This is a genomic window from Pseudomonas sp. GW460-LB5 (assembly GCF_059423245.1).
The window spans coordinates 115,969-229,433 of the sequence record NZ_JBWKXT010000001.1 but is presented as its reverse complement, the minus strand read 5'-3'; the positions used below and the strand labels follow the sequence as shown (position 1 = coordinate 229,433).

General features: G+C 62.0%; 105 protein-coding genes and 1 other RNA gene (1 of these 106 running past the window's edge). 41 read left to right on the top strand and 65 right to left on the bottom strand.

The window, feature by feature from the left end; all coding sequences use genetic code 11:
* On the top strand, positions 1-4,901 hold the 3' portion of the coding sequence (locus tag AC07XM_RS01090) for an RHS repeat domain-containing protein (RefSeq protein ID WP_096426713.1). 106 nt of this gene lie to the left of the window's left edge; 4,901 of the gene's 5,007 nt are visible here — the last part of the coding sequence; its start codon lies off the left edge, out of view; the stop codon is at positions 4,899-4,901.
* 33 nt (positions 4,902-4,934) lie between these two features.
* Here the strand turns inward: AC07XM_RS01090 and AC07XM_RS01085 are convergent, their stop codons facing one another.
* Positions 4,935-5,873 carry an iron-sulfur-binding ferredoxin reductase gene (locus AC07XM_RS01085; RefSeq protein ID WP_016488900.1) on the bottom strand — a complete coding sequence of 313 codons (939 nt, stop codon included), beginning with the start codon at positions 5,871-5,873 and terminating at the stop codon, positions 4,935-4,937.
* A gap of 276 nt (positions 5,874-6,149) precedes the next feature.
* Between AC07XM_RS01085 and AC07XM_RS01080 the strand changes: the two genes are divergently transcribed.
* Positions 6,150-7,673: a fumarate hydratase gene (locus AC07XM_RS01080; protein ID WP_016488901.1), complete on the top strand. Its 1,524-nt coding sequence runs from the start codon at positions 6,150-6,152 to the stop codon at positions 7,671-7,673.
* A 238-nt stretch (positions 7,674-7,911) separates the two neighbouring features.
* A complete protein-coding gene (locus tag AC07XM_RS01075) occupies positions 7,912-8,892 on the top strand; it encodes a hypothetical protein (RefSeq protein WP_096426714.1) in 981 nt (326 codons plus the stop codon).
* Between the two features lie 8 nt (positions 8,893-8,900).
* Here the strand turns inward: AC07XM_RS01075 and AC07XM_RS01070 are convergent, their stop codons facing one another.
* From AC07XM_RS01070 to AC07XM_RS01040, 7 genes are all read right to left on the bottom strand, one after another.
* On the bottom strand, positions 8,901-9,491 hold the full coding sequence (locus AC07XM_RS01070; RefSeq protein WP_016488903.1) for a GNAT family N-acetyltransferase: 591 nt from the start codon (positions 9,489-9,491) through the stop codon (positions 8,901-8,903).
* A gap of 233 nt (positions 9,492-9,724) precedes the next feature.
* Positions 9,725-10,303: a DJ-1/PfpI family protein gene (locus AC07XM_RS01065; RefSeq protein WP_016488904.1), complete on the bottom strand. Its 579-nt coding sequence runs from the start codon at positions 10,301-10,303 to the stop codon at positions 9,725-9,727.
* A 51-nt stretch (positions 10,304-10,354) separates the two neighbouring features.
* On the bottom strand, positions 10,355-11,512 hold the full coding sequence (locus AC07XM_RS01060) for a phospholipase D-like domain-containing protein (RefSeq protein WP_016488905.1): 1,158 nt from the start codon (positions 11,510-11,512) through the stop codon (positions 10,355-10,357).
* Between the two features lies 1 nt (position 11,513).
* Complete coding sequence (locus tag AC07XM_RS01055) at positions 11,514-12,095, bottom strand: YceI family protein (protein WP_016488906.1); 582 nt, start codon at positions 12,093-12,095, stop codon at positions 11,514-11,516.
* A gap of 44 nt (positions 12,096-12,139) precedes the next feature.
* Positions 12,140-12,436: an amidase gene (locus AC07XM_RS01050; protein WP_102689319.1), complete on the bottom strand. Its 297-nt coding sequence runs from the start codon at positions 12,434-12,436 to the stop codon at positions 12,140-12,142.
* Entirely contained in the window at positions 12,433-13,515 is a 1,083-nt protein-coding gene (locus AC07XM_RS01045) for a serine hydrolase domain-containing protein (protein ID WP_102689318.1), read from the bottom strand. Before AC07XM_RS01045 ends, AC07XM_RS01050 begins: the two co-directional genes overlap by 4 nt.
* 75 nt (positions 13,516-13,590) lie before the next feature.
* On the bottom strand, positions 13,591-14,478 hold the full coding sequence (locus AC07XM_RS01040; protein WP_095116027.1) for an acyl-CoA dehydrogenase middle domain-containing protein: 888 nt from the start codon (positions 14,476-14,478) through the stop codon (positions 13,591-13,593).
* Positions 14,479-14,637: 159 nt separating this feature from the next.
* Between AC07XM_RS01040 and olsB the strand changes: the two genes are divergently transcribed.
* Complete coding sequence (olsB, locus tag AC07XM_RS01035; RefSeq protein ID WP_016488910.1) at positions 14,638-15,393, top strand: L-ornithine N(alpha)-acyltransferase; 756 nt, start codon at positions 14,638-14,640, stop codon at positions 15,391-15,393.
* Positions 15,393-16,181 (top strand): lysophospholipid acyltransferase family protein, encoded by a 789-nt coding sequence (locus tag AC07XM_RS01030; RefSeq protein ID WP_016488911.1) that lies wholly within the window; start codon positions 15,393-15,395, stop codon positions 16,179-16,181. Before olsB ends, AC07XM_RS01030 begins: the two co-directional genes overlap by 1 nt.
* A 68-nt stretch (positions 16,182-16,249) precedes the next feature.
* Here the strand turns inward: AC07XM_RS01030 and AC07XM_RS01025 are convergent, their stop codons facing one another.
* A complete protein-coding gene (locus AC07XM_RS01025; RefSeq protein WP_095116029.1) occupies positions 16,250-16,837 on the bottom strand; it encodes an acyl carrier protein phosphodiesterase in 588 nt (195 codons plus the stop codon).
* A 150-nt stretch (positions 16,838-16,987) separates the two neighbouring features.
* On the opposite strand from AC07XM_RS01025, the gene AC07XM_RS01020 reads away from it, so the two are divergent.
* Together AC07XM_RS01020 and AC07XM_RS01015 are read left to right on the top strand one after the other, a co-directional pair.
* Entirely contained in the window at positions 16,988-17,290 is a 303-nt protein-coding gene (locus AC07XM_RS01020) for an ArsR/SmtB family transcription factor (RefSeq protein ID WP_016488913.1), read from the top strand.
* A gap of 17 nt (positions 17,291-17,307) precedes the next feature.
* A complete protein-coding gene (locus AC07XM_RS01015) occupies positions 17,308-18,357 on the top strand; it encodes an alkene reductase (RefSeq protein WP_016488914.1) in 1,050 nt (349 codons plus the stop codon).
* Positions 18,358-18,497: 140 nt separating this feature from the next.
* On the opposite strand, the gene AC07XM_RS01010 is transcribed toward AC07XM_RS01015, so the two are convergent.
* The 3 genes from AC07XM_RS01010 to AC07XM_RS01000 all read right to left on the bottom strand — a co-directional run bounded on the left by AC07XM_RS01010 (position 18,498) and on the right by AC07XM_RS01000 (position 21,390).
* Positions 18,498-19,367 (bottom strand): ATPase, encoded by an 870-nt coding sequence (locus tag AC07XM_RS01010; protein WP_102689317.1) that lies wholly within the window; start codon positions 19,365-19,367, stop codon positions 18,498-18,500.
* 87 nt (positions 19,368-19,454) lie between these two features.
* Positions 19,455-20,450: an NAD-dependent epimerase/dehydratase family protein gene (locus tag AC07XM_RS01005; RefSeq protein ID WP_060517495.1), complete on the bottom strand. Its 996-nt coding sequence runs from the start codon at positions 20,448-20,450 to the stop codon at positions 19,455-19,457.
* Positions 20,451-20,499: 49 nt separating this feature from the next.
* Complete coding sequence (locus tag AC07XM_RS01000) at positions 20,500-21,390, bottom strand: LysR family transcriptional regulator ArgP (protein WP_016488917.1); 891 nt, start codon at positions 21,388-21,390, stop codon at positions 20,500-20,502.
* A 101-nt stretch (positions 21,391-21,491) separates the two neighbouring features.
* On the opposite strand from AC07XM_RS01000, the gene AC07XM_RS00995 reads away from it, so the two are divergent.
* The 12 genes from AC07XM_RS00995 to AC07XM_RS00940 all read left to right on the top strand — a co-directional run bounded on the left by AC07XM_RS00995 (position 21,492) and on the right by AC07XM_RS00940 (position 37,681).
* Positions 21,492-22,091: a LysE/ArgO family amino acid transporter gene (locus tag AC07XM_RS00995; protein ID WP_016488918.1), complete on the top strand. Its 600-nt coding sequence runs from the start codon at positions 21,492-21,494 to the stop codon at positions 22,089-22,091.
* Positions 22,092-22,287: 196 nt separating this feature from the next.
* Positions 22,288-22,884 carry a superoxide dismutase gene (locus tag AC07XM_RS00990; RefSeq protein ID WP_016488919.1) on the top strand — a complete coding sequence of 199 codons (597 nt, stop codon included), beginning with the start codon at positions 22,288-22,290 and terminating at the stop codon, positions 22,882-22,884.
* Between the two features lie 250 nt (positions 22,885-23,134).
* On the top strand, positions 23,135-25,189 hold the full coding sequence (locus AC07XM_RS00985; protein WP_016488920.1) for a putative bifunctional diguanylate cyclase/phosphodiesterase: 2,055 nt from the start codon (positions 23,135-23,137) through the stop codon (positions 25,187-25,189).
* A gap of 158 nt (positions 25,190-25,347) precedes the next feature.
* On the top strand, positions 25,348-26,685 hold the full coding sequence (locus AC07XM_RS00980) for an imelysin family protein (protein WP_016488921.1): 1,338 nt from the start codon (positions 25,348-25,350) through the stop codon (positions 26,683-26,685).
* A 142-nt stretch (positions 26,686-26,827) separates the two neighbouring features.
* Entirely contained in the window at positions 26,828-27,310 is a 483-nt protein-coding gene (locus AC07XM_RS00975) for a hypothetical protein (protein ID WP_024717456.1), read from the top strand.
* 13 nt (positions 27,311-27,323) lie between these two features.
* Entirely contained in the window at positions 27,324-27,710 is a 387-nt protein-coding gene (locus tag AC07XM_RS00970; RefSeq protein WP_016488924.1) for a hypothetical protein, read from the top strand.
* Between the two features lie 110 nt (positions 27,711-27,820).
* A complete protein-coding gene (locus tag AC07XM_RS00965; protein ID WP_102689316.1) occupies positions 27,821-29,248 on the top strand; it encodes a di-heme oxidoreductase family protein in 1,428 nt (475 codons plus the stop codon).
* A 20-nt stretch (positions 29,249-29,268) separates the two neighbouring features.
* A complete protein-coding gene (locus tag AC07XM_RS00960; RefSeq protein ID WP_060517493.1) occupies positions 29,269-30,333 on the top strand; it encodes an imelysin family protein in 1,065 nt (354 codons plus the stop codon).
* Positions 30,334-30,335: 2 nt separating this feature from the next.
* Complete coding sequence (locus tag AC07XM_RS00955; RefSeq protein ID WP_016488927.1) at positions 30,336-31,433, top strand: DUF1513 domain-containing protein; 1,098 nt, start codon at positions 30,336-30,338, stop codon at positions 31,431-31,433.
* Between the two features lie 235 nt (positions 31,434-31,668).
* Positions 31,669-32,817, top strand: a complete 1,149-nt coding sequence (locus tag AC07XM_RS00950; RefSeq protein WP_016488928.1) for an efflux RND transporter periplasmic adaptor subunit — start codon at positions 31,669-31,671, stop codon at positions 32,815-32,817.
* A 12-nt stretch (positions 32,818-32,829) separates the two neighbouring features.
* Positions 32,830-35,874 carry a multidrug efflux RND transporter permease subunit gene (locus tag AC07XM_RS00945; RefSeq protein WP_016488929.1) on the top strand — a complete coding sequence of 1,015 codons (3,045 nt, stop codon included), beginning with the start codon at positions 32,830-32,832 and terminating at the stop codon, positions 35,872-35,874.
* 619 nt (positions 35,875-36,493) lie between these two features.
* The gene (locus AC07XM_RS00940; RefSeq protein ID WP_102689313.1) at positions 36,494-37,681 is read left to right on the top strand and encodes an MFS transporter; all 1,188 of its coding nucleotides are present in this window, start codon (positions 36,494-36,496) and stop codon (positions 37,679-37,681) included.
* Between the two features lie 89 nt (positions 37,682-37,770).
* Here AC07XM_RS00940 and AC07XM_RS00935 read toward each other — a convergent pair whose 3' ends face one another.
* The 5 genes from AC07XM_RS00935 to colR form a co-directional block, all read right to left on the bottom strand.
* Positions 37,771-38,004 carry a hypothetical protein gene (locus tag AC07XM_RS00935; RefSeq protein ID WP_023047343.1) on the bottom strand — a complete coding sequence of 78 codons (234 nt, stop codon included), beginning with the start codon at positions 38,002-38,004 and terminating at the stop codon, positions 37,771-37,773.
* Entirely contained in the window at positions 38,004-38,702 is a 699-nt protein-coding gene (locus AC07XM_RS00930) for a lipopolysaccharide kinase InaA family protein (RefSeq protein ID WP_016488932.1), read from the bottom strand. The genes AC07XM_RS00935 and AC07XM_RS00930 overlap by 1 nt, the downstream gene beginning before the upstream one ends.
* A gap of 6 nt (positions 38,703-38,708) precedes the next feature.
* Positions 38,709-39,389: a class I SAM-dependent methyltransferase gene (locus AC07XM_RS00925; RefSeq protein WP_016488933.1), complete on the bottom strand. Its 681-nt coding sequence runs from the start codon at positions 39,387-39,389 to the stop codon at positions 38,709-38,711.
* A 108-nt stretch (positions 39,390-39,497) separates the two neighbouring features.
* Positions 39,498-40,808 carry a sensor histidine kinase gene (locus tag AC07XM_RS00920; RefSeq protein ID WP_016488934.1) on the bottom strand — a complete coding sequence of 437 codons (1,311 nt, stop codon included), beginning with the start codon at positions 40,806-40,808 and terminating at the stop codon, positions 39,498-39,500.
* Entirely contained in the window at positions 40,798-41,481 is a 684-nt protein-coding gene (gene colR / locus AC07XM_RS00915; protein WP_016488935.1) for a two-component system response regulator ColR, read from the bottom strand. The genes AC07XM_RS00920 and colR overlap by 11 nt, the downstream gene beginning before the upstream one ends.
* Before the next feature lie 183 nt (positions 41,482-41,664).
* On the opposite strand from colR, the gene AC07XM_RS00910 reads away from it, so the two are divergent.
* A complete protein-coding gene (locus AC07XM_RS00910) occupies positions 41,665-42,393 on the top strand; it encodes a phosphatase PAP2 family protein (RefSeq protein ID WP_102689312.1) in 729 nt (242 codons plus the stop codon).
* Between the two features lie 185 nt (positions 42,394-42,578).
* Here AC07XM_RS00910 and groL read toward each other — a convergent pair whose 3' ends face one another.
* From groL to AC07XM_RS00885, 5 genes are all read right to left on the bottom strand, one after another.
* A complete protein-coding gene (gene groL / locus AC07XM_RS00905) occupies positions 42,579-44,222 on the bottom strand; it encodes a chaperonin GroEL (RefSeq protein WP_016488937.1) in 1,644 nt (547 codons plus the stop codon).
* A 48-nt stretch (positions 44,223-44,270) separates the two neighbouring features.
* The gene (locus AC07XM_RS00900) at positions 44,271-44,564 is read right to left on the bottom strand and encodes a co-chaperone GroES (protein WP_016488938.1); all 294 of its coding nucleotides are present in this window, start codon (positions 44,562-44,564) and stop codon (positions 44,271-44,273) included.
* 244 nt (positions 44,565-44,808) lie between these two features.
* On the bottom strand, positions 44,809-45,270 hold the full coding sequence (locus AC07XM_RS00895; RefSeq protein ID WP_023047345.1) for an FxsA family protein: 462 nt from the start codon (positions 45,268-45,270) through the stop codon (positions 44,809-44,811).
* A 67-nt stretch (positions 45,271-45,337) separates the two neighbouring features.
* Positions 45,338-46,069, bottom strand: a complete 732-nt coding sequence (locus AC07XM_RS00890) for a HugZ family pyridoxamine 5'-phosphate oxidase (RefSeq protein WP_023047346.1) — start codon at positions 46,067-46,069, stop codon at positions 45,338-45,340.
* Positions 46,070-46,160: 91 nt separating this feature from the next.
* On the bottom strand, positions 46,161-47,171 hold the full coding sequence (locus AC07XM_RS00885) for a DUF481 domain-containing protein (RefSeq protein ID WP_016488941.1): 1,011 nt from the start codon (positions 47,169-47,171) through the stop codon (positions 46,161-46,163).
* A 151-nt stretch (positions 47,172-47,322) separates the two neighbouring features.
* Between AC07XM_RS00885 and AC07XM_RS00880 the strand changes: the two genes are divergently transcribed.
* Together AC07XM_RS00880 and AC07XM_RS00875 are read left to right on the top strand one after the other, a co-directional pair.
* Positions 47,323-47,676 (top strand): MGMT family protein, encoded by a 354-nt coding sequence (locus tag AC07XM_RS00880; protein ID WP_060517481.1) that lies wholly within the window; start codon positions 47,323-47,325, stop codon positions 47,674-47,676.
* Between the two features lie 43 nt (positions 47,677-47,719).
* Positions 47,720-49,267: an AmpG family muropeptide MFS transporter gene (locus AC07XM_RS00875; protein WP_016488943.1), complete on the top strand. Its 1,548-nt coding sequence runs from the start codon at positions 47,720-47,722 to the stop codon at positions 49,265-49,267.
* 131 nt (positions 49,268-49,398) lie between these two features.
* Here AC07XM_RS00875 and AC07XM_RS00870 read toward each other — a convergent pair whose 3' ends face one another.
* The 3 genes from AC07XM_RS00870 to AC07XM_RS00860 all read right to left on the bottom strand — a co-directional run bounded on the left by AC07XM_RS00870 (position 49,399) and on the right by AC07XM_RS00860 (position 52,274).
* A complete protein-coding gene (locus tag AC07XM_RS00870) occupies positions 49,399-50,643 on the bottom strand; it encodes an MFS transporter (RefSeq protein WP_102689064.1) in 1,245 nt (414 codons plus the stop codon).
* 188 nt (positions 50,644-50,831) lie between these two features.
* The gene (locus tag AC07XM_RS00865; RefSeq protein WP_016488945.1) at positions 50,832-51,674 is read right to left on the bottom strand and encodes a mechanosensitive ion channel family protein; all 843 of its coding nucleotides are present in this window, start codon (positions 51,672-51,674) and stop codon (positions 50,832-50,834) included.
* A gap of 114 nt (positions 51,675-51,788) precedes the next feature.
* A complete protein-coding gene (locus AC07XM_RS00860) occupies positions 51,789-52,274 on the bottom strand; it encodes a YajQ family cyclic di-GMP-binding protein (RefSeq protein WP_016488946.1) in 486 nt (161 codons plus the stop codon).
* A 100-nt stretch (positions 52,275-52,374) separates the two neighbouring features.
* Between AC07XM_RS00860 and AC07XM_RS00855 the strand changes: the two genes are divergently transcribed.
* From AC07XM_RS00855 to AC07XM_RS00845, 3 genes are read left to right on the top strand one after another with little or no spacing between them, the layout of a single operon-like run.
* Positions 52,375-53,292: a putative 2-dehydropantoate 2-reductase gene (locus AC07XM_RS00855; RefSeq protein ID WP_060517479.1), complete on the top strand. Its 918-nt coding sequence runs from the start codon at positions 52,375-52,377 to the stop codon at positions 53,290-53,292.
* A 38-nt stretch (positions 53,293-53,330) separates the two neighbouring features.
* Complete coding sequence (locus AC07XM_RS00850; RefSeq protein ID WP_102689063.1) at positions 53,331-55,355, top strand: sensor histidine kinase; 2,025 nt, start codon at positions 53,331-53,333, stop codon at positions 55,353-55,355.
* Position 55,356: 1 nt separating this feature from the next.
* Positions 55,357-55,923: a cob(I)yrinic acid a,c-diamide adenosyltransferase gene (locus AC07XM_RS00845; RefSeq protein WP_016488949.1), complete on the top strand. Its 567-nt coding sequence runs from the start codon at positions 55,357-55,359 to the stop codon at positions 55,921-55,923.
* A 141-nt stretch (positions 55,924-56,064) separates the two neighbouring features.
* Here the strand turns inward: AC07XM_RS00845 and AC07XM_RS00840 are convergent, their stop codons facing one another.
* The 4 genes from AC07XM_RS00840 to secA form a co-directional block, all read right to left on the bottom strand.
* Entirely contained in the window at positions 56,065-57,009 is a 945-nt protein-coding gene (locus AC07XM_RS00840; protein ID WP_102689062.1) for a Nudix family hydrolase, read from the bottom strand.
* Positions 57,006-57,638: a glutathione S-transferase family protein gene (locus tag AC07XM_RS00835; RefSeq protein WP_023048840.1), complete on the bottom strand. Its 633-nt coding sequence runs from the start codon at positions 57,636-57,638 to the stop codon at positions 57,006-57,008. Before AC07XM_RS00835 ends, AC07XM_RS00840 begins: the two co-directional genes overlap by 4 nt.
* 155 nt (positions 57,639-57,793) lie before the next feature.
* Positions 57,794-59,011 (bottom strand): bifunctional glutamate N-acetyltransferase/amino-acid acetyltransferase ArgJ, encoded by a 1,218-nt coding sequence (gene argJ / locus AC07XM_RS00830; RefSeq protein WP_060517478.1) that lies wholly within the window; start codon positions 59,009-59,011, stop codon positions 57,794-57,796.
* 193 nt (positions 59,012-59,204) lie between these two features.
* Positions 59,205-61,940 carry a preprotein translocase subunit SecA gene (gene secA / locus AC07XM_RS00825; protein ID WP_016488953.1) on the bottom strand — a complete coding sequence of 912 codons (2,736 nt, stop codon included), beginning with the start codon at positions 61,938-61,940 and terminating at the stop codon, positions 59,205-59,207.
* A gap of 331 nt (positions 61,941-62,271) precedes the next feature.
* On the opposite strand from secA, the gene AC07XM_RS00820 reads away from it, so the two are divergent.
* Both AC07XM_RS00820 and AC07XM_RS00815 read left to right on the top strand, forming a co-directional pair.
* Positions 62,272-62,739 carry a DUF721 domain-containing protein gene (locus AC07XM_RS00820; protein ID WP_023048838.1) on the top strand — a complete coding sequence of 156 codons (468 nt, stop codon included), beginning with the start codon at positions 62,272-62,274 and terminating at the stop codon, positions 62,737-62,739.
* Positions 62,740-62,839: 100 nt separating this feature from the next.
* The gene (locus AC07XM_RS00815; protein ID WP_060517476.1) at positions 62,840-63,796 is read left to right on the top strand and encodes a hypothetical protein; all 957 of its coding nucleotides are present in this window, start codon (positions 62,840-62,842) and stop codon (positions 63,794-63,796) included.
* Positions 63,797-63,877: 81 nt separating this feature from the next.
* Here the strand turns inward: AC07XM_RS00815 and lpxC are convergent, their stop codons facing one another.
* The 18 genes from lpxC to rsmI form a co-directional block, all read right to left on the bottom strand.
* Complete coding sequence (gene lpxC / locus AC07XM_RS00810; protein WP_016488957.1) at positions 63,878-64,789, bottom strand: UDP-3-O-acyl-N-acetylglucosamine deacetylase; 912 nt, start codon at positions 64,787-64,789, stop codon at positions 63,878-63,880.
* Between the two features lie 112 nt (positions 64,790-64,901).
* A complete protein-coding gene (gene ftsZ, locus AC07XM_RS00805; RefSeq protein WP_016488958.1) occupies positions 64,902-66,098 on the bottom strand; it encodes a cell division protein FtsZ in 1,197 nt (398 codons plus the stop codon).
* A gap of 55 nt (positions 66,099-66,153) precedes the next feature.
* Positions 66,154-67,416: a cell division protein FtsA gene (gene ftsA / locus AC07XM_RS00800; RefSeq protein WP_016488959.1), complete on the bottom strand. Its 1,263-nt coding sequence runs from the start codon at positions 67,414-67,416 to the stop codon at positions 66,154-66,156.
* 14 nt (positions 67,417-67,430) lie between these two features.
* Entirely contained in the window at positions 67,431-68,300 is an 870-nt protein-coding gene (locus AC07XM_RS00795) for a cell division protein FtsQ/DivIB (protein WP_012274056.1), read from the bottom strand.
* A gap of 5 nt (positions 68,301-68,305) precedes the next feature.
* A complete protein-coding gene (locus AC07XM_RS00790) occupies positions 68,306-69,262 on the bottom strand; it encodes a D-alanine--D-alanine ligase (protein ID WP_016488960.1) in 957 nt (318 codons plus the stop codon).
* Positions 69,259-70,707, bottom strand: a complete 1,449-nt coding sequence (gene murC, locus AC07XM_RS00785) for a UDP-N-acetylmuramate--L-alanine ligase (RefSeq protein ID WP_016488961.1) — start codon at positions 70,705-70,707, stop codon at positions 69,259-69,261. Before murC ends, AC07XM_RS00790 begins: the two co-directional genes overlap by 4 nt.
* A complete protein-coding gene (gene murG, locus AC07XM_RS00780) occupies positions 70,700-71,779 on the bottom strand; it encodes an undecaprenyldiphospho-muramoylpentapeptide beta-N-acetylglucosaminyltransferase (protein WP_102689060.1) in 1,080 nt (359 codons plus the stop codon). Before murG ends, murC begins: the two co-directional genes overlap by 8 nt.
* The gene (gene ftsW, locus AC07XM_RS00775; protein ID WP_016488963.1) at positions 71,769-72,983 is read right to left on the bottom strand and encodes a putative lipid II flippase FtsW; all 1,215 of its coding nucleotides are present in this window, start codon (positions 72,981-72,983) and stop codon (positions 71,769-71,771) included. The genes murG and ftsW overlap by 11 nt, the downstream gene beginning before the upstream one ends.
* Entirely contained in the window at positions 72,980-74,326 is a 1,347-nt protein-coding gene (murD, locus tag AC07XM_RS00770) for a UDP-N-acetylmuramoyl-L-alanine--D-glutamate ligase (protein ID WP_033734283.1), read from the bottom strand. The genes ftsW and murD overlap by 4 nt, the downstream gene beginning before the upstream one ends.
* A gap of 6 nt (positions 74,327-74,332) precedes the next feature.
* Positions 74,333-75,415, bottom strand: a complete 1,083-nt coding sequence (mraY, locus tag AC07XM_RS00765) for a phospho-N-acetylmuramoyl-pentapeptide-transferase (protein WP_016488965.1) — start codon at positions 75,413-75,415, stop codon at positions 74,333-74,335.
* Positions 75,415-76,782: a UDP-N-acetylmuramoyl-tripeptide--D-alanyl-D-alanine ligase gene (locus AC07XM_RS00760; RefSeq protein WP_096426727.1), complete on the bottom strand. Its 1,368-nt coding sequence runs from the start codon at positions 76,780-76,782 to the stop codon at positions 75,415-75,417. Before AC07XM_RS00760 ends, mraY begins: the two co-directional genes overlap by 1 nt.
* Positions 76,775-78,265 (bottom strand): UDP-N-acetylmuramoyl-L-alanyl-D-glutamate--2,6-diaminopimelate ligase, encoded by a 1,491-nt coding sequence (locus AC07XM_RS00755; protein ID WP_371919270.1) that lies wholly within the window; start codon positions 78,263-78,265, stop codon positions 76,775-76,777. Before AC07XM_RS00755 ends, AC07XM_RS00760 begins: the two co-directional genes overlap by 8 nt.
* On the bottom strand, positions 78,262-80,001 hold the full coding sequence (locus AC07XM_RS00750) for a peptidoglycan D,D-transpeptidase FtsI family protein (protein ID WP_161775544.1): 1,740 nt from the start codon (positions 79,999-80,001) through the stop codon (positions 78,262-78,264). Before AC07XM_RS00750 ends, AC07XM_RS00755 begins: the two co-directional genes overlap by 4 nt.
* Positions 80,001-80,294 (bottom strand): cell division protein FtsL, encoded by a 294-nt coding sequence (ftsL, locus tag AC07XM_RS00745; protein ID WP_016488969.1) that lies wholly within the window; start codon positions 80,292-80,294, stop codon positions 80,001-80,003. The genes AC07XM_RS00750 and ftsL overlap by 1 nt, the downstream gene beginning before the upstream one ends.
* A complete protein-coding gene (rsmH, locus tag AC07XM_RS00740; RefSeq protein ID WP_016488970.1) occupies positions 80,291-81,238 on the bottom strand; it encodes a 16S rRNA (cytosine(1402)-N(4))-methyltransferase RsmH in 948 nt (315 codons plus the stop codon). The genes ftsL and rsmH overlap by 4 nt, the downstream gene beginning before the upstream one ends.
* A complete protein-coding gene (gene mraZ, locus AC07XM_RS00735) occupies positions 81,235-81,690 on the bottom strand; it encodes a division/cell wall cluster transcriptional repressor MraZ (RefSeq protein WP_019439042.1) in 456 nt (151 codons plus the stop codon). The genes rsmH and mraZ overlap by 4 nt, the downstream gene beginning before the upstream one ends.
* A gap of 309 nt (positions 81,691-81,999) precedes the next feature.
* Positions 82,000-82,375: RNase P RNA component class A (gene rnpB, locus AC07XM_RS00730), an RNA gene on the bottom strand.
* Positions 82,376-82,442: 67 nt separating this feature from the next.
* Positions 82,443-83,318 (bottom strand): 16S rRNA (cytidine(1402)-2'-O)-methyltransferase, encoded by an 876-nt coding sequence (gene rsmI, locus AC07XM_RS00725; RefSeq protein ID WP_016488972.1) that lies wholly within the window; start codon positions 83,316-83,318, stop codon positions 82,443-82,445.
* Between the two features lie 186 nt (positions 83,319-83,504).
* Between rsmI and AC07XM_RS00720 the strand changes: the two genes are divergently transcribed.
* The 5 genes from AC07XM_RS00720 to AC07XM_RS00700 all read left to right on the top strand — a co-directional run bounded on the left by AC07XM_RS00720 (position 83,505) and on the right by AC07XM_RS00700 (position 87,328).
* Positions 83,505-85,322 carry a penicillin-binding protein activator gene (locus tag AC07XM_RS00720; protein ID WP_016488973.1) on the top strand — a complete coding sequence of 606 codons (1,818 nt, stop codon included), beginning with the start codon at positions 83,505-83,507 and terminating at the stop codon, positions 85,320-85,322.
* Entirely contained in the window at positions 85,322-85,693 is a 372-nt protein-coding gene (locus tag AC07XM_RS00715) for a YraN family protein (RefSeq protein ID WP_016488974.1), read from the top strand. Before AC07XM_RS00720 ends, AC07XM_RS00715 begins: the two co-directional genes overlap by 1 nt.
* Positions 85,694-85,779: 86 nt before the next feature.
* Positions 85,780-86,373, top strand: a complete 594-nt coding sequence (locus AC07XM_RS00710) for a phosphoheptose isomerase (RefSeq protein WP_012274070.1) — start codon at positions 85,780-85,782, stop codon at positions 86,371-86,373.
* Entirely contained in the window at positions 86,370-86,948 is a 579-nt protein-coding gene (locus AC07XM_RS00705; protein WP_016488975.1) for a BON domain-containing protein, read from the top strand. Before AC07XM_RS00710 ends, AC07XM_RS00705 begins: the two co-directional genes overlap by 4 nt.
* 161 nt (positions 86,949-87,109) lie before the next feature.
* A complete protein-coding gene (locus AC07XM_RS00700; protein WP_016488976.1) occupies positions 87,110-87,328 on the top strand; it encodes a YgdI/YgdR family lipoprotein in 219 nt (72 codons plus the stop codon).
* A 51-nt stretch (positions 87,329-87,379) separates the two neighbouring features.
* Here AC07XM_RS00700 and AC07XM_RS00695 read toward each other — a convergent pair whose 3' ends face one another.
* From AC07XM_RS00695 to rplM, 7 genes are all read right to left on the bottom strand, one after another.
* Positions 87,380-87,808 carry a ClpXP protease specificity-enhancing factor gene (locus AC07XM_RS00695; protein WP_102689059.1) on the bottom strand — a complete coding sequence of 143 codons (429 nt, stop codon included), beginning with the start codon at positions 87,806-87,808 and terminating at the stop codon, positions 87,380-87,382.
* A gap of 10 nt (positions 87,809-87,818) precedes the next feature.
* The gene (locus tag AC07XM_RS00690; RefSeq protein WP_016488978.1) at positions 87,819-88,442 is read right to left on the bottom strand and encodes a glutathione S-transferase N-terminal domain-containing protein; all 624 of its coding nucleotides are present in this window, start codon (positions 88,440-88,442) and stop codon (positions 87,819-87,821) included.
* Between the two features lie 117 nt (positions 88,443-88,559).
* The gene (locus tag AC07XM_RS00685; RefSeq protein ID WP_016488979.1) at positions 88,560-89,339 is read right to left on the bottom strand and encodes a cytochrome c1; all 780 of its coding nucleotides are present in this window, start codon (positions 89,337-89,339) and stop codon (positions 88,560-88,562) included.
* On the bottom strand, positions 89,339-90,550 hold the full coding sequence (locus AC07XM_RS00680; protein WP_024717460.1) for a cytochrome b: 1,212 nt from the start codon (positions 90,548-90,550) through the stop codon (positions 89,339-89,341). The genes AC07XM_RS00685 and AC07XM_RS00680 overlap by 1 nt, the downstream gene beginning before the upstream one ends.
* On the bottom strand, positions 90,550-91,143 hold the full coding sequence (gene petA, locus AC07XM_RS00675) for a ubiquinol-cytochrome c reductase iron-sulfur subunit (RefSeq protein ID WP_016488981.1): 594 nt from the start codon (positions 91,141-91,143) through the stop codon (positions 90,550-90,552). Before petA ends, AC07XM_RS00680 begins: the two co-directional genes overlap by 1 nt.
* A 262-nt stretch (positions 91,144-91,405) precedes the next feature.
* Positions 91,406-91,798, bottom strand: coding sequence for a 30S ribosomal protein S9 (gene rpsI, locus AC07XM_RS00670; RefSeq protein ID WP_003260797.1), 393 nt, complete (start codon positions 91,796-91,798; stop codon positions 91,406-91,408).
* Between the two features lie 14 nt (positions 91,799-91,812).
* Positions 91,813-92,241 carry a 50S ribosomal protein L13 gene (gene rplM, locus AC07XM_RS00665; RefSeq protein ID WP_003260798.1) on the bottom strand — a complete coding sequence of 143 codons (429 nt, stop codon included), beginning with the start codon at positions 92,239-92,241 and terminating at the stop codon, positions 91,813-91,815.
* 258 nt (positions 92,242-92,499) lie between these two features.
* Here rplM and AC07XM_RS00660 point away from each other — a divergent pair, with 258 nt between their 5' ends.
* Positions 92,500-93,540, top strand: a complete 1,041-nt coding sequence (locus tag AC07XM_RS00660) for an NADP(H)-dependent aldo-keto reductase (RefSeq protein WP_016488982.1) — start codon at positions 92,500-92,502, stop codon at positions 93,538-93,540.
* A 189-nt stretch (positions 93,541-93,729) separates the two neighbouring features.
* Positions 93,730-94,650: a GlxA family transcriptional regulator gene (locus AC07XM_RS00655; protein WP_172455912.1), complete on the top strand. Its 921-nt coding sequence runs from the start codon at positions 93,730-93,732 to the stop codon at positions 94,648-94,650.
* 126 nt (positions 94,651-94,776) lie between these two features.
* On the opposite strand, the gene zapE is transcribed toward AC07XM_RS00655, so the two are convergent.
* The 3 genes from zapE to AC07XM_RS00640 all read right to left on the bottom strand — a co-directional run bounded on the left by zapE (position 94,777) and on the right by AC07XM_RS00640 (position 97,966).
* Positions 94,777-95,871 (bottom strand): cell division protein ZapE, encoded by a 1,095-nt coding sequence (gene zapE, locus AC07XM_RS00650; protein WP_016488984.1) that lies wholly within the window; start codon positions 95,869-95,871, stop codon positions 94,777-94,779.
* Positions 95,872-95,955: 84 nt separating this feature from the next.
* Entirely contained in the window at positions 95,956-97,305 is a 1,350-nt protein-coding gene (locus tag AC07XM_RS00645; RefSeq protein WP_070086391.1) for a tryptophan--tRNA ligase, read from the bottom strand.
* Between the two features lie 25 nt (positions 97,306-97,330).
* On the bottom strand, positions 97,331-97,966 hold the full coding sequence (locus AC07XM_RS00640; RefSeq protein WP_016488986.1) for an alpha/beta hydrolase: 636 nt from the start codon (positions 97,964-97,966) through the stop codon (positions 97,331-97,333).
* A 135-nt stretch (positions 97,967-98,101) separates the two neighbouring features.
* Between AC07XM_RS00640 and AC07XM_RS00635 the strand changes: the two genes are divergently transcribed.
* Positions 98,102-98,539, top strand: coding sequence for a Z-ring associated ZapG family protein (locus AC07XM_RS00635; RefSeq protein ID WP_016488987.1), 438 nt, complete (start codon positions 98,102-98,104; stop codon positions 98,537-98,539).
* A 93-nt stretch (positions 98,540-98,632) separates the two neighbouring features.
* Here AC07XM_RS00635 and AC07XM_RS00630 read toward each other — a convergent pair whose 3' ends face one another.
* Positions 98,633-99,826, bottom strand: coding sequence for a methionine gamma-lyase (locus tag AC07XM_RS00630; protein WP_016488988.1), 1,194 nt, complete (start codon positions 99,824-99,826; stop codon positions 98,633-98,635).
* A 127-nt stretch (positions 99,827-99,953) separates the two neighbouring features.
* Here AC07XM_RS00630 and AC07XM_RS00625 point away from each other — a divergent pair, with 127 nt between their 5' ends.
* From AC07XM_RS00625 to AC07XM_RS00615, 3 genes are all read left to right on the top strand, one after another.
* The gene (locus tag AC07XM_RS00625) at positions 99,954-100,433 is read left to right on the top strand and encodes an Lrp/AsnC family transcriptional regulator (protein WP_016488989.1); all 480 of its coding nucleotides are present in this window, start codon (positions 99,954-99,956) and stop codon (positions 100,431-100,433) included.
* Between the two features lie 160 nt (positions 100,434-100,593).
* Positions 100,594-100,914 (top strand): pyocin-S2/colicin E7-DNase domain-containing protein, encoded by a 321-nt coding sequence (locus tag AC07XM_RS00620; RefSeq protein ID WP_016488990.1) that lies wholly within the window; start codon positions 100,594-100,596, stop codon positions 100,912-100,914.
* Positions 100,908-101,177 (top strand): bacteriocin immunity protein, encoded by a 270-nt coding sequence (locus AC07XM_RS00615; protein ID WP_016488991.1) that lies wholly within the window; start codon positions 100,908-100,910, stop codon positions 101,175-101,177. Before AC07XM_RS00620 ends, AC07XM_RS00615 begins: the two co-directional genes overlap by 7 nt.
* Before the next feature lie 223 nt (positions 101,178-101,400).
* Here the strand turns inward: AC07XM_RS00615 and cysN are convergent, their stop codons facing one another.
* The 3 genes from cysN to AC07XM_RS00600 all read right to left on the bottom strand — a co-directional run bounded on the left by cysN (position 101,401) and on the right by AC07XM_RS00600 (position 105,239).
* Complete coding sequence (gene cysN, locus AC07XM_RS00610) at positions 101,401-103,302, bottom strand: sulfate adenylyltransferase subunit CysN (protein ID WP_095116053.1); 1,902 nt, start codon at positions 103,300-103,302, stop codon at positions 101,401-101,403.
* A gap of 16 nt (positions 103,303-103,318) precedes the next feature.
* Entirely contained in the window at positions 103,319-104,236 is a 918-nt protein-coding gene (cysD, locus tag AC07XM_RS00605; RefSeq protein ID WP_003251799.1) for a sulfate adenylyltransferase subunit CysD, read from the bottom strand.
* A 244-nt stretch (positions 104,237-104,480) separates the two neighbouring features.
* Complete coding sequence (locus AC07XM_RS00600; protein WP_016488994.1) at positions 104,481-105,239, bottom strand: Nif3-like dinuclear metal center hexameric protein; 759 nt, start codon at positions 105,237-105,239, stop codon at positions 104,481-104,483.
* A 168-nt stretch (positions 105,240-105,407) separates the two neighbouring features.
* On the opposite strand from AC07XM_RS00600, the gene algW reads away from it, so the two are divergent.
* Positions 105,408-106,568, top strand: a complete 1,161-nt coding sequence (gene algW / locus AC07XM_RS00595; protein WP_016488995.1) for a Do family serine endopeptidase AlgW — start codon at positions 105,408-105,410, stop codon at positions 106,566-106,568.
* Positions 106,569-106,697: 129 nt separating this feature from the next.
* Here the strand turns inward: algW and AC07XM_RS00590 are convergent, their stop codons facing one another.
* The 4 genes from AC07XM_RS00590 to AC07XM_RS00575 form a co-directional block, all read right to left on the bottom strand.
* A complete protein-coding gene (locus tag AC07XM_RS00590; protein ID WP_016498022.1) occupies positions 106,698-107,462 on the bottom strand; it encodes an amino acid ABC transporter ATP-binding protein in 765 nt (254 codons plus the stop codon).
* Positions 107,463-107,472: 10 nt separating this feature from the next.
* Entirely contained in the window at positions 107,473-108,570 is a 1,098-nt protein-coding gene (locus AC07XM_RS00585; RefSeq protein WP_016488997.1) for an amino acid ABC transporter permease, read from the bottom strand.
* A gap of 10 nt (positions 108,571-108,580) precedes the next feature.
* The gene (locus AC07XM_RS00580) at positions 108,581-109,759 is read right to left on the bottom strand and encodes an amino acid ABC transporter permease (protein ID WP_016488998.1); all 1,179 of its coding nucleotides are present in this window, start codon (positions 109,757-109,759) and stop codon (positions 108,581-108,583) included.
* Positions 109,760-109,826: 67 nt separating this feature from the next.
* Positions 109,827-110,855 carry an amino acid ABC transporter substrate-binding protein gene (locus AC07XM_RS00575; protein WP_016488999.1) on the bottom strand — a complete coding sequence of 343 codons (1,029 nt, stop codon included), beginning with the start codon at positions 110,853-110,855 and terminating at the stop codon, positions 109,827-109,829.
* A gap of 332 nt (positions 110,856-111,187) precedes the next feature.
* On the opposite strand from AC07XM_RS00575, the gene AC07XM_RS00570 reads away from it, so the two are divergent.
* Complete coding sequence (locus tag AC07XM_RS00570; RefSeq protein WP_102689057.1) at positions 111,188-111,844, top strand: alpha/beta hydrolase; 657 nt, start codon at positions 111,188-111,190, stop codon at positions 111,842-111,844.
* 100 nt (positions 111,845-111,944) lie between these two features.
* On the top strand, positions 111,945-113,408 hold the full coding sequence (rhlB, locus tag AC07XM_RS00565; protein ID WP_070086394.1) for an ATP-dependent RNA helicase RhlB: 1,464 nt from the start codon (positions 111,945-111,947) through the stop codon (positions 113,406-113,408).
* Positions 113,409-113,465: the final 57 nt, after the last annotated feature.

Here is a 113,465-nt window from a genome sequence, read left to right as displayed (position 1 = left end):
TGCCTCCCGCCAACCAGCTGTGCGGGCCAACGCTGAGCGTGACACTGGCTTTCAGCACCCTGGCCTCTTCCTGTAACCGTGGCTATGGCCTGGGCTGGAGCCTGGGGCTATCGGAAATCAACCTTGATCAGGATAACCCGCGTCTGAGCCTGTCTTCAGGCGAGCAGTTCGCCATTGATCTGATCAACTCCGACCCGTGCAGTGATGGCCGGCTGGCATTTTTCGATCAGAAACTGCCAACCTTCACAGTCACGCGTCAAGCCGATGGCAATTTCCGGGTCGACAAGCAAACCGGCGAAAGCGAGATTCTTCGCCAACAGGACGACAGCACCCGCTACTTGCTTGAGGAGATGCGCTCACCCGAAGGGCGCCGCCTGTATTTCGACTGGATGCCCTTCGCCGACGGTATATCGACGCTGGCCAGGATCCGCGATGAAACCCGTACATTGCTGGCCCTGGAAACCGAAGCCAGTGAACTGCGTTTCGTGCTCAATCCACAAACGGCCCACGCCGCTACTCTGAGGGCGCTGCTGAGCAATGAGCGCTTGAGCCAGCTGTACCTCCCCGACATCGACCAGCCATTCGAAATCGAGTACGACGCCCTGAACGTGCCGGGGCAGGCGCAGCTCCTCTTGCCACGTCGCTTTATCGGCCCTCTCGGTGCCCGCGACATCGTCCACTGGTCCCAGGACAGTGAAGGCCTGCGCATGCCCGAAGGCGGCCCCCTGGCATTCCTGCCCCGCGTCATGGGATGGACCCATACCAGTGCTGGCCCGGGCAGTGAGCTCCAACGCAGCTACCAGTGGATCGGCGATCACAACCACCTGGGCTATGGCAGCGACCAGGCGTTCGAATGGCATAGCGGGCGGGACAACCTCTACCAGGTCAACAGCGACTATCAATACCAGATGGTGGAAGAACAGACCGATGGCCAGGGCAGGCTTCTGGCTACAGTCGAACGCACCTGGGACCGTTTCCACTTGCAGGTAAGTGAAGTGACCCGCCGGGGGCACTGCGAAACGCGCGAGCAAACGCTCTACGGCGTCGATCCGGCACTCAGTTGGGAGGAGCAACCGGCCTGGTGCCAGTTGCCCCACGAAGTATCGGTCACCTATCTGGATCATTCCCGGCCCGGCCAAAGCCGCAGCGAGAGCACCCGCTATGTCTATGACGACTTCGGCAACCCTCTGCGCGTGCTATTCCCCAGCGGCGTCGAGGAATGTTACGAATACTACCCGGCAGAAGGTGCCGAAGGCTGCCCCGCAGACGCACTCGGCCGGGTACGTTTCCTGAAAAAAAAGACCGTTATCCCCGTCATCGCCAAAGGCGCAGCCCCTGTTCTGGCCACTACTTATACCTACCAGACGCTACCTTCGCTGATCGAAGGCGCGTTGCCCCACGTACTGGTGGCCAGCGAGCAGCTCGAAGGCCCCGAGAACCGGGTGATCGAGCATACCCGGCAGTTCTACCTGACCACTGCAGGTACCACGTATGGCCGGGAAGAAAAGAGCGTCGTCACCCTCGACGGCAAATGCACAACTACCTTTTACAGCTACAGTGCCACCGCGGATGCACTGGTGACCGAAGTCACCCTGCAGGGCTTTGAGAACGATGAAGAAAACCGCTCCAGCACCGCTCATGCACAATCGATGCTCACCGGCCAGACTCTCTGGGAGCGGCACGACAGCGGTGCCATTACCCGTTATGAATATGACCGATTAGGCCGTGTGGTATGCACCAGGTCCGCAGCAGGCAGCCCTTACCAGACCCAGCGCCTGGCCCGTTATCACCTCAACGACGAGTTCGCCAGGCAAGCCAGGCCGAACGGCCAGTACAATCCGGTATTGATCGAGCAGGTCGATATCACCGGCCGCCGACAGCGCCAATGGCTCGACGGCGAAGGCCGGGTCGTGAGCATTCACCTTGAAGACCTCGATAACAGCCCGGGCGTGTTCCGCGAAACAGGCCGCAACCAGTACGATGCCCTCGGCCGCCTGGTCAGCCAGACCTCACTGGACTGGCTCAAGGCCGACAACCTGCTCACCTTGACCCGCACAATCCGCTACGACGACTGGGGCCACGCCTGCCAGGTGACCAGCCTGGAAGGCATCGAACAGCACCTCCACCACGACCCCATCACCCGCCGCAGCGAACAGTGGCAAGCGGCAGGCAAGTTACAGGGGCCGCGCCAGGTCATCTCGCACAACGCTGCCGGCAGCCCGGTGGAACAGCAGGATTACGATACCCGCGGGCGACACACCCGCACCCTGCTACTGCTGCGCGACGGCCTCGACCGGGTCATCGAGCAGCGCATCCAGGTAGAAGGCTCACCCGACATCGTCACCCGCCTGCGCCATGACGCCTACTCACGCATCATCGAAAAGCACCTGCCGGACAATACAGTGGTGACCTGGACCTTCGCCGAGCACAGTGATGGCCATCACCCGCAAAGCATTGCTGTCAGCTCGAGCGTCGGTGAGGCGCAGGCAATGAGCGAAACCGCCTGGATACTCGGCCGCCAGACCTTCGATGGGCTCGGCCGGCAGCGCTCGGTGCAGGTCGCCGGGCGTACCACCCACTATCACTACCGCCCAGGCCAGCTGCCGCCCGTCGCCAACACCTTGGCCGATGGCAAGCACGTGACCTACCGCTACGAGCCTCAGTTGGGCAATGCCCTGCTAGGCACCGCAGCCGACGGCGAAGCCGAGCAGCAGCTGACCTATCATGCCACGCTCGGCATTCCGACCAACGCCCGCGGCGGGCTCGGCAGCCTCAGCTGGCAACTCACGCCTTCCGGGCTGCCCTTGCGCGACAGCTGGAACCTCGACGAGGTCGAGCACACCACCCATTGGCGCCATTCGCTCAACGGGTTGCCAGTGGGATTCACCGACGCTGCGGGAGCCGAACACCATCGCCATCTCGACAGGTTCGGGCGCCTGCAGCGCCTTGAGGTAGACGGCGTACAAACCGAGTTCAGCTACGACGCCCTCTCCCGCCCGCTGAGCATTACCACCCACGACCCTGCCCGTGCGCGGAGCCTGACCCGGCGGATCAGCTACGACACCATGGGCCGAGAACAGCGCAGCGTCTACACCGTGAGCGATACCGAGGGGGAGCGTAGCATCACCCTGACGCTGGCCTATTCAGCCCTCGACCAAGTGATCCAGCGCAGCATCAACGGCGCCGAAGAGTATTTCGACTACGACCGGCGGGGCCGCTTGGTACGCTACCGCTCCAGCGCCGACGGCGCGCCACTCGACCCGTTCGGCAATCCCATCGTCGAACAACGCTATACCTTCAACCCGCTGGATGGTTATCAGCGAGTGGTCAGCACCTTTGCCGACGGTAGCCAGGACGCGGCTGAGTTCAGCTACGCGGCGAACGATCCGACCCAGCTCAGCGCGGTTACCCACTCCCACCCAAGCTGGCCAGCCCGCATCGAACTGACGTACGACGCCTGTGGCCGGCTCATCGCCGACAGTTTGGGCCGCACCTTGACCTGGAACAGCTCCGACCGTTTGGTACAGGTCGAGCACAGTGGCTCTAGCTGCCATTACCACTACGACGCCAGCGGTAACCTCTGCGAACGTGAACTGGACCATGGCCGGGTACGCAGTTTTTACAGCGCCGGGCAACTGACCCACGAACAGCACGGTGAGCTGCGCCTGGGGCTGATTGGTGACGGCGCCGAAGTGTTTGCCGTGAGCTGCAAGGATGGCGGGGAGTCCACCATCCGCCTGCTTGGCTGCGATGGCCAAGGCACCGTACGGTTGCAAGTCGACGAGCGACTGCGCCAGTGCCATTACAGCCCGCATGGCGCCGAACCCGAAAACGACCAGCAAGCTCCGTTCGGTTTTGCCGGGCTGCGCCGCGAACCGCTGACGGGCTGGTACATCCCTGCCGGCTACCGGCCATACGATCCTGTCCTGATGACCTTCCTCAGCCCCGACAGTGACAGCCCGTTCGACCGTGGTGGGCTCAATGCCTACGCGTACTGCGCCGGTGATCCGGTCAACCGCATCGACCCCGATGGCCACAGCTGGGTCGGCTGGACGATCGCAGGCGTAGGCCTGGCGATAGGCGCAGCGGCCGCAATCAGCACGTTGGGCGCCGCCGTGCCCGCCATTGTCGCCCTGTATGGCGGCAGTGCGCTGACCGGCAGTGCGGCGCTGGCAATCGGCAATGCCGCACTGAACGCTATCTCCCTGAGCACCGGTATCGCCAGCATGACGATGCAAGCCAGTGGCGCGGACGAAAAAGCCGCCAACGTACTGGGCTGGATATCACTGGGTACTGGCTTGGCCAGTGCCGTAATCGGGATGGCGCCTGGCTCGACCAAAGTCGCCAGCAAAGCGCTCCGCTCACCTGGCAGGGCTAATGCCAAGCGTGCGTTCGCCAACCCGATGACGCCCGCCCCCCGGCAGGTACAAAACACCGCCGTGATCTACTCGGCTGACGGCATGGCCAACGACGTTGCCATGCATTACAACTTCGTGGGGCAAGGTATCCGTGCCTTCGAAACCCACGGCAGCAAGGCTGGCCAGTTGATGAACGGCGCAGGCCAGATGGAAGATGCCGTACGTGTTGCACTGCGGGAAATCGCACCGCGCCTCGCCGGCATGGCCGACAACCAACCTATCGTCTTGCTGGCCTGTTATGGCGGCAAGAGTGGAGCAGCACAACGCATCGCCAATGTGCTGCAGCGGCCGGTACATGGCTATGACAGACCCATCTGGGTACATCGTGCCGGTTTCATGCAGTCCCTTGAAGTGACAGCTCAGACCAGCAATCTACCCAGGCAGCAAATATCAAGATGGCGCCAACTGATGGGCCAGACCGGGCCGTTTTCCGCGACTCCCGACAGAGAGCTGGCGACCGGCAGGCTGTATTTTCCTCAATAGCTTACGGCAGCATGCTTCGCCCACGGGCGGGCGTCACGGTGGCGCGCGGTCAACGAAAGCATCGGCAAACAACTGGTTTCGCGGCAACCCGGCAATGAACAAGCGCCGCGCAAACTCCTCGATCCTCCCCGGTGCACCGCATGCCAAGGCCACGGTGTGCCGCGACGACAGGCGCAAGCCTTGCAGCCAAGCTTGCAGCTGCTCGGCAACGATAAACTCTACGCTCACATTCGGGTGTTCCACAGCCAACGCGGCTAGGGGCGCAGTCAGGTAATGCTGCTGCGCCGTCGCCGCCACGTGCATGACCCGGATATCCCCCTGATGCCCTTGGCGCAGCGCCTCGCGCAGGATGCCCAATAACGGTGCGAGGCCGGTACCCGCCGCCAGCAACCATAGCGGCCGCGCGTGCCAGTCCTGCTCATAATGCAGCGCCCCACCCCGCAGCTCACCCAACCGCAGTACGTCGCCAACATCAAGGCTGCGAGCCTTGTCGCAAAATAAACCAGGCCGCTGGCAGTCGATATGAAATTCGAGAAAGTCGTCTTCGCCCGGCAGGCTTGCCAGTGAATACGGCCGGGCGATCGAACCGTTCCACAGAAGCACATGCTGCCCGGCTTGATAACGCAGCGCTCGCTCTGGACGCACGCGTAGGCGCAACACATCACCGTACCAGTCCAGCGCACTCACCCGAGCGGGGATGCCGTCCTGCAGAGGGTCGAATACCGCTACGCGCAGGTCCCCCACTACACGGCACTGGCACGCCAGGCGCCAGCCTTGTGCATGCTTATCCAGCGCCAGTGCCTCAGGCAAGGCATCCGCCGGTTGCCCCTCCAGGCAATGCACCAGGCAAGCATGGCAACTGCCGGCCCGGCAGCTGTAGGGCACATTCAGGCCGGCCTCGTTCAAGGCATCGAGCAAGTTGCTGCCAGTGGGCACCGCCCAGCGGCGCTCGCCCACGCAAATTTCGGGCATTGTCAGCTCTCTCTCCTGGCGCTTTATTTTGCCGGGCCCGCTTTGCGGCCCCCGTCAAGCATCCTATCTCTCGACCGAGACAGCAAGAACAGTGCCTGCCCGCTGCCGACCATCGTCCAGACCGGCCGAAGGTGTGCCCGGGACGGATGCGCGCTATACTGCCGCGCCTTTTTCCGTCGGCCTGACCTGCCGGCGCCTTGCAAGGCGTTTCGACATGCTGGTCGGCACCGTCGAGCGTCTTTATGAATGTTCCCGTCTTTAAGAGGAGCGCGCTGCATGACCGTGATCAAGCAAGACGACCTGATTCAGAGCGTCGCCGACGCCCTGCAATTCATCTCGTACTACCACCCCGTCGATTTCATCCAGGCGATGCACGAGGCCTATCTGCGTGAAGAATCGCCTGCTGCGCGCGATTCCATCGCCCAGATCCTGATCAACTCGCGCATGTGCGCCACCGGCCACCGCCCGATCTGCCAGGACACCGGGATCGTCACCGTGTTCGTGCGCGTCGGTATGGACGTTCGCTGGGATGGCGCCACCCTGAGCGTCGACGACATGATCAACGAAGGTGTGCGCCGCGCCTACAATCTGCCCGAAAACGTCTTGCGCGCCTCTATCCTGGCCGACCCGGCCGGTGCTCGCAAGAACACCAAGGACAACACCCCGGCAGTCATCCACTACTCGATCGTCCCTGGCGACAAAGTCGAAGTCGATGTGGCAGCCAAAGGTGGCGGTTCGGAAAACAAGTCGAAGATGGCCATGCTCAACCCGTCCGACTCGATCGTCGACTGGGTGCTGAAGACCGTCCCGACCATGGGCGCTGGCTGGTGCCCGCCTGGCATGCTCGGCATCGGCATCGGCGGTACCGCCGAGAAGGCCGCCGTCATGGCCAAGGAAGTGTTGATGGAATCCATCGACATCCACGAACTGAAAGCGCGTGGCCCGCAGAACCGCCTGGAAGAAATCCGCCTGGAGCTGTTCGAGAAGGTCAACCAACTGGGCATCGGCGCCCAGGGCCTGGGTGGCCTTACCACCGTGCTCGACGTCAAGATCATGGACTACCCGACCCACGCCGCGTCGCTGCCGGTGTGCATGATCCCCAACTGCGCCGCCACCCGTCACGCCCACTTCGTGCTCGATGGCTCCGGCCCGGCCGAGCTGGAAGCGCCGTCGCTGGACGCCTACCCGGAAATCGTCTGGGAAGCCGGCCCAAGTGCCCGCCGCGTCAACCTCGACGACATCACCCCTGAAGAAGTCGCCAGCTGGAAACCGGGCGAGACCATTCTGCTCAACGGCAAAATGCTCACCGGCCGCGACGCCGCACACAAGCGCATGGTCGAAATGCTCAACCGTGGCGAAGCGCTGCCGGTGGACCTGAAAGGCCGCTTCATCTACTACGTAGGCCCGGTTGACCCGGTCGGTGACGAAGTGGTGGGCCCTGCAGGCCCGACCACCGCCACCCGCATGGACAAGTTCACCCGCCAGATCCTCGAGCAAACCGGCCTGCTGGGCATGATCGGCAAGTCCGAGCGTGGCCCGACCGCCATCGAAGCGATCAAGGACAACAAGGCCGTGTACCTGATGGCCGTTGGCGGCGCTGCCTACCTGGTGGCCCAGGCCATCCGCAAGTCCAAGGTCCTGGCCTTCGCCGAGCTGGGCATGGAAGCGATCTACGAGTTCGAGGTCAAGGACATGCCGGTTACCGTCGCGGTAGACAGCAATGGTGAATCGGTGCACATCACAGGCCCTGCCCTGTGGCAGAGCAAGATCGCCGAAAGCCTGGCAGTAGAAGTTAAGTGAGGCAGCCTTGAGGCTTGAGTAACCGTTTCTCGAAGGTCGGTTGCTCGCGATTGAAACCAACACCCTGCGATGGCTACGCTTTCGCAGGGTGTTTTTTTTGTGCAGGGCATAGGCAAAAAATCGCCGTTTCAGTGTTGCTGCAACAGGGGGCAAACGCTGAACTGATTCATTTATGTACCATCCGGTAGCGATTGGAATGGCTTTAACTGGGCACTCCCCCCTCAACGAGTGTCTCAAAATGAAAGGGTTCAAGCTCGACAACCAATGGCTCACCCGCTTTCGCCTGGATATCACCTCAAGCTCCAATCGCCTTTATGCCAATGGTCGGCAGCAAGTGGAAGTGACTGTCACCCTGGAGCCACGTAAAGGGGAAACCCTTAGCGAAGAGAGCCTCAATAGCCTGTCGCTGGTGTTAATTGATGAAGACGGCGAACCACGCCTGCTGGATCACCCCGACCTGTTTGCGTCCAAGGCGCGCGATAAACGGTTTGTTTATCATGCCGCCTACGGAGGCGCCCCCAGCGCGCTCACCGAAAAAACCGCAAACAGCATTCGCCGCATCTTCTACGTCACGTCCCAACGCCCTGGCGGCACGCTCACCCAGATCTACGCATTAATGTTGAAAGATGAGAATACCTACGCCATAACCAACACCAGCCCCTTCGTGTCATCGGTGGTCATTGAGTCCATCACGCCACCGCCACCGCACGACAAGGTGTTCCACCTTGAGCCGGGCACGCCCTTCAAATACAAGTCGAACAATGCCAATAGCCATTGGGACGACGAAGTCGAAGAGACAGTCAGCTATTTTGGTTTTGCCGATCCCAAACTCGTCATGGTAGAGAGCACCGCACTGGTGACGCCCTCGAACACGCCATTTTATGAGCGGCACAATCATGACCACGCGCTTATCTCATTCCAGCTGACTAACGACTACAGCCAAGCGTCAACAGTAACAGCCCTGGGGGTGGGAGAAGCGTTCGAGGCAGTCTCCCCTGATTCAGGCGAAGCCTATGTACAGCGCCCTAACCACATGACACTTCATCATTACTACAGACGCTTTTACGCAAAGCATTACAACTCGCTCAATGAAGCGCCCAGTGTGTGGCTGCTACGCGACCAACACGGCAACCCGTACCACGTCGAATTCCTCGTCAGCAATGGCGGCCACGCACTGAAATACCATGTCAGCGAAAACAAGCTGAACCTTGGCCCCTGACGACAGGTTCATGCCATCAGTGCCTTCATCCAGAACGACATGATTTTCTCGGAAGTGGCCTGCTCACCCAGGTCGCGCCAGGCACATGTGGTGCGTAACGACGGCTCGTGCAAAAAACCCCGGTTGCGCCAGAAACCCTGCAAGGGTTTGTAACCGGCGGGGCGCCTTGGATGCACGCCCGGGCGCTCGACGGCACAGAAAACGCAGTAATCGAACGCGGCAAGTGTGTGCGCATAGGATTCACGCTCGATAAAAAAACGCACCCCGAGGCCTTGCCCGCGGTACTGCGGCAGGACAAACGACTCACCGAACAGATAGACGCTCGCAGGATCGCGGCCCTGAGCCCGGAACAGCTGAAGGAATTCAGGAGCTCCATCCATCAGCGGCAAAGCGGTTGAGGCTCCGACTACCTGGCCGTCGTCCACGGCCAGCACGACCAGGCTGCGCCCGGAGCGGACATGGCTGGCCAGATAGTCGACGTCAGAGTCCGGGCTGCCGTCGTACAGGTAGGGAAATTCGCGCATTACGGCCAGGCGCAGGCGAGCGAGGTCATCGATGTATGGCGCGATAGCGGCGCCGTGCAACAGGCGTATTTCCATGCTTGGCGGTCGTTTTGTCGATGTGGATGACGCGCTCGGCTAAGCCGGGCTTGAGGGGAAACCCTATCATCCGAGGCAACGACCCGCCTTTTCCATACACGACAGGTACTGTTCCATGACCGCTACCGAGCGGGTAAACGCCTACTAGGCCGCGTTCAACGCCGGCGGCAGTCGCGCGGTGGCGGCGTTCACCGTGCATGGCGAATACCGGGTTCCCCCGCGAAGACGCCGTATCAGGCAATACGGGTGCCCAGCACCTTCAGAAATGCCGCCAGCCAAGCCGGGTGCGCTGGCCACGCCGGTGCGGTCACCAGGTTGCCATCCACATGGGCCTGGTCCACGGCGATATCGATGAACGTGCCGCCCGCCAGACGCACTTCCGGGGCACACGCCGGATACGCGCTGCATTCGCGCCCCTCCAGCACACCCGCCGCCGCCAGCAGCTGGGCACCATGGCACACCGCCGCAATCGGCTTGCCAGCCTGGTCAAATGCCCGCACCAGCGCCAGCACTTTTTCATCCAGGCGCAAATACTCCGGCGCACGGCCACCCGGGATCAGCAGGGCGTCGTAACTCTCGGGCCGCACCCGCACAAAGTCATAATTCAAGGCAAAGTTGTGCCCCGGCTTTTCGCTGTAGGTCTGCTCACCCTCAAAATCATGGATGGCAGTGCGCACGGTCTGCCCCGCCAGTTTCTCCGGGCACACCGCGTGCACCGTGTGGCCCACCATGCTCAAGGCCTGAAACGGCACCATCGCCTCGTAATCCTCGACGTAGTCGCCTACCAGCATAAGAATCTTCTTCGCCGTCATCGCACCCACTCCTTCGGTTAACCGTAAACAGTCAATGCACGATAGCCGCTGTCAGTCACGGCGGTCGAGCACGTTGACTACCAGTCGGTCGATCCAGCCCCAGATTCGTTGTTTAACCCGGCGCCACAGGGGTCGGGCATGCCAGTGGTCGAGGTCGACTTCCTCGCTCAAGGCAAAGTCGCGCTCGAAGCTGGCCACCACCGCGGCCGTCAACGGCGGGTCCAGCGCCTCAATGTTGGCCTCAAGGTTGAACCGCAGGTTCCAGTGGTCGAAGTTGCACGAACCGACGCTGACCCAGTCGTCCACTACAACCATCTTCAGGTGCAGGAAGCACGGTTGGTACTCGAAAATCCGCACACCGGCGCGCAGCAGGCGGGGGTAGTAGCGGTGCCCGGCGTAGCGGACCGACGGGTGGTCAGTGCGTGGGCCGGTCAGCAACAGCCGCACGTCAAGCCCCTTGCTGGCAGCACGGCGCAAAGAACGGCGCACGCTCCAGGTCGGCAGAAAGTATGGCGTGGCCAGCCATACCCGCTGCTTGCCACTGTTCAGCGCCCGCACCAGCGAATGCAGGATGTCCTGATGCTGGCGGGCGTCGGCATAAGCTACCCGCCCCATGCCCTGGCCCTGCGCAGGCACCTTGGGCAAACGGGGCAGGCCGAAGCCCTCGGCAGGGCGCCAGGCGGTGCGGCGGTTGTTGGCGCCCCACTGGCGGTCGAACAGCAACTGCCAGTCGGTTACCACCGGCCCCTGAATCTGTACCATCACCTCATGCCATTCGCTGGTCGCGTCGCCCGGGGTCCAGAACTCGTCGGTAACCCCTGTGCCGCCCACCACCGCCCAGCGTTCGTCCACCAGCAGCAGCTTGCGGTGGTCGCGGTACAGGTTGCGCAAGCCGCGCTTCCAGCGCAGACGGTTATACCAGCGCAGGTACACACCTGCCTCCAGCAAGCGTTGGCGCAGGGCGCTGTTGAAGGCCAGCGAGCCATAATCATCGAACAGGCAGCGCACCCGCACGCCACGCCGTGCGGCCTGCTCCAGCGCCTCGACCACCGCCTCGGCACAGGCGCCAGCCTCGACCAGGTACAGCTCCAGGTCAACCTGGAACTCGGCACGCACGATGGCTGCGAGCATGCGCGGAAAGAACTCGGGGCCGTCGATCAGCAGTTCGAACTGGTTGCCATCCCGCCAGGGGAAGACCGGGCCCGGCATGTCAGCGGGCGGTGAAAATCAGCACCGCGCTAACCGGCACCGACGGGTTGATGGACGTGAGCCCGGCAAACTTGCGCAAGGTTTGCAGCCCTGGCAGCAGCCCGAAATCCTCGGCACGCAACACCAGGGGTTCGAGTGTCACGACCTGAAAGCGCCGCTCGTCCAGGCGGGTGGCCAACAACAGGGCGTTGTAGCTGTGCGACTGGCCATGCAGGGTAACGGTGAGCGGCAGGCGCAGTTCGATCTGGGCACCGTTGGCCAAGTCGTTGATCGGCCGCAGGTCCAGCTGCGCCCGCACCTTGGCTTCGGCAAAACGCTCGACCTCGAACAGGTCCTCACGCATGCGCTCGTCACGCAGTGCAATGCCACTGCTCACCGAATCCATCTCGATGCTCAGCCCCGCCACGCCTTTGCGGTCGACCGTGCCATGCAGCACCAGAAAGCGGTGCACTTCGGCAGTGTCACCGTTTTTGCCGGTAATGAACGACAGGCGCGACGATTCGCCATCGAGGTGCCAATTGGCGTGGGCAGGCAGGCACAAAGCCAGCAACAAGGCGGGCAGCAGACGGGGCAGCTTGAACATGACAGATCTCGTGAAACCAGGCCGCCAACCTTACCCGCCCGCCTTCATGGCAGCAAGCGGCAGCCCTCGTGCGGGCCCCGCCAGCTAGCCTGATTGCGCCGCCCCAACCCCTCGGCAGTGACTCGTCGCTGCGGGCTGTTTTCCTCCAGCAGGCTCAGCGGCAGCCATTGCTTTACATAGCCTTGGCAGTAGGCCTGCCCGAAGCCCATGACGAAGCGGCACGAGCAGTATTCCTTGGCCGAGTAGGCCGAGAGGATGCCGGGGAAATCAGCCAACGCCTGACGCTCCTGCCAGGCCCAGAACACAAGGCCCAGCAACACCAGCAACAAGGCCCGCTTCATGTGCCCTCCCGGGGCACTGCCGCCAGTACCCGCTTGAGCAGTTCGTCGTGCTGGTAGCAGCCGTCGCGGTCATCGGCATAGCGCACGATCACCAGCTTTTGCGCGGGCAGCACGTACAGCGCCTGGCCCCAGTGGCCAAGGGCGGCGTAGGTGTCTTCGGGTGCACTCGGCCAAGGCCGTTGGCCGCCGGCCAACGGCCGGTTGAGCCACCAGTGGCCGCCAGGGTTGGCCTCACCGGGCACAGGTTCGGCATGGGTAAACGCTGTTCGGTTGAAGGCCACCCAGGCCGTGGGCAGCAGTTGCCGGCCTTGCCAGCGCCCGTCACGCTGCATCAGCAAGCCGATTCGCGCCAGGTCGCGGGCGCTGAGGTACAGATAGGAAGAGCCCACGTAGGTGCCCGCCCCGTCACGCTCCCACACCGCGCTGTCGATACCTAACGGGCTGAACAGCGCGTGCCAGGGGTAATCGGGGTACTGCCCGGCATCGAGCATGCCGCGCAGTGCAGCCGCCAGCAGGTTGCTGTCACCACTGGAATAGAGAAAACGCTCACCGGGGCTGGCCGCCGCACCCCGCGCCGCCGTATAGGCCGCCATGTCCTCGCGGCCACGGGTGTATAGCATGGCCACCACTGATGACTTGAGGGGGGCGTATTCGTAGTCTTCCTGCCAGTCCAGGCCACTGGCCCAGTGCAGCAGATCGGCCATGCGTATGCCGGGATGGCCGCGCATGGCGGGATAGAAACGGGTGACCGGATCTTTCAGCTGGAAGCGCCCTTCGCCTTGGGCCACGCCCATCAGCGTGGCGAGTACGCTCTTGCTTACCGACCAGGTCAGGTGCGCGGTGGCGGCAGTGGTGGGGGCGGTGTAGCGCTCGTGGAGGATACGGCCATCGCGGATGATCAGCAGCGCGTCGGTGCGGATGCCGCTGCGGTCGGGGGCAGTGCGAGGGGGGAAGGCGTAGGCGTCGACGGCTTGCCAGTCGAAACGGGCAGGATCGTTCTGCCAGTCAGGGTCAGGCCAGTCCTCGGCTTCGGCGGTTGCCAAGGCCAGGCAAAGAACCAATAGCAGACCTTTCAGCATTGTGTTTCAGCTCGAAATTTTGGGGCCGCCTTGCGGCCCCCCGGGATCATCGGTTCACAAAAACCTATCAGGCCTTCATGACAATCCCGCAGCCGCCCAAGCCTTGTTCAGGCGCTGCTCGCGCGCCGCCGCGGCCAACGCCATCACCCCTTGGTCACGCTGCCAGATTTGCGCCCAATGCACCGGCCCTGCCGCCAATGCTGCGTCGATCGCCCCCCGCAACGCCTGGAACTGCGCAAACAAACCACCCAACAGCAAATGGCCATCCGTGCAGTCGGCACACTGCCGGCTACCCTCGGCACACCCGGCCAGCAGCCCAAGCAGTTGCAGGCGTAAAGCCTGCGGCCAGGCGCTTTCCTGCCCCACGCCATACAACCAGGCCGTCAGTGCCGTGAGCACATACAAGTCCTCCAGCGAGCGAAACGGCTTCACATAAGCATCCCAGCCGTCACCGGCCAGCAGCTCGCACGCCGCCTGTTCCAGCAGCAAGCGCCCATGGCCCACCTCCGGCATCAACGGCAAGGTCGGCAATGGCTCCAGGGTCACGCCGGGCTCCCCGGGGTACACCACCGCCAGGTTCAATTGTGGCGCCGCGCCTGCGGTTTCGCTGCGCGCCGCCACCAGCAGCCACTCCGCCTCCAGCCCGGCGGTGACGAAGTCCTTGCTGCCGGTCAGGCGCAAGCCGTCCAGGCGCGTGTGCATGTCCGCCGGCCGCACGCTGCGCCGCTCGGTCGCGCACAGCGCGCCGAGGCTGGACGGTGCACTGGGCCACAGCACGCGCAAGGCGGCCTGGTAACCCACCAGAAAAGCCAGGCCCGGCGTGGCCATCGCGCGCCCGCCCAGTGCCGCCAGTTCGAAGGGGACAACCGGGCCGAGGCGCTCGAGCAGCGCGGCATAGGTTTCGCCCAGAGTGCCCGCCGGCGCGTGGCGAAGCGGGTCGTTCAATCGTTGCAACCAGGCCATGGGACGGCTCCTTGCTGGGGCTTTCTGGTCAAGGTTTGGGGGGTGTCACGCAAGCATCACCAAAGATTCACAGGGGTGACACCGCGTCTACCTAGGCTGACTTTGCACAACAAAGCCGACCGGCCGCAACCCTTCATGGCTGGCTTATGGAGACTCGTAATGACTCGGATCGCTCATTCTGGCGACAACAGCACTGAACGCCGTCTGCAAGCCGAACGCCTGGTTGGCGCCGCGGCGCTGCAAGAGGCCCAGGCCCTGCGCTTCAAAGTGTTCAGCGCAGAATTCAAGGCCAAGCTCAAGGGTGCCGAGCACGGCCTGGACATGGACGACTACGACGTGCACTGCCGCCACATTGGTGTACGCGACCTGAGCACAGGCGAGCTGGTGGCCACCACCCGCCTGCTCGACCACCAGGCCGCCAGCAGCCTGGGCCGCTTCTACAGTGAAGAAGAATTCCGCCTGCACGGCCTGTTGCAGCTGCAGGGCCCGATCCTCGAACTGGGCCGCACCTGCGTAGCCCCCGACTACCGCAACGGCGGCACCATCGCCGTGCTGTGGGGTGAACTGGCCGAGGTGCTCAACGAGGGCCGCTACAGCTACCTGATGGGCTGTGCCAGCATCCCGATGCAGGACGGCGGCGTGCAGGCCCATGCCGTGATGCAGCGCCTGCGTGATCGCTACCTGTGCAACGAGCACCTGCGGGCCGAGCCAAAGAACCCGCTGCCAAGCCTGGCGTTGCCGGGCAACGTCATCGCCGAAATGCCACCGCTGCTCAAGGCCTACATGCGCCTGGGCGCAAAGATTTGCGGCGAGCCTTGTTGGGACGAGGACTTCCAGGTGGCCGACGTATTCATCCTGCTCAAGCGCGATAATCTCTGCCCGCGGTACGCCCGGCACTTCAAGGCGGCGGTCTGATGCAGAAGCTGCGGGTAGTAGCCCGCCTGACCCGACTGCTGCTCGTGCTGTTGCTGGGTATGTTCATGGCCAGTCTTATTGCCCTCGGCGAACGCCTCGGTTTCAAAGCTCCCCTTGAGCGCCGCCAGCGCTGGACCTGCCTGTTCATGAAACGCCTGGTCGCCGCCCTGCCCTTCAACGTGCGTGTAGTCGGCGAACTGCCGCAGCGGCCGATGCTGTGGGTCAGCAACCACGTTTCGTGGACCGACATCCCCCTGCTCGGCATGCTGCTGCCGCTGTCGTTCCTGTCCAAGGCTGAAGTGCGTCATTGGCCGGTGGCCGGTTGGCTGGCGGAAAAAGCCGGCACACTGTTCATTCGCCGTGGTGGTGGCGACAGCCAGCGCCTGCACGAACAGATCGCCGGGCAACTGGGGCTGGCGCGCCCCCTGCTGATCTTCCCCGAAGGCACCACTACCTGCGGTCGCAACTTGCGCACCTTCCATGGCCGCCTGTTGGCAGGTGCCATCGACCGGGGCGCGGCGGTGCAGCCGGTGGCTATCCAGTATCTGCGTGATGGCCAGATCGATCCGATTGCGCCGTTCATTGGCGACGATGATCTGGTGTCGCACCTGATGCGCCTGTTTGCCCAGCCGCGAGGCGAGGTGTGCATTCACTTGCTGCCACCTATCGGCAGCGTGGGCAAGGAGCGTGCGGTGCTGGCGTTGCAAGCACAGCAGGCGATTCACCTGGCTTTGTTCGGGGTTGAAGAAGTTGAAGCAGTGCCAAGGCGGCCGGCGCGGGCTGCCTGAGCCTGGCGTGGGCAAGCTGGCGCCTGTGAGATCGAGCGCCGCGCGGGCGGCGCTGGATCTCACAGGCGCTACAAGTCCTCAGCCCTACGCTGCGCCGCCGCAAAAGCCTGTAACTGGGGATAGAACTCGCGAAAATCCGCCAGCAGCGGCTCATACAGCCGCTCCAGTTCCACCATTACCCCGGCCATCCCCTCAGGCCGCGACAAGCGTCGGGCAATGCCGTTGAACACCTGTTCCAGCGTGGCAAAATCGCCATAAGCCCCTAGCCAGTCATCCGCTGCCATGAACGGCGCAATCCGCGCCAATCGCCCCGGCAGCTCGGGCTCCGCCAGCAGCACCCTGTAAAACGCGCCAGTAAACTGCGCCAGTGGCTGCTCGGCGTAGTGGCCCCAATGCCGCGCCAGGCAATGGTCGAAGAAGACATCCAGCACGATGCCGGCAAAGCGCCGCCGCTCGCGCGGAAAGCGCGCCAGTGCCGCCAGCACCAGCGGATGCTGATCGGTGTAGCTGTCGATATGCCGGTGCAGCCGGATAGCCGCCTCCAGCGCAGGAGGGAAGCGCCCTTCCAGCGAGCCTTTGACAAAATCGCCATACAGGCTGCCAAGCAGTTGTTGCGGCGCCGGGCCGCCCAGGTGCAGGTGTGCGAGGTAGTTCATGGGCGAAGTCTACCACCGCTCTGCCTTATATCGTTGTAACGCGATATACCGATTCGCGCTCAGCTCAGAACCTCTTGGTATTTGTATATCGGGAACAGCCGATTTACATTTCGCTCTATCGCGATATACCGCTACAACGAGCCTCAACCCATGCCTCTTGATCTCGACGAAATCATAAAAGCGCTGGCCCATCCGGTCAGGCGAGAAATCCTCAGCTGGCTGAAAGACCCGGCAACGCAATTCCCCGACCAGTACCACAGCACCGAAAACGGTGTGTGTGCCGGGCAGATCGACCAACGCTGCGGCCTGTCGCAGTCGACCGTCTCCGCCCACCTGGCCACCTTGCAGCGCGCCGGGCTCATCAGCAGCCAGAAGATTGGCCAATGGCACTTCTTCAAACGCAACGAAGCCACCATTGAGGCATTCCTCGAACAACTTCGCCAAACACTTTGACAAGGCAGGTAACCGCTATGACCACGCTTTTCGATCCGATCACCCTGGGCGACCTGCAACTGCCCAACCGCATCATCATGGCCCCGCTCACCCGCTGCCGTGCCGACGAAGGCCGCGTGCCCAATGCGCTGATGGCCGAATACTATGTACAGCGCGCCAGCGCCGGGCTGATCCTCAGCGAAGCGACTTCGGTCACTGCCATGGGCGTCGGCTACCCGGATACCCCCGGTATCTGGAACGATGAGCAGGTGCGTGGCTGGAACAACGTCACCAAGGCCGTGCACGCCGCCGGCGGGCGCATCTTCCTGCAGCTGTGGCACGTTGGCCGTATTTCCCACCCCAGCTACCTGAACGGCGAGCTGCCGGTGGCCCCCAGCGCAATCCAGCCCAAGGGCCATGTAAGCCTGGTGCGCCCGCTAAGTGACTACCCCACCCCGCGCGCGCTGGAAACCGAGGAAATCAACGACATCGTCGAGGCCTACCGCAGCGGTGCCGAAAACGCCAAGGCTGCCGGTTTCGATGGTGTAGAGATTCACGGCGCCAACGGTTACCTGCTCGACCAGTTCCTGCAAAGCAGCACCAACCAGCGCACTGACCTCTACGGAGGGTCGCTGGAAAACCGTGCACGCCTGCTGCTGGAGGTGACCGATGCGGCCATCGAAGTGTGGGGCGCAAACCGCGTAGGCGTGCACCTGGCGCCGCGTGCCGATGCTCACGACATGGGTGATGCCGACCGCGCCGAAACCTTCACCTACGTGGCTCGCGAGCTGGGCAAGCGAGGCATTGCCTTTATCTGCTCGCGGGAGCGGGAAGCCGATGACAGCATCGGCCCATTGATCAAAGAGGCATTCGGCGGCCCGTACATCGTCAACGAGCGGTTTGACAAGGCCAGCGCCAATGCGGCCTTGGCCAGTGGCAAGGCCGATGCAGTGGCGTTTGGCGTGCCGTTCATCGCCAACCCCGACCTGCCGGCGCGGCTGGCGGCGGATGCGCCATTGAACGAGGCGCGGCCTGAGACTTTCTATGGCAAGGGGCCGGTGGGGTACATCGATTATCCGCGGTTGTAATCACGATTGCCGGGGCCGCTTTGCGGCCCATCGCGACACAAGGCCGCTCCCACAGGGATAAGCACAGCCCTCAAGGTAGCGCCGAACTTGTGGGAGCGGCCTTGTGTCGCGAAAGGAGGGCAAAGCCCTCCCGCGCTCTGTTACGGCCGGGCGTTGATCTGCTGCTGCAGGTTCTGAATCTGGCTCTGCAGCGTATTCAGGTTGCGCGTCGTCTGCGCACGGAAGGCATCGAATTCCTGCACCGACGCACCACCGGACGCTGCCGCAGCCGGGCGGTTGTCGATCTGGCTCTTCAACACCAAAATATCCTGTTCCAGGCCCTGGATTGCCGCGCTCGGGTTGCCCTGCTTCTTCAGCGCCGCCACATCGCTGCCCAGGCTCTTGAGCTGCCCGTCCAGCGTGCCGCCATCCACCTGCGCGGCCTTCAGCGCGGCAACCTGCTCGTTCAGGCCCTTCAACTGGGCATCCAGCTTGCCGCCATCAACCTGCCCTGAACGCAACGCGGCCAGCTCGCCATTCACCAGCTTCAACTGCGCCTGCAGCTGGCTTTGCAGCTCGGTCACAGCTTTCTGCTGTTCACGGGTATCGGCCAGCACCTGCTCCAGGCGCTTACCCAGGTCGCCGGTCTGCCCGGCTACGCCTTGCTGCAACTGGCGCAACTGCTGCTTCAGCGCCTCGCTGCTGGTATTAACACCGGACTCGCTGGCCTCTACCTTGCCACTGATCGCCTGCAAGCGCCCGGCTGCTTCTTCACTGATGCGGGCAAAGCTCTCCTGGGTCGCCACCAGTTGCTGCTCCATCAGCGAGATCTGCTGGAAGCTCCACCAGCCCAGGCCCGCCAACGCGATGAACGAAGCGCAAAGCAGCGCCCACAACGGCCCCGTGCTGGCACCACGGGCGGCTTTCTGCCGGCTGCGCACCACGTGCGCCGGTATCAGTTCGTCATCATCAACGGTGCCCGCCCGCAAGGTAGGCACATCATCGTAGTCATCGTGAGCATGGTTACGCATGGATACATTCAACCGCGGTAGTCGCACAGAGGCACGAGTATAAACCGCAAGCGCGGCGCATTGATGACCATTGTCAGCCAGACGGCCTCACTGCGCAGGCGGCAAATGCTTCCACCAGCCGCAGAATTCATCCAGTGCCGTCCACAGGCTGACCTTGGGCTGGTAGTCCAGGTACTGCCGGGCGCGGCTGATATCCAAGGTGAAGTCACGGCTCATCACCTGCATCCCCAGGCGCGACAAGGTCGGTTGCGGGCGCCCCGGCCACAACATGCAAGCGGCCTCATTCAGCGCGGCCAGGCTATAGGCCAGGCCGTAGGAGCGGTAGCGGGTCACCTGTGGCAGTTGCATCTGGCGCATCACGTAGTTGACCACGTCCCACAGCGGCAGCGGCTGGCCGTTGCTGATGTTGTAGGCCTGGCCCAGCGCACGCTCGTCGGCGAACAACGCGCTGAGCAGTGCTTCGTTGAGGTTGTGCACGCTGGTGAAATCGACTTTGTTCAAACCGTTGCCGATGATCGCCATGCGGCCTTTGCGCTGCATCTGCATCAGCCGCGGAAAAATGCTGGCATCGCCGGCACCGGTGACAAAGCGCGGGCGCAGCGCCAGTACTTCGAGGCCGAACTCCTGGGCCCCGAACACTTTTTGCTCGGCCAGGTGCTTGGTTTGCCCATAATGGTCGTGAAAACGGCGCGGCACTTGCTCTTCACGGATGTCCAGGCGCGAACGGCCATTGAAATAGATCGAAGGCGACGACAGGTGCACCAGGCGCCGCACATGTTCCTTCAGGCAGCCCTCGACCACGTTTTCGGTGACGACCACATTGCCTTGGTAGAAGTCCTGGTAGCGCCCCCAGTTGCCCACTGCGCCGGCGCAGTGCACCACCGCCTCGATGCCTTGGCACAGGCGGCGGGCCAACTCGGGGTCGCCCAGGTCGCCAGGGATGAACTGGGCGCCGCGCTTGACCAGGTGCTCGACCCCTTCGGCGCGGCGGCCGCTGACCCGCACGTCCAGGCCCTGCTCCAGGGCGTAGCGCGCAAAGCGCCCGCCAATGAAGCCACTCGCGCCGGTGACCAGAATTCGCATGTAAGACTCCGTCTTGCCAGATTTCAGATGCAACTGACGCCAGCCGTGGCTACAAGGGCACCAGCCATTGCCGTGCGGTGTGCCGCAGGTGGTCGGTCAGTTGCGCGAGCAATTGCCCGCCATTGCGCCAATGATGCCAGTACAGCGGCACGTCGATGGGGGTATCGCTGCAGATTTCCACCAACTGCCCGTTGGCCAGTTGCTCACGGGCCTGCAATTCGGGCACCAGCCCCCAGCCCAGCCCGGCCTCGGTCATGCGCAGGAAGCCTTCGGATGACGGGCACAGGTGGTGCAGGAAACCATCCTCGATGCCCAGTGAGGCCAGATAGCGATGCTGCAGGAAATCATCCGGGCCGTACACGATCGCCGGGGTGCGGGCCAGGCGGCTGGCGACAAAGCCTTGGGGGAAATGCCGCGCCATGAACCCGGGGCTGGCCAATGCCCGGTAGCGCATGGCCCCCAGCAGCAGGCTGCGCGCCCCGGCTACCGGGCGTTCACTGCCACACAGGCAGGCCGCCACTTCGCCAGCACGCATGCGCTTCAGGCCCACTTCCTGGTCTTCTACGACCAGGTCGGTCAATACGTTCTGCTGCGCACAGAAGTTGCCCACCGCACCGGCCCACCAGGTGGCCAGGCTATCGGCGTTGAGCGCAATGCGCAGGCGTTCCGGCATGCCCTCCTCGTCCAGCGCCGGCACCTGGCGCTGCAAGTCTCGTTCAAGCAGGCGCACCTGCTGCACATGGTTGAGCAACTGGCGACCGACTTCGGTTGGGCTGGGCGGCGCGGCACGTACCAGCACGGGCTGCCCGACCCGCGCTTCGAGCAGCTTGATGCGCTGGGAGATGGCCGACTGCGACAAGCCCAGCACTTGCGCGGCACGCTCGAAACCACCCTGTTCGATCACCGCCGCCAGGGCGGCCAGCAACTTGTAGTCGAACATCGATTTTCCTAATGACGGATCAGCTTTATTTGTTTTTCTTATACAGCGCAAGCCACCACAATGGCCAGCATCTTTAAGGTTCCTTTTATGGAGAGCACGCCATGTGGCAAAGCTATCTCAACGGCATGCTGGTGGCCTTCGGCCTTATCATGGCCATTGGCGCACAGAACGCCTTCGTCCTCGCCCAGAGCCTGCGCCGTGAGCACCACTTGCCGGTAGCAGCATTGTGCATCGTCTGCGATGCCCTCCTGGTGGCTGCCGGGGTATTCGGCTTGGCCACGGTGCTGGCCCACAACCCGACCTTGCTGGCGGTGGCGCGTTGGGGCGGCGCCGTGTTCCTGGTCTGGTACGGCGCCAAGGCGCTGCGCAGCGCCTGTTCCAGCCAGAGCCTGAAGCATCAGCAGGGCCAGGGCGTACGCTCGCGCCGTGCCGTGCTGCTCAGTGCCCTGGCGGTGACGCTGCTGAACCCGCACGTCTACCTCGATACGGTGTTGCTGATCGGTTCGCTGGGCGCCCAGCAGACTGAGCCTGGCGCCTATGTGGCCGGGGCGGCCAGTGCCTCGCTGCTGTGGTTCTCGACCCTGGCGATTGGCGCGGCCTGGCTGGCACCGTGGCTGGCACGGCCGGCGACCTGGCGCATGCTCGACCTCATGGTGGCGGTGATGATGTTCGCAGTGGCGGCGCAACTGATCTTTTCCTGAACAGACACCACCGGTCGGTATCGTGTAACCGCTCTGGAACCTCTATTCCCTATCTTTGTTGCGTGGTTATGCGCCGGGGCTGGTGCTATGATCGGCCCCTTGCGTCGCAAAGAGTACAAACTCGCCGACGCTCATAGGGCCGCCCGTGATCGGCCCTGCGCAAACCGCGAACTAGACCTGAATCAGGAGATCCACCATGGCTTTTGAATTGCCGCCGCTGCCGTACGCCCACGATGCCCTGCAGCCGCACATCTCCAAGGAAACCCTGGAGTTTCACCACGACAAGCACCACAACACCTATGTCGTGAACCTGAACAACCTGGTCCCAGGCACCGAATTCGAAGGCAAGACCCTGGAAGAGATCGTCAAGAGCTCTTCGGGCGGCATCTTCAACAACGCCGCTCAGGTCTGGAACCACACCTTCTACTGGAACTGCCTGTCGCCAAACGGCGGCGGCCAGCCTACCGGTGCCCTGGCTGAGGCCATCAACACCGCTTTCGGTTCCTTCGACAAGTTCAAGGAAGAGTTCACCAAGACTTCGGTTGGCACCTTCGGTTCCGGCTGGGGCTGGCTGGTGAAGAAAGCTGACGGTTCCCTGGCCCTGGCCAGCACCATCGGCGCCGGCTGCCCGCTGACCAGCGGCGACACCCCGCTGCTGACCTGCGACGTCTGGGAACACGCCTACTACATCGACTACCGCAACCTGCGTCCGAAGTACGTCGAGGCGTTCTGGAACCTGGTCAACTGGGCCTTCGTTGCCGAGCAGTTCGAAGGCAAGACCTTCAAGGCCTGAGTCATCCAGCCTTGATCAAAAAACCCGGCCATGTGCCGGGTTTTTTTGTGCCTGTATCAGACGCGAAGAGGCCTGCACGGTTTTGCTTGCTCAGCCTGCATAGCGCGCTAACATCAAACCTCTGGAAGATTGACACAGCGCACTCAAGTTGCGGGGGCAGGCAACCGATACACTGCTCATGATCGGCCGATAGTGTATCGTCATCGTTGATGGCAAAATGATGCCATGCGCATGGATTAAGGAAACCCCATTGAAGCTGGAATTGCGGAACAGCTTGTCGGTCAAGTTGCTCAGGGTCGTGCTGCTGTCGGCGTTGGCGGTTGGCGTCGTGCTCAGCTGTGCGCAAATTGTCTACGACACCTACAAGACCCGCCAGGCCGTGAACAACGATGCCCAGCGCATCCTCGACATGTTCCGCGACCCCTCCACCCAGGCGGTATACAGCCTCGACCGCGAAATGGGCATGCAGGTGATGGAAGGCCTGTTCCAGGACGAATCGGTGCGCATGGCGTCCATCGGCCACCCCAACGAAACCATGCTGGCCGAAAAGTCCCGCCCGCTGCAGGACATGCCCATGCGCTGGCTGACCGACCCGATCCTCGGCCAGGAACGCACCTACACCACGCAACTGGTCGGCCGCGGCCCCTATAGCGAATACTACGGCGACCTGAGCATTACCCTCGACACCTCGTCCTACGGCGAAGACTTCCTGATCAACGCGGTGATCATCTTCATTTCCGGCGTACTGCGGGCCTTGGCCATGGGCCTGGTGTTGTACCTGGTCTACCACTGGCTGCTGACCAAACCGCTGTCCAAGATCATCGAGCACCTCACCCAGATCAACCCCGACCGCCCGAGCCAGCACCAGATCCCGCTGCTCAAGGGCCACGAGAAGAACGAACTGGGTCTCTGGGTCAACACGGCCAACCAGTTGCTGGCGTCGATCGAGCGCAACACTCACCTACGCCATGAAGCCGAAAACAGCCTGCAGCGCATGGCCCAGTACGATTTCCTCACAGGCCTGCCCAACCGCCAGCAACTGCAGCAGCAACTGGACAAGATCCTCGTCGATGGCGGTCGCCTGCAACACCGTGTGGCAGTGTTGTGCGTGGGCCTGGACGATTTCAAGGGCATCAACGAACAGTTCAGCTACCAGGTTGGTGACCAACTGCTACTGGCCTTGGCCGACCGCCTGCGCGCCCACAGCGGCCGCCTGGGCGCCCTGGCGCGGCTGGGTGGTGACCAGTTTGCCTTGGTACAGGCCAATATCGAGCAGCCCTACGAGGCGGCCGAACTGGCGCAGAGCATCCTCGACGACCTGGAAGTGCCGTTCGACCTCGACCACCACCAGCAGATCCGTCTGCGCGCCACCATCGGCATCACCCTGTTCCCCGAAGACGGCGACAGCACCGAGAAGCTGCTGCAGAAAGCCGAACAGACCATGACCCTGGCCAAGGCCCGTTCGCGCAACCGCTACCAGTTCTACATTGCCAGCGTCGACAGCGAGATGCGCCGCCGCCGCGAGCTGGAAAAGGACCTGCGCGAAGCCCTTCCGCGCAACCAGCTGTACCTTGTGTACCAACCACAGATCAGCTACCGCGACCACCGTGTGGTCGGCGTCGAGGCGCTGCTGCGCTGGCAGCATCCAGAGCTGGGCATGGTGCCACCGGACCAGTTCATTCCGCTGGCCGAACAGAACGGCAGCATCATCAGCATTGGCGAATGGGTACTGGACCAGGCTTGCCGGCAACTGCGCGAATGGCACGACCAGGGCTTCAGCGAGCTGCGCATGGCGGTCAACCTGTCCACCGTGCAGCTGCACCACAGTGAACTGCCACGGGTGGTCAACAACCTGCTGCAGGCCTACCGTCTGCCGCCACGCAGCCTGGAGCTGGAAGTCACCGAAACCGGCCTGATGGAAGACATCAGCACTGCCGCCCAGCACCTGCTGAGCCTGCGCCGCTCCGGGGCGCTGATTGCCATCGACGACTTCGGCACCGGCTATTCGTCGCTCAGCTACCTGAAATCGCTGCCACTGGACAAGATCAAGATCGACAAGAGCTTCGTCCAGGACCTGCTGGACGACGATGACGACGCCACCATCGTTCGCGCCATCATCCAGCTGGGCAAGAGCCTGGGCATGCAGGTGATCGCCGAAGGCGTGGAAACCGCCGAACAGGAAACCTACATCATTGCCCAAGGCTGCCACGAGGGCCAGGGCTATCACTACAGCAAGCCGCTGTCAGCCCGTGAACTGACCCACTTCCTCAAGCAGGCGCAGCGCAATCAGGTTTCGATGCTCTGAGCCGGCAGGCCTGGTTATAGGCTGTGACCTGCATTTACATGAATTGCGCGCCCGCCCCTTTACAGCAAATGCAAATCTTTCGCATGATGTTGCGCTTTCGCGTGCCACGGCGCACGGCCCACCCCTTGGTCCAACCACACGACGCAGGAAAACCAACAATGATTCGAATGCCTCTGGCCTCCGCCAGTCTGCTGGCCATTGCCATCGCTCTCGCCGGTTGCGGTGAAGGCAAGGACGACAAAGCCGCCGCGCCGCAAGCTCAGGCACCTGCCGCCGCCAGCACCACCGCTGCTGCGCCTGGGGCTGTTGACGAAGCCGCCGGCAAAGCCGTGGTCAAGCACTACGCCGAAATGGTCTACGCCGTGTACAGCGACTCGCTGAGCACCGCCAAGACCCTGCAGAGCGCAGTCGATGCGTTCCTGGCCAAGCCCAACGACGAAACCCTGAAAGCCGCCAAGCAAGCCTGGGTCGCCGCGCGCGTACCGTACCTGCAGACCGAGGCCTTCCGCTTCGGTAACACCATCATCGACGACTGGGAAGGCCAGGTGAACGCCTGGCCGCTGGACGAAGGCCTGATCGACTACGTCGACAAGAGCTACGAGCACGCCCTGGGCAACCCGGCTGCTGGTGCCAACATCATCGCCAACACCGAGATCCAGGTGGGCGAAGAGAAGGTCGACGTCAAGGACATTACCCCTGAAAAACTGGCCAGCCTGAACGAGCTGGCTGGCTCCGAGGCCAACGTTGCCACCGGCTATCACGCCATCGAGTTCCTGCTCTGGGGCCAGGACCTGAACGGTACCGGTCCAGGCGCTGGCAACCGCCCGGCGTCCGACTACCTGGAAGGCCAAGGCGCTACCGGTGGCCACAACGACCGCCGCCGTACCTACCTGAAAGCGGTCACCGACCTGCTGGTCACCGACCTCGAAGAGATGGTCGGCAACTGGGCACCGAACGTGGCCGACAACTACCGCGCCAAGCTGGAAGCCGAGCCTGTCAACGACGGCCTGCGCAAGATGCTGTTCGGCATGGGGAGCCTGTCGCTGGGTGAACTGGCGGGTGAGCGCATGAAGGTTTCGCTGGAAGCCAACTCGCCGGAAGACGAGCAGGACTGCTTCAGCGACAACACTCACTACTCGCACTTCTACGACGCCAAGGGCATCCGCAATGTCTACCTGGGCGAGTACACCCGCCCGGACGGCACCAAGGTCAGCGGCCCGAGCCTGTCGTCGCTGGTGGCCAAAGCCGATCCTGCTGCCGACGCCACCCTCAAGGCCGACCTGGAAGCCACTGAAGCCAAGATCCAGGTGATGGTCGACCACGCCCTTAAAGGCGAGCACTACGACCAGTTGATTGCAGCTGACAATGCTGCCGGCAACCAGATCGTGCGTGATGCCATCGCGGCCCTGGTCAAACAGACCGGCTCGATTGAACAGGCCGCTGGCAAGCTGGGCATTGCCAATCTGAACCCGGACACTGCGGACCACGAGTTCTGATCCTGCTGTAGCGCCTCATCGCAAACGCCCGGCCTAGTGCCGGGCGTTTTCATTTGTAGGCCTGGTAAAGCGCTTCCTGCTGCCTGAGGTACACGCAAGTGCCCATCCTGTAGCCCTTCAAGCAACCCAAACAGGAGGCAAAGTGCTGCAGATTCTTGATGTCTGGGGCGAAGGCCGAATCGTCCAGCGTGTAAATGGGAGGAACCTTGTTACCGGATTCACCCATGCCTACAACCTGAACAAGGCGGGCCAGCTCATCTCCAACGGGCCGTTTACGGGTAGGCATATTCCCAACCTGATTGTCGTATACGAATACGATGCTCCGGATTTTCCCCTCGACGATCACGCAGTCCCTCACGTAACGCTGATGGGCGCTCCGATCACCCACCATGTGGCCGAGGAAATCTGCCGGGTTGTTGCACGCCCCGGCAAGGTTTACCTGTACGACCCCAACGAAACCGACCGCAAAATGTTCGAGGCCGTTGCCTTCGCCCAGGGGCTGCAGCCAATGGGCCGCTTCGTGCCCGCTGAACTCGCGCCGCCTTTCAACGAGATCACCCTGCTCGCAGCCTACGTCTACCGCACCCCGACGGCCCCGTTGCCACGCCCGGAAATCCAACACTAGAAGGAAACGCCAAATGGCCAGCCTCACCTACCTGCACTCCATCGCCAACAACACGCCCTATACCCTGACCCTGATCGACGGTGAAAACCGCAGCCAGAGCCTGGCAATAGGCGCCCAGCAAGCATGGAATGGCTCGCTCGCCGTGCCCTGGATCGGCAAATCGAGTGAAAACCACAAGGCCTTGCGCTTGATCCTCGGCCCGAATGCCGAGACCAACATCTGGGTATTTCAGGATTACTGGCAGCCCGCGCACAAGGATGCAATCAAGTGCCTCACCGCCTCATCCATGGAGTACGCCAGCGAGGAAGTCATCGAGGTCCCAGGCGACAACCGTGATGGCGGTAGCAAGAACCTGATCATCAGCCTGGTCAACAGAGAGTTCAAACTGTTGATGGCCTGAGCCCCCTCGGCAGCGACGATTTCATCAAGCAAACGCAAATTGCTCTTATTCAATGATCCTGGGCCTGCTAAGCTTGCACGCCGGTTTTTCGCTCACGCCCAGGATCCTTGATGTCCTCGTCGCTGTTCCGACTCTCTCCTCTGCTGCTGGCCTTTGCCCTCGCCGCCTGTGACGACGCCCCGCGTTTCACCCAGGCCGAGCCTGGCGAAGCATTGTCGGCCGGCAAGGCGACCGTGCAGCGCACTGACCGCAACGCCTATTCCCTGCCTTCGGCCAACCTCTCGCCCGAGCGCCGCGTGGACTTCGCCGTGGGCAACAGTTTCTTCCGCAACCCCTGGGTCATCGCGCCGTCCACCACCACCGCCCGCGACGGGCTGGGCCCGCTGTTCAACACCAATGCCTGCCAGAACTGCCATGTTCGCGATGGCCGTGGCCACCCGCCAGCGCCGGGTGACAGCAACGCGGTGGGCATGCTGGTACGCCTGTCGATCCCCGACCAGCCCTACCTGGCCAAAGTGATCGAGCGCCTCGGCGTGGTACCGGAGCCGGTGTACGGCACCCAGCTGCAGGACATGGCCATCCCCGGCGTGGCGCCTGAAGGCAAGGTGCGGGTCAGCTATACACAGCAAACCGTGTCGTTCAAGGACGGCCACCAGGTCGAACTGCGCAAACCTGCCCTGCAGATCACCCAGCTCGGCTATGGCGTGATGCACCCCGACACGCGGTTTTCGGCGCGGGTCGCCCCGCCCATGATCGGCCTGGGCCTGCTCGAAGCCATTCCCGAAGCCGACCTGCTGGCCAACGAAGACCCGGACGACCGCAACCACGATGGCATCCGCGGGCGGGCCAACCGGGTGTGGGACGATGCCCAGGGCAAGACCGTGATCGGCCGCTTCGGCTGGAAAGCCGGTCAGCCCAACGTCAACCAGCAGAACGTGCATGCCTTTGCCGGTGACATGGGCCTGACCAGCACCCTGCAGCCACACGATGATTGCACCCCGGCCCAGGCCGACTGCCTGGCCGCACCCAACGGCGACGGCGCCAACGGCGAGAAAGAAGTCAGCGACAACATCCTGCGCCTGGTGACCTTCTACACCCGCAACCTGGCCGTGCCGGCCCGCCGCGATGTGGGCGCGCCGCAGGTGCTGGCGGGCAAGAACCTGTTCTACCAGGCTGGCTGCCAGGGTTGCCACACACCGCAGTTCACCACGGCTGCCGAGACTACCGAACCAGAACTGGCCAACCAGGTCATCCGCCCCTACAGCGACCTGTTGCTGCATGACATGGGCCCAGGCCTGGCCGACGAACGCACCGAATTCGCCGCCAACGGCCAAGACTGGCGTACCGCGCCACTGTGGGGCATCGGGCTGAGCGAAACAGTGGCAGGCCACAGCCAGTTCCTGCATGACGGCCGCGCCCGCAACCTGCTTGAAGCCGTGCTCTGGCATGGTGGTGAAGCCGAGGCGGCACGCAACTTCGTACTCACTTTCAATGCCGAGCAACGCACTGCGTTGCTGGCGTTCCTGAACTCACTTTAAAACGCGCTAAGGAGCCGGGCATGTTCCGACCCAAACTGTTGTTCACCAGCCTCGCCGCACTCGCCCTCGGCGCCTGCTCGCCGCAGGACCCGCAAGCCGTGACCTCCGCCGCCATCGCCAAGCAAGTGATCCTGCCCACCTACAGCCGCTGGGTCGAAGCCGACCGCACGCTGGCCGCCAGCGCCCTGGCCTACTGCGAAGGCAAGGAAGACCTGGCCAAGGCCCGCGCCGACTTCCTCAACGCGCAGAAGGCCTGGGCCGAGCTGCAGCCGCTGCTGGTCGGCCCGTTGGCCGAAGGCAACCGCGCCTGGCAGGTGCAGTTCTGGCCCGACAAGAAGAACCTGGTCGGCCGCCAGGTCGAACAGCTCGTCAATGGCGACAAGCCGGTCGATGCCGCGACTCTGGGCAAGGCCAGCGTGGTGGTACGTGGCTTGTCAGCCTACGAGTACATCCTGTTCGACAGCAAGCCGGACATCGCCACTGCCGAGCAGAAAGCCCGCTACTGCCCGCTGCTGGTGGCCATCGGTGAACACCAGAAGGTCCTGGCCGAGGAGATCCTCAAGGGCTGGAACAGCACCGACGGCATGCTTTCGCAGATGACCAAGTTCCCGAACCAGCGCTACGCAGACTCTCACGAGGCAATCGCAGACCTGCTGCGCTCCCAGGTCACCGCCCTGGATACCCTGAAGAAGAAGCTGGGTGCGCCGATGGGTCGCCAGAGCAAGGGCATCCCGCAGCCGCTGCAAGCCGAAGCCTGGCGCAGCCACAATTCGCTGAAGAGCCTGGAGGCCACCCTCAAGGCCGCCGAAACCGTTTGGGTCGGGGTCGACAACCAGGGCCTGCGCGGCCTCCTGCCCAGCGATCAGAAAGCGCTGGCAGACAAGATCGACGCCGCCTACGCTACCTCGCTCAAACTGCTGGCCGACAACCAGAAAACGCTCGGTGAGCTGCTGGCCGACGACGCAGGCCAGCAAACCCTCAACCAGCTCTACGACAGCCTCAACGCCGTCCATCGCCTGCACGAAGGCGAGCTGGCCAAGGCGCTGAACATCCAGCTGGGCTTCAATGCCAACGACGGTGACTGATCATGCTGCGACGCCAGGCACTCAAACTCGGTAGCGTATTGCTCAGCGCCCTCACCTTGGGCGGCTGGAGCCTGTTCCGCAACAAAGGCAGCGAACCTTTGCTGCTCTCGGCGCGTGACGATGGCGACGGCAAGCACTATGCCGTCGGTTTTCGCCTGGACGGCACCCAGGTATTCAGCACCCAGGTCGCCCAGCGTTGCCATGCCATCGTCCACCACCCCGAGCAGCCGATCGCCTTGTTCGTCGCCCGCCGCCCCGGTACCGAAAGCTACCTGGTCGACTTGCGCGACGGGCGCCTGCTGCAAACGGTGGTTTCGCAGCCTAACCGGCACTTCTACGGCCACGCGGTGGTACACAAGGGCGGCGAATGGCTGTATGCCACCGAGAACGACACCACCGACCCGGGGCGCGGCGTGCTTGGCGTATACCGTTTCGAGGGCGAACGCCTGGTGCACACCGGCGAGATCCCGACCCACGGCATTGGCCCGCATGAGGTCGCCTGGCTGCCCGATGGTGAAACACTGATCGTGGCCAATGGCGGTATCCGTACCGAAGCCGAAAGCCGGGTAGAGATGAACCTCGACGCCATGCAGCCAAGCCTGGTGCTGATGCAGCGCGACGGTACCCTGCTGAGCAAGGAAACCTTGGCCCAGCAGATGAACAGCGTGCGCCACCTGGCGGTGGGCAGCGATGGCACCATTGCTGCCTGCCAGCAGTTCATGGGCGATGCCGACGAAACTGCCGAGCTGTTGGCGATCAAACGCCCGGGCGAGCCGTTCAAGGCCTTCCCGGTGCCGGAACGCCAGTTGCAGGCCATGGCCCAGTACACTGCCAGTGTCGCCATCCACAGCGAACTGCGACTGGTGGCGCTGACTGCGCCAAGGGCCAACCGCCTGTTCGTCTGGGACCTGGACAGCGGCGCGGTGCGGCTGGACGCGCCCATGCCCGATTGCGCGGGGGTTGGCGCGGTGAAAGACGGCTTTGTCGTCACCTCCGGGCAGGGCCGTTGCCGCTTCTACGATTGCCGCAAGGCCGAGCTGGTCGGGCAGCCGATGAACCTGCCGTCCGGTTTCTGGGACAATCACCTGCATCTTGTCTGATTGATCCGCTGCCTGCACCGGCCCTATCGCCGGCAAGCCAGCTCCCACAGGTACACCACAGGTCCTGAAACCTACGGTGTACCTGTGGGAGCTGGCTTGCCGGCGATAGGGCCGGTGCAGACAATTCACTCCCCTTCAATCAAAAAACAGTCAATACTTCCCCCATCCACACGTGGGCAGGATCGCCCGTTGTCGTGTCCAGGCTAATAACAACCGTATCCAGGGAACCGGACCTATGCTGCGCCGCCGCATGCTGATCATGTTGGCCGTGGTTCTGCTGATCGTGCTGGCCTTGGGGGGCTACAAGGCTTTCTCCATCTACCAGCAGATCCAGATGTTCACTGCCCCCAAGCCGCCCATCACCGTAGCGGCAGCCTTGGCCGAACAGCGCCAGTGGCAGGAGCGCCTGCCCGCCGTCGGCAGCCTCAAGGCCCTGCAGGGTGTGGAACTGAGCCTGGAGGTAGAAGGGATCGTCAAATCCCTGCACTTCGACTCGGGCCAGCAGGTCAAGGCCGGGCAACTGCTGCTGCAACTCAACGACGACCAGGAAACGGCCCTGCTCGGCACCGCCCAGGCTGACCTGGGCCTGGCCAAGGTCGATTTTGGCCGGGGCAGCCAGCTGGTCGGTGACTCGGCCATCTCCCGTGGCGAGTTTGATCGCCTAAGCTCCCAGTACCGCCGAAACCAGGCGGTGGTCGAGCAGCTCAAGGCGCAGAAGATCAAGAAGAGCATCAACGCCCCGTTCAGCGGCACCATCGGCATCCGCCAGGTAGACATCGGCCAATACCTCGCCGCCGGCACGATGATCGCCACCCTGCAGGATACGTCCAGCCTGTACGTCGACTTCAACGTACCGGAACAGGCCCTGCCGAAGCTGAGCCTGGGCCAGCAGGTGCTGTTACAGGTGGCCGCCTACCCGGGCCAGACCTTCCCCGCCAGCCTCAGCGCCATCAACCCCAAGGTGGAAGAAACCACACGCAACCTGCTGGTCCGTGCCGTCCTGGCCAACCCCGACGGCAAGCTGCTGCCAGGCATGTTCGCCAACCTGCTGATCTTGTTGCCCAACCCTCAATCACAAGTGGTGGTGCCGGAAAGCGCGATCACCTACACCCTGTATGGCAACTCGGTGTACGTCGCCACGCCAAAGAAGGACAAGGATGGCCAGCCCGAAACCGACGACAAGGGCCAACCCAGGCTGGTCGCCGAACAACGCACGGTTCAAACCGGCGAGCGCCGCGACGGTGTGGTGGTGGTCAGCAAGGGCCTGCAGGCCGGCGAACAGGTGGTCACCGCCGGGCAACTGAAGCTCACCCCGGGCGCCGCGATCCGCATCGGCCAGGACCAAGCCCTCAAGCCCGAACAGGGCGTCCCGGGCAAGGACTGACAGGAGGCTGGCATGGCGTTTACCGATCCGTTCATCCGTCGCCCGGTGCTGGCCAGCGTGGTCAGCCTGCTGATCCTGCTGCTGGGCTTCCAGGCCTGGAACAAGCTGCAGATCCGCCAGTACCCACAAATGGAAAACGCCCTGATCACGGTGACCACCGCCTACCCCGGGGCCAACGCCGAGACCATCCAGGGCTACATCACCCAGCCGCTGCAGCAAAGCCTGGCCAGCGCCGAAGGCATCGACTACATGACTTCGGTGAGCCGGCAGAACTTCTCGATCATTTCCATCTACGCGCGTATCGGCGCCGACAGCGACCGGTTGTTCACCGAGCTGCTGGCCAAGGCCAACGAAGTGCGCAACAAACTCCCTCAGGACTCCGAAGACCCGGTGCTCAGCAAGGAAGCCGCCGATGCCTCGGCGCTGATGTACGTCAGCTTCTACAGCAAGGAAATGAGCAACCCGCAGATCACCGACTACCTGTCGCGGGTCATCCAGCCCAAGCTGGCCACGTTGCCAGGCATGGCCGAGGCGGAGATTCTCGGCAACCAGGTGTTTGCCATGCGGATCTGGATCGACCCGGTGAAGCTGGCCGGCTTCGGCCTGTCTGCCACTGACGTGACCAATGCGGTACGCCGCTACAACTTCCTGTCTGCCGCTGGTGAGGTGAAGGGCGAGTACGTGGTCACCAGTATCAACGCCAGTACCGAGCTGAAATCGGCCGAGGCATTCGCCGCCTTGCCGGTCAAGACCAGCGGTGACAGCCGTGTGCTGCTTGGCGATGTGGCGCGGGTCGAGATGGGGGCAGAAAACTACGACACGGTCAGTTCGTTCGACGGTACTCCGTCGGTGTATATCGGCATCAAGGCCACCCCGGCAGCCAACCCGCTGGATGTGATCAAGGAAGTTCGGCGCATCATGCCCGAGCTGGAAAGCCAGCTGCCCTCGGCGCTCAAGGTGTCGATCGCCTACGACGCCACCCTGTTCATCCAGGCCTCCATCGACGAAGTGGTCAAAACCCTCGGTGAAGCGGTGCTGATCGTCATCGTGGTGGTGTTCCTGTTCCTCGGCGCCCTGCGCTCGGTACTGATCCCGGTGGTGACCATTCCCCTGTCGATGATCGGCGTGCTGTTCTTCATGCAAATGATGGGCTACTCGCTCAACCTGCTGACCCTGCTGGCCATGGTGTTGGCCATCGGCCTGGTGGTGGACGATGCCATTGTCGTGGTGGAGAACATCCACCGGCACATGGAGGAAGGCAAGTCGCCGTTCGACGCGGCACTTGAGGGCGCCCGGGAAATTGCCATGCCAGTGGTGTCGATGACCATCACCCTGGCTGCCGTCTATGCGCCGATCGGCTTCCTCACCGGGCTTACAGGGGCCTTGTTCAAGGAGTTCGCCCTGACCCTGGCCGGGGCGGTGATCATTTCCGGCATCGTGGCCCTGACCCTTTCACCGATGATGTGCGCCCTGCTGCTGCGCCGGGAGCAGAACCCCAGCGGCCTGGCCCATCGCCTTGACCAGCTGTTCGAACGCCTGAAGGTACGCTACCAGCGCCTGCTGCACGCCACCCTCGACAGTCGGCCGGTGGTGCTGGTGTTTGCCGTGATCGTGCTGTGCCTGATCCCGGTGCTGCTCAAGTTCACCCAGAACGAACTGGCACCCAACGAGGACCAGGGGGTGATCTTCATGATCAGCAGCTCGCCGCAGCCGGCCAACCTCGATTACCTCAACGCCTACACCGACCAGTTCACACCCCTGTTCAAAACCTTCCCCGAGTATTACTCGTCGTTCCAGATCAATGGTTTCAATGGTGTGCAGAGCGGCATTGGTGGTTTTTTGCTCAAGCCCTGGAACGAGCGCGAACGTACACAGATGGAGCTGCTGCCGCTGGTGCAGGCCAAACTTGAGGAAGTCGGCGGCCTGCAGATTTTCGGCTTCAACCTGCCCTCGTTGCCCGGCACTGGCGAGGGCCTGCCGTTCCAGTTCGTGATCAATACCGCTGGCGACTACCCGGCGCTGCTGGAGGTGGCCCAGCGCATCAAGACGCGCGCCCAGGCATCTGGCAAGTTCGCCTTCCTCGACATCGACCTGGCCTTCGACAAGCCTGAAGTGGTGGTCGACATCGACCGGGCCAAGGCGGCGCAGATGGGGGTGTCGATGGACACGTTGGGCGGCACACTGGCCACCTTGCTGGGCGAGGCGGAAATCAACCGCTTCACGCTGGAAGGACGCAGCTACAAGGTAATTGCCCAGGTCGAGCGGCCATACCGCGACAACCCCGGCTGGCTGAACAACTACTACGTGAAGAACGACCAGGGCCAACTGCTGCCACTCTCGACCCTGATCACCCTCACCGACCGCGCCCGCCCGCGCCAGCTCAACCAGTTTCAGCAGTTGAACTCGGCGATCATCCAGGGCGTGCCCATGGTCAGCCTGGGCGAAGCGCTGAAGACCGTGCAGGACATTGCCCGCGAAGAGGCCCCCGAAGGCTTCGCCTTCGACTATGCCGGCGTGGCCCGCCAATACGTGCAGGAAGGCAGCGCGCTGTGGGTGACCTTCGGCCTGGCACTGGCGATCATCTTCCTGGTGCTGGCAGCGCAATTCGAAAGCTTCCGCGACCCGCTGGTAATCCTGGTGACGGTGCCGTTATCCATCTGCGGGGCGCTGCTGCCGCTGTTCCTGGGTATATCGAGCATGAACATCTACACCCAGGTGGGGCTGGTGACCTTGATCGGGCTGATCAGCAAGCACGGCATTCTCATCGTCGAGTTCGCCAACCAGCTGCGTGAGGAGCGCGGCCTGAGCGTGCGCGAGGCCATCGAAGAAGCGGCGGCCATTCGCCTGCGGCCGGTGCTGATGACTACGGCGGCGATGGTGTTCGGCATGGTGCCGCTGATTCTGGCGACCGGCGCCGGGGCGGTCAGCCGTTTTGACATCGGGACGGTGATCGCCACCGGGATGTCGATTGGCACACTGTTTACCTTGTTTGTGCTGCCTTGTATCTACACCTTGTTGGCGCACAAGACGAATGCCAAGGAACCTGCAATAGCCTGACCGGCCTCTTCGCGGGCTTGCCCGCTCCCGCAGACAGGGCATCGGGCCTGACATGGGTGCAGTACCTGTGGGAGCGGGCAAGCCCGCGAAGAGGCAGTATGGGTACAGAAGGCCGATAGAAAATCACTGCTACGCAACACAATCTAATAATTACCGCTCACAAGCTCCCACATCATTCAGATTCACGGCTGATCTTCCTGCTCGCCAGTGAAAGACTGAACAACTGTCTCATCCACTCTGCCCGGTAACTATTAGACTCAGAATGGCAGGCTACCCGCGAGCCAGACGTCTTCCAGCAAAATTCAAACACTCCTGGAAATGGCTTCGGTAAAAAATCCTACACCTTGATCAGAAGTTTCGCCACCCTCTTCGGCTTGTACATCTTGGGCTTAACGCCATTATCAAAAACGTCGCAATGACGCGACGCACACATGGATAAATCAATAATTTTCAAAAACCACCCCTCTACCGGCAAGGTGGTTATTGACCCTCTAAAAGACAATTGCATGCTTCGGATATCCGCAATATCCAAAATCACCATACTGGCAATTAAACGCACCGATGTATTGAAAGATTCAGGCTATACGTTACAGTTCAGGGCAGCGGGAATCGTCTCTCTATGAGTCAGGCCAAAAACTTTAAAATCACCATTCTTCGCCCATTGCTTTTGACTCTTTTATGTCTATTAGGCGTTTTCCCTCTGGACGTCATCCTTCCTTCGTTCCCTGCGCTTTCAGAAGCCTTTCAAGTGGAACCAAAGCAAATAGCTTACTCTGTAAGCTTATTCGCGTTTGGCGTAGCTGTGGCGCAGATATTTATTGGCCCTCTGTCTGACCGAACTGGGCGTAAAAGGCTATTAATCGTTGGTTTGGGGGTATCCATTGCTGGGGCTATTGGCTGCCTAATTTCAACTGACTATGAGATTTTTTTGGCATTTCGGTTGTTGCAAGCCGCCGGCTGTGGCAGCTTGGTTCTTGGCCAAGCACTTGTACAGGACCTGTATAGTGGAAAGCAGCGCAACACCATGCGCATCTTGTTGACGAGTGCAAGTGGTTTATTCATATCCATCTCGCCCGTCGCCGGTGCAGCTATCCAACAATCAATCGGCTGGACAGGCAGCTTTACTGTATTTATTGAAATAGCCATCTCAGTCATCGTGCTTGCATGGGTTCTGCTGAACGAAACACCTGTTTTATGCACGGGTAATTCAGGTGTTCAAAGTTATATTGTGATGTTGCGCGACGCCTTCTATGTAACCTATTCCCTACAGGCCACTTTAGCGTTCGCCTGCCATTTTTCGTTCATCGTCGTTGCACCACTGGTACTGATGGAGCAGCTAGGCCTTACGCCGTATCAGTTTTCCGTTGTATTCATCGTCTACGGGCTGGCGTATGTCGTTGGTGGTGCCATCGCGACTTTCTTGAACAATCGCATCAGCGCACAAGCTCAGATCTGCGCGGGATTTCTACTGATAGGCTCCGCAGGTGCGGCCCTATTGATTTGGCAGTGGGTAGCAGGGCTGACAGTAATAGGCCTCATGATACCGATGATTTTATGTACAGCAGGAACGACGTTGGTACGCCCCGCTGCGGCTACGCAAGCATTAGCCCGCTATCCGCAGCAGGCAGGGGCAGCAGCGTCGCTCAACACAACAGTGCTATTTGCCGGGGGTGGTTTCGCAGGCACTGTGATTGCGTCAGCTGAACAGCTGCTTCCATTGAGCCTGGGGATTCTGTTCTTGAGCAGCGCCCTTGGCGGTTTCCTGCTGCTCACGCGCCTCAAAGGCAATAGCCTGCAGCACTGCTAACTTTTGCAGAAGAGGCCAGAAAGCCCGACACAAAAATGCCAGAGGCCCCGCAATCGCGAGGCCTCTGGCATTTCTAGCTACCGCAGGGTTCAACCAAATGGCCGTAACCCCTGACGCAAACCAAACAGGAACAGCAAAAGGTCCTGGTCCGGCGCAACCTGTGCCTGCTGCTGCTGTTTCGCTTCCCGCGGCAACGCGCACTGGTCGGCCATTTCAGCCTTGCTGAACACGGTCGGCCTGGGCTCTTCCCAGGCAGCCACCGCCACGGTGGTGACCGCCAGGCCAGCTACCAGGAACAAAGCTCGAGCTATTTCTAGTTTCATTACCCTAACCCTTTGACAGCGCTGCCAAACGCCATCTGGTAAAAGTAGAGCAGCGTCTGCCATTCCGCGTCATTGAGCGACGAATGGCGGCGCAGTTGGCGCAGGTCGTTGCCAGCCGCACGCTGACAACTGATGCGCCGCCTGCACTTCTCAAGGTCCAGCAGCGCCACTTCGACGCGCGCTTGCTCGCTTTCGCCAATTACCTTGATGAATACGTGCTTGCCATACAGGCAGCCGTGCTGCCAGTGCCCCAGGTGCATACGCGCCAGGTTATCCGCCAGGTCCTTGAGCATGCGCTCATGCACCACCTGCGGGTAGCGCTCGCGGGCACCTTCGGCATGCCAGGTGTCTAGCTCGACAAAACCATCCAGCGCTTCGCTCACCAGCAGCGCACGCCACTGGTGGTCGGCATCGCGTTCGGCGCCACAGAAGACAATGCGGGGTACACGCACACCCAGTTGCTCGAAACTGTTCAACGCATCGAGTTCACGCAATACGGTCGGCCGGCCGAAAGGGTGCAGCAGGCTGCGATAGATATGCCCGACCTGGCGCTTGGCATACAGCAGCTTGCCGCTGGCATCGTTGAGGCGTTGCACACCACTCTCGCCGCCGCGGCGCTGGTTAGGCTCCTCGACCCACTCGCCCTGTTGGCGCCAGTAAAAATCGAACCGCGACTCCCCGTTCTGGGCTACAGCCATCAAACACTACCCCTTACGCAATACATAGACCCGCCACATGGCATAGAACGGCAGGAAGTCGAGGCGTTCCTGGATTCTGAAGCCGGCGGCCCTGAATTCTTCTTCAACCGTTTCGGCAGGTAACACGAAACGGTTCTGGTAATTGTCCTGCTCGGCCTTGGCACTGCGGCGGTGTTCCAGTTTTTTCCGGCGCCAGGCCTTGAAATTGCCATCCACCCACAGTGAAAGGATCACACTATCACGGCTAACCCGCTGAAATTCCGAAAGAATGGTCTTTCGGTGGGCAGATTCGCCAATGTGATGGAACAGGCGCATGCAGAAAATGCTGTCCACCGCGTTATCCGGCAGGTCAATGGCAAACGCTGACGTCTGCAAAGGACGTACCCGCGCCACCACTTCTGGCGGTTGCGCGGCGCACGCTGTCTCGATCATCGCTTCGGAATTGTCGGCACCAATAATCACCCTGTTGGGCTTTTCTGCCAACAGCGGCCAGAAGCGGCCCGCACCGCACGGCAGGTCCAGTACCAGGCCAGGCTCACCTGCCAATGCCAGGGCGCGGCGCGCCAGTTGCTCATCTCGCTTGTGGGAAAGGCGTCGCGCCAGGCCGTCCTGGTGCTTGAGAAAGTACTCACGCGCATGGTCTTTGTCGTACTTCTCGGAAAATTCAAGCTTGATGGGGCTACGCATTGGGCATCTCCTGACTCCAGTGCCGCTCACCTTAGGCAAGCAAGCGTTGGAATCAGGTCACGCCAATGTGAAAAAAATGTTGCCCTCCCTTTGACCTGTTACAAGCCATTACTCGGCCATGGCGTTCAGGTCGCCTTTGCCCGTGGTACTGCTCAGGTCTACCTGGAAACGGCAACCATGCGGCAAGGTGGATGTCAGGGTGACACGCCAGCCTTGGTCATCACAGATCCGCTGTACCAGCGAAAGCCCCAGCCCCAGGCCCTCGCCGCGCCGCTCATCGCCGCGTACGAACGGCTTGAACATGGCCTCGCGCTGCTCTTCGGGAATGCCCACACCGCTGTCCTCCACACTGAAACCGTTGGCTTCCAGGCTCAGGCGGATGTAGCCGCTGTCGGTGTAGTGCGCAGCATTACGCAACAGGTTACCCATCACTGACTGCAGGAAAGTGGCGTTGTACAGCACCGGGCTTGCGCTGACGCGGCCATCGAAGTACAGGGTAAGGCCCTTCTGCTCGATGGTATCGCGCCACACGCCGATAAGCTCGTCGGCCACTTCGCGAAGGGTCGCCTGCGAAGCCACCGCCCCCTCGTCACGCTGCGCCCGCGCCAGCATCAGGAAGGTCTTGACCAGTTCGCGCATTTCTTCGGTGGCCCGCGCCACGCGCTCCACCTGGCTACGCGCGCGGGCGTCGAGGTTGGGGTTCTCCATCAGCAGTTCGCAGGACGTGGCCAACACCATCAAAGGCGTACGCAGTTCGTGGCTGACGTCACTGGTGAACAGCCGTTCGCGGGTCAGTGCGTCGCGCAGACGGCCCAGGGTGTCATCGAAAGCCACTGCCAACTGGCCAACTTCGTCCGCGGCATAGTCCGGTGCCAGCGGCGGGGCCAGGCCCAGCAGCTGGTCACGGTGGCGTACCTGGCGAGCCAGGCGGATCACCGGCGCCATCACCCGGCGCGCCACCAGCCAGCCGAGGATAACGGCCAGCACCAGGCTGAGCACGAAGCCCACCACCACCACCGCGAACAGCACGCGCTCGCGTTCTTCGAAGTCGCTCTGGTCCTGCAGCAGCACATAACGGCGGCCATCGACGATCTCGACCATGGCGTGGTACGACAGCTGGTCGCGAAACACCTCGTGAAAGCCCCGGTCGAGGTGGCGCAGGTCTTTGGGCAGCTCGAAGTCGTCACGCCCGCCGCTGAAGTAGAACAGCTGATCGGGGCGTGGCCGGTGGCTCCAGTCGCTGACGCTGTCCATGCGCAGCAGGCGCTGCAGGTCACCGCCCAATACCGAGGAAATCAACCGCTCTTCGACCAGGTGCACAGTGGCAACGATGCCGAAGGCGAACGCCCCGGCCACCAGCGCGCTCATCAAGGCAAAGGCGATGATGATGCGCTGGGCAAGGCTTTGCTTAAACTCCATCGCGACCCTCGGCGAGGCGATAGCCGACGCCATGGACGGTATGCAGCAACGGTTTTTCAAACGGTTTGTCGATCACCTGGCGCAGCTGGTGTACATGGCTGCGCAGGCTGTCGCTGTCAGGGCAGTCGTCGCCCCACAAAGCCTCTTCCAGCACTTCGCGGCGCAGTACGTGCGGGCTTTTCTGCATCAGCACTGCCAGCAGCTTGAGACCGACCGGGTTGAGCTTGAGCAAGCGCCCCTGACGGGTAACCTCCAGGGTGTCGAGGTCGTAGCTGAGGTCGGACACCTGCAGCGTGCGGCGCCCACCGCCCTGGGCACGGCGCAGCACCGCTTCGATGCGGGCCGCCAGCTCCGACAGGGCGAACGGCTTGAGCAGGTAGTCGTCGGCACCGGAGCGGAAGCCTTGCAGGCGGTCGTCCAGCTGGTCGCGGGCGGTAAGCATGATCACCGGCGTGTCGCGGCGGGCGTCCTCACGCAAGCGCTTGCACAGGGTGTAGCCATCGATGCCGGGCAGCATGATGTCCAGCACGATCAGGTCGTAGTGTTCGGTGGCCGCCAGGTGCAGGCCGGACAGGCCGTCCTGGGCGCAGTCGACGGTATAGCCCTTCATGCCCAGATAATCGGCCAGGTTGGCCAGGATATCGCGGTTGTCTTCAACCAAAAGAATGCGCATCGGTTTCTCCTGTGCGGCGCTTCTCGCTGTGGTGCGCGGCAGGCGCAGCTTAAGGCCAATGCCTGCATGGTGCCAGCCCCAAGCAAAATTCACAGCACTTGACGGTTTTTTCACTGATCCTTCACGGACACAGGATAGCGGGCGGCCGACAATGCCCGATCTTTTTCGTGCCCTGGAGCCGTCATGCAGCAACGAACCCGCCCTCGCCCGATCAATTACTGGCTGTACCTCGGCATACCCTTGGCGACTGCGCTGGCCTTGATCCTGCTGGAGCTGACTTCGGTCGACATGGATGTGGCCAACCTGTTCTTCGATCCCGCTGCCGGGCAGTTCATTGGCCGCCACAGTTATCTGCTGGAAAACATCCTGCACGACCGGGTCAAGCAACTGGTGATCTTGCTGGGTGTGTTGTCGCTGCTGACGTTTGCCGCCAGTTTCTTCTGGAAGCGCCTGTTCGGCTGGCGCCGCGAACTGGGCTGCCTGGTGCTGGCCCTGGGCCTGTCCACAGCCTTTGTCACGCCGCTGAAAAAGGTGACCCAGGTGCAGTGCCCGTGGAGCCTGACCCAGTTTGGCGGCACGGAAACCTACAGCAAGCTGCTGGAGCCGCGTCCGGCCACCGACAAGCCTGGGCTGTGCTGGCCGGGTGGGCATGCAGCTACCGGGTTCTGCCTGTTTGGTGTGTTCTTCATGCTGCGTGATCGCAAGCCGCGGTTGGCACGGGTGGCGTTCGTAGTGGCGCTGATAGCCGGATCAGTGCTGGGTGTGGGGCGGATGATGCAGGGGGCGCACTTTTTGTCGCACAACGTGTGGACGGCCGTGTTCTGCTGGTTGATCGGGTTAGGGTCGTATTACCTGGTTCTGTATCGGCGGGGCGTGGTGGAAGCGCCATCTGTCGAACCTAGCGTCGCCTGACAGAGGGGCCGCTTTGCGGCCCATTCGCAGCACAAGGCTGCTCCTACAAGGGTACGCGTCGGTGCCGGACTGTACGCGATACCTGTAGGAGCAGCCTTGTGCTGCGAAGAGGCCCTCACAGGAAAATGAAAAGCCCCGGTTCTCACGAACCGGGGCTTTTTAATGGTGCAGGGGGTAAGGCTGGCTTACATCATGCCGCCCATGCCACCCATGCCGCCCATATCTGGCATGCCGCCGCCAGCTGGGGCTTCGCTCGGAGCGTCAGCAATCATGGCTTCGGTGGTGATCATCAGACCGCCGATCGAAGCAGCAGCTTGCAGGGCCGAACGGGTGACCTTGGCCGGGTCCAGGATACCCATCTCGATCATGTCGCCGTATTCGCCGGTAGCAGCGTTGTAACCGTAGTTGCCGGAACCTTGCTTGACCTTGTCAGCGACAACGCTTGGCTCGTCGCCGGCGTTGGCAGTGATCTGGCGCAGCGGCGCTTCAACAGCGCGACGCAGCAGGGCGATACCGACGTTCTGGTCTTCGTTGTCGCCTTTCAGGTCAACGATTGCGTTCAGGGCGCGAACCAGGGCAACACCACCGCCAGGCACCACGCCTTCTTCAACGGCTGCACGGGTAGCGTGCAGGGCGTCTTCAACGCGGGCTTTCTTCTCTTTCATTTCAACTTCGGTGCCGGCACCGACCTTGATCACGGCAACACCGCCAGCCAGCTTGGCCAGACGCTCTTGCAGCTTCTCACGGTCGTAGTCCGAGGAAGTCTCTTCGATCTGGGCACGGATCTGCTTGACGCGTGCCTGGATGTCATCTTCAACGCCAGCGCCGTCGATGATGGTGGTGTTTTCCTTGGACAGGATGACGCGCTTGGCGTTACCCAGGTGCTCCAGGGTAGCGGTTTCCAGGGACAGGCCGATTTCTTCGGAGATGACCTGGCCGCCGGTCAGGACAGCGATGTCCTGCAGCATGGCCTTGCGACGGTCGCCGAAGCCCGGAGCCTTGACAGCAGCAACCTTGACGATGCCGCGCATGTTGTTGACTACCAGGGTAGCCAGCGCTTCACCTTCAACGTCCTCGGCAACGATCAGCAGAGGGCGGCCGGCCTTGGCAACGGCTTCCAGAACTGGCAGCAGCTCACGGATGTTGGAGATCTTCTTGTCGACCAGCAGCAGCAGTGGGCCTTCCAGCTCGGCAACCATGGTGTCCGGCTTGTTGACGAAGTACGGCGACAGGTAGCCGCGGTCGAACTGCATGCCTTCTACAACAGACAGTTCGTTATCCAGGCCCGAGCCTTCTTCAACGGTAATCACGCCTTCTTTACCGACTTTTTCCATGGCTTCGGCAATGATGTTGCCGATGGAGTCGTCAGAGTTGGCGGAGATGGTGCCTACCTGAGCGATGGCCTTGGAGTCGGCGCATGGCTTGGACAGGTTTTTCAGCTCGGCAACAACGGCGGCGGTCGCCTTGTCGATGCCGCGTTTCAGGTCCATCGGGTTCATGCCGGCAGCGACGGCTTTCAGGCCTTCGTTGACGATGGCCTGAGCCAGAACGGTAGCGGTGGTGGTGCCGTCACCGGCAGCGTCGTTGGCCTTGGAAGCAACTTCCTTGACCAGCTGGGCGCCCATGTTTTCGAAGGCGTCTTTCAGCTCGATTTCTTTGGCGACGGAAACGCCGTCCTTGGTGATGGTTGGCGCGCCGAAGCTCTTGGCCAGTACCACGTTACGGCCTTTCGGGCCCAGGGTCGCTTTTACAGCGTCAGCCAGTACGTTGACACCAACCAGCATTTTCTTACGAGCGGAATCGCCAAACTTTACGTCTTTAGCAGCCATGATCGTTTAATCCTTGAAATTCTTTGGAGTAACGGGAAGTCGGGGAAATCAGCCTTCGACAACGGCGAGGATTTCGTTCTCGGCCATGACCAGCAGGTCTTCGCCATCGACTTTCACGGTGTTGCTGCCCGAGTAAGGGCCGAAGACCACTTTGTCACCCACTTTCACGGCCAGCGCGCGAACTTCGCCGTTGTCCAGGATGCGACCGGTGCCGACGGCTACAACTTCGCCGCGGTTTGGTTTTTCAGCGGCCGAACCCGGCAGGACGATACCGCCAGCGGTTTTCGATTCTTCTTCGCTGCGACGGATGACTACGCGGTCATGCAGAGGACGAAGCTTCATTGTCGATCTCTCCCAAATTGTGGTTTTCATCGGCCGGTATCGACACCGGCGGGTTGATGCTGTCCGGCGTTGCCGGGAAGTGGCCCGCGTTGGGCGAACCACTTGTGTAATGTCTGGTGTTGCCACCAGAAACCTTGCGGTGACCACATACATGAGGCCGCCATAATCAATTACAAGGCTAGGTACACAAAATTTTTCATCAGGCCGAAAAAGACCGGGGCCGCTTTTGCGGCCCCGGTGCGTTCTACTTGTCGCGGCGCTCGTACTCGCCTTCGATCACGTTCGGGCGATGGCCGCCCTCACGCGGCTGCGCCTGGAACGGGTCGTCCTGGAACGCTCGCTGGCGCATGGCCTGGGCCTCGGCACGCTCGCGCATCTTGCGCGCAGCCAGATGACGGGTGAAAGGCAGGAGGCACACCAGGCCGAGCACGTCGCTGATGAAGCCTGGCAACAGCAGCAGGCCGCCACCGACGGCCAGCATCATGCCCTGGAACATGTCTTCGGCGGGCAGTTCACCGCGCTGCAGGCTCTCACGGGCACGCAATGCGGTGGCCAGCCCGGCCACCCGCATCACCAGCACGCCCAAGGCGGAGCCGGCGATGATCAGCAGCAGCGCCGGGAAGAACCCGATCGCGGCACTGACCTTCACGAAGACGAACAGCTCCAGCACGGGAAACAGCAGAAACAACAGTAGAAAAGCACGCATCAAAGCAATCCTCGTTGGAAGACAACCTTCCTGTAAGACCTACAGATGGATGCAGATGCTCGGTTTTTCAACCCTCGACCTGCGCCGCAGTGGGCCACTGGTCAGCGCGCGCCAGCAAAACAAGGGCTTCGCGGACTTGTGTCGGCGTATTGCAAATACTGGGAAAAGGCAACCAGTGCACCGCCTGGCCAATGCGCAGGTGCATGCCCTCGCTGTCCACCCCGGCCATCTGCGCCGGCACATGCTGTGGCAGGTCGGTCAGCGCTACATAGTGGGCGATGGCGTTGGCATGATCGCTGTTCATGTGCTCGACCATGCTCGCCTCGGCTTTGCCGGCGAACGGGTTGGGCAAGGTCACCTGGTCGAGCCAGTGGATCGCGCCAAAGCCGCCAATGTAGCGGTGACGCACGGGCTGCAATACCCAGAAGTCGAAGTCGTGGGCCTTGTGGTAGTTGGCCGCGTCCGGGAAATAGCGGTAGTAGCGCTCGGCAGCCGCTTCCACAGTGGCCTCGTCGACCAGCTTGTGCGCCTCGGCCATCACGGTCAGGCGCCCTACTGCCTGCACATCCTCGGCCTCGCGCTCACCCACCAGCAGCGAGCACTTGGGGTCTTTCTGCAGGTTGTGGGTGTGCTGGGCGATGCGGCTGATCAGGATCAACGGGTTACCGTCGGCGTCAAGGCAATACGGCACGACCGAGCCGAACGGGTAGCCCGGCATTGACTTGGAATGGGTCGAGAGCACGCCGCGGTACTCCTTGAGCAGCAGTTCCCGGGCTGGGCGGATGGCGTTGGTACTCACTTGAGGGCAGCTCCTGGCGGACTGGGAGGGGGACAAGATAAGCATTATCACCCAATGCTGCCAATGGGGCTGCCGTGCAGCCCCCGGCGATTTACCAGGTAACGCCGAAGCCAGCGGTATAGCGGGTCTTGTCCAGGTCACTTTCACGCGTGCCGGTGATGATGTCCTTTTCAGCCTTGAGGTTCAGCGAGGCCCACTCGGTGACCTTGTAGCGCAGGCCAACTTCGGCATCCAGCGAGTAGTCGGCCACGCCACCCAGCGGCTTGGCGAACTCGCCGTTGGTAAACAGCTGCACGTTCTTGCCGATCAGGTAGCGGGTGTAGTCCCACTTTACCGCTGCGGAATAGAAGTTGTCCTTGCCGCCGTCCTGGTACTCGAAGTCGGTGCGGTTGATCAGTGAACCCAGCGAGAACGCCCCCAGTTCATCGTCCCAGAACTGGTAACCCGGGCCGGTACCGACAGTGCGCTGACGGGCCAGGTCTTCGATGCGGTCACGCTTGTATTCCGCACGCCCCTGCCAGAACCACTTCTCGGTAATGAAACGGTCCAGTGCGTACTCGGCGCTCCAGTTGTCGGTAGTGGTGACGTCGTCCTTGGTCTCGCGGTTGTATTCGCCTTCGGCATTGTGCCGCCAGCGGCCATGGCGAGCGGTGGTCTTGAAGCCTACGTCGTAATCGTCGGTGTCGTTCTCGGCGCGCTTGTAGTCCAGCGCCACATCGACGTTGCCTTTCCACACGAAGTCCTCGACCAGCGGTTTGGGCTTCATGATCTGCTCGATGCTGGCCAGTTCCACAGTCTTCGGCGCCTCGCCGTTGGCCAAGGTCACCTTGCCGGGCTCTGCGGCTTTCAGCGACTTGGCTTTTTCACCGGTGTAGGCGTCTTGCTTGACCAGCATCTCCTGGTCGCTTTCCAAGGTCTGGACTTGTTTCCAGTCCAGCGCAATGGACCCACCGTACGGGGTTTCCAGCAGCAGCTTGCCGCCGTCGAAGACTTTGATCTTGCCACTGAGCCGGTCACCGTTCTTCATCCATACGGTGTCGGCCAACACCGGAGAGGCGCACAAGGAGGCAGCTAGCAGGCACAACAACGATCTAGAATACATAAGCGGGCTATGGGTTCGATTTGACAAAAAAGCCGGGCATTATCCAGATACCGACGGCCAGAGCAAGGACAGACCGAGCACATGGCGTTGAGTTCAACTCTCATTTGCCGGACCACCGGTCCAGTTTCATCTGCAGCCCAAGGGGGGCGTGATGTCTGATGGATATGAGCACGCACTGGGGAGTGCCGAGGGCCGACGAACGGTGTTGTACTCGGTACTCGGCCAAGTGCCGCCCGGCAAGGTGGTGAGCTACGGCCAACTGGCCGAGCTGGCGGGGCTTGGCCGCGCGGCACGTTGGGTCGGGCGCACCCTTGGGCAGCTGCCGGCAGACACCCGGCTGCCCTGGCACCGGGTACTCGGCGCAGGTGGCCGGCTGAGCCTGGCATTGGGTACGCCATCAGGGGATGAACAGCGGGCGCGATTACGCGCAGAGGGTGTGAATGTAACCAACAATCGTGTGGATATGTCGCGCCATGGCTGGCGCCCAATGGAGCACAGCGGTTAGAGTGCGCGCTTTGTTTTCGTAAACTTGAGGCAGATGTTGGCCCATGCCCCGTAAAACCTGGCGCGCTGCGCTTGCTGCCTATGCTAGCCCGTCAACCTTGGTACTTTTGCTGCTCGGTTTCGCCGCTGGCCTGCCCTACATGCTGGTGTTCTCGACCCTGTCCGTGTGGTTGCGTGAAGCCGGCGTTGCCCGCGAAACCATTGGTTACGCCAGCCTGATCGGCTTGGCCTACGCCTTCAAATGGGTGTGGTCGCCGCTGCTGGACCAATGGCGCCTGCCGCTACTCGGCGGCCTGGGGCGCCGGCGCTCGTGGTTGCTGCTGTCGCAAGCGCTGGTGGTGGTCGGGCTGGTTGGCATGAGCCTGTGCGACCCGCAACAACACCTGTCGTGGTTGATTGCCATGGCGGTGCTGGTAGCGTTCGCCTCTGCCACACAAGATATCGCCGTCGACGCCTATCGCCTGGAAATCGCCGACGACCAACGCCAGGCCGCACTCGCCGCCAGCTACATGGCCGGTTACCGGGTGGCCGCTTTGCTCGCCACGGCAGGCGCACTGTTCTTCGCCGAATGGTTCGGCTCCACGGGTTTCAGCTATTTGCACAAGGCCTGGGCCGGCACGTATGTGATGTTCGGGGTGATGATGCTGCCCGCCCTGTTCACCACGCTGGTCATGCGCGAGCCGCCAGTGCCCATGCGTACCCAATTGTCGGCAGCGCGCTATGGGCTGATGCACCAGCTGGCGTCGGTGTTCGTACTGATCATCCTGCTGGTGTCGGTACCCGCCAGCTTTACCCAGATGTTCAATACCGGCTGGTCCAGCGTCATTTCCGGTGATGCCACGCCGCTCGACCTGTTGCTGGAAGACCGCGCTTTCCTGCGCCTGATCCTCTATGTGCTGCTGAGCTGGGCGTGCCTGTCCAGCCTGGGCCGCCGGGGCCTGGCGCCGGTGCTGACCCCGGTCAACGACTTCATCACCCGCTATCGCTGGCAGGCCCTGCTGCTGCTTGGTCTGATCGCCACGTATCGCATGTCGGATACCGTGATGGGCGTGATGGCCAACGTGTTCTACATCGACATGGGCTTCACCAAGGACCAGATCGCCAGTGTCAGCAAGATCTTCGGCCTGATCATGACCTTGGTCGGCGCCGGGGTTGGCGGCCTGCTGATCGTGCGCTTTGGCATCATGCCGATCCTGTTCATCGGCGGTATAGCCTCGGCCGGCACCAACATCCTGTTCCTGATGCTGGCCGACATGGGGCCGAACCTGGAAATGCTGGTGGTTACCATCTCGCTGGACAACTTCAGCTCCGGCATGGCCACCTCGGCCTTTGTTGCCTACCTGTCGAGCCTGACCAACCTGAAGTTCTCGGCGACCCAGTACGCGCTGCTCAGCTCGATCATGCTGCTGTTGCCGCGGCTGATCGGCGGGTATTCAGGGGTTATGGTGGAGAAGTTCGGCTACCACGACTTCTTCCTGATCACCGCATTGCTGGGTGTGCCTACGCTGATTCTGATCGCCCTGCAGTGGCGCCAGGAAGCCGGGCGAGGCAAGCCGGTGGCAGAGGAAGGTTCAGCCGCTGAGCGGCCCTGAAAGAACTCTATCCCTGTACCGGCCCTTTCGCGGGTAAACCCGCTCCCACAGGTACTGCACAGCGCTCAAAGACGGTGCCGTACCTGTGGGAGCGGGTTTACCCGCGAAAGGGCCGGTACAGCCAACTGAATTTACTGAGCAACAGCCCCTTCCCCAGGCCGCCCACCTACGACAAACCACAACGGCCACAACGCCAGAGCCCCCGCCACACCCGCCGCCATGGCAAAGTGCAACAAGCTGGCCCCGGCGCCGATCATCGCCAGCACCGCACCGCCCAACCCCAGCAGGGCAATGGTGATCATCCCCAGCATGGCCGAGACCAGGCCTTTGCTTTGTTCGCTGGAGAACAATGTCATGCGGTACAGCACAGCGTTGGCCACACCCAGCCCCAGCGCGTACAGCGACATGCCCGCCACCACACTGGTAACGCTCGGCCAGTACCAGGTCGCCAGCACCATCAGGCACAAGCCGGCCAGGTAAGGCCATAGCGCGCCACGCACCAGGGCCGGGAGTGGGTAGCAATCGGCGATGCGGTTGATGATCAGGTTACCGAGGATCAGCCCGCCAAACACCGGCAGCTGCCACAACGCATATTCCATCGTGCTCAGCCCCTCATCGTGGATGAGCAGCACCGGCGACAGGCCGATCCAGCCAATCAGCGGCAAACCGACCAGGCCCAACGCAGCGCTGCCAGCGACAAAGCGCCGGTTCGTCAGCAACTGACCGTAGCCCGCCAGCAGTGGCAGCAGGTGAATCGGCGTGAACGCCAGGCGCGAGCCGTCGCGGCGTTCCACACCGAGAGTCTCCGGCATCAGGCGGTACAACAGCCCCCACACCAGCACCGCGCCAATGGCAAAGGCCACGAACAGCCAGCGCCAGTCCAGCCACTGCAGCAGCAGGGTTCCCACCAATGGCCCAAGCAGGGGTGACAGCAAGGCGATGTTGGCCAGCAAGGCCATCATGCGCACAGCGTCAGCCTCGCTGAAGGCTTCGTTCAGGGCCGGGTAGCTGACTGTGACGACAAAGCCGAGGCCGATGCCCTGCAACAGGCGCAGCAGGTTGAACAGGCCAATGTCGTGAACCCAGAAGGTGACCAGACAGGCCAGGCCGAAAAACGCGCAGCCAACCAGAAGCAGCGGACGCCGGCCATAACGGTCGGCCAGTGGACCGATCAGCCATTGCAGCACCACGCCCCCCAACAGATAGAGGTTCAGGGCATGGGGGATGTAGTCGGGGCTGGCGTTCAGGTCGCCCACCACCACCGGCATGGCCGGCATGACGGCGTCGCTGGCCAAATAAGTCAGCAGCTCGAACAAGGCCAGGGTCAGGCCGAACAACAAGGCGCGCAGCGGGGTGATGTACAGCAGTGGTTTCATGATGGCATATCGGGTGTGGCAGGTGGGGCCAGGGTATATGCCAGAAAAGTCGAGCAATTGCTGTGAACAAGTGTAAAACCGGGGCCGCTTCGGGGCTTGCCCGCTTCCACAGAGGTCAAGCAATCCCTGTGAGAGCGGGCAAGCCCGCGAAAGGGGCACGCAGCGGCCCCTTTGATGACAACGCGGTACTACTGCGTGGCCGTTTCCTGCACCACACGAATCACCCGCTGCGGAAACGGAATGTCGATCCCCTCGGCTTTCAGGCGGTCACGCGCCTGCTCGTTGAGCATGAACATCACGTCCCAGTAATCGGACGTCTTGGTCCACAAGCGCAGCGAGACGGTAATCGAGCTGTCGCCCAGCGTCGCCACTACTGCCTGCGGTGCCGGGTCGGGCAGAACACGCGGGTCCTTTGCCAGCTCCAGCAGCACGTTGCGGGCCTTCTGCAGGTCGGCCTCGTAGTCCACACCCACATCGAATACCACCTTGCGGGTAGGCTGGCGGTTGGTGTTGGTAATGATGCCGTTGGACAGGCTGCCGTTAGGCATGATCACAGTCTTGTTGTCACCGGTACGCAACACGGTGTGGAAGATCTGGATGCTGTCGACTGTCCCGGCAACGCCCTGCGCCTCGATCCAGTCACCGATGCGGAAGGGGCGGAACATCAGGATCAGCACACCACCGGCAAAGTTCGCCAGGCTGCCCTGCAAGGCCAGGCCGATAGCCAGGCCCGCAGCACCGATAGCGGCCACGAACGAGGTGGTCTCGATGCCAATCATCGAGGCCACGCTGACCAACAGCAGCACCTTCAGCACGATGTTCGCCAGGGTGCTGATGAAACCCTGCAGCGCCAGGTCGGCGTTGCGCAAGCCCACCAGCTTGCCGAGGCGTGCGCTGACTTTGTTGATGATCCACCAGCCCACCGCCAGGGTCAGCAGTGCCAGCAGCACACGGCTGCCGTACTCCATGATCAAGGGGATCCAGGTCTGGGATTGGCGGACGAGCTGATCGACTTCAGCGTTCAAATCCATATTCATCTCCTGATGCCGAGCGGCAAGTACACGGTAGAACAGGCTGCGCGCATTCACACAGCCCCGGCCCCCATGGACATCATTGCGCCATCGGGGTTCCGGCCCGCAACCGCATCAATCGCGGAAGTTGTTGAACTGCAGCGGCATGTCGAATTCCTTGGTGCGCAGCAGCGCAATGGCTTCCTGCAGGTCGTCACGCTTCTTGCCGGTGACCCGCACCTGCTCACCCTGGATGGCGGCTTGCACTTTCAGCTTGCCATCCTTGATGGTGGCAACGATCTTCTTCGCCAGGTCTTTGTCGATGCCTTCGCGGAATTTGGCTTCCTGCTTCTTTTCCTTGCCGGAAGGGTACGGGTCCTTGGTTTCCAGGCACTTCACGTCGATCTTGCGCTTGACCAATGCAAGGCGCAGGATTTCCAGCATCGCTTCGAGCTGGAATTCTTCCTCGGCGGTGAGCATCACGGTCTGATCTTTGTCCTTGAACTCAAAGGTGCCCTTGCCTTTCAGGTCGTAACGGCGATCAAGTTCCTTGATGGCGTTATCAACGGCGTTCTGCACTTCGTGCTTGTCCAGTTCCGATACCACGTCGAACGAAGGCATGGTTGTTCTCCCAAAATAAAAGCGCGCTCAGGCTGAAGATGGAGCGCGCTGGGTTTGACGGTTAAAATGCGGACTCATTATAACGGGTTGCGAAACGCATATGAGCAGCACCTGGCATATTCTCGGCGCCGGTAGCCTGGGCAGCCTATGGGCCTGCCGCCTGGCGCGCACAGGCAAGGCAGTGCGCCTGATCCTGCGTGACGGGCAACGGCTGCAGGCTTATCAGCAGGCTGGCGGCCTGACACTGGTCGAACAGGACCACTCCCAGCACTACGCCATCCCTGCCGAAACCGCGCAGGCACAGGGCCCCATCCACCGCCTGCTGGTGGCCTGCAAGGCCTACGACGCAGCCCCGGCGATCGCCAGTGTGGCAGCGCGTCTGGCCGAGGGGGCCGAAGTACTGTTGCTGCAAAACGGCCTGGGCAGCCAGGACGAAGTGGCCGACCTGGTGCCCCACGCACGCTGCATCTTCGCCTCCAGCACTGAAGGGGCCTTTCGCGAGGGGGACTGGCAGGTGCGCTTTGCCGGCCACGGTTTCAACTGGCTGGGCGACCCACGCAACCCGACAACACCCGCCTGGTTCGATGACCTGCACCAAGCCGGCATACCTGCCGAGTGGACGGTCGATATCCTCACCCGCCTGTGGCGCAAGCTGGCGCTCAACTGCGCCATCAACCCGCTGACCGTGCTACACGAATGCCAGAACGGCGGGTTGCTTGGGCACCTGGCTGAAGTCGATGCACTGTGCGCCGAACTGGTCCAGTTGCTGCGGCGCTGCGGCCAGCCGCAAGCGGCAGATGAGCTCAGCGAAGAAGTGCAGCGGGTGATCCTTGCCACCGCAGCCAACTACTCTTCCATGTATCAGGATGTGCGCGCGGGCCGACGCACCGAGGTGCACTACCTGCTCGGCCATGCCTGTCGGGCGGCCGGGCGCCACGGCCTGCAACTGCCACAGCTTGAACACTTGCTGCAGCGCCTGGTCGATAACTTGCGCATGCGTGGCTTGCCCTGCGACTAACGCGCCCCTTTCAACCGGATACGGACATTGCCTAGCCCATGACCTTGCGCCAACGCCTGGAAAACCTCCCGGTCGGGCAGAAGCTGCTGGCGGCCCTGCTGGTATTGCTGGTGACCATCCTGCTGGTGGCCAACCTCACCTTCATTAGCGCCGCCTACTGGATCACCCAGGAAAGCATGGCGCCGCAGGCACTGCAGACCATCGGCCGGCTGGTGGCCAACCCGCAGCTGGCGGCCCGCGCTGGCGACACCCCGGAAACCGCCGGTGCCCTGCTCAAGGAACTGGACAGCTACACGCCGCTACGCGCCGCCGCTGTCTACGGCGGCGACGGGCGTATGCTGGCACAGCTGCAGCATGGCGAGCCGCTGGCCCTGCCCAAGCGTTTTCGCAACATAGACGGCTGGCGCCTGATGGAGTTTCGCAGCACCCAGCTGATCCGCATACCGCGCGACGCCAACCCGCCTGCACACCTGCTGCTGGTGGCCAGCAGCGAGCTGCCCATGGCGTTCTACACCGGCACATTGAGCGCCAGCCTGGGCATACTGGTGTTCAGCATCCTGCTGTGGATTGTGGTCGCCCGGCAGATAAAACGCCTGATCACCCAGCCGATCAACCAGCTCGAAGAGCTCAGCCGCCAGGTCACCCGTGAAGAGAGCTACGCCTTGCGGGCCAAGCGCGGCAACGACGACGAAATCGGCAGCCTGGCCGAAGCCTTCAACACCATGCTCTCGCGCATCGAAGGCCGCGAGCAGCAGCTAAAACGCGCACGAGACGAATTCCAGAGCGCCTACGACCAAGCCCAGGGCCTGGCCGAGGAAACCCGCCATACCAACCGCAAACTTGAGTTGGAAGTGCAGGTGCGCAGCAAGATCGAGAAAAAACTCACAGGCTTCCAGAACTACCTCAACAGCATCATCGACTCGATGCCCTCGGCGCTGATCGCCCTCGACGAACAGCTCTACGTGACCCAGTGGAACCACGAAGCCACGGTGCTTTCCGGTACGCCACTGGACGAAGCGCTGAACCAGCCAGTATTCATTGCCTTCGAGCCGCTCAAGCCGTTCTTGCCACAGTTGAAGGAAACCGTGGAAAAGCACCGCGTCGCGAAAATCGAGCGGGTCACCTGGCCCAAAGGCGATGACCTGCGCCACTACGCTTTGACCTTCTACCCCCTGACCGGCGGCGGTGGGCGCGGCGTGGTGATCCGTATCGATGACATTACCCAGCGCCTGTCGCTGGAAGAGATGATGGTGCAATCCGAAAAGATGCTCTCGGTCGGTGGACTGGCGGCGGGCATGGCCCACGAGATCAACAACCCGCTGGGCGCCATCCTGCACAACGTGCAAAACATTCGCCGGCGCCTGTCGTCCGAGCTGCCGCGCAACCAGGAGCAGGCCGAAGAGCTGGGCATCGACCTGGCCACGGTCAACCGCTACCTGGACAGCCGTGAGGTGCCACAGTTGCTCGATGGCATTCAGCAGGCCGGTGCCAGGGCAGCGAAGATCGTTACCCACATGCTCAGCTTCAGCCGCCGCAGCAACCGCCAGTTGGCGCCGTGCGACCTGCCGGCACTGATCGACCAGGCGGTGGAAATTGCTGGCAATGACTTTGACCTGGCCATCGGCTTCGACTTCAAGGGCCAGGCCATCGTGCGCCAATTCGACCCGGAGTTGGGCCCTGTGCCATGCACCGCCAACGAACTGGAACAGGTACTGCTCAACCTGCTGAAAAATGCGGCTCAGGCCATCCACGTGCGGCCACAGCCCAGCGAGCCCGGGCGCATCACCCTGCGCACCCGGCTGAACCCGCCATGGGCGGAAATCCAGGTCGAGGACAATGGCGTCGGCATGCCCGAGGCGGTGCGCAAACGCACCTTCGAGCCGTTCTTCACCACCAAGGAAATCGGCCAAGGCACCGGCCTGGGCCTGTCGGTTTCGTATTTCATCATCACCAACAACCACAAGGGGCAGATGGAAGTGCAGTCCACGCCCGGCCAGGGCACCTGCTTTACCCTGCGCCTGCCCCTTGGCCAGCCGGCGACACCGGCCAACACGGAGAAGTGACATGGGCTACCGCCTGTCGAAGATCTACACACGCACCGGCGACACGGGCGAAACCGGCCTGGGCGACGGACGCCGGGTGCCCAAAGACCACCCGCGGATCGAGGCAATTGGCGAGGTGGACAGCCTGAACAGCCAGTTGGGCTTGCTGCTTGCGGGGCTGGACGAGCAAGGCCTGGACGAGGTGAGCGCCGTGCTGATGCCGTGTCAGCACCGCTTGTTCGACCTGGGCGGTGAGCTGGCGATGCCGAGCTACCAGGCATTGACCCTGGCGGAGGTGGAACGCCTGGAAGCAGCCATCGATGTGTGGAACGAAGAGCTGGGGCCGTTGAAGAACTTCATTTTACCCAGTGGTTCGGCGCTGGTGGCGCAAGCGCATGTGTGCCGCAGCCTGGCGCGCAGTGCAGAGCGACGCTGTCAGCAGTTGAATGCCGTGGAGCCACTGGAAGGCGTTGGGTTGGCGTACATCAACCGGCTTTCCGATCTGTTGTTCGTGGCGGCGCGGATCATCGGGCGGCGGCAGGGGGTGGATGAGGTTTTGTGGCAGCCTGCCGAGAAACCCAAAGGCTGATATTTCTGGGGCTGCTTTCAGCCCATTCGCGGGACAAGCCCGCTCCCACAGGTACCTCACTGCCCTGACGTTCGGCGCATTACCTGTGGGAGCGGGCTTGCCCCGCGAATGGGCCGCGCAGCGGCCCCTGTTACAGGCAACTCACCTCTCGGGCCAGAACGCCCGGATCCCGGCAACACCCTGTGCCCCGGCTTCCCAGGCTTGCTCGCGCTGATCAGGCCCTACCCCACCCAGCAGGTAGACCGGTTTGTTGAACCCGGCTATCAACCGCTGCGCCTCATCCCACCCTAGCGGCACTGCCTCAGGGTGGGTCTGGGTCGCCTGCACCGGCGACAAGGTGACAAAGTCCACGCCCATCTGCTCCGCCAGCGCCAGCTCCTCGGCGCTGTGGCAGGACGCTGCCAGCCAGCGCTCATTGGGAAATGGCCGGCCCTTGGCCGCGTACTTGCGCAGTTGCTCGGCCGTCAGGTGCCAGCCGGCCGCAGGGAAGTCACCCAGCCACTCCAGCGGCCCCTTGAGCATCAGCTGTGCCTTGCCTGCACACAGCCCGACTGCATCCACCGCGACATCGCGATACTTGGGGTCGTACATGTCCGGCGCCCGCAGCTGGATCAGGCGAGTACCGTTGGCCACCGCCTTCTGGATGCCCTTGAGCATCTGTGGCACTTCCAGGCCATCCGGGGTAATCAGGTATTGATCCGGCAGCCGCGCCGCAGCAACGATGGGCTTGTTGGCTTCAGGAAATTCATAGTGCGACAGATCCCGCGGGGCCACCCACTCCAGCGGCTGCCCTTCTGCGCCATGAGGTGCGCCCGTGAACGCTTCGACCTCGCGCACGTCCAGCAGCACCTGTTTGTCCGGGTAGTCATGGCTGACCTTGATCAGTGCACGCGAACGGGTCACCTCGATGCCCAACTCTTCGCGCAGCTCACGGGCCAGGGCCGCTTCAACGCCTTCGCCCTCTTCCACCTTGCCGCCGGGAAACTCCCACAGGCCGCCCTGGTGCTGGGTATCGGCCCTGCGTGCAATCAGAATGCGGCCGTCAGTACCTCGAATGACCGCCGCTACAACATGTATCCGTTTCAACCTTCACGCTCCGCCAGGCCGGCCTGCTGCCACGCCTGGAAGGCTGGCCACTGATAAATGGTTTCGATATAGGCTGCCGCCTCTGCCGGCACCTCCACGCGGTAGCTGCGCAGGCGCACGGCCACCGGGGCGAAGAAGGCGTCGGCCAGGGTCGGCTTGCCGAACAGGAACGGGCCGCTGTCCTTGGCCACCACGCGGCATTCGGACCACAGCGCGACGATACGGTCGATGTCGACCTGCACGTCCAGCGGCACAGTGTCGAGGGCCTGGTCACGCGACAGGTCGAACGGCATGGCCCCGCGCAGGGCAAAGAAACCGCTGTGCATCTGCGCGCAAGCCGAACGGGCCTGGGCGCGGGCGGCTGCGTCAGCAGGCCACAGTTGAGCGTCGGGGTGCTGTTCGTTGAGGTATTCGGCAATGGCCAGAGAATCGGCGATCACACCGTGCTCGCTCTTGAGCAACGGCACCTTGCCAGTGGAGGAAAATGCAAGGATACGCTGACGAGTATCAGGCTGGTTCAGCTTGATCACGGTTTCTTCGTAGGGCACGCCGGCCAGCTCGAGGGCCAGGGCGCCACGCAGCGACCAGGAGGAATACAGCTTGTCGCCGATGATCAGGTGATAGCTCATGGTTCGGCTCCATCAGGTTTGTATTGCAAAACCCGCAGGCTGCTGCGCAGCCTTTCGCGGGCAAGCCCGCTCCTACAAGGACCGCACCGCTCCTACAGGCCTTGCAAAACCTGTGAGAGCGGGCTTGCCCGCGAAGAGGCCTTCGGATCAGTAGATCAAGTACGGTATTCAGCGTTGATCTTCACGTACTCGTGGGACAGGTCGGTGGTCCAGATGGTTTCGCTGCACTGGCCACGGCCCAGTTCGATACGGATGGTGATCTCTTCCTGGGCCATCACTGCCGAACCCTGTGCTTCGGTGTAGCTCGGGTCGCGGCCACCTTTGCTGGCGATGCACACGCTGTCCAGGTACACGTCGATCAGGCTTACATCCAGCTCCGGCACGCCAGCACGGCCAACGGCGGCCAGGATGCGGCCCCAGTTCGGGTCGGAGGCGAACAGGGCGGTCTTGATCAATGGCGAGTGGGCCACGGCATAGCCGACATCCAGGCATTCCTGGTGGTTGCCACCACCGTTGACCTGCACGGTCACGAACTTGGTGGCGCCTTCGCCGTCACGGACGATGGCCTGGGCCACTTCCATGCACACTTCGAACACCGCCTTTTTCAGGGCTTCGAACAGCGCGCCGCTGGCTTCGGTGACCTCTGGCAGGTTGGCCTTGCCGGTGGCAATCAACATGCAGCAATCGTTGGTCGAGGTGTCGCCATCGATGGTAATGCGGTTGAACGACTTGTTGGCGCCGTCCAGCATCAGGTCCTTGAGTACCGCCGGGGCAACCTTGGCGTCGGTAGCGATGTAGCCGAGCATGGTGGCCATGTTCGGGCGGATCATGCCTGCACCCTTGCTGATGCCGGTGACGGTAACGGTCACGCCATCGTGCTGGAACTGGCGGCTGGCACCCTTGGGCAGGGTATCGGTGGTCATGATGCCGGTGGCAGCTTCCGCCCAGTGGTTTTCCGACAAGTTGTCGAGGGCAGCCTGCAATGCACCTTCGATCTTCTCGACCGGCAGTGGCTCGCCGATCACGCCGGTGGAAAACGGCAGTACAGACTCGGCCGGCACGCCAGCCAGCTCGGCCAGCTTGGCGCAGGTACGTTCGGCTGCAGCCAAGCCTGGCGCGCCCGTGCCTGCGTTGGCGTTACCGGTGTTGGTCAGCAGGTAGCGCACGGTGCCCTGTACACGCTGCTTGGCCAGGATCACCGGTGCTGCGCAGAAGGCGTTGAGGGTAAACACACCAGCCACGCTGGAGCCTTCGGCACAGCGCATGACCACCACATCCTTGCGCCCCGGGCGCTTGATGCCGGCAGAAGCGATGCCGAGTTCAAAACCCGGTACCGGGTGCAGGGTGGGCAAAGGACCAAGACCAACAGCCATTAGAGCGCTCCTAGAAAAACGGTGAAGTGATGATGGAAGAGCGGGGCCGCTTCGCGCCCCATTCGCGGCACAAGGCCGCTCCCACAAGGACATCGCAGCCTTCCGGTCGGGCGCGGTCCCTGCAGGAGCGGCCTTGTGCCGCGAATGGGCCGCAAAGCGGCCCCGGTTTGTCACGTTACAGCAATGAATCAGATCACTCGATCTGCCCGTGGCAATGCTTGAACTTCTTGCCCGAACCACACCAGCACGGCTCGTTGCGGCCCAGTTTCTGGTCGTTACGCACTGGCGCTGCGGCCACCGCCACTTCGGCGCCCTCCTCGCTCAGTTGCTCGCTTTCCAACCCTGGGGCAGGGGCATGCTGGAACTGCATGCGGCTGGCCAGTTCCTCGGCCTCGCGGCGAAGGCGTGCTTCCTCCTCGATCGGATCTTCGCGGCGAACCTGAACGTGCGACAGCACGCGGATGGTGTCGCGCTTGATCGACTCGAGCAGCTCCTGGAACAGGCTGAACGACTCGCGCTTGTACTCCTGCTTCGGGTTCTTCTGCGCATAGCCACGCAGGTGAATACCGTGGCGCAGGTGGTCCATGGTCGACAGGTGGTCTTTCCACAGGTCGTCCAGCACGCGCAGCAGGATCTGCTTCTCGAAGGTACGCAGGGCTTCGATACCGGCCTGGTCTTCCTTCTCGGTGTAGGCAGTGGTGATCTCGTTCAGCAGCTTCTCGCGCAGGGTTTCCTCGTAGAGGTGATCGTCCTCATCGAGCCACTGCTGGATCGGCAGTTTCATGGCGAAATCGCTGGCCAGCGAGGCTTCCAGACCGGCCACATCCCACTGCTCTGGCAGCGACTGCGGCGGGATGTGCTGGCTGATGGTAGCGTCCAGCACTTCCTTGCGGAATTCGACGATGGTGTCGCCGATGTTCTCGGCGGCCAGCAGGCTGTTGCGCATGTGGTAGATCACCTTGCGCTGTTCGTTGGCCACGTCGTCGTATTCGAGCAATTGCTTACGGATGTCGAAGTTGCGGCCTTCAACCTTGCGCTGGGCTTTCTCGATGGCGTTGGTGACCATGCGGTGTTCGATGGCCTCGCCCGACTGCATGCCCAGTGCCTTCATGAAGTTCTTCACCCGGTCAGAGGCGAAGATGCGCATCAGGCTGTCTTCCAGCGACAGGTAGAAGCGGCTGGAGCCCGGGTCACCCTGACGGCCCGAACGGCCACGCAGCTGGTTGTCGATACGGCGCGACTCATGGCGCTCGGAGGCGATCACGTGCAAGCCGCCCGACTCGATCACTTGCTGGTGACGCTTCTGCCAGTCGGACTTGATCTGGGCGATCTGTTCGGCGGTCGGGTTTTCCAGGGTGGCCACTTCGGCTTCCCAGTTACCACCCAACAGGATGTCGGTACCACGGCCGGCCATGTTGGTGGCGATGGTCAGTGCGCCTGGAGCACCAGCCTGCGCGATGATCTCGGCTTCCTTCTCGTGGTACTTGGCGTTCAGGACCTTGTGCTCGATACCTTCCTTGAGCAACAGGTTCGACATGTGCTCGGAGGTTTCGATGGTCGCAGTACCCACCAACACCGGGCGGCCCTGGGTCATGCTTTCCTTGATGTCGGCAATGATCGCGGCGTATTTCTCGTCGGCGGTCAGGTACACCAGGTCGTTGAAGTCCTTACGTGCCAGCGGCTTGTTCGGCGGGATCACCATCACGTTGAGGCCGTAGATGGACTGGAACTCGAACGCTTCGGTGTCGGCGGTACCGGTCATGCCGGACAGCTTGGTGTACAGGCGGAAGTAGTTCTGGAACGTGGTCGAAGCCAGGGTCTGGCTCTCGGCCTGGATATTCAGGTTTTCTTTTGCCTCAATGGCCTGGTGCAGGCCCTCGGACAGGCGACGGCCCGGCATGGTGCGGCCGGTGTGCTCGTCAATCAGCAGGACCTGGCCGTCCTGGACGATGTACTCGACGTTGCGGTGGAACAGCTTGTGCGCGCGCAGGCCAGCGTAAACGTGGGTCAGCAGGCCCAGGTTGTGCGCGGAGTACAGGCTCTCGCCCTCGGCCAGCAGGCCGGCCTGGGTGAGCATTTCTTCGATGAACTGGTGACCGGCTTCGTTGAGCTCGACCTGGCGGCTCTTCTCGTCGATGGTGAAGTGGCCTTCCTGGGTGACCTGGCCTTCCACTTCTTCGATATGCTGGGTCAGGCGCGGGATCAGGCGGTTGATCTCGATGTACAGCTTGGAGCTGTCCTCAGCCTGGCCGGAGATGATCAGCGGGGTGCGTGCTTCGTCGATGAGGATGGAGTCGACTTCGTCGATCACGGCGAAGTTCAGCTCACGCTGGAACTTCTCTTCCTGGCTGAACGCCATGTTGTCGCGCAGGTAGTCGAACCCGAATTCGTTGTTGGTGCCGTAGGTAATGTCGGACGCATAGGCGGCACGCTTTTCTTCTGGCGGCTGGAAGGCCGAGACGATACCGACCGACAGGCCGAGGAACTCGTACAGCGGACGCATCCAGTTGGCGTCACGGCGGGCCAGGTAGTCGTTGACGGTGACCACGTGCACGCCCTTGCCGGACAGTGCGTTCAGGTACACGGCCAGGGTACCGACCAAGGTCTTGCCTTCACCGGTGCGCATTTCTGCGATCATGCCCTCGTGCAGGGTCATGCCACCGATGAGCTGCACATCGAAGTGGCGCATGCCCATCACACGCTTGCCGGCCTCTCGGGCCACGGCGAAAGCTTCAGGCAGCAATTGGTCCAGTGTCTCGCCTTTGGCCAGGCGCTCCTTGAACTCTGCGGTCTTGCCCCGCAGTTGCTCGTCGGAGAGGGCCACCATCTTCTCTTCGAAGGCATTGACGATACTCACCGTCTTGAGCATGCGTTTCACTTCACGCTCGTTCTTGCTTCCAAAAAGTTTTTTTAACAAAGGCGCAAACATATCGGCAGGATCTTCCACACGTAGGGATGGAGGGCGGCCCCATGAGTCGCCCGTGCAGCCCTGAGGCCGCATGCGAACGAGCATTCTACCCGGAAACGATGGTGAGGAAAGTGGTGGATTTCCACGATGCTATTACAGCGTTTTGGCAGGGGCTTGTCTTAGATAGGGCCATTCTCCGTGAGTTCAAGGCTTGGCAACATGAAAGCTATCGAGAATTGGTCTTATCTGGCCTGCACTGGGGAATGCCTGTAATAGCGGGCAAGCCCGTGAAGAGGCCGGCACCGGCTACAGAGGTGTTAAACTGCTGACCTTGAACCTCATGCACAGTCCCATGGCCTACAAACCCTCCCCTGCCCAGCCGCCCTCCGCACTGCTGCGCCAGGTCCGCCCGCTGCGCCTGCTGCTGAACCAGGCCGAGCGCCTGGAGCACCTGCAACGCCTGCTGGAAAGCCAGCTGCAACCCGCTGCCCGCGAGCACTGCCATGTCGCGTCATGGCGCGATGGCACCTTGCTGCTGGTTGTGACTGACGGCCATTGGGCAACCCGCCTGCGCTACCAGCAGAAGCGCCTGCTGGCGGCATTGCAGGCCATGGAGGCGTTCGGCAACCTCAGGCGCATCCTGTTCAAGGTGCAGCCACCGCTGGTGCCGGCCAAGCGTGGCCTAAACACCACCGAGCTGTCGGCCAATGCCGCGCAGAGTATTCGCGGTTCCGCTGAAGGCATTACCGACGAGAAGCTGCGCGCCGCATTGGAGCGTTTGGCTAACAATGCTTCGCGCAAAAAAAAGCCTTCAGAATAAAACAAGCTAAAAAACCTGCACTTTAAGACTGACAATTTTACCAGTAGCCGGTAGGTTTTGGAGATGGTTTATTGAGCGTTCTTAACCCAGGAACTGCATCATGACCCTGCCCACGACTGACTATAGCGAACATACAACTTTCACTGATAAGGCATACAACGGCTGGAACGCAATACGCAGCGGACACTCATTAACATTCAACACCGCAAATCAAAGCAACATTTATGTTGAATATGACTCGCCGCCAAACCTCCCACCGCTTCCCCGACACGATGGCGTGCTGCTGATCCAGAAGACGATAAGCGGTCTGGTCCAGGGACACCTCTACTCTATCAGCTTGCGTGTCAAGCGATTCCCCAAGGACCCCGTCCCACACCTCACCTGGTACATAGACGATACTGTCCAGCATCGCTCAAAGCTTGAAAACCACCAGGACTGGCAACGTTTCGTTGTCGACTTCCGCGCGACATCCCCGACTCATACCCTGACACTTGGCAGTTTCGAGCCTGACAATACGCATGTGCATTTCGCTTTCGACGATATCCGCATTTACCCGCACGTACTGCATATCAATTTCGAGGAGCAACCTGGCGAGCAGCTCATCCTACCTGGGCAATCACTTGTACTTCCGCATTTTACGCTGCACCATCTCAGTAGCAATTATGGCTCTAAAACAGGCATTGAGACAGTCAATGAAACCGTCGAAAATATGGCTGAGGGAAAGGCAATTGTACTTTCCAAAGGCCAAAGTTCCGACAGCAATAAAATCGCACTGGATCTGAACGGTGAGTACGGGTACATGCAGTTCGCCTGGAGCCTGATTCATTACGAGGGGTCCGTGAGTTTCTTCACCTCGACTGAGCCAGACCCGCTGAAAACGATCAACTTGGCGAGCGACGGCACACCCAAGCACTTTCTGGTGAGTTTCCGGTCGCCGTACGGCAAGCCAATCACACGCGTGGAGTGCACCTCGACAGACCACAGTTACATCGATTTCATCCTGCTGAAAACCCATGCTGTCCTGAGTGCCTACGACAGAGATAGCCACGACGCATAACCCCCAAGCACGCTTGGGGAACTCAGCGAATAAAAAAGGCCACCCGAGGGTGGCCTTAATCACTAGAGAGAGTGCTCGAACTTACACGGCCGCAACAGGGCGCATATAAGAGATCGGTGCCGTGCTGGCATCTTCGAACGTGACCACTTCCCAGGCATCGGTTTCAGCAATCAGCTTGCGCAACAGCTGGTTGTTCAGCGCGTGGCCGGACTTGAAGCCCTTGAACTCGCCAATCAGGCTGTTGCCCAGCAGGTAAAGGTCGCCAATGGCGTCGAGGATCTTGTGCTTTACGAATTCGTCTTCGTAACGAAGGCCGTCCTCGTTGAGCACGCCGTCCTCATCGACCACGATGGCGTTCTCGACACTGCCACCCAATGCAAGGTTGTGCTTGCGCAGGTACTCGATGTCACGCATGAAGCCGAAAGTACGCGCGCGGCTGACTTCCTTCACAAACGAGGTGCTGGAGAAGTCGACGCTGGCGCTCTGGGTCCGGTTGCGAAGCACCGGGTGATCGAAGTCGATCTCGAAGCTCACCTTGAACCCTTCGAAAGGCAGGAACGTGGCGCGCTTGTCGCCCTCTTCCACGGTTACCTCACGCAGGATGCGGATGAACTTCTTGGCTGCGTCCTGCTCTTCCAGGCCGGCAGACTGAATCAGGAATACAAAGGGTCCGGCGCTGCCATCCATGATCGGCACTTCCGAGGCGGAGAGCTCGACGTAGGCGTTATCGATGCCCAGGCCCGCCATGGCGGAGAGCAGGTGCTCGACCGTATCGACCTTGACGTCACCGTTGACCAGCGTCGTCGACATGGTTGTCTCGCCGACGTTGGCCGCACGCGCAGGGATCTCGACCACAGGGTCAAGGTCGGCGCGGCGGAAGACGATGCCGGTGTCAACAGGTGCGGGCTTGAGGGTCAGGTAAACCTTCTCCCCAGAGTGCAGACCGATACCTGTGGCACGGATGGTATTCTTCAGGGTGCGTTGTTTAATCATGGCATTGGCCGCTTCAGCGCAAATTGCGAACAGGTATCAACAAAGGCTGGGGATGATAACAGACCCAACCTTTGATGAATACCAATCACCTTTATACCCCTGATAAATTCCATTAATCAGCCTGACGACGCAGGAAAGCCGGGATATCAAGGTAGTCCAGGTCATCCTGAGGGTTCAGTTTAGCGGCTGCAGCAGCACCTGCATGGGCCTGATTGCGCATCACGGTCGGGCGCTCCAGGTCACGGTAGTTGACCGCTGGCTGCTCCTGGCGTACCGGCGCAGGATTGGACGCCTCGTATGCCTGCTGGGCGGTCTGCAGGGTGTTGTCGACCACTTTGACCGGCTTCTCGATGCGCGCGCCCAGGCCAGTGGCCACAACGGTAACGTGCAGCTCGTCGCGCATGTCCGGGTCGATCACGGTGCCGACCTTGACCATGGCGTGGTCAGAGGCGAAGGCTTCGATGATGCTACCCACATCGGAGTACTCACCCAGCGACAGGTCCGGACCTGCGGTGATGTTCACCAGGATGCCACGGGCGCCCTGCAGGTTGACGTCTTCCAGCAATGGGTTGCGGATCGCCGCTTCGGTGGCTTCACGGGCGCGGTTCGGGCCGCTGGCACAGCCAGTACCCATCATTGCCATGCCCATTTCGCCCATCACCGTACGCACGTCGGCGAAGTCGACGTTGATCATGCCTGGGCGTTTGATGATGTCGGAGATGCCGCGAACGGCACCGGCCAGCACATCGTCGGCCTTGGCAAAGGCGGACAGCAGGCTGGCATCCTTGCCCAGGATGGTCAGCAGTTTCTCGTTGGGAATGGTGATCAACGAGTCGACGCTTTCAGCCAGCATGCGGATGCCTTCATCGGCGATCTGCATACGTTTGCGGCCTTCGAACGGGAACGGACGGGTCACCACGGCTACGGTGAGAATGCCCATTTCCTTGGCCACTTCGGCAATGATCGGCGCTGCACCGGTACCGGTACCGCCACCCATGCCAGTGGTGATGAACACCATGTTGGTGCCCTGCAGTACCTCAGCGATGCGCTCACGGTCTTCCAGCGCAGCCTGACGGCCCACTTCCGGATTGGCACCGGCACCCAGGCCCTTGGTCACGCCAGTGCCCAATTGCAGGATGGTGCGCGCGCCAATGCTTTTCAGCGCCTGGGCATCGGTGTTGGCGCATATGAATTCCACGCCCTCGATGCTGCTCTTGACCATGTGGTTGACGGCGTTGCCGCCACCACCACCAACGCCGATCACCTTGATGACCGGGCTTTGCGGGACGTTGTCTACGAGCTCGAACATTTTCCCTCTCCTTACAGTTCTCTAGTTGTTGCGCCTACCACTACTGCTTTGAAACTTAGAAGTTGCCCTGGACCCACTTCTTGAAGCGCTCAAGCACTGGGGCCTTCGGTTCATCGCCATAGCTGTTGTTGCTGCTGTTTGTGTTACCGGTCAGGATCAGGTCCTCGGACTGCTTCAGCAGACCGTAAGTGAGCAAGCCCACGCCGGTGGAATAGATCGGGTTGCGAACCACGTCGCTCAGCCCCCGAACGCTGTGCGGTACGCCCAGGCGTACCGGCATGTGGAAGATTTCCTCGGCCAGTTCCACGGCACCTTCCATCTTCGCGGTGCCACCGGTGAGTACGATGCCGGCGGGCACCAGGTCTTCGTAGCCGCTGCGGCGCAGTTCGGCCTGAATCAGGGTGAAGAGCTCGTCGTAACGTGGCTCTACCACTTCAGCCAACGCCTGACGCGACAGCTCGCGCGGTGGGCGGTCGCCCACGCTCGGCACCTTGATGGTTTCGCCGGCGCCAGCCAGTTTGGCCAGGGCACAGGCGTAGCGGATCTTGATTTCTTCGGCGTACTGGGTAGGGGTACGCAGGGCCATGGCGATGTCGTTGGTCACCTGGTCGCCGGCAATCGGGATGACCGCGGTGTGACGGATGGCGCCTTCGGTGAAGATGGCGATGTCGGTGGTACCGCCACCGATGTCCACCAGGCAAACACCCAGCTCTTTTTCATCGTCGGTCAGCACCGAGTAGGCCGAGGCCAGCTGCTCAAGGATGATGTCGTCAATTTCCAGGCCGCAGCGGCGTACGCACTTCTCGATGTTCTGCGCCGCGTTGACTGCGCAAGTGACCACGTGGACCTTGGCTTCCAGACGCACGCCAGACATGCCCAGCGGTTCGCGCACGCCTTCCTGGTTGTCGATCACGTAGTCCTGCGGCAGGGTGTGCAACACGCGCTGGTCGGCCGGAATCGCCACAGCCTGGGCAGCGTCGAGTACACGCTCCAGGTCGGCCAGGCTGACCTCGCGGTCGCGGATGGCGACGATGCCGTGGGAGTTCAGGCTGCGGATGTGGTTGCCGGCCACCCCGACGAAAGCCGAGTGGATGCGGCAGCCGGCCATCAGCTGCGCTTCTTCGACGGCGCGCTGGATCGACTGCACGGTGGACTCGATGTTCACCACCACGCCTTTCTTCAGGCCGCGGGACGGATGGGTGCCGATCCCGACGATTTCCAGGGTGCCGTCTTCGCCCACTTCGCCCACCAGCGCCACCACCTTGGAGGTGCCAATGTCCAGCCCGACGATCATTTTGCCGCTATGCGCGTTTGCCATGGTCCTGCCTCTCTCTAATTCTTCGCAACGGCGGGTTGGGCCGTCGTCGGTGCAATCGGTTCCCGCCAACCAACGGCAAGTCCGTTGGAATAACGCAGATCAATGCGGGCGATAGTGGTGATCTGGTCTTTGAGTGTCTTGTCGTAAATGGCAATGAAACGGCGCATCTTCTCCACCAGATGGTCGCGCCCCAACAGCAGCTCGATACCGGGCCCGGCGCTGCTCGCACCGGTAGTCAGGAACCAGCTGCCCCGCTCGCGCAGCTCCAGGCGAGCGATGGAAAAGCCCAGGGGGCGCAGCATCTGGCTCAATACCTGATACTGCTGCATGACTTGTTGCTGAGCACGCTGCGGCCCAGCCAGCTGCGGCAGGTGCTCGTAGTTGGCCAGTTCGCGCGGGGTGAAGGCCTGGCCCTGGTTGTTGAGCAAGGCTTCGTCGCCCCAGCGCGCCACCGGCAGCTGTTCTTCCAGGCGGATCACCACCTCGTCAGGCCACACCCGGCGCACTTCGGCGTGAGCGATCCATGGCATCTGTTCGAGCTCCGCACGCATCGCCGGCAGGTCGACGCTGAAGAAGCTCGCCGCCACGTACGGTGCGATGCGCTGCTGCACCGACTGCTGGCTGATGTAGCTGAGGTCGCCCTGCACGTCGATCTTGGTGATCGGCCGGTCGGCATACGGCATCAGGCGAATGGCGCCCTCATAGGCACCAAAGCCGGCCGCCACCAGCAGCACCGGCCACAGCAGGCGCTTGAGGCCTCCCAGGCTTGGCCGCGGCAGGCGCGCCGATACGGGCTCGTCGGCCACCAGCCGGCTGGCACCACGCGGCACCGGCTTGCTACGGCCGGTAACGGGTTGCTGCTGACGTATCATCGCGCCTTGCATGGTTGTTAACCTCGCGTCGTCACGCTTTCAGCCAGGATTGCCAGCACCAGTTGCTGGAAGTCCAGGCCGGCCGCGCGGGCCGCCATTGGCACCAGGCTATGATCAGTCATGCCCGGTGCGGTGTTGACTTCGAGCAGCCAGAACCGGCCCTGCTCGTCCTGCATCACGTCCAGCCGCCCCCAGCCTTCGATGCCGATGGCATCACAGGCACGTGCAGTCAGGTCGATCAGTTCCTGTTCCTTGACGCTATCCAGGCCGCACGGGATGCGGTACTGGGTATCGTTGGCGATGTACTTGGCGTCGTAGTCGTAGAACACGTGCGGCGTACCCAGGGCGATCGGCGGCAGCACCTGGCCGCGCAAGACCGCGATGGTGAACTCCGGGCCGTGGATCCACTGCTCCACCAGTACCTGGGAATCGTATTTGGCGGCGTCCTGCCAGGCGGCGACCAGTTCCTGGGCGCTGTTCACCTTGGCCATGCCGATACTAGAGCCTTCATGGGCGGGTTTGACGATAAGCGGGAAGCCCAGTTCCGTACTGGCCAACAAACAATCGCTTTCGCTCGCCAACACCGCGTGACGCGGGGTCGGAATGCCCAGGCTCTGCCACACCTGCTTGGTGCGCAGCTTGTCCATGGCCAGCGCCGAGGCAAGGATGCCGCTGCCGGTGTAGGGGATGCCCAGGCACTCCAGCAGGCCTTGCATGCTGCCGTCTTCACCGCCACGGCCGTGCAGGATGATGAACGCACGGTCGATCTTCTCGCGTTGCAGGCGCTCGAGCAGGTCATCTCCCACGTCGATGGCAACGACGTCGACACCGGCCGTGGTCAGCGCGTGGATCACCGCTGCGCCGGACTTCAGCGACACTTCACGCTCGGCGCTCTTGCCACCATACAGCACGGCAACACGGCCGAAAGCCTTGACGTCCAGGGTCGAGTGCAGCTTTTCGTAGGCGCTGGTCATTTCGACTTCTCCTGCTTGGCGCCTGCGAACAGCGGGCTTTTCATCAACTGTGGGGCCAGGCCTCCGACATCACCGGCACCCTGGCAGATGAGGATGTCGCCAGCGCGCAGCAGTGGTTTGACCAGCGGCGCGAGTTCTGCGCCACGCTCGATGTAGATCGGGTCCAGTTTGCCGCGCTGACGGATGCTGTGGCACAGCTGACGGCTGTCGGCTCCAGGGATTGGCTCTTCGCCGGCCGGGTAGACTTCCATCAGCAGCAGCACGTTGGCATCGCCCAGCACCTGCACGAAATCGTCGTACAGGTCGCGGGTGCGGCTGTAGCGGTGCGGCTGGTAAACGATCACCAGGCGGCGGCTAGGCCAGCCACCACGCACGGCTTTGATCACTGCAGCTACTTCGGTCGGGTGATGGCCGTAGTCGTCCACCAGCATCACGCTACCGCCTTCGACCGGCAGTTCGCCGTATACCTGGAAGCGTCGGCCGACCCCCTGGAAGCCTGACAGGCCCTGGATGATGGCCTCGTCAGTGATGCCTTCGTCAGTGGCAATGGCAATGGTGGCCAGGGCGTTGAGCACGTTGTGGTTGCCAGGCATGTTCACTGACACGTCCAACGGCTCGCAGTCACGGCGCAGCACGGTGAAGTGGGTCTGCATGCCCTGCTGGCGCACGTTGATGGCGCGGATGTCTGCCTCTTCGCTGAAGCCATAAGTCACGGTCGGGCGCTTCACCTGCGGCAGGATTTCGCGCACCACCGGGTCGTCCAGGCACATCACCGCCAGGCCGTAGAACGGCAGGTTGTGCAGGAACTCGACGAAGGTTTTCTTCAGTTTGTTGAAGTCACCTTCGTAGGTCGCCATGTGATCGGCGTCGATGTTGGTGACCACGGCCACCATCGGCTGCAGGTGCAGGAAGCTGGCATCGCTTTCGTCTGCTTCGGCGATCAGGTAGCGGCTGGTGCCCAGCTGGGCATTGGTACCGGCAGCGGTCAGGCGGCCACCGATGACAAAGGTCGGGTCCAGGCCACCGGCAGCGAACACCGAGGCCAGCAGGCTGGTGGTAGTGGTCTTGCCGTGGGTACCGGCAACCGCCACGCCGTGACGGTAGCGCATCAGCTCGGCGAGCATCTCGGCACGCGGCACCACCGGAATGCGTCGCTCAAGGGCGGTAGCCACTTCCGGGTTGGCCGGGTTGATGGCACTGGACACGACCAGCACATCAGCGGTGGCGGCGTTCTCGGCGCGGTGGCCGACGAAGATCTCGGCACCGAACGATTCCAGGCGCTCGGTCACCGGCGACGCTTTCAGGTCCGAACCGGACACTTCATAGCCCAGGTTCAGCAGCACTTCGGCAATACCGCACATGCCCACGCCGCCGATACCGACAAAGTGAATACGGCGGATACGGCCCATCTTGGGCTGGGGCATGGCTTTCTGGCTCTCAACCATGGGCCACCTCCAGGCAGATATCGACCACAATGCTGGTTGCAGCAGGTTTGGCCAGGCGCCGTGCGGTGCCTGCCATTACGGTGAGTTTCTCGGGTTGCATCAGCACCTCGTTCAGGCGTTCAGCGAGCTGCGCTGCGCCAGTTGTCGCTTGTGGCATCAGGAAGGCAGCGCCTTCACGGGCCAGATATTGGGCGTTGTGGGTCTGGTGATCGTCGATGGCGTGGGGCAATGGCACCAGCAGCGAAGGCAGGCCCGCTGCCGCCAGCTCGCTAACGGTCAGGGCACCGGCCCGGCACACCACCATGTCGGCCCAGCCATAGGCTTGGGCCATGTCCTTGATGAAGGGCTCTACCTGAGCCTCGACGCCCGCCTCGTGATAACGCTCGGCGGTGATTGGCGCGTGTTGCTTGCCGGCCTGGTGGAACACCTCTGGCCGCAGCGCAGCAGGGACTTCGGACAGGGCCTTAGGCAACAATTTGTTCAAGGGTTCCGCACCCAGGCTGCCACCGAGCACCAGCAGGCGCGCTCGGCGCTGGGCCAGGGGCGCGCGTTGTGCATCCATGAACAGCTCCGGGCGCACCGGGTTGCCGGTGGTACGACGCTTGTCGCTCGCCTCGAAGGTGTTCGGGAAAGCTTCGCAGACCCGCGCAGACAGTGGCACCAGCAACCGATTGGCGGTACCGGCACGGGCGTTCTGCTCGTGGATCACCAATGGCACGCCGCACAGCCGCGCGGCCACACCGCCGGGGCCAGTCACATAACCGCCAAAGCCCAGTACGCATACCGGCTTGAGCTGGCGAATGATGCGGCGCGCCTGCAGTACCGCCTTGATCAGGGTGAACGGCGCCTTGAGCAACGACAGCTTGCCTTTGCCGCGCAGGCCGCTGACCTGGATCAGGTGCAGCGGCAGGCCAGCCTGGGGCACCAGTTCGTTTTCGATGCCACGCGGCGTGCCCAGCCAGTGCACGGTAAAACCACGCGCCTGGAACTCCCGGGCGCAGGCCAGGGCCGGGAATACATGCCCCCCGGTGCCGCCCGCCATGATCAATATGTTTTTGCCGTCAGCGGCCATGACTGGTCTCCTCGGCAAAATCGCTTTCGCTGAACTCGTGTTCTTCGCTACCCAGGTGCGTGCGGCTCTCCCACTCGATACGCAGCAACAGGCCCACGCAGGCGCAACAGATCACCAGCGAGCTGCCCCCGTAGCTGAGGAACGGCAGCGTCAGGCCCTTGGTTGGCAGCAGGCCGACGTTCACCCCGATGTTGATCAGGAACTGGCCGATCCACAGGAACGCCAGGCCGAAGGCCACATAGGCGGCGAAGAACTGCTTGGCCTTCTCGGCCCACAGACCGATGTACAGGGCACGCACGGTCACGAACACGAACAGTGCAATGGTCAGCAGCGAGCCGACCACGCCCAGTTCTTCGGCCAGTACCGAAAACACAAAGTCGGTGTGTGCTTCGGGCAGGTAGAACTGCTTCTGCACACTATTGCCCAGGCCAACACCCAGCCACTCGCCGCGGCCGAAGGCGATCAGTGCCTGGGTCAGCTGGTAGCCCGAACCGAACTGGTCGGACCACGGGTCGGTAAAGGTGATAAGCCGCGCCATCCGGTAGGGCTGCGCCTGTACCAGCACGAACACCGCCAGTACCGCCAACACCACCATGAGGCTGAAGCGGAACAACCCAACCCCGCCGAGGAACAGCATGGCCGCCGCCGCGCCCATCATCACCACGGTGGCACCGAAGTCCGGCTCCATCAGTAACAGGGCCGCCATGGGTAGCAGCACGATGAACGGCTTGAAGAAGCCCATCCAGGTTTCGCGCACCTCGGTCTGCCGGCGCACCAGGTAACCCGCCAGGTAGACGACCACGAACACCTTGGCGATTTCCGAAGGCTGGACGTTGAAGAAGCTGAAGCCGATCCAGCGCATGGAACCGTTCACTTCACGGCCGATACCCGGCACCAGCACCAGTACCAGCAGCCCGAAAGCGCCTAGCAGCATCATGAAGCCCATGCGCTGCCAGGTGGCGATCGGCACCAGCATGGTCGCGCCGCAGGCAACCAGGCCCAGGAACACATACACCAAGTGGCGGAACATGTGGTAAAGCGGGTTGCCCGACTGCACCGCAGCCACTTCCGAGGACGCCGAGGTGATCATCACCAGGCCCAGGCCAAGCAAGGCCAGGCAGCCGGCGAGCATCGGGAAGTCCAGGTCGATGCCACGGCCGCTGATCAGCGGCGACGGGTAGGGCTTGAAGATGCCGAAGATCATGCAAGGCCTCCCGCTGCCTGGGCAAACAGGCGCCCGCGCTCTTCAAAGTTCTTGAACATGTCGAGGCTGGCGCACGCCGGCGACAGCAACACCGCATCGCCCGCCTGGGCCAGCTCGGCACACTGCTGCACGGCGTCGTCCAGGGTCTTGACCCGCACCAGCGGCACGTCATCACCCAAGGCCTCGGCCAGGCGCTCGGCATCACGGCCAAGCAATACCACGGCGCGGCAGAAACGCTTGACTGGCTCGCGTAGCGCAGTGAAATCGGCACCTTTGCCATCGCCACCGGCGATCAGCACCAACTTGCCTTCGATATCGGCACCCAGGCCCTCGATGGCTGCCAGGGCCGCACCGACGTTGGTGGCCTTGGAATCGTCATACCAGTTCACGCCATTACGCTCACGTACCCACTGGCAACGGTGGGCCAGGCCACCGAATTCACGCAGGGCTTCGAGCATGGGCTCAAACGGCAGGCCGGCCGCATGCCCCAGGGCCAAGGCTGCCAGGGCGTTGCTTTGGTTATGGGCGCCACGCACCTTCAGCTCGCGTGCTGGCATCAGCGCCTGGAACTCGAACGCCAGGTATTTCTCACCGTCTACTTCACGCAAGCCGAAGGCTTTGAAATCGGGCTGGTTGAGGCCGAATGTCCAGCATGGGCGGCCTTCCACAGGCAACGGTCGGCTCAGGGCATCCTGGCGGTTGACCACCACCTGGCGGGCACCGCGGAAGATCCGGTGTTTGGCCAGGTGGTAGGCCGGCAGGCCACTGTAGCGGTCCATGTGGTCTTCGCTGATGTTCAGCACAGTGGCCACTTCAGCATTGAGCTGGTCAGTGGTTTCCAGTTGGAAACTGGACAGCTCCAGCACGTACAGCTCGACGTCATCAGCCAGCAAGTCCAGCGCCGGGGTACCGAGGTTGCCGCCCACAGCCACACGTTTGCCTGCCTTGGCGGCCATTTCGCCGACCAGGGTGGTAACGGTGCTCTTGGCGTTGGAGCCGCTGATGGCAATGATCGGCGCCTTGGCGTGGTGGGCGAACAGCTCGATATCACCGGACAGCTTCACGCCACGCGCGGCGGCCTGCTGCAGGGCCGGGGTGGCCAAGGCCAGACCGGGGCTCACGTACAGCTCGTTGGCGCGGCACAGGAAGTCCACGTCCAGTTCACCACAGCGCACTTCCACCTGCGGGTAATCACGGCGCAGGGTGTCCAGTTCCGGCGGTTGCTCGCGGGTATCGGCGACCGCAAAGGCAATGCCCCGGCTCGCCAGGAAGCGAACCAGGGACATGCCGCTCTTGCCGAGGCCGACAACGATGCGGAATTGGTCGGAAGCGATCAAAGACACGCTCATCTACCTCAGTTTCAGGGTTGCAAGGCCGATCAGCACCAGAATCACGGTGATGATCCAGAAGCGGACGATCACCCGTGGCTCTGGCCAGCCCTTGAGTTCAAAGTGGTGGTGGATCGGCGCCATGCGGAACACGCGCTTGCCGGTCAGCTTGAAGGAGGCGACCTGGATCACCACCGACAGGGTTTCCACCACGAAGATGCCGCCCATGATGAACAGCACGATTTCCTGGCGGACGATCACGGCGATGGTGCCCAGCGCGGCGCCCAGCGCCAGCGCGCCGACGTCACCCATGAAGACTTGTGCCGGGTAGGTGTTGAACCACAGGAAGCCCAGGCCGGCGCCGATCAGCGCGCCGCAGAACACGATCAGCTCACCCGAGCCCGGCACGTAGGGGATCAGCAGGTATTCGGCGAACTTCACGTTACCCGACAGGTAGCAGAAGATGCCCAGGGCGCCGCCCACCATCACCGTCGGCATGATTGCCAGGCCGTCGAGGCCATCGGTAAGGTTGACCGCGTTGCTGGAGCCGACGATGACGAAGTAGGTCAGCACGACGAAGCCAATGCCCAGCGGGATAGTGACATCCTTGATAAACGGCAGGATCAGCGTGGTCTCGACGCTGGTCGGCGCCGTCTTGTACAGGAACACGGCCGCAGCCAGCCCGAACACCGACTGCCAGAAGTACTTCCAGCGGCTTGGCAGGCCACGGGAGTTCTTTTCGATCACCTTGCGGTAGTCGTCAACCCAGCCGATCGCACCGAATGCCAAGGTCACGATCAGCACCACCCACACGTAGCGGTTGGACAGATCAGCCCACAGCAGGGTGCTGATGGCGATGGCCGACAGGATCAGTGCGCCACCCATGGTCGGGGTGCCGGACTTGGACAGGTGCGATTGCGGGCCGTCGTTACGCACGGCCTGGCCGATCTGGCGAATTTGCAGGGTACGGATCATCCACGGCCCCAGCCACAGCGCCAGGGACAACGCGGTCAGTACACCAAGAATCCCGCGCAGGGACAGGTACTGGAAGACCGCGAAGCCTTTGTGGAACTGTTGCAGATACTCGGCCAACAGCAGCAGCATTAATGTTTCTCCCCGCTGGCACCGCACAATGCCGCCACGACGTTTTCCATCGCAGCGCTGCGCGAGCCCTTGATCAAGATAGTGGTGTCGCTGGCATTTTCAGCGCGAACAGCGTCGATCAGCTCAGCTTGAGTAGCGAAATGATGGCCATTGGCGCCGAACGCCGTGACCGCATGCATCATGTTGGAACCCACTGCGTACAGGGCGTCGACCTTGCCACGCGCGTAGTCACCCACCTGACGGTGGCCTTCTTGCGCCCATTGCCCCAATTCGCCGATATCCCCAAGCACCAGGACGGTGCGTCCGGAAAAGCCGGCGAGTATATCAATGGCCGCGCACATGGAGGTGGGATTTGCGTTGTAACTGTCGTCGATCACCCGCACACCGTTCGGCGCGACCTGCGCCACGGTGCGGCCCTTGACCGGCTGCACGGCAGCCAGGCCGGCGGCAATGCCGTTCAGGGTCAGACCAACGGCATGGGCGGCAGCGGCGGCAGCCAGGGCGTTGCTGACGTTATGGGTACCCAGAAGGTTCAGCTGTACCTGCACGCTGCCATCAGGCCCGTGCAGGGTGAACGACGGGCAGCCACGCGCGTCGCGACCAATGTCGCTGGCGTGGAAATCGGCCTGCGGGTTATCCAGTGCAAACGTGAAGATGCGGTGGTTGCCGGCACGTTTGCGCCAGATTTCGAACGCCTTGTCGGCCAGGTTGAGGATGGCGACACCGCCCTCACCCAGGCCTTCGAGAATTTCGCCCTTGGCTTCGACGATCTTCTCGGGCCCACCGAATTCGCCAACGTGGGCGGTACCTGCGTTATTGATGATGACCACCTGAGGTTTGGTCAGGCCGACGGTGTAGCGGATTTCACCGATGCGCGACGCACCCAGCTCGATCACTGCAGCGCTGTGCTCCGGAGCGATTTCCAGCAGGGTCAGCGGCGCGCCAAGGTCGTTGTTCAGGTTGCCGCGGGTGGCATGCACCAGGCCGCGGGTGCGCAGGATGCTGGCAAGCATCTCCTTGACCGTGGTCTTGCCACTGGAACCGGTAATCGCCACCACGGGCTTGTCGAACGCAGCGCGGTTCAGGGCGCCGAGCTGACCAAGCGCTACCCGGCAATCATTGACCCGCAACTGCGGCAGGTCGACACCGGCCACCTCACGCTCGACCAGGGCGGCGACTGCGCCTTTGGCTTTGACATCAGCCAGGTAGTCATGGCCATCGAAACGCGGGCCGGCCAAGGCGACGAACAGCTGCCCGGCGCTGACACTGCGGCTGTCGATGCTGACACCGGTGAAAGTGGCGTCGGTACCGACTTGTTGACCACTCAGTGCTGTGGTCAGCTGGCTGAGTGTCATCGGCTTAAGCATGTGGAGCCTCCCAGGCTGCAAGGGCCTTCTCGGCTTCGGTCAGGTCGGAGAAGCCATGGCGCTCGCCATTGATCTCCTGATAATCCTCATGCCCCTTGCCCGCCAGCACGATCACGTCGTTGGCAGCGGCTGAGGCGATCAGGTGCGCAATGGCTTCGCCACGGCCGGCGACGAACTCGACGTCTTCAGGCTTGGTGAAGCCGGGACGGATGTCGTCGAAGATGCGCAGCGGGTCTTCCGTGCGCGGGTTGTCGTCGGTGACCAGCACACGGTCGGCCAGGCGCTCGGCCACTTCAGCCATCAATGGGCGCTTGCCGCGATCACGGTCGCCGCCGCAGCCAAACAGGCACAACAGTTGGCCGTGGGCATGCGGGCGCAGGGCTTCAAGCACTTTTTCCAGGGCATCCGGGGTGTGCGCGTAGTCGACCACCACCAGTGGTTTTTGACCGCCACCCAGGCGCTGCATGCGGCCCACAGGCCCTTGCAGGCGCGGGGTGACCTCAAGGATTTCGTCCAGCGCGTAATCCAGCGCCAGCAGGGTTGCCACGGCGGCCAGCATGTTGCTCAGGTTGAAGCGGCCCAGCAGCTGGCTGCGCAGGGTGCGCTCACCCTGAGCAGTCACCAGCGTGGCTCGCACGCCATCGTCACTGAACACGGCCTCGCGGCAGAACAGCGAGGCGTCGGGGTTTTCCAGGCTATAGCTGAGCAGCCGGGTCTCGACCAGGTCGACACTCGGGCGGCGAGCAAAGTCTTCGGCCAGGCGACGACCAAAGTCGTCATCCAGGTTGATCACCTGGCAACGCAGGTTTGGCCAGGCGAACAGCTTGGCCTTGGCCGCCTCATACGCCTGCATGCTGCCGTGGTAATCCAGGTGATCACGGGACAGGTTGGTCATGACCGCGATGTCGAACGCCAACGCAGCGACACGCCCTTGCTCCAGGGCGTGAGAGGAAACCTCCATGGCCACGGCCTTGGCGCCCTGCTTTTTCAGGTCGTAAAGGGTGGACTGTACGGCAATCGGGTCTGGCGTGGTCAGGCGACCACTTTGCAGTTCACCGTAAAAGCCGGTCCCCAAAGTGCCAATAAGGCCGCAGCGCTGGCCGAGCACATCAAGCGCCTGGGCCACCAATTGAGTAACGCTGGTCTTGCCGTTGGTACCGGTCACACCCACCAGGTTCAGCTGGCGGCTGGGCTCACCATAGAAGCGCCCGGCGATGTCCGAGAGTTGGGCGATCAGGCCCTTGACCGGAATCAGCGGCACATCGGTCAGCGGCAGCACGTTGGCGCCCTGCTCTTCATAGGCCACGGCGGCAGCGCCACGGGCCAAGGCATCGGCGATATGTTCGCGGCCATCAACCTTGGCGCCCGGCACGGCCAGGAACAGATCGCCGGGGCGTACATTGCGGCTGTCCAGGGTCAGTTCACGAATCAGCGGGTCACGGCTGGCGTGAGCGAAAAGCTTGCTCAATGGCATTGTCATCATCCACGCCCTCCCTTGGCGGCTGCTGCATTGACTTGCGACTGTTCGGCGGGTGCCGGTGGCGGCAGGTTGTCTGGCGGTACGTTCATCAAACGCAGGGTGCCGGACATGACCTTGCTGAATACCGGCGCCGAAACCAGGCCACCGAAGTAACCACCCTTGCCCGGCTCGTCGATGACCACGACGATGGCGTAGCGCGGGTCGCTCATTGGCCCGAAGCCGGCGAACAGCGAACGGTAGGCGTTTTCGGTGTACCCCTTGGACCCCACCGTGGCTTTACGCGCTGTGCCGGACTTGCCGGCCACGTGATAGAACGGCACCTGGGCACGGAACACACCACGCGGTGCTTCAATCACCTGCTGCAGCATGCCCTGAACGGTTTCGGCGGTTTCCTTCGGAATGGCTTGCACAGCTTCCGGAGCCTTGTCGACCTTGATGATCGACAGCGGCACCATCTTGCCGTCGTTGGCCAGCGCCGCGTAGGCATGCACCAGCTGCAGGGCGGTCACCGACAGGCCATAGCCATAGGAAAGGGTCGCGGTTTCAGCCTTGCGCCACTCGCGGTGGTTGGGCAGGTTGCCGACACGCTCACCCGGGAAGCCAAGGCCGGTGTACTGGCCCAGGCCGACCTGGGACATGACGCGGTAGATGGCCTCGCCACCAATGTCGAAGGCGATCTTGCTCATGCCGACGTTACTGGAGTTGATCAGGATGCCGGTCAGGTCGAGGATCGGGCCCTCGCTGCGCGACACGTCCTTGATGGTGTAGCGGCCGATCTGCAAGCTGCCCGGGTAAACCTCGACCTTGTCGGTCGGCTTCCAGCGGCCGCTTTGCAGTGCCGCACTCATGGAAATCGGCTTGACCGTGGAACCGGGCTCGAACACGTCGATGATTGCCCGGTTGCGCATCGCTGCCGGGAACATGCTGCGGCGGTTGTTCGGGTTGTAGGTTGGCTGGTTGACCATGGCCAGGACTTCACCAGTCTTGACGTCCATGATCACCAGGCTGCCGGCCTTGGCGTCCTGCTCGGCAATGGCGTTGCGCAGCTCGCGGGTAGCCAGGTACTGCAGGCGCAGGTCTATCGACAACGCCAAGGTCTTGCCGGCCTTGGCGTTCTTGGTTACCTGGATGTCCTTGATCAGCCGGCCACGCCGGTCCTTGATCACCTGCCGCTTGCCGGGCACGCCGGCCAGCCACTCGTCATAGGCCAGTTCCACCCCTTCGCGACCGTGGTCGTCGAGGTCGGTGAAGCCGACCATGTGCGCGGTGACATCGCCGGCCGGATAGAAGCGGCGGAATTCTTCCAGGCCGTACACACCAGGCACTTTCAGGTCGAGCACGTGCTGGCCCTGCTCCGGGGTCAGGCCGCGGACCAGGTAGATGAACTCTTTGCTGGCCTGCTGGGTCAGGCGCTCGACCAGTTGCTGCGGGTTTTGCCCCAGCGCTGCGGCCAGCTGTGGCCAGCGGTCTTTGGACGCCTGCATTTCCTTGGGGTTGGCCCACAGGGTGGTGACCGGGGTACTCACAGCCAATGGCTCACCGTTGCGGTCGGTGATCAGGCCACGGTGCGCAGGGATAGGGATGTGACGCAAACTGCGCGCATCGCCCTGCCCCTTGAGGAAGTCACGGTCGACCACTTGCAGGTCGATGATGCGCCAGCAGATAGCGCCGACCATGATTGCCAGCAAGCCGATCACCACGCGGAAGCGCCACGGGTAGAGTGCGCCTTCGAGCTTCATCATGGCGCCACCATCCGCACTTCGTCAGCCGCAGGCACGCGCATTTTCAACTGCTCGGAAGCCAGGTTTTCGATACGGCTGGCGGCGGTCCAGGTGCTCTGTTCCAGAATCAGCCGGCCCCACTCGGCCTGGGCCTTGTCACGCTCATTCAACTCGCCGTAAAGGGTATTGAGCAACTGACGGTTCCAGTGCGCGCTGTAGGACACGGCGACGGCCGAAACCAGCACGCCGATAAACAGCAGAAGCATCAGGAAGCTTCCGCCTGGCAAAGGCTTGGCAAAGAGCCTGCTCACCGCAGTTTCTCCGCCACACGCATCACGGCGCTACGCGAGCGTGGGTTGGCCTTGAGCTCGGCTTCGGAGGCGAACTGGGCCTTGCCGATGAGCTTGATTTTCGGCTCGAAGACTTTGTGCTGTACCGGCAGGTTGCGTGGCAGGTTGTCGGCCTCGCCCTTGACCAGCTTGCGCATGAACAGCTTGACGATACGGTCCTCAAGGGAGTGGAAACTGATCACTGCCAGGCGGCCACCGACCTCGAGTGCATCCAGCGCGGCCTCCAGGCCAGCCTCCAGGTCACCCAGCTCGTTGTTGACATGGATCCGCAGCCCCTGGAAGGCACGGGTAGCCGGGTTCTTGCCTTTTTCCCAGGCAGGGTTGGCAACCTTCAGCACTTCCGCCAGGTCGGCAGTGCGGGTGAACGGCTCCTTTTCGCGGCGCTCGACCACGGCACGCGCCATGCGGCCGGAGAAACGCTCTTCACCGTACTCTTTGAAGACACGGGCAATTTCTTCCACAGGCGCAGTGGCGATGAACTCGGCGGCACTGATGCCCTGATCCGGGTTCATGCGCATGTCCAGCGGGCCATCATTGAGGAAACTGAAGCCACGCTCTGGGTCATCCAGTTGCGGCGAGGACACGCCCAGGTCCAGCAGTACACCGCTGACCTTTCCGTGCAGGCCGCGCTCGGCCACTTCTGCACCCAGCTCGGCAAAGCTGCGCTGCACAATGACAAAGCGGCCGTCTTCGGCCGCCAGCGCTTGCCCCGTGGCAATCGCCTGTGGATCTTTGTCGAAGCCCAGCAGCCGCCCTTGCGGCCCGAGCTTGCTGAGAATCAGCCGGCTGTGTCCGCCACGGCCGAAGGTGCCGTCCAGATAGCAACCGTCGGCGCGCAGGGCCAATGCCTCGACAGCTTCGTCGAGCAGGACGGTAATGTGGTTGAAGCCGCTATCTATGGTCACAGGATCAGGTCACGCAATTCGTCGGGCATGGCGCCCGGTTGTTGAATAGCTGCAAGGTCGGCTGCCGAAACCGTGTTCCAGGCATCTTCATCCCACAGCTGGAATTTGTTCAGTTGCCCCACCAGCATCGCCTTCTTGTCGAGCTTGGCGTACTCACGCAGGCGGGGCGGCACCAGGAAACGCCCACTGCCATCGAGCTCCAGGTCAACCGCATTACCGATCAGCAAACGCTGCAGACGGCGGTTTTCCTCACGCAACGATGGCAAGGCTCGCAACTTGGCTTCTATCTGTTCCCACTCATCGAGGGGGTATACGCACAAGCAGGGGTCAACGGCGTCAATGGTCACGATCAGCTGGCCATTGCAACGCGAATCCAGCTCGTCACGGTACCGACTCGGCATGGCGAGACGTCCCTTGGCATCGAGGCTGACGGCGTTGGCTCCGCGGAACACGGCTGTGATTCCCCACAATGTTAGCTTTTTTGTGCCAGAAAACCCACTTCATCCCACTTTCTGCCACTTGCGCACACTATAGGAATCCGCCCGCAGCACCGTCAAGGCACGTTCATAAGGAAAAGCCTTACAGGACCGAGATTTAGCGCGATAAGGGAATGTGGAAGCACTACCGAGGAAGAGAAAACACGAGAAAAATCAAACCCACGCAAGCAAATGGAGTTCGAACTTAAAGTGATTTATCAAGAGTAAGATTTTTTCGGTATTACCAGAGAGGATCTGCTATCGAATCAAGCAGGGGAGGAAAAGGTGGAGAGTCGATCTGTAAGCCGGGTTTTGTCGAGGACAGTCATTCCTCTACGACGGCCATCACTGGACGCCTCTAGCAACCTACCCGGTTCCGACGCGGGCCACGCCTGATGGAACCCTATTTGGTCTTGCTCCGAGTGGGGTTTACCTAGCCACGAACTGTTGCCAGACGTGCGGTGCGCTCTTACCGCACCTTTTCACCCTTACCGGCACCGAAGTGCTTAGGCGGTTATTTTCTGTGGCACTTTCCGTAGGCTCGCGCCTCCCAGGCGTTACCTGGCACTCTGCCCTATGGAGCCCGGACTTTCCTCCCCCTGCTGCTCACACAACAAAAAGTTGCGGAACAAAAACAGGCAGCGACTGTCCGATCGACTCTCCGCCGCCAAGGTTACCGGCACGCGCGCACAAGAACAAGCAATACCGGCAATTATATCAAACTGCCACTATTCGGTTTTCTGCTTTTCCAGCGCAAGTTGATACAACAGGTTCTTGCGCACACCGGTAATTTCCGCCGCCAGCGCCGCAGCCCGCTTCAGTGGCAGCTCGGCCAACAGCAGGTCGAGTACTCGCTGGGCCTCGGTACTGATGGCCTGCTCGCCCTCCGGCGCGCTCCAGCCGCCAACCAGTACCACGCACTCACCGCGCTGCTGGTTGCTGTCGCCGGCAACGAACGCGCGCAGCTCGGCCAGCGGCAGGCCCTTCAGGGTCTCGAAGGTCTTGGTCAGCTCGCGCGCCAGCAGTGCCGGGCGTTCGCCACCAAAAACCAGCTCCATGTCTTCGAGGCATTCGAGGATACGGTGCGGGGCCTCATAGAAAATCAGCGTACGCGGCTCTTCCTTCACCTGCTCGAGGCGCGCCCGGCGCCCGGCCTGCTTGGCCGGCAGGAAGCCTTCGAAAATGAAGCGGTCCGACGGCAGGCCGGCCGCCGACAGTGCGGCGATCAAGGCGCAGGCGCCCGGCACCGGCACCACGCTCACCCCCGCAGCCCGCGCCTGGCGTACCAAGTGGTAGCCCGGGTCGGAAATCAGCGGCGTGCCGGCATCGGAAACCAGTGCCACGTTCTCGCCAGCCAGCAGCTTGGTGAGAAAACGCCCGCCCTCATCACGCTCATTGTGTTCATGACAGGCCGCCAGCGGTGTGTCGATGCCAAAGTGTTGCAGCAGGCGGATCGAATGGCGGGTGTCTTCGGCGGCGATCAGCGCCACATCCGCCAGCACCTTCAGCGCCCGGGCGCTCATGTCGTCGAGGTTGCCGATGGGGGTTGCCACCACATACAGCGTCCCCACCGTGGATTTCGAAGCCCCTGCCACATCAGTCACTGCGCACACCTGTCATTCGGATCAAAGGCGCCATTGTAGCCCGAGCGCCTGCAACAGGGCGCAAAGAACTTCGCCAGCGATCGGCGGCAGGCCACCTATAGTGAAGGATCAGCACAGCAACATCGCGCCCCGGCCAGTGCTTGGGTACAATTGCCGGCCAACTTGATCGAGTAACAGGACCTTTACATGATCGCTTGCCTGCGGCTGCTCACAGCCCTCTGCCTCGCTGCCCTGCTGGCAGCCTGCGCCAGCTCGCCCTCATCCAGCCTGGGCGAACTGCCACGCACCCCGGATGCCAGCATCGAGCAACTGCTCGAAAAAGCCGCTTCCAGCAAGTCAGCGGAAGATGCCGCCCTGCTGCGCCTGAGCGCGGCCGACCTGGCCTACAAGCAGAAGGACTTCCCACGCGCCGCACGCATTCTTGAGCAAGTCCCGCTGGACACACTCAAGCCGGCCCAGCAAGTGTTCGCCAGCACCCTCGCGGCCGAGCTGGCCATGAGTCGAAACCAGCCCAAGGCGGCCCTGACTGCCCTGGCTCACCCCAGCCTGCAACGTGTAGCCGAGCTGCCGGCGGAGCAGCAAGCGCGCACTTACAATGTGCACGCCGCCGCCCTTGAAGCCGACGGCCAGACCCTGGCTGCCGCGCAACAGCGCGTGCTGCTGGCCCCGCTGCTCAGCGGCCAGGCTGCCAGCGCCAACAATGACGCCATCTGGGCACTGGTCGCCTCGTTGCCGGCAGAGCAACTGCAGCAGCCAGCCAACGACCAGACCCTGGCCGGCTGGACCAGCCTCGCCTTCGCAGTGAAGAGCGCCGGCACCCTGGAGCAGCAGCAAGCGGCCATCGATACCTGGGTCAAACAGCACCCAGGCCACCCTGCCGCCCAACAACTGCCGCTGGCGCTGACCAAGCTCAAGGAGCTGGCCAGCCAGCCACTGACCAAGATCGCCCTGCTGCTGCCCCAGGAAGGCCCGCTTGCCGGTGTTGCCCGCGCCCTGCGTGACGGTTTCATGGCCGCCCACTTCCAGGCCCAGCAAGCTGGCCAGCCAGCGCCTGCGGTGCAAGTGTTCGACAGCTCGCGCATCGGCTCGCTAGACGATTTCTATCGCCAGGCCCAGGCCGCCGGCGTGCAACTGGTCATCGGCCCGCTTGAAAAGCCACTGGTCAAACAACTGGCCGCCAAACCGCAACTGCCGATCACCACACTGGCCCTGAACTACGCCGACGCCGGCCAGAAGGCCCCGCCGCAACTGTTCCAGTTCGGCCTGGCTGCCGAAGATGAAGCACGAGAAGTCGCCCGCCGCGCTCGCGCCGACGGCATGGTCCGCGCCGTGGCCCTGGTGCCGAGTGGCGAATGGGGTGACCGCGTGCTGGCCGCCTTCCGCCAGGACTGGGAAGGCAATGGCGGCACCCTGCTCGCTGCCGAGCGCATTGCCCAGCCGGTTGCCCTCGCCCAACAGATCGCCGACCTGTTCCAGCTGCGCCAGAGCGAAGGCCGCGCCAAGAGCCTGCAAAGCACGGTAGGCGGCAGCATCGCCGCACAACCGTCGCGCCGCCAGGATATCGATTTCATCTTCCTGGCCTCGACCCCGCAACAGGCCCAGCAGATCAAGCCGACCCTGAACTTCCAGTACGCCGGTGACGTCCCGGTCTATGCCACCTCGAACCTGTACAGCGCCAGCGGCGACGTCAACCAGTACAATGACATGAACGGCATCCGCTTCTGCGAAACGCCGTGGCTGCTCGACACCAGCAACAGCCTGCGCCAGCAAGTGGTACAGCAGTGGCCGCAGGCCGCTGGCAGCCTTGGCCGCCTGTATGCCATGGGCGTCGATGCCTACAGCCTGGCGCCGCGCCTGGGCCAGCTGAAAGCGCTGCCGGACAACCGTGTCCAGGGCCTTTCGGGCAGCCTGAGCATCAACGCCAACCAGCGTATCGAGCGCCAGCTGCCATGGGCCGAGTTTGCCGGCGGCCAGGTCAAGCGCCTGCCTGACACCGCGCGCTGATGCCAACAGCGTCGCCCACAAGCGCCGGGCAAGCAGCAGAAACCCAAGCCCTTGAGTACCTTCAAGGGCAGGGCCTGCAGCTGCTGGCGCGTAACTGGCGATGCAAAGGCGGTGAGCTTGATCTGGTCATGCTTGACGCCGATACAGTAGTATTCGTCGAAGTCCGCTACCGGTTGCACGCGTGCTTCGGTGGCGCCCTCGCCAGCATCGACGGGCGCAAGCAGAAACGGTTGGTGCTCGCCGCCAGCCGGTACCTGCAGAAGGCGCCCCACTGGGGCAACCACCCCTGCCGCTTCGACGTAGTCGCCCTGCAGGGCAGCCACCATGCAGGCAGGCCGCTTCAATGGCTGAAAAACGCCTTCGAATGCTGAACCCACTTCGTTTTTTTTGCTCTATGTTTCGCGGGCTGGTCGTTGTTGCGCGTCGCAAAGGCCACCGCCCCACTTAAGGTCACCAGATGGACATGCAATCCCGAATTCGCCGGCTGTTCCAGGCCAGCATCGATACCAAGCAACAGGCAATGGACATCCTGGCACCGCACATCGAGCAGGCTAGCCTGGTCATGGTCAATGCGCTGCTCAACGAGGGCAAGATGCTCGCCTGTGGCAACGGCGGCTCGGCCGGTGATGCCCAGCACTTTTCGTCGGAACTGCTCAACCGTTTCGAGCGCGAGCGCCCGAGCCTGCCAGCCATCGCGCTGACCACCGACAGCTCGACCCTGACCTCGATCGCCAACGACTACAGCTACAACGAAGTCTTTTCCAAGCAGATTCGCGCCCTGGGCCAGCCCGGCGACGTTCTGCTGGCAATCTCCACCAGCGGCAATTCGGCCAACGTCATCCAGGCGATCCAGGCCGCACATGACCGCGAAATGATTGTCGTAGCATTGACCGGCCGCGACGGCGGCGGCATGGCTTCGCTGCTGCTGCCCGAAGACGTGGAAATCCGCGTACCTTCGACGGTTACCGCACGCATCCAGGAAGTCCACCTGCTGGCGATCCACTGCCTGTGCGATCTGATCGACAGCCAACTGTTCGGGAGTGAAGAATGACCCCTATGCGCCTCGGCCTGATGGCCCTGACTCTGTGCCTGAGCGTCACCGGTTGCAGCTCGGTACTTACTTCTACGCGCAATTCGCCGATCGAAGACGATCGCGGTACGCGCACCATTGGCAGCAAGATCGACGACTCGCTGATCGAAACCAAGGCCTCGGTGAACATTTCCAAGGCCAGCCCTGACCTGGACAAGGGCTCGCACATTGTTGTCAGCAGCTACAACGGCATCGTCCTGCTGGCCGGCCAGACTCCACGCGCCGACCTCAAGAGCCTCGCCGAGCAAACCGCCAGCCAGGTACAGCGCGTCAAGAAAGTGCACAATGAACTGCAGGTGATGCAACCCTCCTCCATCCTGGCACGCAACAACGACGCCTGGCTGACCACCAAGATCAAGACCCAGATGCTGGGTGACAGCGCCGTGCCAAGCTCGCGCATCAAGGTGATTACCGAAAACGGTATCGTCTATCTGCTCGGCCTGGTGACCCAACAGGAGGCCAATTCGGCCACCGCCGTGGTACAGGGCGTGTCGGGTGTGCAGAAGATCGTCAAGCTGTTCGAGTACATCGACTGATTCATTGCTGCCTGCACCGGCCTCTTCGCGGGTGAACCCGCGCCCACAGGGATCTCACAGCTTTCAAGCCTTGTGCATTCCTGTGGGAGCGGTTTTACCCGCGAAAGGGCCAGTACAAGCAACAACAATGCCCCACCTTTCAGAAACCCAGGAAACACCGCATGAAAAAGCTTCTGCTGCCTGCCCTGCTGATCGGCACCTTCGCCACCCTGGCCGGCTGCTCCACGCCAAGCCTGATCACCCTCAACGATGGCCGTGAAATCCAGGCTGTCGACGCACCGAAGTACGACCGCGATGCAGGCTTCTACGAGTTCCAGCAACTCGATGGCAAGCGCACCCGCATCAACAAGGACCAGGTACGCACTATCAGCGACCTGTAACCCGAAGTTGGCGGCAAAGAAAAAGGCGATCCAGTTGGATCGCCTTTTTTGTTACTTGACCACTTTCAGGCTTGGCCGACCACTTGGGCGCGGCGGCTGGCCACCCCCTTCCGGCGGGCCATCGTCGTCCGGCTGCACATCATCCTCTTCCGGCTCGTCGCCATCCATCGGCGACTCCAGCTCGAAGACCATGCCTTGGCCATTTTCACGGGCATAGATGCCCAGGATGGCGCCAACCGGCACGAACAGCGAATGGGCCACGCCACTGAAGCGGCCCTCGAAGCTGACTGCGTCGTTATCCATGTGCAGGCTGCGCACGGCACTTGGCGAGATATTCAAGACGATCTGACCATCACTGGCGAAACCATCCGGCACCTGGACTTTCGGGTATTCGGCATTGACCAGCATGTGGGGCGTGCAATCGTTGTCGACGATCCACTCATACAGTGCTCGAACCAGATAGGGGCGACTGGAGTTCATCAACAGCTCCTTAAAGCTTGCGCATTTCACGTTCTACGGAGGACAGGCTCGCCAGGAAAGGCTCGCGAGCGAACTGCCGCTCCATGTAATCCAGCAGCGGCTTGGCTTGCCGCGGCAATTCGATACCCAACACCGGCAAACGCCAGAGTATGGGCAATAGACAGCAATCGACCAGGCTTTGCTCCTCACTCATGAAACAGGCGTACTCACCGAACAATGGTGAAACACCGGTCAGGCTTTCGCGCAGGGCCTTGCGTGCCTCGGCACGGGCGGCCTCGGTGCTGCGCGCGTCCAGCACGGTGTCGGCCAAGGCACACCAGTCGCGCTGGATGCGGTGCATCAGCAAACGGCTGTTACCCCGCGCAACCGGGTACACTGGCATCAGCGGTGGGTGCGGGTAACGCTCCTCGAGGTATTCCATCACCACGGTCGACTCATACAACGCCAGGTCACGGTCGACCAGGGTCGGCACACTGCCGTAAGGGTTCACCTCGGCCAGCCTGGCCGGCAGGCGACTGGGGTCGACATCGATGACCTGGACGCTGACACCCTTCTCGGCCAGCACAAGGCGTACCCGATGAGAATAATGATCAGCGGGATCGGAATAGCAGGCTAACCTGTTGGTTGCGCCCATGTAGCGGCTCCTCGCACGGGATGCTTGTGCAACTGTAAATGAAAACGCGCCCGGGGTACCCTGGCAAAACTGCCAGGGCGCCCCGGGCGCGTTCAACAACCAGAAACTACTGCGTGATCAGTGCACGTCCTTCCAGTATTCACGCTTGAGCAAGTAGGCGAATACGAAGAAGAAAGCCAGGTACAGCAACACGTAGGTACCAATGCGCTGGCTTTCCAGTTTGACCGGGTTGGCCGAATAGGCCAGGAAGGTCACCAGGTTCTTGACCTTCTCGTCGAACTGCTCGGTCGTCAGGGTACCGGAATTCGGCGTAATGGTCAGCTGGTCACAGGCTTCATGGGTGATCGGGCTGCCGGTCAACGGGTCAAATTGCTTCTTGCCATCGACCACGGTCTGCACCTGCTTGCAGCCAACCACCTGGTTACCCTGCAGGCCAACCAGCACGTTAGGCATGCCCACGTTCGGGAACACCTTGTTGTTCACCCCGTAAGGGCGCGACGGGTCTTCGTAGAAGCTGCGCAGGTAGCTGTACAGCCAGTCGGTACCCCGCACACGGGCGACCAGGGTCAGGTCGGGTGGCGCAGCGCCGAACCAGGTCTTTGCGTCGCTGGGCTTCATGCCGATCTGCATGTGGTCACCGATTTTGGCGCCGGTGAAAACCAGCTTCTCGAGCATCAGCTCGTGAGGGATGCCCAGGTCATCAGCCACCCGCTCGTAACGCTGGAACTTGGCACTGTGGCAACCCATGCAATAGTTGGCAAAGGTGCGCGCACCGTCCTGCATGGCCGCCTTGTCGGTCAGGTCGATATCGACCTTGTCCAGCTCCAGGCCATGTTCGGCAGCGAAGGAAAAGGCAGGCATCACTGCCAGCAAAAATACTGCAATCAACTTTTTCATCAGCCAGTCACCCTTTCCGGAACCGGTTTGGTCTTCTCGAGCCTTGTGTAGAACGGCATCAGCAGGAAGTAGGCGAAGTACAACACCGTGCACACCTGCGACAGCAAGGTACGCCCAGGTGTCGGCGCCAGCACGCCCAGCACGCCGAGGATGACGAAGGCCACGCAGAACACCAGCAGGAAGAGCTTGCTGATCCAGCCCTTGTAACGCATGGAACGTACCGGGCTGCGGTCAAGCCAGGGCAGCACGAACAGCACAGCGATGGCCGCACCCATGGCGATCACGCCCATCAGCTTGTCAGGTACCGCGCGCAAGATCGCGTAGAACGGTGTGAAGTACCACACCGGCGCGATGTGCTCGGGCGTCTTGAAGGCGTTGGCCTGCTCGAAGTTCGGTTTTTCCAGGAAGTAACCACCCATCTCCGGGAAGAAGAACACCACAGCGCAGAACACGAAGAGGAACACCACCACGCCAACGATATCCTTGACGGTGTAGTAAGGGTGGAACGGGATACCGTCCAGCGGAATGCCGTTTTCGTCCTTTTTCTTCTTGATGTCGACACCATCGGGGTTGTTCGAACCCACTTCGTGCAGAGCAAGAATGTGCAGCACCACCAGGCCGAGAATCACGATGGGCAGGGCGACCACATGCAGGGCGAAGAAGCGGTTCAGGGTGATGCCCGAAATCAGGTAGTCACCGCGGATCCACTGGGTGAGGTCGTCACCGATCACCGGGATGGCGCCGAACAGGGAGATGATTACCTGGGCACCCCAGTACGACATCTGGCCCCACGGCAGCAGGTAACCCATGAAGGCTTCCGCCATCAGCGCAAGGTAGATCAGCATGCCAAACAGCCAGACCAGCTCGCGTGGCTTCTGGTAGGAGCCGTAGAGCAGGCCGCGGAACATGTGCAGGTAGACCACGATGAAGAACGCCGACGCACCGGTGGAGTGCAGGTAGCGCAGGATCCAGCCGTATTCCACGTCACGCATGATGTACTCGACCGAAGCGAACGCCTCTTCCGCCGAGGGCGTGAAGCTCATGGTCAGCCACACACCGGTGACGATCTGGTTGACCAGTACCAGCAATGCCAGGGAGCCGAAGAAGTACAGGAAGTTGAAGTTCTTGGGCGCGTAATACTTGCTCAGGTGGTCTTCCCACATTTTTGTGGCGGGGAAGCGAGCATCAATCCAGTCCATGAACTTGCTCATCATGCGTTCTCCTGGTCGACGCCGATGACGATGATATCGTCCGACTCGTAAGAGTGCGGCGGCACTGGCAGGTTGAGAGGTGCCGGCTGCGACTTGTAGACACGGCCGGCCAGGTCGTAGTGGGAGCCGTGGCACGGGCAGAAATAGCCACCCACCCATTTCGGACCAAGGTCAGCAGGCGCAACTTCCGGGCGGAAGGTGGGCGAGCAGCCCAGGTGCGTGCACAGGCCGACGAGAATGAGGATTTCCGGCTTGATCGAGCGAACCTCAGGGTCGACGTAGGTCGGCTGCACCGAAGCCTTGGACTCTGGATCAGACAGGTCACCCGTAATTTTTTTCAGGTTGCCAAGGATTTCTTCCGTTCGGCGCACGATGAACACCGGCTGGCCACGCCACTCAGCCACCATCTGCTGCCCGGCCTCGACCTTGGCGATATTGACCTTCACCGGTGCACCCGCGGCTTTCGCCTTGGCACTGGGAAACCATGACCCCACGAACGGTACCGCAGCCCCCACTGCTCCCGCTGCCCCGACCACGGATGTCGCGGCTACGAGGAAGCGGCGCCGGCCTGCGTTGACGCCGTCATTGCTCATTCAGTCCTCTCCCATCAGCTTGCTTGGCCTGTTGAACCAGGCTCGTACTTAGGTTGTGTCAATGGCACTAAAATTTGGCAGCCATGGTAAGAAACAAAACCACACACTGACAAGGTGATTACCCAAGCAAGGGCCACAACCCGCGCTTTGCTTGATCTGCGTCTATGCGACAAGCGGCCACTGACATGCTGACAGGTTAGTTCAAGCCAAAAAAAAAGCCCGGTTCCAAGGAACCGGGCTTTTTTCGACTGCCGAAGCGGTATTAACGCTTGGAGTACTGAGGACGCTTACGCGCTTTACGCAGACCCACTTTCTTACGCTCAACTTCACGAGCGTCGCGGGTGACGTAGCCAGCACGACGCAGAGCGCCACGCAGGGTTTCGTCGTATTCCATCAGAGCGCGGGTGATACCGTGACGGATCGCACCGGCTTGACCGCTGACACCACCACCGGAAACGGTGACGTAGATGTCGAATTTCTCAACGGTTTCGGTCAGCTCGAGTGGCTGGCGAACAACCATGCGAGCGGTTTCGCGACCGAAGAACACGTCCAGAGAACGGTTGTTGATGGAAATGTTACCAGTACCCGGACGCAGGAATACGCGAGCGGTTGCGGTCTTGCGACGGCCAGTGCCGTAATTTTGAGTCGCCGACATAATGAACTATCCCGTTAGATCTTCAGTTCTTGAGGCTGCTGAGCAGTGTGTGGGTGAGCAGCACCCGCGTACACTTTCAGCTTGCGGTACATGTCGCGACCCAGCGGGTTCTTAGGCAGCATGCCTTTGACCGCGGTTTCGATAACACGCTCAGGGGCCTTGGCGATCAACTTCTCGAAGTTGATTTCCTTGATACCGCCCGGGAAGCCGGAGTGGGAGTAGTACATTTTGTCGGAAGACTTGGCACCTGTCACACGAACCTGCTCGGCGTTGATAACGACGATGTAGTCGCCGGTGTCAACGTGAGGGGTGTATTCTGGTTTGTGTTTGCCACGCAGACGGCTAGCGATTTCGGTAGCCAGACGACCCAGGGTCTGGCCAGCGGCGTCGACTACGAACCACTCGCGCTTTACTGTTTCCGGTTTAGCAGTAAAAGTTTTCATTCTCTAAAGCCTCAGAGGCCGCCCAGCGAAAAATAGACGGCGAATCTTACTGGATAGTGCACAGCTTGCCAAGGGCAAGCGCGCAGCCGAACACAGACGCTTTTGGGGGCTCGGGTCGGGCACGCCAATGTTCGACGGGGTTCTTCCTGCGTGATGGTGCATCACTTCCGCCACGCGGAGAGGGGCTGAATTATCCAGATTGCGAGAAAAATTTCAACCTGCTTTGATGGGCATCTATTGCCAAGGAGTGTCTAACCGATGGAATACCGTCAGCTCGGCCGTACCGACCTCAATGTCAGCGCCCTGTGCCTGGGCACCATGACCTGGGGCGAACAGAACGTTCAGGCCGAAGCCTTCGAACAGATTGCCCGGGCCAAGGCCGCCGGGATCAACTTCATCGACACCGCCGAGATGTATCCGGTGCCGCCGCGCCCGGAAACCTACGCGGCTACCGAGCGCATCATCGGCAACTGGTTCCGCGACAACGGTGATCGCGACGACTGGGTGCTGGCCAGCAAGGTGGCAGGCCCGGGCAACGGCATCAGCCACATTCGCGACGGCCAGCTCAAGCACAACCGCCAGCACATCGTGGCGGCGCTGGAGGAGAGCCTGAAGCGCCTGCAGACCGACCGTATCGACCTGTACCAGCTGCACTGGCCGGAACGCAGCACCAACTTCTTCGGCAAGCTGGGCTACCAGCACCTGCCACAGGACCACTTCACCCCGCTGGAAGAAACCCTCGAGGTACTCGACGAGCAGGTACGGGCGGGCAAGATCCGTCACATCGGCCTGTCCAACGAAACGCCGTGGGGCACCATGAAATTCTTGCAACTGGCCGATAGCCGGGGCTGGCCGCGGGCGGTGTCGATCCAGAACCCGTACAACCTGCTCAACCGCAGCTTCGAGGTGGGCCTGGCAGAGGTGGCAATCCGTGAGCAGTGCGGCCTGCTGGCCTATTCGCCGCTGGCCTTCGGCATGCTCTCGGGCAAGTACGAGAACGGCGCACGGCCGGACAACGCGCGCCTGACCCTGTTCAGCCGCTTTGCCCGATACTCCAACCCGCAGACCGTCGCAGCCTGCAGCCGCTATGTGCAGCTGGCCCGCGAGCACGGCCTGGACCCGGCGCAGATGGCCCTGGCGTTCGTCACCCGGCAACCGTTCGTGACCAGCAACATCATTGGCGCGACCAGCCTGCAACAGCTGGACAGCAACCTGGCGAGCCTTGAGCTGAGCCTGAGCGATGAGTTGCTGGCAGCGATCGAAGCCATACACCAGGCGCAGCCGAACCCGGCGCCTTGAGCTGAAAGGGGCTGCATTGCAGCCCCGCCGCTACACGGGGTAGACACAATCGCCAAAAAATAAGACGATCCAGCCGGTGATTGACCACTCTACCCTATAAGAACAATGACAATGATGTTTACCCAACCCTCCGCGTCGCTGCGGCGCGTCAGCATCCTGGCCATTGACAAGGTGTTTGCTTCGACCTTGATGCAGGCCAAGGATTTCTTTCACCTCGCCAGCCTGCGTTACAGCAAGCAGCTAGGCCTGGGCTTGCAGCCCATGTTCGAGATCTGCCTGGTGAGCCCCGACGGCCAGCCGGTGGACAGCTTCAGCAATGTGCAGCTTCCGGTCGACGGTGGCCTGGACGACGCCGACGTCATCATTCTCCCGGCCTACTGGGACGACTTCGACAACCTGCTGCAACGTTATCCACAGGTGCTCCCATGGCTGCGTGAACAGCATGCCCGCGGCGCGGTGCTGTGCGCCGAGGCCAGTGGCGTGTTCTGGCTGGCCGAGTCCGGCCTGCTCGATGGCAAGGAGGCGACTACCTACTGGCGCTTCTTCAACAGCTTTGCCGAGCGCTTCCCGAAGATCCGGTTGAATCAGGACAAGCACCTGACCGACGCCGACAATATCTATTGCGCCGGCGGGGCCACGTCGGCCTGCGACCTGTACATCTACCTGATCGAGCGCTTCTGCGGTGCCAACGTGGCCCGCGCCGTGTCGCGCGACATTCTTTACGAAGTGCAGCGCAACTACACCCCGGGGCGCATGGGCTTTGGCGGGCAGAAGCTGCACCAGGACCTGATCATCCTGCAGATTCAGCATTGGCTGGAGGAGCACTTCGCCGACAAGTTCCGCTTCGAGGACGTTGCCCGCAACCACGGCATGAGCATCCGCAATTTCATGCGCCGCTTCCAGGGCGCGACGGGTGACAAGCCGCTGCACTACCTGCAACGGCTGCGGATCGAGACCGCCAAGGGGTTACTGTCGAGCACACGCAAGAGCATCAAGACCATCAGCTACGAGGTCGGTTATGACGATGCCAGTTTCTTTGCGCGGCTGTTCCGCCAGCACACCGAGCTGTCGCCGAACCAGTATCGGCAGCAGTTCATGCAAGAGGCTTGAGGCCTTGCGGGGCTGCTTTGCAGCCCATTCGCGGCACAAGGCCGCTCCCACAAATGCCCAGCGTGCGCCGATCAATGTGGCAGCGGCCTTGCGTCGCGAATGGGCCGCAAAGCGGCCCCAAAAATCTTACGGCTTGTGTGCGCGCGACAGGAATTCGTGCGACTGCATCTCCAGCAACCGGCTGAGGGTACGCTGGAACTCGAAGCTCAGGCGCCCGCCGGTGTACAGGTCTTTCAGCTCCACCTCGGCCGAGATGATCAGCTTGACGTTGCGGTCGTAGAATTCGTCCACCATGTTGATGAAGCGGCGGGCGATGTCGTCGGTGGCAACACCCATCTGCTCCACATTGCTCAGCAGCACGGCGTGGAAGATCTTGCCCAGTTCGATGTAGTCGTTCTGGCTGCGCGGCCCATCGCAAAGGGCGCGGAAGTCGAACCAGGCGACATCGTCACAGGTGCGCAGGGCATTGATCGGACGGTTCTCGATCATCAGCACGTCGTTCTCGATCGCCTGCGTGCACTCAGGGGTGAGCGCCTTGAAGCTGGCGCGCATGCTCTGGTGCGCCGCGTCATTGAGTGGGAAGTGGAACAGTTCGGCCTGCTCCAGGTGGCGCAGGCGGTAGTCGACCCCGCTATCCACGTTCACCACGTCGGTGTACTGCTTGATCATGGCGATGGCCGGCAAGAAGCGCGCACGCTGCAGGCCGTCCTTGTAAAGGCCGTCTGGCACGATGTTGGAAGTGGCCACCAGCGACACACCATTTTTGAACAGCTCTTCCATCAGAGTGCCGAGGATCATCGCATCGGTAATGTCCGACACGAAGAATTCGTCGAAACAGATCACCCGGGCTTCTTCGCTGAAGCGCTTGGCGATGATGGTCAGCGGGTTCTTCTCGCCCTTGAGGGTTTTCATTTCCTCGTGCACACGCTTCATGAAGCGGTGGAAGTGCGTACGCATCTTCTGCTTGAACGGCAGCGCTTCGTAGAAGGTATCGACCAGGTAGGTCTTGCCTCGCCCTACCCCACCCCAGAAATACAGGCCCTTGACCGGGGTCTGCTCCTTCTTGCCGAACAGTTTGCCGAACATGCCCGGCTTGTTGTTCTGCGCTTGTACCAGGTCGTCGTACAGGCGCTGCAAGTGACGCACCGCAGTTTCCTGCGCCGCGTCATGGAAGAAGTCGGGACGTTTCAGATCTGCTTGATAGCGTTCTAAGGGAGTCATAATTCGTTAGCGAGGCAACAAAAAACGGGCCGTCACTGTAGCGACAGGCCCGCTTAATGGCAATCAGACTTGCGTCAATATGCCTCAGTCCTGCTGTGGTGCCAGGGCATCACGCAGGCTCTGAATGGCGGCATCACGGGCTTGCGCGCTGTCAAACTGCGGCCCGTCGGCGACCTGCTCGCCATTGAGCCACAGGCCGAAGCTCAGGCCTTCTACCCGTACATCGGCCTCGCCACCCTGCTGCAGCTGCTTGCTCACGGCGCCAGCACTCTTGCCGTCAGCGAAGCTGCGCGACAGCAGCAGTTGCTCACCGTCAGCGGCCAACAGGCGGAAACGGAAGCTGCCGTCTTCGTCACGGAAGCTGACGAAGCGCGCGCTCTTGGCTGACTTCTTCTTCACCTCGGTGGTGGCCTGCACGCTGCTGCGGAACGAACGCAGGCCAACGGCTTCGCGCAGTTGCTCGAGGAACGGCGTGGCAATCTTGCGGGCCTTGGCGGCACCGGCCAGCAGGATGTCTTCCAGGTCCGCCGGGCGTGCGATCAGTTGGTGGTAGTACTCGCGTTTTTCCGCCAGCTGGCCATCCAGCAACTGGAACAGGCGCTGCTTGGCATCACCCCAGCCCAGGCCCTGCAACAGCTCTTCGCGGAACCCGGCGCATTGCTCCGGCGTCGAGAAGGCCTGGTACAGGGTGAACAGGTGCGAGTTGTCCGGGTCTTTCGCTTCACCCGGCGCGCGCGAGTCAGTCACGATGCGCGAGATGGCGTCTTTCATGTCCTTGGCGCTGGTGAACAACGGGATGGTGTTGTCGTAGCTCTTGGACATCTTGCGCCCGTCCAGGCCTGGCAGCGTGGCCACGGTTTCCTCGATCACCGCCTCTGGCAGGGCGAAGAAGTCCTGGCCCTGGCCGAACAGGTGGTTGAAGCGTTGGCCGATGTCGCGGGCCATTTCCACGTGCTGGATCTGGTCACGGCCGACCGGCACCTTGTTGGCGTTGAACATGAGGATGTCCGCGGCCATCAGCACCGGGTAGCTGAACAGGCCCATGGTCACGCCGGCGTCCGGGTCCTCCCCATTTTCGACGTTCTTGTCCACCGAGGCCTTGTAGGCATGCGCGCGGTTGAGCAGGCCCTTGGCGGCAACGCAGGTCAGCAGCCAGGTCAGTTCGGGAATTTCCGGGATGTCGGACTGGCGATAGAAAGTCACTTTGTCCGGGTCAAGGCCACCGGCCAGCCAGGTGGCGGCGATTTCCAGGCGTGAACGCTGGATGCGCAGCGGGTCATCGCATTTGATCAGGGCGTGGTAGTCGGCCAGGAAGTAGAACGAGTCGACACCGGGCTGCTGGCTGGCACGGATCGCAGGGCGAATGGCGCCGGCGTAGTTGCCCAGGTGCGGAGTGCCGGTGGTAGTGATACCGGTAAGAATGCGCGTGGTCATGGGTGTTCGCTTATTCAGGCTTGGCTCAGTTCGAAAGGCGCGGCAGCAGCAGATCCTTCAGATCGGTCAGCTTGCCATGGAAGAAGTGTCCGCATTCTGCCACTTTCAGCAGCTCATGGGGGCGCGTCAGGCTGTCGGACCAATCGTAAACCAGCTGCGGTGCGACGACTTCGTCGGCGTCCGGCTGCACCACGGTCACCGGGCAGCGCTGCGGCAGCGGGAATTCGGCGGTCAGGCGCATGACCGCCGGGGCGATCATGAACAGGTGCTGCAACTCGACGCCTGCAGTTTCAAGTCGCCCGGCCAGGCTGGTGGCAACGAAACCACCGAACGAAAAGCCCATCAACACCAGCGGCAACTCTGGGTGCGAGCTACGCAGCCAGGCTGCCGCGGCCTCGGCATCGGCCACTTCGCCGGCCCCCATGTCATGGCTGCCGGCGCTCTGGCCGACGCCACGGTAGTTGAAACGCAGGGTCGCGTAACCGGCATCACGGGCGGTGCGTTGCAGGGTCGAGACCACCTTGTTGAGCATGGTGCCGCCCTGGACCGGGTTGGGGTGGCAGATCAGCACCGCGCCACGGGCGTCAGCCACGTCCAGGTACAAGGCTTCCAGCTGGCCGGCGGGGCCATCGATGAACAAGGGGGTTTCGCGGACAAGCAAGGCACTACTCCGTGACCTCGGGAAGGGTCGATTCGTCTAGGTGTGAAATTCTGTTCTGATTTGCGATCGCTCGCGGTATACAGCGCAGGTCTGAGCCGTTAACGTAAAGCAAAGCCGTTTATAGAGGAAGGACTCGTGGAACTCTCGCTCCTTGTTTGGTTGTTGCCAACCCTGGCCCTGGTCATTGGCGTGGCGGTCGGTTTCATTGTTGCCCGCCTGCTGCCCAACGCAGCACCCAGCAACACCCAGCGCCAACTGGATGACATCCAGAAGCGCTTCGACAGCTACCAGAACGAAGTGGTCACCCACTTCAACAGCACTGCCATGCTGGTCAAGAAACTGACCCAGAGCTACCAGGACGTACAGGATCACCTGGCTGAAGGCGCCAACAGCCTGGCCCTTGATGAAGTCACTCGCCAGCGCCTGCTGGCTGCCCTGCATTCCGAAGCGCCGCAAGGCCCGCGTGACCGCCTGACCCCACCGAAAGACACCGCCGAAGTGCCGCGCGACTATGCGCCAAAAGCGCCGAACTCGCCGGGCATGCTGGACGAGAGCTACGGGCTCAAGCGTTGATCCACTGAACCTGTAAAAGGCCTCGCAAGAGGCCTTTTTTGTGTATGCCGTGTTCTTGCCGCTGCGGGCCCTTTTCGCGGCACAAGGCCGCTTCTACAGATGCCCCAGCGCCTCCTCGATATCCAGCAGCAGATCCTCCACATCCTCCAGACCAACCGACAATCTCACCAGCCCCTCCGATATCCCGTGATGGGCGCGCTCCTGGGGCGTGTAACTGGAGTGCGTCATGCTGGCCGGGTGTTGCGCCAGCGACTCGGCATCCCCCAGGCTCACCGCCCGCGCAAATAGCTGCAGGGCATTCATGAAGCGCCGCCCGGCCTCGATACCGCCCTTGAGCTCAAAGGCAATCATCCCGCCCGGCAAACGCATCTGCCGCCGTGCCAGGTCGTACTGGGCAAACGACGGCAAGCCCGGATAGTGAATCAGTTCCACCTGGGGCTGCCGGGCCAGGAACTTCGCCACCTCCAGGGCATTGGCGCAATGCCGGTCCATGCGCAGCGCCAAGGTCTTGATACCGCGCATCAATAACGCAGCGTCATGGGGCGACAAGACTGCCCCGGTCATGTCTTTCAGCCCTTCCAGGCGAATGCGGTCGACCAACGCCTTGCGCCCCACCACCAGGCCGGCGGTGATATCGCCATGGCCGCTGAGGTACTTGGTCGCCGAATGCACCACCAGGTCCGCCCCCAGCTCCAGTGGCCGCTGCAGGTACGGCGTGCAGTAGGTGTTGTCGACCACCACAAGCACGTCTCTCCCATGTACAGCCTCGACCACCGCTGCGATGTCGACCAGTTGCATGTTGGGGTTGGCCGGCGTTTCGAAGTAGATCATCCGCGTTTTACTGTTGATCGCCGCTTTGAGGGCCTTGGCGTCATTGAGGTCGACATGGTGAATCTTGACTCCGAACTCGCCAATCCCATGGTGCAGAAACGCGAAGGTACAGCCATACAGGGTGCGCCCGACGATCAGTTCATCACCGGGGCGCAACAGGGTCCAGATGGTCGAGGTAATGGCGCCCATACCCGACGCCAGCGCCAATCCCGCCTCACCGCCCTCCAACGAGGCCATGCGTTGCTCAAGCAAGGCCAAGGTGGGATTGGAGATGCGGCTGTAGAAGTGCCCTGCCTCTTCCCCGGCGAAGCAAGCAGCGCCGTATTCAACAGTGGGGAAGGCATAGGTAGCGGTCTGGTACACCGGCGGCACCAGGGCGCCTCCGTGGGAAAGCGGGTCGTAGCCATGGTGAATGGCCCGCGTGGAGAAACCGGTGTTGTTATGGGAGTCGCGCATGGCAACAGCCTCTTGTGGTTTGTTATAAGCTTATGCCACCGAGCTGCCCGATTTTTTCCAAAATAGCCCACGCATTTGCGTGCTTGCTGGAATAAAAACAACAATCAACGGACCAGGAGGGCAAAACATGCCTTCAAGCCTCGACCGCACCGACCGCGCCCTGCTCGCCGCTTTGCAGGACAATGCCCGCCTGACCGTTGCCGAACTCGCCGACCAGGTAGCGTTAACCACCTCGCCCTGCTGGCGTCGGGTCAAACTGCTGGAAGACAACGGCTACATCACCGGCTACCAGGCCATCCTCTCGCCCAAGTCGCTGGGGTTTGGCGTGACCGCGTTCGTCAGCATCATGATGGACTCGCACACCAAGGACATGGCGCTGGCGTTCGAGCAGCGGCTGATGGAGATTCCCGAAATCGTCGCCTGCCACAACATCTCCGGGCGCTATGACTTTTTGCTGGAGATCCTGGCGCGGGACCTGGAGTCGTTCGGGGAATTCACCCGGGAAGTGCTGCAGCGGCTGCCGGGAGTGAAGGAGATCTATTCGAGTTTTTCCTACAAGGCGGTGAAGGAGAAACGGGTGATACCAGTGTCAGAGAAACATATTTAAGACAAATCCGAGAAAACGGAAAATCCGGTGTAGGAAAGCACATCTAAGAAATCTCCTTCTAATCATCAGGAACGTGCCTACTTCCATACCCCCTACCTCTGACATAAAAAAAACTCGTCCCCGGGCACACTTTCCCTGCCTTCAACTCAGGGACGACTCTATGGCCAGCCTTCTTCCAGAATTCATCATCCGTAAACTCGAAGGTCGGACATTCCACAGCTTCGACCATTTCTCCCAATCCTTCTGGCTGGCGATCGCAGAAGACCCAGTCTACAGCCAGCAATTCATCCCCGCCCAACTCAACCGCCTCAAGAAAGGCTGGCCCCCTCGGGCGCCATTCCATGAGACGGTAAAGGGTCTGCGTTCTTATCAGATAGGCCAGCTGAACCCGCCCGAGTGGGGTGGGTTGATGTACGACGCTGAAAACCTGCGGATCATGAGCGCCATGCAATACGCGCTGTCATCGGAGACGCCATGGTGATCAGGCTGAAACACTGCCTGGCCGACTATTCATACGATGAGTTCCGGCTGATTGTTGAGGCATTGATTCAGGCGACAGGCTCGCGTGCTTGGCAGGATCGATTGCTGGAACACTTTATCGAAGTGGTTGAACATCCTGATGGCGCTGACCTTATCTATTACCCCGAGGAAGATCGGGGAAGATGCGCCGAGCAGGTCATGGCGCGCGTCTTGGAATGGAGAGCGTCAAAGGGTCTTGCAGTGTTCAGAATTAAAATCAACTAGCCTGCCAGGTCTGGATGCAGCTCAGAGGCTTAGCGAAGAACTTTTGCCAGCGACGGTACATGGCACCCGCTCTGCCGGTGTTCGCGGCTAAAGCCGCTCCTACAGTGATCGCGCAAACTTTCAGATTCTCAACAAAGCGGTTGGCCTTAAAGGCTCCGCACAACCCAAGGATTACGCGCATAAAAAAACCCGCCGAAGCGGGTTTTTTCTTGCAGGCCAGTGCTTAGATCGCGCCGCGCTGACGCAGCACGTCCAGCACCAGTTTCACACCTTCATCCACGCTGGTGGCCTGGGTGTCGATCACAAGGTCGGCATCCAGCGGCACATCGAACGGGAAGCTTTCGCCCGGGATGTTTTCGCCACCGGCCGCGTACAGGCCTTGCGGGTCACGCTCGCGGCAAGCCAGCGGCGAAGCCTGTACGTACACCGTCACCAGGCGGTCTTTGCCGATCAGGGCCTTGGCCTGTTCGCGGCCTTCGGCATCCGGGGCCACGAACGCAGCCAGGGTCAGCAGGCCGGCTTCGTTGAACTGGCGCGCCACATGGGCGGCGCGGCGCCAGTTTTCGGTGCGGCCGGCGCGGTCTTGCGGCAGGCCCTTGTTCAGGTCGTGGCGCAGGTTCTGGCCGTCCAGCACGTACACCGCACGGCCCATGTCGAACAGCTTGCGCTCCACGGCATAGGCCAGGGTGCTCTTGCCAGCGCCGGACAGGCCGCTGAACAGCACGGTGGCTGGCTGCTGGCCGAAGCGCAGGGCGCGCTCTTCGGTAGACACGTGGGCCTGCTTGCCATGCTGGCCGGTGCTGCCGTGTGGCAGAACGGGTGGCGCGATGATCATGCCGGCACCGACGGTGCCGTTGGTCAGGCGGTCGATGACAATGAACGCACCGGTGGTGCGGTTGCTGTCGTAGCCGTCCAGGGCGATCGAGGTGTCCAGCGCTACCTTCACGCGGCCGATCTCGTTCAGCTGCAGCGCGCTGGCAGCGCCCTGCTCCAGGGTGTTCACATCGACCTTGTGGGTGATGCTGGCAATCGAGCCCGGCACATAGCTGGTGGCGCGCTTGATGTCGTACTTCTTGCCCGGGAGCATTGGCTCCTCGGCCATCCACACCAGCATGGCGTCGAACTGATCGGTCACTGGCGGCACGTTGTCGGCATGTACCAGCAGGTCGCCACGGGAGATGTCGATCTCGTCTTCCATGGTCAGGGTCACGGCCTGGCCTGGGCCGGCGTTTTCCAGCTCACCTTCGTAGGTGACGATGGACTTGACGCGGCTGCTCTTGCCCGACGGCAGCACGACGATTTCGTCGCCCTTGTGCACCACGCCACTGGCGATGGTGCCGGCGAAGCCGCGGAAGTTCAGGTTCGGGCGGTTCACGTACTGCACCGGGAAGCGCAGGTCGGTGAAGTTGCGGTCGGCCGCAACCTCAACGGTTTCGAGAATCTCCATCAGCGTCGGGCCGGCGTACCACGGCGATTGCTCGCTGTGATTGACCACGTTGTCGCCCTTGAGCGCCGACATTGGTACGAAGTGCAGGCTGCTCGGGGTCAGGTTGATGGCTTCGGCAAACTTCAGGTAGTCGGCCTTGATCGACTCGAAGACGCCTTCATCGAAGCCCTTCAGGTCCATCTTGTTGACTGCGACCACGATGTGCTTGATGCCCAGCAGCGAGGCAATGTAGCTGTGCCGGCGGGTCTGGGTCTGCACGCCGTAGCGGGCATCGACCAGGATGATCGCCAGGTCACAGGTGGACGCACCGGTGGCCATGTTGCGGGTGTACTGCTCGTGGCCAGGGGTGTCGGCGATGATGAACTTGCGTTTGGCGGTGGAGAAGTAGCGGTAGGCGACATCGATGGTGATGCCCTGCTCGCGCTCGGCCTGCAGGCCGTCGACCAGCAGTGCCAGGTCGACTTCTTCGCCGGTGGTGCCGACTTTCTTCGAATCACGGGTGATGGCTTCGAGGTGGTCCTCGTAGATCATCTTCGAGTCGTGCAGCAGGCGCCCGATCAGGGTGCTCTTGCCGTCATCCACGTTGCCACAGGTGAGGAAACGCAGCAGTTCTTTGCGCTCGTGCTGAGCCAGATAAGCGAGGATGTCTTCGCTGATCAAATCGGATTGGTGCGACATGGAGTAACCCTGAAAATTAGAAGTAGCCCTGACGTTTCTTGTCTTCCATGGAACCGGCGCCATCGTGGTCGATGACCCGGCCCTGGCGCTCGGAAGTGCGCGTCAGGAGCATTTCCTGAATGATGTCGGTCAGCGTTTCGGCTTCCGACTCGACAGCCCCCGTCAACGGGTAGCAACCGAGGGTACGGAAACGCACCTTCTTCTTGACGATACGGGCTTTCTCTTCCTCGGAGAGGTGCTCGAGGATACGCTCGTCGTCGATCATGATCAGGGTGCCGTTCTTCTCGATGACTTCACGCTCGGCGGCGAAGTACAGCGGCACGATCGGGATGCCTTCTAGGTAGATGTACTGCCAGATGTCCAGCTCGGTCCAGTTCGACAGCGGGAACACGCGGATCGACTCGCCCTTGTTGACCTTGCCGTTGTACACGTTCCACAGCTCGGGGCGCTGGTTCTTCGGGTCCCAGCGGTGCTTGCTGTCGCGGAACGAATACACACGCTCTTTGGCCCGCGACTTCTCTTCGTCGCGGCGCGCGCCACCAAAGGCGGCGTCGAAACCATGCTTGTCCAGTGCCTGCTTCAGGCCCTGGGTCTTCATGATGTCGGTGTGCTTGGAGCTGCCATGGGTGAACGGGTTGATGCCCTGCGCCACACCCTCAGGGTTGACGTGGGTGATCAGTTCCAGGCCCATTTCCTCGACCATCTTGTCGCGGAAGCTGTACATCTCCTGGAATTTCCACTGGGTGTCGACGTGCATCACCGGGAACGGCAGCTTGCCCGGGAAGAAGGCCTTGCGCGCCAGGTGCAGCATCACGGCGGAATCCTTGCCGATCGAGTACAGCATCACCGGGTTGTCGAACTCGGCGGCCACCTCGCGGATAATGTGGATGCTCTCCGCCTCCAGCTGTTTCAAGTGCGTCAGTTTGTCGACCATGGCTACTCACGAAAAACGATCTTATGGACGGCCTGCGGGCCGTGTTCGAGCGAGCCACTTTATCACAGCGGCTGCTTCTATTTAGGAGGCGGGCTAGATCGAAAAGGTCTAACGATATGACTGCGGGTTTGGGCTGCCAGGGCCGGCCCTTTCGCGGGCTCGCCCGCTCCCACAGGTATTGCCCCCCAGGCTTGGTGCGATCCCTGTGGGAGCGGGCGAGCCCGCGAAGCAGGCAACGCTGATATCAAATGGGATTGGGGCAATCGATGAACAGGTGCTCCACGGCAAACCGCCGCGCCAGGTAATCGCCCAGCGCCTGCACCCCGTAACGCTCGGTGGCATGGTGCCCGGCAGCAATGAAACTGACGCCATTCTCGCGCGCACTGTGATAGGTCTGCTCCGACGCCTCGCCGGTCAGGTACAGGTCCACCCCGGCGGCAATCGCCGTGTCGATGTAACCCTGCCCGCCACCGGTGCACCAGCCGACCCGGCGGATCATCTGCTCCCCCTCCACCAGCAATGGCTCACGCCCCAGCACTTCCTGAACCCGCCGGGCAAAATCGCGGGCAGTCACAGGTTCGGCCAGTGAGCCGACCAACCCGACCACCTTGGGGTTCTCCGGGTCCAGCGGCCCTTCGACGGTGATGTCCAGTTGCCGCGCCAGCTGCACGTTGTTGCCCACCTCCGGGTGAACATCCAGCGGCAGGTGAAACGCCAGCAGGCTGATGTCGTTGTTCAGCAAGGTTTTCAGACGACGCTGGCGGATACCGGTGATGCACGGGTTCTCACCCTTCCAGAAGTAACCATGGTGCACCAGCACCAGGTCGGCCTGGGCCTCGACCGCAGCATCCAGCAACGCCTGGCTGGCGGTCACACCACTGACGATACGGCTGACCTGCGGCCGGCCCTCTACTTGCAGGCCATTGGGGCAATAATCCTGGATCTTCGCGCTGCCCAGGTAACGCTCGGCTTCCTCGACCAGGGTGTTTAGAGCGACGGCCATGAAAATCTCCTCGAAAACTGCGCTTTTCTCGGGCGCAACGCCAATGGAACGCCCGTATAATGCCGGCCATTATGGGCCGTCGCCGGCACTGGGGGAACCGGTGTATGATCCCGCGCGCTCATGCCCCACTGCGCGGCCACTGGCCCTCGCTCTTTCCAGGATTCGTTCATGTTCAAGGCTTTGCGTTACTTTGGCTGGCCCCTGCTTACCGGCGTACTGATCGCCATGCTGATCATCCAGCGCTTCCCGGAGTGGGTAGGCCTGCCCAGCCAGGACGTCAACCTGCAACAGGCACCGCAGACCACGCGGATCATGCAAGGCCCGGTGTCGTACGCCGACGCCGTGACACTGGCTGCCCCTGCAGTGGTCAACCTGTACACCACCAAGGTGGTGAACAAAAGCGCACATCCGCTGTTCGAGGACCCGCAGTTCCGCCGCTTCTTCGGCGATAACCTGCCCAAGCAGCGCCGCTGGGAGTCGAGCCTGGGCTCGGCGGTGATCATGAGCCCCGAGGGCTACCTGCTGACCAACAACCATGTCACCAGCGGCGCCGACCAGATCGTCGTGGCCCTGAAAGATGGCCGCGAAACCCTGGCCCGCGTGATCGGCAGCGACCCGGAAACCGACCTGGCGGTGCTGAAGATTGACCTGAAGAACCTGCCGGCGATCACCATAGGCCGTTCGGACACCATTCACATCGGCGACGTGTCGCTGGCCATCGGCAACCCGTTTGGTGTTGGCCAGACCGTGACCATGGGTATCATCAGCGCTACCGGCCGTAACCAGCTGGGCCTGAACAACTACGAAGACTTCATCCAGACCGACGCAGCGATCAACCCCGGCAACTCGGGCGGCGCGCTGGTCGATGCCAATGGCAACCTGGTTGGCATCAACACCGCGATTTTCTCCAAGTCCGGCGGTTCACAAGGCATTGGCTTCGCCATCCCGGTGAAACTGGCACTGGAGGTAATGAAGTCGATCGTCGAGCACGGCCAGGTGATCCGTGGCTGGCTGGGCATCGAGGTGCAACCGCTGAGCCAGGAGCTGGCCGAATCGTTCGGCATGAAGGACCGCCCGGGTATCGTGGTGGCAGGTATTTTCCGCGAAGGCCCGGCGGCCAAGGCCGGGTTGCAACTGGGTGACGTGATCCTGAGCATCAACGGCGAACCGGCCGGTGATGGCCGCAAGTCGATGAACCAAGTGGCGCGGATCAAACCCAACGAGAAGATCACCATCGAGGTGATGCGCAATGGGCAGCAGTTGAAGCTGGTTGCCGAGGTGGGGCTGCGGCCGCCGCCGGCGCCGGCTGCCAGCCAGGAAGAGAAATAAACCCAGGGCCGCGTTGCGGCCCTTCGCGGGCACGCCCGCTCCCACAGGAACTACGTAGGCTCCAAAGCCAGCGCTAAACCTGTGGGAGCGGGCGTGCCCGTTAAGGGCTGCCGCGCAGCCCAAACAGCATCAATGCAGGATCTGGCTCAGGAACAACCGGGTCCGGTCACTGCGCGGCCGGTCGAAGAAGTCATCCGGCGCCGCCTGCTCCACAATCTCCCCCTTGTCCATGAAGATCACCCGGTTCGCCACGGTGCGGGCAAAACCCATCTCGTGGGTCACGCAGAGCATGGTCATGCCGTCTTCGGCCAGGCCCACCATGGTATCGAGCACTTCCTTGACCATTTCAGGGTCCAGCGCCGAGGTCGGCTCGTCGAACAGCATGATCTTCGGCTTCATGCACAGCGCACGGGCAATCGCCACACGCTGCTGCTGGCCACCCGACAATTGCCCCGGGTACTTGTGCGCCTGCTCGGGAATACGCACGCGCTCCAAATAATGCATGGCAATTTCCTCGGCCTTGCGCCGCGGCATCTTGCGCACCCACATCGGCGCCAAGGTGCAGTTTTCCAGAATGCTCAGGTGCGGGAACAGGTTGAAGTGCTGGAACACCATGCCCACTTCACGGCGGATGGCCTCGATCTGCTTGAGGTCGTTGGTCAGCTCGACGCCATCGACCACGATGCGCCCCTGCTGGTGCTCTTCCAGGCGGTTGAGGCAACGGATGGTGGTGGACTTGCCCGAGCCGGATGGCCCGCACAGCACAATGCGCTCGCCCTGGCGCACGTTCAGGTTGATGTCCTTGAGCACATGGAACTGGCCGTACCACTTGTTCACACCCTGCATCTGGATGATGCCTTCGGGGCCGGCAGGCTGCTTGATCGCTTCACTCATTTCGAAACTCCTAACGCTTGTGGCCAGTGTCCAGCTTGCGCTCCAGGTGCATGGAGTAGCGGGACATACCGAAACAGAAAATCCAGAACACCAGGGCGGCGAACACATAGCCCTCGGTAGCCATGCCCAGCCAGGCCGGGTCGGCGGCGGCTTGCTTGACGCTGTTCAGCAGGTCGAACAGGCCGATGATGATCACCAGGCTGGTGTCCTTGAACAGGGCAATGAAGGTGTTGACGATGCCGGGAATCACCAGCTTGAGCGCTTGCGGCAGAATCACCAGGCCCATCGAACGCCAATAGCCCAGGCCCATGGCGGCGGCAGCTTCGTACTGGCCCTTGGGGATGGCCTGCAAACCACCGCGCACCACCTCGGCGATATACGCCGACTGGAACAGGATCACGCCGATCATCGCCCGCAGCAGCTTGTCGAAGCTCATGCCTTCGGGCAGGAACAACGGCAGCATCACCGACGACATGAACAGCACGGTGATCAATGGCACGCCGCGCCAGAACTCGATGAAGGTCACGCACACCACCTTCACGGCCGGCATCCTCGAACGCCGGCCCAAGGCCAGCAGGATGCCCAGTGGCAAGGCGCCGACAATACCCACGGTGGCGATCACCAGGGTCAGCATCAGCCCGCCCCACTGGCTGGTCGGTACGCTCTCCAGGCCCAGGTACCCACCGTGCAGCAGGGTGTAGGCCAGTACCGGGTACAGCACCAGGAAGCCCAGGCCGTAGAAGGCCTTGCGCGGGAAGCGCTTGATGAACAGCGGCGCAGCGCCGATGACGGCAAGCCACACCGTCAGGTCCACCCGCCAGCGCAGCTCGGCCGGGTAGTAGCCGTACATGAACTGGCCAAAGCGCTGCTGCACGAACACCCAGCAGGCGCCCTCCTTGGTGCAGTCGGCGCGTGTGGTGCCGACCCAGTTGGCGTCGATCAACGCCCACTGAACAAGCGGCGGTACGATCAGCCATACCAGGTAGATGGCGAACAGGGTCAACAGCGTGTTGAGCCAGCTGGAGAACAGATTGGCACGCATCCATGCGAGCACGCCGACGGTTTTCACCGGTGGCGGCATATCGGGTTTGAAAACATGGGCATTCACGGGCGTATCCTCACCGCTCGATCAGCGCAATGCGCTTGTTGTACCAGTTCATCAGCAGCGAAATGCTGATGCTGATGGCGAGATAGACACTCATGGTGATGGCGATCACCTCGATAGCCTGGCCGGTCTGATTGAGCACGGTGCCGGCGAACAGCGAGACCATCTCCGGGTAGCCGATACCGGCCGCCAGCGACGAGTTCTTCGCCAGGTTCAGGTACTGGCTGGTCAGCGGCGGAATGATCACCCGCAGTGCCTGGGGAATGATCACCTTGCGCAGGGTCGGGCCCTCGCGCAGGCCCAGCGATCGCGCGGCCTCGGTCTGGCCATGGCTGACCGAACGGATGCCAGAACGCACGATTTCAGCGATGAAAGCTGCCGTGTAGATAGTCAGCGCCAAGGTCAGCGCCAGCAGTTCGGGGATCAGCACCCAGCCACCGACGAAGTTGAAGCCCTTGAGCTGCGGCACCTCCCAGCTTACCGGGCTGCCGAACAACAGCACGCTCAGGCCCGGGATGACGAGCAGTAGCGCCAACCCCACCCAGAACTTGTGGAACGGCACGCCGGTCTCGTCGAAGCGCTTGTTGGCCAGGCGCACCATCACGACAGTGGCGGCAATCGCCACCCCCAAGGCAACGACGAACGGCCAGAAGCCATCGGCCATGGACGCGCCCGGCATGTTCAGGCCACGGTTGCTGATAAAGAACATATCGTCGATGTTGATGCTGCCGCGCGGTCCCGGCAGGGTCAGGAACACGGCGAAGTACCAGAACAGGATCTGCAGCAGCGGCGGAATGTTGCGGAAGGTTTCCACATACACGGTCGCCAGTTTGTTGATCATCCAGTTCGGTGACAGGCGAGCCACCCCAATGATGAAGCCCAGAACCGTCGCCAGGATGACGCCGATGAAGGTGACCAGCAGGGTATTGAGCAGGCCGATGACGAACACCCGCGCATAACTGTCGGATTCCACATAGGGGATCAGGTGCTGGGCGATGCCGAAGCCGGCACTGCGGTCGAGAAAGTCGAAGCCCGAGGTGATACCCCGGTGTTGCAGGTTGGTTTGCGTGTTGTGGAACAGGTACCAGCCCAGGCCGACCACGAAGACGATCGTGAGGATCTGGAACAGCCACGCGCGCACACGCGGATCGTTAAGGGACAAGCCCTTGGGTGCGCCGATTTGATTTTGCATGAAGTGCCCCGGACAGTAGGGATTCGAACAGCCTGCAGCGGCGGGATGCCGCCGCAGGGTGCAACCATCAGCGCACGGGTGGCGCGTACTGGATGCCGCCGTTGTTCCACAGGGCGTTCATGCCACGGTCGATCTTCAGGTCGGTGCTCTGGCCCAGGTTCTTCTCGAACACTTCACCGTAGTTGCCGACTTGCTTGACGATCTGTACTACCCAGTCTTTGGGCAGCTTGAGGTCCTTGCCGTACTCACCATCCGCACCCAACAGGCGGGCGACGTCAGGGTTTTTGGTGCCCTTGGCTTCGGCCTCGACATTTTTCGAGGTGATGCCTGCTTCTTCGGCGTTGAGCATGGCGAACAGGGTCCACTTGACGATGCTGAACCACTCCTCGTCGCCTTTACGCACCACCGGGCCCAGTGGCTCCTTGGAGATGGTTTCCGGCAGTACCACGTAGTCGGTCGGCGCGGCCAGCTTGGAACGCTGGGCAAACAGCTGCGACTTGTCCGAGGTCAGCACGTCGCAACGGCCCGACTCCAGCGACTTGGCGCTTTCGTCCGAGGTGTCGAAGGTGATCGGGGTGTACTTCAGGTTATTGGCGCGGAAGAAGTCCGACACGTTCAACTCGGTGGTGGTACCGGCCTGGATACAGATGGTTGCGCCATCGAGCTCTTTGGCGCTGGATACACCCAGCTTCTTGTTGACCAGGAAGCCAACCCCGTCGTAGTAGGTGACACCGGCAAACACCAGGCCCATGCCGGCATCGCGCGAGCTGGTCCAGGTGGTGTTGCGCGACAGCACGTCGACCTCGCCCGACTGCAGGGCGGTGAAGCGTTCCTTGGCGTTGAGCTGGCTGAACTTGACCTTGGTCGCGTCGCCGAACACGGCAGCGGCCACGGCGCGGCAGACATCGGCGTCGATACCGACGATCTTGCCTTGCGCATCAGGTACCGAGAAGCCCGGAAGACCGTCGCTCACGCCACACTGGACGAAGCCCTTCTTCTTGACCGCATCGAGGGTGGCGCCGGCCTGGGCATTGCTCACGGCGCCCAGTGCAGCGGCAGCGGTCAGGACTGCCAGGGTGGTTTTCAACATCTTCATTCACAACCTCCAAATCGCTCTTGTTGTATCGAGCCGGAATTGCACCGCACCCTTTTGAGGCGTATCCGACCCGTATTGGCTTGTTATTGGGTCACTTGGCGCAATGGACTGTTCTGTGACAGCCTTCGCGTGCAAAGGGTGTTACCGTTTCGGCCTGCCCTTTGCATCGCAGATTGAATTGCAAAGCGCGTACCAGATTCTCTGGCTGTAGCGTTTAAGCGCTCGTCAAGTGGGGAAAGTTGTATCGTTGCGACATTCTTTTTCCGACAATCATTTCCAGCGCCTTCTTTTCACGCACGCCATAACAAGACCCGCACACTTTCGGAGCAGTCATGACCAACCCGCTGATTCTCGAACCACAGAAAACCGCTGATGCCTGTGTGATCTGGTTGCACGGTTTGGGGGCCGACCGTTACGACTTCCTACCGGTAGCCGAATTCATGCAGGAGCGCCTGCTCAGCACCCGGTTCATCATGCCCCAGGCCCCGACCCGGCCAGTCACCATAAATGGCGGTTATGCCATGCCCAGCTGGTATGACATCAAGGCCATGACCCCGGCCCGCGCCATTGACGAAGCGCAGCTGGAAGCGTCGGCCGAGCAAGTGGTTGCCCTGATCAAGGCCGAGCAGGCCAAAGGCATCAACCTGTCCCGTATCTTCCTGGCCGGTTTTTCCCAAGGTGGCGCGGTGGTGATGCACACTGCCTATATAAAGTGGCAAGAAGCACTGGGTGGGGTGATTGCCCTGTCCACCTATGCCCCCACCTTCAACGACCAGCACCAGTTGAGTGCCTGCCAACAGCGCACCCCGGCCCTGTGCCTGCATGGCGTGCATGACCCGGTGGTGATCCCGTCCATGGGCCGCACCGCTTTCGAGTACCTGAACACCTGGGGCGTCGCCGCCCGCTGGCACGAATACCCGATGGAACACGAAGTGGTGGTCGAAGAACTGAACGACATCTACGAATGGTTGAGCAAACAGCTGCAATAGGCTGGCTCTCTTGTAGTTGTGGGAGTATTCCACTACGCCGCGCCCGGATCTTGCATTACACTGCCCGGCGTACATTCCTTAATCAGTTGATGAGACGATCGTGCTCAAAGCACTCAAGAAAATATTCGGCAAGGGAGACGCCGCGCCACACGCCGTTGCTCCTGCTGCCAGCGTGGCACCGCCTGCGCCCGCACCCGCCAGCGAGGCCCGGCCCGCAGCAAAACCGGCCGTAGCGCATGCCAACCCCGCCCCAAAGGCTGAACAACCCGCTGCTGCTACGCCACCTGCCGACAAAGCGGCCAAGGACAAACCGCGTCGCGAGCGCAAGCCCAAGCCACAGGCCAGCCTGTGGAAACCGGAAGACTTCGTGGTCGAGCCGCAGGAAGGCAAGACCCGCTTCCACGACTTCAAGCTGTCCAACGAGCTGATGCACGCCATCCACGACCTGGGCTTCCCGTACTGCACGCCGATCCAGGCGCAGGTGCTGGGGTATACCCTGCGTGGTCAGGACGCCATTGGCCGGGCCCAGACAGGTACCGGCAAGACTGCGGCGTTCCTGATCTCGATCATTTCCCAACTGCAGCAGACGCCACCGCCCAAGGAACGCTACATGGGCGAGCCACGCGCGCTGATCATCGCCCCTACCCGCGAGCTGGTGGTGCAGATCGCCAAGGACGCCGTGGCGCTGACCAAGTACACCGGCCTGAACGTCATGAGCTTTGTTGGCGGCATGGACTTCGACAAGCAGCTCAAAGCCCTTGAAGCACGCCACTGCGACATCCTGGTGGCCACCCCGGGCCGCCTGCTGGACTTCAACCAGCGCGGCGAAGTGCACCTGGACATGGTCGAGGTGATGGTGCTGGACGAAGCCGACCGCATGCTCGACATGGGTTTCATCCCACAGGTGCGCCAGATCATTCGCCAGACACCACCGAAAAGCGAGCGCCAGACCCTGCTGTTCTCCGCCACCTTCACCGACGACGTGATGAACCTGGCGAAGCAGTGGACCACCAACCCGGCCATCGTCGAGATCGAGCCGGAAAACGTGGCCAGCGAAACGGTCGAGCAGCACGTGTATGCAGTGGCGGGTAGCGACAAATACAAGCTGCTGTACAACCTGGTGACCCAGAACAACTGGGAACGGGTGATGGTGTTTGCCAACCGCAAGGACGAAGTGCGGCGCATCGAGGAAAAACTGGTGCGCGACGGCATCAATGCCGCCCAGCTGTCGGGCGATGTGCCCCAGCACAAGCGCATCCGCACCCTGGAAAACTTCCGCGAAGGGCGCATCACGGTGCTGGTGGCCACCGACGTGGCCGGGCGTGGCATCCATATCGATGGTATCAGCCACGTGATCAACTTCACCCTGCCAGAAGACCCGGACGACTACGTGCACCGCATTGGCCGTACCGGCCGCGCGGGGGCCAGTGGCGTGTCGATCAGTTTTGCCGGGGAGGATGACTCGTACCAGTTGCCGGCGATCGAAGAGCTGCTGGGGCGCAAGATCAAGTGCGAAATGCCGCCCGATGAACTGCTAAAGCCGGTGCCGCGCAAACACCACTGACCTGTGCCGGCCTCTTCGCGGGACAAGCCCGCTCCCACAGATTTTCCGCTGCCCTTG

Excerpts from the sequence above, each read along its gene's own strand:
- AC07XM_RS01085 (WP_016488900.1), bottom strand. The coding sequence starts at position 5,873 with ATGCCCGAAATTTGCGTGGGCGAGCGCCGCTGGGCGGTGCCCACTGGC.
- AC07XM_RS01080 (WP_016488901.1), top strand. The coding sequence starts at position 6,150 with ATGACCGTGATCAAGCAAGACGACCTGATTCAGAGCGTCGCCGACGCC.
- AC07XM_RS01075 (WP_096426714.1), top strand. The coding sequence starts at position 7,912 with ATGAAAGGGTTCAAGCTCGACAACCAATGGCTCACCCGCTTTCGCCTG.
- AC07XM_RS01070 (WP_016488903.1), bottom strand. The coding sequence starts at position 9,491 with ATGGAAATACGCCTGTTGCACGGCGCCGCTATCGCGCCATACATCGAT.
- AC07XM_RS01065 (WP_016488904.1), bottom strand. The coding sequence starts at position 10,303 with ATGACGGCGAAGAAGATTCTTATGCTGGTAGGCGACTACGTCGAGGAT.
- AC07XM_RS01060 (WP_016488905.1), bottom strand. The coding sequence starts at position 11,512 with ATGCCGGGCCCGGTCTTCCCCTGGCGGGATGGCAACCAGTTCGAACTG.
- AC07XM_RS01055 (WP_016488906.1), bottom strand. The coding sequence starts at position 12,095 with ATGTTCAAGCTGCCCCGTCTGCTGCCCGCCTTGTTGCTGGCTTTGTGC.
- AC07XM_RS01050 (WP_102689319.1), bottom strand. The coding sequence starts at position 12,436 with ATGAAGCGGGCCTTGTTGCTGGTGTTGCTGGGCCTTGTGTTCTGGGCC.
- AC07XM_RS01045 (WP_102689318.1), bottom strand. The coding sequence starts at position 13,515 with ATGCTGAAAGGTCTGCTATTGGTTCTTTGCCTGGCCTTGGCAACCGCC.
- AC07XM_RS01040 (WP_095116027.1), bottom strand. The coding sequence starts at position 14,478 with ATGGCCTGGTTGCAACGATTGAACGACCCGCTTCGCCACGCGCCGGCG.
- olsB (WP_016488910.1), top strand. The coding sequence starts at position 14,638 with ATGACTCGGATCGCTCATTCTGGCGACAACAGCACTGAACGCCGTCTG.
- AC07XM_RS01030 (WP_016488911.1), top strand. The coding sequence starts at position 15,393 with ATGCAGAAGCTGCGGGTAGTAGCCCGCCTGACCCGACTGCTGCTCGTG.
- AC07XM_RS01025 (WP_095116029.1), bottom strand. The coding sequence starts at position 16,837 with ATGAACTACCTCGCACACCTGCACCTGGGCGGCCCGGCGCCGCAACAA.
- AC07XM_RS01020 (WP_016488913.1), top strand. The coding sequence starts at position 16,988 with ATGCCTCTTGATCTCGACGAAATCATAAAAGCGCTGGCCCATCCGGTC.
- AC07XM_RS01015 (WP_016488914.1), top strand. The coding sequence starts at position 17,308 with ATGACCACGCTTTTCGATCCGATCACCCTGGGCGACCTGCAACTGCCC.
- AC07XM_RS01010 (WP_102689317.1), bottom strand. The coding sequence starts at position 19,367 with ATGCGTAACCATGCTCACGATGACTACGATGATGTGCCTACCTTGCGG.
- AC07XM_RS01005 (WP_060517495.1), bottom strand. The coding sequence starts at position 20,450 with ATGCGAATTCTGGTCACCGGCGCGAGTGGCTTCATTGGCGGGCGCTTT.
- AC07XM_RS01000 (WP_016488917.1), bottom strand. The coding sequence starts at position 21,390 with ATGTTCGACTACAAGTTGCTGGCCGCCCTGGCGGCGGTGATCGAACAG.
- AC07XM_RS00995 (WP_016488918.1), top strand. The coding sequence starts at position 21,492 with ATGTGGCAAAGCTATCTCAACGGCATGCTGGTGGCCTTCGGCCTTATC.
- AC07XM_RS00990 (WP_016488919.1), top strand. The coding sequence starts at position 22,288 with ATGGCTTTTGAATTGCCGCCGCTGCCGTACGCCCACGATGCCCTGCAG.
- AC07XM_RS00980 (WP_016488921.1), top strand. The coding sequence starts at position 25,348 with ATGATTCGAATGCCTCTGGCCTCCGCCAGTCTGCTGGCCATTGCCATC.
- AC07XM_RS00970 (WP_016488924.1), top strand. The coding sequence starts at position 27,324 with ATGGCCAGCCTCACCTACCTGCACTCCATCGCCAACAACACGCCCTAT.
- AC07XM_RS00965 (WP_102689316.1), top strand. The coding sequence starts at position 27,821 with ATGTCCTCGTCGCTGTTCCGACTCTCTCCTCTGCTGCTGGCCTTTGCC.
- AC07XM_RS00960 (WP_060517493.1), top strand. The coding sequence starts at position 29,269 with ATGTTCCGACCCAAACTGTTGTTCACCAGCCTCGCCGCACTCGCCCTC.
- AC07XM_RS00955 (WP_016488927.1), top strand. The coding sequence starts at position 30,336 with ATGCTGCGACGCCAGGCACTCAAACTCGGTAGCGTATTGCTCAGCGCC.
- AC07XM_RS00950 (WP_016488928.1), top strand. The coding sequence starts at position 31,669 with ATGCTGCGCCGCCGCATGCTGATCATGTTGGCCGTGGTTCTGCTGATC.
- AC07XM_RS00945 (WP_016488929.1), top strand. The coding sequence starts at position 32,830 with ATGGCGTTTACCGATCCGTTCATCCGTCGCCCGGTGCTGGCCAGCGTG.
- AC07XM_RS00940 (WP_102689313.1), top strand. The coding sequence starts at position 36,494 with ATGAGTCAGGCCAAAAACTTTAAAATCACCATTCTTCGCCCATTGCTT.
- AC07XM_RS00935 (WP_023047343.1), bottom strand. The coding sequence starts at position 38,004 with ATGAAACTAGAAATAGCTCGAGCTTTGTTCCTGGTAGCTGGCCTGGCG.
- AC07XM_RS00930 (WP_016488932.1), bottom strand. The coding sequence starts at position 38,702 with ATGGCTGTAGCCCAGAACGGGGAGTCGCGGTTCGATTTTTACTGGCGC.
- AC07XM_RS00925 (WP_016488933.1), bottom strand. The coding sequence starts at position 39,389 with ATGCGTAGCCCCATCAAGCTTGAATTTTCCGAGAAGTACGACAAAGAC.
- AC07XM_RS00920 (WP_016488934.1), bottom strand. The coding sequence starts at position 40,808 with ATGGAGTTTAAGCAAAGCCTTGCCCAGCGCATCATCATCGCCTTTGCC.
- colR (WP_016488935.1), bottom strand. The coding sequence starts at position 41,481 with ATGCGCATTCTTTTGGTTGAAGACAACCGCGATATCCTGGCCAACCTG.
- AC07XM_RS00910 (WP_102689312.1), top strand. The coding sequence starts at position 41,665 with ATGCAGCAACGAACCCGCCCTCGCCCGATCAATTACTGGCTGTACCTC.
- groL (WP_016488937.1), bottom strand. The coding sequence starts at position 44,222 with ATGGCTGCTAAAGACGTAAAGTTTGGCGATTCCGCTCGTAAGAAAATG.
- AC07XM_RS00900 (WP_016488938.1), bottom strand. The coding sequence starts at position 44,564 with ATGAAGCTTCGTCCTCTGCATGACCGCGTAGTCATCCGTCGCAGCGAA.
- AC07XM_RS00895 (WP_023047345.1), bottom strand. The coding sequence starts at position 45,270 with ATGCGTGCTTTTCTACTGTTGTTTCTGCTGTTTCCCGTGCTGGAGCTG.
- AC07XM_RS00885 (WP_016488941.1), bottom strand. The coding sequence starts at position 47,171 with ATGTATTCTAGATCGTTGTTGTGCCTGCTAGCTGCCTCCTTGTGCGCC.
- AC07XM_RS00880 (WP_060517481.1), top strand. The coding sequence starts at position 47,323 with ATGTCTGATGGATATGAGCACGCACTGGGGAGTGCCGAGGGCCGACGA.
- AC07XM_RS00875 (WP_016488943.1), top strand. The coding sequence starts at position 47,720 with ATGCCCCGTAAAACCTGGCGCGCTGCGCTTGCTGCCTATGCTAGCCCG.
- AC07XM_RS00870 (WP_102689064.1), bottom strand. The coding sequence starts at position 50,643 with ATGAAACCACTGCTGTACATCACCCCGCTGCGCGCCTTGTTGTTCGGC.
- AC07XM_RS00865 (WP_016488945.1), bottom strand. The coding sequence starts at position 51,674 with ATGGATTTGAACGCTGAAGTCGATCAGCTCGTCCGCCAATCCCAGACC.
- AC07XM_RS00860 (WP_016488946.1), bottom strand. The coding sequence starts at position 52,274 with ATGCCTTCGTTCGACGTGGTATCGGAACTGGACAAGCACGAAGTGCAG.
- AC07XM_RS00855 (WP_060517479.1), top strand. The coding sequence starts at position 52,375 with ATGAGCAGCACCTGGCATATTCTCGGCGCCGGTAGCCTGGGCAGCCTA.
- AC07XM_RS00850 (WP_102689063.1), top strand. The coding sequence starts at position 53,331 with ATGACCTTGCGCCAACGCCTGGAAAACCTCCCGGTCGGGCAGAAGCTG.
- AC07XM_RS00845 (WP_016488949.1), top strand. The coding sequence starts at position 55,357 with ATGGGCTACCGCCTGTCGAAGATCTACACACGCACCGGCGACACGGGC.
- AC07XM_RS00835 (WP_023048840.1), bottom strand. The coding sequence starts at position 57,638 with ATGAGCTATCACCTGATCATCGGCGACAAGCTGTATTCCTCCTGGTCG.
- argJ (WP_060517478.1), bottom strand. The coding sequence starts at position 59,011 with ATGGCTGTTGGTCTTGGTCCTTTGCCCACCCTGCACCCGGTACCGGGT.
- secA (WP_016488953.1), bottom strand. The coding sequence starts at position 61,940 with ATGTTTGCGCCTTTGTTAAAAAAACTTTTTGGAAGCAAGAACGAGCGT.
- AC07XM_RS00820 (WP_023048838.1), top strand. The coding sequence starts at position 62,272 with ATGGCCTACAAACCCTCCCCTGCCCAGCCGCCCTCCGCACTGCTGCGC.
- AC07XM_RS00815 (WP_060517476.1), top strand. The coding sequence starts at position 62,840 with ATGACCCTGCCCACGACTGACTATAGCGAACATACAACTTTCACTGAT.
- lpxC (WP_016488957.1), bottom strand. The coding sequence starts at position 64,789 with ATGATTAAACAACGCACCCTGAAGAATACCATCCGTGCCACAGGTATC.
- ftsZ (WP_016488958.1), bottom strand. The coding sequence starts at position 66,098 with ATGTTCGAGCTCGTAGACAACGTCCCGCAAAGCCCGGTCATCAAGGTG.
- ftsA (WP_016488959.1), bottom strand. The coding sequence starts at position 67,416 with ATGGCAAACGCGCATAGCGGCAAAATGATCGTCGGGCTGGACATTGGC.
- AC07XM_RS00795 (WP_012274056.1), bottom strand. The coding sequence starts at position 68,300 with ATGCAAGGCGCGATGATACGTCAGCAGCAACCCGTTACCGGCCGTAGC.
- AC07XM_RS00790 (WP_016488960.1), bottom strand. The coding sequence starts at position 69,262 with ATGACCAGCGCCTACGAAAAGCTGCACTCGACCCTGGACGTCAAGGCT.
- murC (WP_016488961.1), bottom strand. The coding sequence starts at position 70,707 with ATGGTTGAGAGCCAGAAAGCCATGCCCCAGCCCAAGATGGGCCGTATC.
- murG (WP_102689060.1), bottom strand. The coding sequence starts at position 71,779 with ATGGCCGCTGACGGCAAAAACATATTGATCATGGCGGGCGGCACCGGG.
- ftsW (WP_016488963.1), bottom strand. The coding sequence starts at position 72,983 with ATGATCTTCGGCATCTTCAAGCCCTACCCGTCGCCGCTGATCAGCGGC.
- mraY (WP_016488965.1), bottom strand. The coding sequence starts at position 75,415 with ATGCTGCTGCTGTTGGCCGAGTATCTGCAACAGTTCCACAAAGGCTTC.
- AC07XM_RS00760 (WP_096426727.1), bottom strand. The coding sequence starts at position 76,782 with ATGCTTAAGCCGATGACACTCAGCCAGCTGACCACAGCACTGAGTGGT.
- AC07XM_RS00755 (WP_371919270.1), bottom strand. The coding sequence starts at position 78,265 with ATGATGACAATGCCATTGAGCAAGCTTTTCGCTCACGCCAGCCGTGAC.
- AC07XM_RS00750 (WP_161775544.1), bottom strand. The coding sequence starts at position 80,001 with ATGAAGCTCGAAGGCGCACTCTACCCGTGGCGCTTCCGCGTGGTGATC.
- AC07XM_RS00720 (WP_016488973.1), top strand. The coding sequence starts at position 83,505 with ATGATCGCTTGCCTGCGGCTGCTCACAGCCCTCTGCCTCGCTGCCCTG.
- AC07XM_RS00715 (WP_016488974.1), top strand. The coding sequence starts at position 85,322 with ATGCCAACAGCGTCGCCCACAAGCGCCGGGCAAGCAGCAGAAACCCAA.
- AC07XM_RS00710 (WP_012274070.1), top strand. The coding sequence starts at position 85,780 with ATGGACATGCAATCCCGAATTCGCCGGCTGTTCCAGGCCAGCATCGAT.
- AC07XM_RS00705 (WP_016488975.1), top strand. The coding sequence starts at position 86,370 with ATGACCCCTATGCGCCTCGGCCTGATGGCCCTGACTCTGTGCCTGAGC.
- AC07XM_RS00700 (WP_016488976.1), top strand. The coding sequence starts at position 87,110 with ATGAAAAAGCTTCTGCTGCCTGCCCTGCTGATCGGCACCTTCGCCACC.
- AC07XM_RS00695 (WP_102689059.1), bottom strand. The coding sequence starts at position 87,808 with ATGAACTCCAGTCGCCCCTATCTGGTTCGAGCACTGTATGAGTGGATC.
- AC07XM_RS00690 (WP_016488978.1), bottom strand. The coding sequence starts at position 88,442 with ATGGGCGCAACCAACAGGTTAGCCTGCTATTCCGATCCCGCTGATCAT.
- AC07XM_RS00685 (WP_016488979.1), bottom strand. The coding sequence starts at position 89,339 with ATGAAAAAGTTGATTGCAGTATTTTTGCTGGCAGTGATGCCTGCCTTT.
- AC07XM_RS00680 (WP_024717460.1), bottom strand. The coding sequence starts at position 90,550 with ATGAGCAAGTTCATGGACTGGATTGATGCTCGCTTCCCCGCCACAAAA.
- petA (WP_016488981.1), bottom strand. The coding sequence starts at position 91,143 with ATGAGCAATGACGGCGTCAACGCAGGCCGGCGCCGCTTCCTCGTAGCC.
- rpsI (WP_003260797.1), bottom strand. The coding sequence starts at position 91,798 with ATGTCGGCGACTCAAAATTACGGCACTGGCCGTCGCAAGACCGCAACC.
- rplM (WP_003260798.1), bottom strand. The coding sequence starts at position 92,241 with ATGAAAACTTTTACTGCTAAACCGGAAACAGTAAAGCGCGAGTGGTTC.
- AC07XM_RS00660 (WP_016488982.1), top strand. The coding sequence starts at position 92,500 with ATGGAATACCGTCAGCTCGGCCGTACCGACCTCAATGTCAGCGCCCTG.
- AC07XM_RS00655 (WP_172455912.1), top strand. The coding sequence starts at position 93,730 with ATGCAGGCCAAGGATTTCTTTCACCTCGCCAGCCTGCGTTACAGCAAG.
- zapE (WP_016488984.1), bottom strand. The coding sequence starts at position 95,871 with ATGACTCCCTTAGAACGCTATCAAGCAGATCTGAAACGTCCCGACTTC.
- AC07XM_RS00645 (WP_070086391.1), bottom strand. The coding sequence starts at position 97,305 with ATGACCACGCGCATTCTTACCGGTATCACTACCACCGGCACTCCGCAC.
- AC07XM_RS00630 (WP_016488988.1), bottom strand. The coding sequence starts at position 99,826 with ATGCGCGACTCCCATAACAACACCGGTTTCTCCACGCGGGCCATTCAC.
- AC07XM_RS00625 (WP_016488989.1), top strand. The coding sequence starts at position 99,954 with ATGCCTTCAAGCCTCGACCGCACCGACCGCGCCCTGCTCGCCGCTTTG.
- AC07XM_RS00620 (WP_016488990.1), top strand. The coding sequence starts at position 100,594 with ATGGCCAGCCTTCTTCCAGAATTCATCATCCGTAAACTCGAAGGTCGG.
- AC07XM_RS00615 (WP_016488991.1), top strand. The coding sequence starts at position 100,908 with ATGGTGATCAGGCTGAAACACTGCCTGGCCGACTATTCATACGATGAG.
- cysN (WP_095116053.1), bottom strand. The coding sequence starts at position 103,302 with ATGTCGCACCAATCCGATTTGATCAGCGAAGACATCCTCGCTTATCTG.
- cysD (WP_003251799.1), bottom strand. The coding sequence starts at position 104,236 with ATGGTCGACAAACTGACGCACTTGAAACAGCTGGAGGCGGAGAGCATC.
- AC07XM_RS00600 (WP_016488994.1), bottom strand. The coding sequence starts at position 105,239 with ATGGCCGTCGCTCTAAACACCCTGGTCGAGGAAGCCGAGCGTTACCTG.
- algW (WP_016488995.1), top strand. The coding sequence starts at position 105,408 with ATGTTCAAGGCTTTGCGTTACTTTGGCTGGCCCCTGCTTACCGGCGTA.
- AC07XM_RS00590 (WP_016498022.1), bottom strand. The coding sequence starts at position 107,462 with ATGAGTGAAGCGATCAAGCAGCCTGCCGGCCCCGAAGGCATCATCCAG.
- AC07XM_RS00580 (WP_016488998.1), bottom strand. The coding sequence starts at position 109,759 with ATGCAAAATCAAATCGGCGCACCCAAGGGCTTGTCCCTTAACGATCCG.
- AC07XM_RS00575 (WP_016488999.1), bottom strand. The coding sequence starts at position 110,855 with ATGAAGATGTTGAAAACCACCCTGGCAGTCCTGACCGCTGCCGCTGCA.
- AC07XM_RS00570 (WP_102689057.1), top strand. The coding sequence starts at position 111,188 with ATGACCAACCCGCTGATTCTCGAACCACAGAAAACCGCTGATGCCTGT.